The following is a 115343-nucleotide window of genomic DNA, read 5'->3' as shown; positions in this document are numbered from 1 at the left end:
CGACGGCTCTGTGACGCGCTGGCACCGCGCATCGCCAAGGCCGGTGCGCGCTCGGCCGACCTGGTGTCGCGGCGCTGTGCCCGCGCCACGATGGCGATCGCACGTCGCAGCGCACGGGAAGGGTCGGGTCAGCTCAGCGGGCTCATGTCGACGTCGTACTCCTTGATCCAGGCGTTGGCGCGCAGGATGCTCTCGGTGCGGAGCCGGGCCCATGAGCCGCTGGCGGGGTCGGTGCCGTCGACGATCGCGGTGGCCGCGTCGATGTTCAGGAACTCGCGGATGGGCTCGTCGGCGCCGGTCAGGACCTCGTTGAGGCCCTTGCGCAGCATGTCGTCGTAGCCGGTGTCCAGGGTGGCCGGGAAGACGGACTTCGGGCGGTTGCGCACCGCGTCGGGCAGCAGGTCGCCCGCGGCGGCGCGCAGCAGCCACTTGCTCTCGCCGGGGCGCTGCTTCATCGACCACGGCACATTGAAGACGTAGTCGATCAGGCGGTGGTCGCAGAACGGGACGCGGACCTCGAGGCCGACCGCCATGCTCATGCGGTCCTTGCGGTCGAGCAGCGGGCGCATGAAGCGGGTGAGGTCGAGGTAGTTGGCCGCGCGCATCCGCGCGTCCAGGGGCGATTCGCCGTCCAGGCGGGGCGCTTCGGCGATGCCCTGCGCGTACATGGCGCCGATGCGCTCGAACAGACCGGTGCGCGCGACGACGCCACCGTCGAACAGGCTGAACGTCGACGGGGTGCCCTGGAGCAGCTGGAACGACATCCACGGGTAGATCGGCACGTCGAGGACCTTCTCGTCGTGCAGCCAGGGATAGCCGCCGAACACCTCGTCGGCGCCCTCCCCGGAGATCGCCACCGTGCAGCGCTCCCGCACCGCCTGGAACAGCAGATACAGCGAGACGTCCATGTCGCCCAGGTGATTCGGCAGGTCCCAGGCCGTCAGCACCCGGCGGCGCACCTCGGGGTCGCACAGGGCGGCGGTCGCCACGTCGATTCCCTCGTGTTTGCAGCCGACATAGTCGACCACCTCGCGGATGAAGGGCGCGTCCTCGGTCGCGCGCAGGATGTCGGCCGAGGTCTCGAAGAAGTCGGCGTGCCCGACGAAATCGATGGAGAACGACCGCACCACATCGGCCGCGGTGTTCGAGCGGGTCGCCAGCGCGGTCAGCAGGCTCGAGTCGATACCGCCGGAGAGCAGCGTGCCGATCGGCACGTCGGACACCAGCTGACGCTCGACGATGTCGGCCAGCAGCGCGCGCACCGTCTCCACCGTGGTGTCGAGGTCGTCCTCATGCGGGCGAGCGGTCAGCTGGTAGTAGCGAGTGCGCTCGATCCCCGACCTGCCGACCCGCAGGAATTCACCCGGCTGCAATTCCAGCAGACCGTCGAACGGGGTGTGCCCGGCCACATTCGCCTGCAGGACAAGGAAATTGGCGAAGCCGTCGAGGTCGACCTTCCGCTTCGCCGCCGGGTTGGCGAGAATCGCCTTCGGCTCGGAGCCGAACAGGATGCCGTCGGCGGTCGGGTAGTAGTAGACGGGTTTGACGCCCACCCGGTCCCGCACGAGCAGCAGTTCCTCGCTGCGTCCGTCCCAGATCGCGAACCCGAACATGCCGTTGAACCGCTCGACGCACGCGACGCCCCACTCGAGGTAGGCGCGCAGCACCACCTCGGTGTCGCTCTTGGTGGTGAACCGGTGACCGGCGCCCTCCAATTCCTGCCGCAATTCGCGAAAATTGTAGATCTCACCGCTGTAGGTCAACGCGACATCATCGCGGACCATCGGCTGAACGCCGCCTTCGATATCGATGACCGACAAGCGACGGTGGCCGAGTGCGGCGTGCCGGGAAATCCATACGCCACCGGCGTCCGGTCCGCGCAAGCGCATCGTCTCGGTCATGCGCTCCACTACCGGGCGTTGCGTTTCGAGATCACTCGCGAAATCGACCCATCCGACAATTCCACACATTGTTCTTCAACCTCCGAGAATAAAACCGAGCGATGCGGCGAATAGGCGCGTGGCGATACACGGCAGGTCACCGGCCGGACGCGCGACGTCGGGCAGCGAGGAACGAAACCGGTTGGCCACCAGACTGATCGAGCCCTCGATGCCGTGCCGGAATAGTTAGCTGTGCCACCTATCGAGTTCGCGGTGATCTACGTCGAAACCGCGCCGAACGTATGCTTGTGCAACCAAAAGAATTTCCCGATTCAGCGGGACGACGCGCGCGGACTCCAGTGTTCTTTCCCCCTCGCCTCAAAAGTCCGCAGCCCAAAATATGCGCTCGATCTCCGTGCGTCAAGATCCACGTCTCGACCCTCGTCGTGGAATCACCCGATGACCACGGACACTGGCGCACAAGACTATTGCGCGGCGGGCGGTCCTCACACCCGGGCGGCGACCGCCCGGCCCGCGGCCCGTCCGGAGAAGATGCACCCACCCAGGAAGGTGCCTTCCAGCGCGCGGTAGCCGTGCACCCCGCCACCGCCGAAGCCCGCGACCTCACCGGCGGCGTACAAGCCGTCGACCGCCGCGCCGTCCCGGCCCTGCACCCGCGACGACAGGTCGGTTTCCAAGCCGCCCAGAGTTTTCCGGGTGAGCAGGTGCAGGCGGACGGCGATCAGCGGGCCCGCCGCGGGATCGAGCAGCCGGTGCGGCGCGGCCACCCGGATGATCTTGTCGGGACGGTAGGCGCGGGCCGCACGGATCGCCGCGAGCTGGAGATCCTTGCCGAAGGGGTTGTCGAGTTCACGATCTCGCGAGGTCACCTCGCGCCGCACGCTCGCGACATCGAGCACATCGTCACCGGCGAGTTCGTTCATCCGGCGGACCAGGTCGTCGAGTCCGTCCTCGACCACGAAATCGACGCCCTTGCGCTTGAACGCCTCGACCGGTCCGGGGGCACCCTTCTTCACCCGTTCCAGCAGCAACCGGATATTGCGGCCGGTCAGGTCGGGGTTCTGCTCCTGACCGGAGAGCGCGAACTCCTTCTCGATGATCCGCTGATCCAGGACCAGCCAGGTGTAGTCGAAACCGGTGCGGTTGATGTATTGCATCGAGCCGAGCGTGTCGAAGCCGGGGAACAGCGGGGGCGGCAGCCGGGTGCCGGTCGCGTCCAGCCAGAGCGAGGACGGTCCGGGCGCGACGCGGATGCCGTGATTCGGCCAGACCGGGTCGTAGTTGACGATGCCCTCGGTGTAGTGCCACATGCGGTCGCGGTTGATCACGTTCGCGCCGGCGCTCTCGGAGATCTCCAGCATCCGCCCGTCCACGTGCGCGGGCACCCCGGCCAGCATGTGCTCGGGCACGCGCCCCGCGTCCGTCGGCCAGTTCCGGCGGATCAGTTCCGGGTTGTGCCCGATGCCGCCGGAGGTGACGATCACGGCCTGCGCGCCGAACTCGAACTCCCCCACCGCCTTCCGGGACGACGCGACACCGCGCGCCGCGTCGGAGGGTTCGAGGACGGTGCCGCGCACGCCGGTGACCGCGCCGCCGGTGACGACGAGTTCGTCGACCTGATGACGGAACGCGAAGGTCACCAGACCCCGGTCGACACCGTCGCGCACCCGCGACTCGATGATCTCGACGATCCGGGGCCCGGTGCCCCAGGTGACGTGGAAACGCGGCACCGAATTGCCGGGCCCGTCGGCGCCGTAGCCGCCCCGTTCGGCCCAGGCGACGATCGGGAACGACTTCCAGCCGCGGTCGGCCAGCCAGCCGCGCATTTCCCCGGCGGCGAATTCGACATAGGCCCGCGCCCACTCCCGCGGCCATCGATCCTCGCGCTCGCGGTCGAATCCGGCATTGCCAAGCCAGTCCTGCCAGGCCAGGTCGTAGGAGTCCTTGATCCCGACCCTGCGCTGCTCCGGACTGTTCACCAGGAACAGTCCGCCGAAGGACCAGAATGCCTGTCCGCCGACATTGCCCGCGTTCTCCTGCTCGATGATGAGCACCCGCTTACCCGCGTCGACCAACTCCGCCGTGGCGACCAATCCGGCGAGTCCGGCTCCGACGACGATGACGTCAGCAGATTCGGCCATCATCAACGGTAACCCCACGCCCCGACCCCGGGGAAGCACGAGGACCGCCGTGCCACAATGCGGCATGACCATCAAGTTCGACGCACTCGATGCCGCCTTGCTGGCCGAACTGGCCGCGGACCCGCGGGCGCCGATCCTCGAATTGGCCCAGCGGCTCGGGATCGCCCGCAATACGGTGCAGGCGCGCATGAAGCGGCTCGAATCCTCGGGCGCGGTGCGGGGCTATCCGCCCGATATCGATGTGCAGGCGATCGGCTTCGCCGTGCACGCCTTCCTCGGGGTCGAACTCGATCAGAACAAGATGGACCCGATCATCGAGACGCTGCGCGGCTTCCCGCACGTGCTGGAGGTGCACGCCACCACCGGGCGGGCCGATCTGCTGGTCCGGATCGCGGCGCGGTCGCAGCAGGATCTGCTGGAGATCATCCAGCGGGTGCACGCCATCGACGGGGTGAACCACACCGAGACCATGCTCGCGCTGGCCACCCCGATCGGCTACCGGAGCCTGCCGCTGGTCGACCATCTGACCCACCGGCCGAATCAGCCGTGATGTGACGCAGGTCTCTCCACTCGAGCAGATTGGCACATCCACCCCAGTGGTCCAGATCACTTTTGAGCAGACTGATCAACTTTTCGACTGACTGTTGACACCCCTCACCCCTCCACGGCACATTTCGCTGCACCGATTGCAAGTTCCTTCGTTGCGCAGCTCACGATCTGGGTTGTGGAAAGTGTGGTGAGGCGTCCATGACCACCGTCGTCTGTCCGACCGCCGCGCCGCAGGCCGAGCCTGCCGCGCCCTACGACCTCGCCGATCGCTATCGCTCCGGAGCCGGGCCGGTGCTGCTCACGGGCGTCCAGGCCATCGCGCGGCTGCTCGTGGAACAGCATGTGCGCGACCTGCGCGCGGGGCACCGGGTCGCGACGTTCGTCTCGGGGTATCAGGGCAGCCCGCTGGGCGGGGTGGACAAGATGCTGCTCGGCATGCCGGAGGTGCGCGCCGAGCACGACATCACCTTCGTCCCCGGGTTCAACGAGGAGCTGGCCGCCACCGCGGTCTGGGGCAGCCAGGCCGACCTGCCCGCCGGGCAGCCGACCCACGACGGCGTGGTCGGCGTCTGGTACGGCAAGGGGCCCGGCGTCGACCGCGCCACCGACGCGATCCGGCACGCCAACATGTACGGGGTGAACGCGCGCGGCGGCGTGCTGCTGCTGGTGGGCGACGATCCGGCGTCAAAGTCGTCGACCGTGCCCGCGGTGAGCGAGCGCTCGCTGGCCGCGATGGGTGTGCCGGTGCTGTTCCCGCGCAATGCCGAGGAGATCATCACCCTGGGCATGCGGGGCATCGCCCTGTCGCGGGCCTCGGGCTGTGTGGTGGCGCTGAAGATCGTGGCCGATGTCGCCGACGGCGCCTGGACCGTCGACGCGAGCGTGGCCGATCTCGCTGTCACGGTGCCCGAACTGCAGTGGGAAGGCAGGCCGTTCGTCTACCGGCAGCGGCCGATGGCGGCGCCCTCGGACAGCGTGCTGGCCGAGGCGGATCTCTACGGTCCGCGCTGGGCGATGGTGCAGGCGTTCTCGGCGGCCAACACGCTCGACGTCGTCGAGGTGGATCCGGCCGGGGCGAAGGTCGGCATCGCGGCCACCGGAACCACATTCGACGCGGTCCGCCAGGCCCTGCTCGACCTGGGCGTCGACGACACCGCCCTGCACCGGGCGGGCATCCGGCTGCTGCGCATCGGCATGCCCTATCCCGTCGGCGCGGCCGCGGTCACCGAATTCGCGCGCGGTCTCGACGAACTCGTCGTGGTCGAGGACAAGACCGCGTTCATCGAGACCCAGATCCGCGAGATCCTCTACGGCACCCCGGACGCGCCCCGCATCCTCGGCAAGCACGACGAGCGCGGCGCGCGGCTGATGCCGGTGGACGGCGAACTCACCGCGGGCCGGTTGCTCGCCCCGCTGCGCCGGATACTGCGCGGCCGGGTGGAGCTGAAACGGGCGGCGCCACCGGCACTTCCGCTGGAAGTCCTGTCCGCCCAGCGGACGCCCTACTTCTGCAGCGGCTGCCCGCACAACCGTTCCACCGCGCTGCCCGACGGCTCGATCGGCGGCGGTGGCATCGGCTGCCACACGCTGGTGACCCTGTCCGGGCGCGCCGACAGCGCGGTCACCGGGCTGACCCAGATGGGCGGTGAGGGCAGCCAGTGGATCGGGCAGGCGCCGTTCACCGACGTGCCGCACCTGTTCCAGAACATCGGCGACGGCACCTTCTTCCACTCCGGGCAGCTGGCCGTGCAGGCGTGTGTCGCGGCCGGGGTGAACATCACCTACAAGCTGCTCTACAACGAAGTCGTCGCGATGACCGGCGCCCAGGACGCGGAGGGCATGCTCACCGTCGCGCAGCTGACCCACAAGCTCACCACCGAGGGCGTGCGGCAGATCATCATCTGCGCCGACGAGCCGCGGCGCCATCGCAAGCGCTCGCTCGCCAAGGGCACGCTGCTGTGGCACCGTGACCGGCTCGACGAGGCCCAGCGGACGCTGCGGGAGATCGAGGGCGTCACGGTGCTGATCTACGACCAGCACTGCGCCGCCGACGCGCGCAGGCAGCGCAAGCGCGGCGCGCTGCCGGTCCGCAACACCCGGGTGGTGATCAACGAGGCGGTCTGCGAGGGCTGCGGCGACTGCGGCACCAAGTCGAACTGCCTGTCGGTGCAGCCGGTCGACACCGAGTTCGGTCGCAAGACCCGCATCGATCAGACCTCGTGCAATACCGACTACAGCTGCCTCGACGGCGACTGCCCGTCGTTCGTCACGGTGGAGACCGTGCCGGACAAGAAGCGAAAGACCAAGCGCCGCAAGGCCACCGAACCGCCCGCGGTCGCCGATCCCGGACTGGGCGCACCGCAACGCACCCAGAACGTGCTGATCGCGGGCATCGGCGGCACCGGCATCGTGACGGTGAACCAGGTGCTGGCCACCGCCGCCCTGCGGGCCGGGTACGAGGTGGAGAGCCTGGACCAGATCGGGATGAGCCAGAAGGCCGGTCCGGTGGTCTCGCACCTGCGGTTCTCCGGCACGGAGCTGGAACCGGCCAACCGGCTCACCCCGGGCAGCGCGGACTGCCTGCTCGCCGTCGACCTGCTCACCGCCACCGAAGCGCGGTACCTGCAGTACGGCGACGTGGCCCGCACCGTGGCCGTGGCCTCGACGAGCCAGACCCCGACCGGCGACATGGTCTACGACAAGTCGGTGGCCTACCCCGCCACCGAGACGCTGCTGGATCGGATCGCGGCGGTGTCGCACTCGACGCACCACTTCGACGCCCTCGCCGCGGCGCAGACCCTGTTCGGCACCACCGCGGCGGCCAACTTCCTGATCGTCGGCGCGGCCGTGCAGTCCGGTGGGCTGCGGCTGCCGGTGGCGGCGATCGAGGAGTCCATCGGGATCAACGGGGTCGCGGTGGACGCCAATATCGCGGCCTTCCGGTGGGGACGGGTCGCCGTCGCCGATCCGGCCGCGTTCGCCGCGGCGGTCGATGAGGGGCAGCCGCGGCGCACTCCCCCACGGGTGCCGCTGGAACTGCTGGCGCACACCGACTTCGACGGCGAGGTGCGGCGGCTCATGGAGCTGCGCGCGGCGAACCTGATCGGCTACCAGAACGCGGACGTGGCCCGGCGCTACATCGAGACGGTCGAACTCGCCTGGGCGGCGGAGCGAAAAGTCACCGACCGCACCGACTTCAGCGAGGCCGTGGCGCGCGGGCTCTACAAGTTCACCGCCTACAAGGACGAGTACGAGGTGGCCCGGTTGCTGGTCGACCCGGCGTTCCTGGACGAGGTGCAGGCCCAGGTCCCCGGTGGCGAGAAGCTCACCTACAAGCTGCACCCGCCGGTCCTGCGGGCCATGGGCAGGCGCAAGAAGATCGGTCTCGCGCCGAAATCCCATGTGGCGCTGAAGGTGCTGGCCAAGGGCAAGTTCCTGCGCGGCACCAAGCTCGACCCCTTCGGCTACGCCCACGTCCGCAAGGTCGAGCGGGAACTGCTGGCCCACTACACCGGCATGGTGGCGCGGCTGGCCGAGCAGCTGCGTGCGGAGAACTACGACACAGCCACCGCGGCCGCCGCCCTGCCCGACGTGGTGCGCGGCTACGAGGACATCAAGCTCGCCAACGTCGAGCTGTACCGGACCGGCCTGCGCGAGCTCGGCCTCGAGTACTGACGAAACACCCTGCGGCGCGACCACTTCGGTGGCACCGCGACAGCCGTCGCGCGTGACGGTGCCGATCACACCGCCACGCGCCCAGCGCATCACGACACCGTGGTGCACCCCACCGCCGCACACCCGCGGCACCACAACACCGTCGCACCCCGGCACGACCCGTGGTGCGCGGCCATCGAAAGGAATCGACAGTGACCGTTGCGCACACCGAAGCGGGAGTCTTCGGCCGATCGCACGAGTTGAGCGCCCGCGCCCACGAACAGGTGGTGTTCTGCGAGGACGACAGGTCGGGGCTGAAGGCGATCATCGCCATCCACTCGACCGCGCTCGGCCCGGCCCTGGGCGGCACCCGCTTCTACCCCTACGCCGACGAATCCGCGGCGTTGCAGGACGTGCTGCGGCTGTCGTGGGGCATGACCTACAAGGCCGCGGCGGCCGGCGTCGACCTCGGCGGCGGCAAGGCGGTGATCATCGGTGATCCGGCGACCATGAAGAGCGCGGAGCTGCTCACCGCCTACGCCCGCTTCGTGGAAACCCTGGGCGGCCGCTACATCACCGCGGGCGACGTGGGCACGAACACCGACGACCTCGATGTCATCGGCAGGCACACCCGCTACGTCACCGGCCGCAGCGTCGCCGCGGGCGGCAGCGGGGACAGCGCCCGGCTGACCGCGCTCGGCGTCTTCCACGCCATGCGCGCCGGCGCCGAGTCCGTCTGGGGCGCACCGACACTGGCCGGTCGCACGGTCGGTGTCGAGGGCGTCGGCAAGGTGGGCCGCGAGCTCACCGCGCTGCTGCTGGCCGACGGCGCCGAGGTCTGCGTCACCGACGTGAACGAGGCCGCGCTGCGGCGCATCGCCGACGAACAGCCCGCGGTACGGCTGCTGTCGACGGTGGCCACCGCGCCGGTCGACGTGTACGCCCCGTGCGCGATGGGCGCCACGCTCACCGCGGCGAGCGCGCCGACGATCGAGGCCAAGCTGATCTGCGGCGCGGCCAACAACCAGCTCGCCACCCCCGAGGTGGAGCGGGCGCTGACCGACCGAGGCATCACCTGGGTGCCCGATTTCGTGGCCAACGGCGGCGGGCTCATCCAGGTGGCGGGCGAGTTGCGCGCCGCCGCCCCGGCCGAGGTCGAGGCCGAGGTCGCCGACATCTACCCGCGCTGCCGCGAGATCATCGCCGCCGCACTGTCGGAGGGGATCGGGACCGGCGCCGCCGCCAACCGGTTCGCCGAACGCCGCCTCGACGCCATCCCCCGGTCGCTCTGATGACGATCACGAGCGGCCTGTTCCGCACCAAGTCCGTCGAACAGTCGATCAAGGACACCGACGATCCGGATGCCAAGCTGCGCAAGGATCTGACGGCGAAGGACCTGACCATCTTCGGTGTCGCGGTGGTGATCGGCGCGGGCATCTTCACCCTGACCGCGCGCACGGCGGGCACGGTGGCGGGCCCCGCGGTCTCGCTCGCCTTCGTGTTCGCGGCGGTCGCCTGCGGGCTGACGGCGCTGTGTTACGCCGAGTTCGCCTCGACCGTGCCGGTCGCCGGGAGCGCCTACACCTTCGCCTACGCCACCTTCGGCGAGGTCATCGCCTGGATCATCGGCTGGGATCTGATCCTGGAGTTCGCGCTGGCGGTCGCGGTGGTCGCCAAGGGGTGGTCGCAGTATCTGGGCAATGTGCTCGGGTCCTCGGCGCCGGTGGTGCAGATCGGCTCGCTGCACTTCGACTGGGGCGCCGTGCTGATCATCGCGGTGGTCGGTGTGCTGCTGGCCACCGGGACCAAGCTGTCCTCGCGGGTGTCGGCCATCGCCGTCGCGATCAAGCTGGGCGTGATCGCGCTGGTGCTGGTGGTCGGCGCGACCTACTTCAAGCCGTCGAACCTGACCCCGTACATCCCGCCGTCGGCGCCGTCGGAGAAGGCCGAGGGGCTGCGGCAGTCGCTGTTCGCCTTCCTCACCGGTTCCGGAGGCACCAGCTACGGCTGGTACGGCCTGCTCGCCGCGGCCAGCCTGGTGTTCTTCGCCTTCATCGGCTTCGACGTGGTCGCCACCACCGCCGAGGAGACCCGCAACCCGCAGCGCGACATCCCGCGCGGCATCCTGGGCTCGCTCGCGATCGTGACGGTGCTCTACATCGCCGTCTCGCTGATCCTGACCGGCATGGTGCCCTACACCGCGCTGGCCGACGGCAACGCGACCCTCGCGACGGCCTTCGCCATCCACGGCGCCACCTGGGTGAAGAACATCATCGCGATCGGCGCCCTGGCCGGGCTGTCGACGGTGGTGATGGTGATGTTCCTCGGCCAGACCCGGGTGCTGTTCGCCATGGCTCGCGACGGTCTGCTGCCCCGCGGCCTCGCGCAGACCGGGAAGAAGGGCACGCCCGTCCGGTTGACCGTGATCGTCGGCGTGGTCTGCGCGCTGCTGGCCGGGTTCGTCGACTTCGGCACGCTGGAGGAGATGGTCAATATCGGCACCCTGGTGGCCTTCGTGCTGGTGTCGGTCGGCGTGGTGGTGCTGCGCCGGACCCGTCCCGACCTGCCGCGCGGCTTCCGCGTCCCGTTCGTCCCGCTGGTTCCCATCCTCGGCGCGCTGGCGTGCGTGTGGCTGATGGTGAATCTCTCGATCGAGACGTGGCTGCGCTTCGTGATCTGGATGGCCCTCGGTGTCGTGGTCTACTTCGCCTACGGCCGTCGGCACTCGGTCCTCGGTCGCGGGCGGCGCGAACCGGCCGAGCCGGAGCTGACGCCGGTCCGATAGCCGAAACCCACTGGGCCGCCACCGCTCGAGCATCGAGCCGGTGGCGGCCTGGTCGGCGTCCGTGACCCGGTTGGCCAGCGCTTTCGACAGCCTGTGGCACTCAGTGCCAGCTCGGGTGAAATAATCCCCGGGACAGCCAGGGCAATGCGATGTTGGGAGTTCTGCAGTGGAGTTGATCGGAGTGATCGGTGGCGGCACCATGGGTGCCGGCATCGCGGAGGTTTGCGCCAAGGCGGGCAGCCAGGTGCTCGTGCTCGAGACCAAGCCGGAGTTCGCCGAGGCGGCCGAGCAGCGGATCGCGAGCTCGATCAGCCGGGGCGTGACCCGCGGCAAGATCACCCAGGAGGAGGCCGACGCGGCGATCGCGCGCGTGCGGGTCACCCTGGACATCGACGAGTTCGCCGACCGCGACCTGGTGATCGAGGCGGCGCCGGAGATCGAGTCGGTGAAGGCCGACATCTTCAGCAAGCTCGACAAGATCGTCAAGCCCGAGGGCATCCTCGCCACCAACACCTCCTCGATCCCGGTGATCAAGGTGGCGGGCGCCACCGAGCGGCCCGAGCGTGTGGTCGGCGTGCACTTCTTCAACCCGGTGCCGGTGATGCCGCTGGTCGAGATCATCTCGACCCTGGTGACCGCGCCGGAGGCGGCCGCGGCCGTCACCGACTACGCCAAGAACACCCTGGGCAAGATGACCGTGCAGGCCGGTGACCGCTCCGGCTTCATCGTCAACGCGCTGCTCATCCCCTACCTGTGCTCGGCGATCCGGATGCTCGAGACCGGCTACGCCACCGCCGAGGACATCGACGCGGCCATGAAGGGCGGCTGCGGCTACCCGATGGGCCCGCTGACCCTGCTCGACACCGTCGGCCTCGACATCGCCCTGGCCGCCTCGGAGTCGCTGTACGCCGAGTTCGCCGAGCCGCACCTCGCCCCGCCCGCGCTGCTGCGCCGGATGGTCGACGCGGGCCGCCTCGGCCGCAAGTCCGGCCGCGGGTTCTACGACTACGCGAAGTGATCGCGTCCCGCGGGAGTCGCCCCGGCGGCTCCCGCGGGGTGTGCCGACCGGACCAGCACCCGCTGGGCCGACGCGGCGAGCAGGTCGATGAGGTCGCGGTCGTGCACCGGTAGCCGTCCGGTCGAACCGATCGCCGCCAGCGCGCCCGCGACGGTGCCGTCGGCCGCGCGCACCGGCACCGCGACGGCGCTGCGGCCGACCCGGCATTCGTTCACCTCGGTGGCGACGGCCCGCGCGTCGACCAGCCGCAGTTCCGCGGCGAGCTCGGCCGGGGAGGTGATGGTGAAGGTCGTCACCCGGCGCAGCGGTCCCTCGACGAGCTCGGGATGCTGTGCCATCAGTACCTTGCCGATCGCGGACGCGTGCGGATGCCGGACCAAGACCTTCTCCCCGCTCAGCTCGTGATCGGGGTCCCTGTCGATCATCCGGATCCGGCGGCCGGTGAACGCGGCGAGGTGGATGCCGAAGCGCACCTGGGCGCGCAGTTCCGCCAGCACCCGATGGTGATCGGCCGCGGGTTCGGCTGCGGCGCCGGCCAGTTCGCGGGTGCGGCGGCCCAGCGCGAAGCCCGAGAGGTCCTCGATGCGCACCAGATAGCCGTCGGCGACGAGCAGATTCAGCAATCGGTAGGCCGTCGCCGGGGCGATCCCGGTCTGCGTGGCGATCTCCTTCGCGGTGGCCCCCGAGCCGAGCCGGGCCACCGCTTCGAGCAGCGCGAGCGCCTTCTGGACCGCGCGCGGCTCGTGTCCGCTCGGGCCGTCCCGGCGGGTCGCCGCCGTCACGGTGCGCCACGGTCGGCCCGCGGCACCCCGACCAGGGCCATCGCGCCGCGGGCGTTCACGGCGAACACCCCGGCGCCCGGTAGCACGTCGACCGATTCGGGACTGTCGAAAACCCCGATGGCGGTGAGACTTCGGGGGTGGGTCAGCCGGAGATAGCGGTACCAGACGACACCCCACAACATCAGCATGTACAGAAAAGTGGCGGTTACCGTGATCAGCGGATCTCACGGCTCCGGGGCACAGAACGTGGCAGCGCCGTTCCGACCGCACGAACACCGCAGACAGTGCGATCGCCCGCACGGGGCGGGCGACCTCAACTACTGGCAGCAACAGGCGCATCGGCGCGATGGGTTGACCAGCGCTGCGGGCCGCGAACGCGCCTCGGGCCGAGGCGAAGCGCAGCGAATACGGCAAGACAGCGAGTGGCAACGCTGCCGCTCGCCGTCAAATCGACTGAGCGTCAAGCCCTCAGACTGAATGTCCTCAGGGCCAGCACAATAGGTGCACTAGTCTTATGACCGACGTGAAGGCGAGGGAAGGGGCGACGTGAGCACAATTGGTCTCCTGGGCGACCACCCACTACATGATCGGTCTACATACCGGCTGGGGCATCGTCCGCTGGCGCTGGGCGGCCAAGCTGAAGTGTTTCCTGCAGAGCACAAACCAACCGGTACCCGTGTTGCCTTCAAACGCCGCATGTCCTGGGGTGTTGATGCAGTGGCAAGGATGCGCCGAGAGATCGAGTTCGGCCAACTGAACTTGACGAGCGACCACATCATGCCAATCCTTGACTTCAGCAGGCGGCACGACTGGTTTGTCATGCCCTTGGCAGAGCGAAATGCCGAGGATTCTCACTCATTGTTGTCGAGCGAGGTAAACCTTCGAACATTGGTTCTCGCTGTCTGTTCAGCACTAGAATCAGCCCACGAAGCGGGCTGGCTGCACCGGGATCTGAAACCCGCCAACCTGCTACTGCTAGACGGACGCTGGACAGTCGCAGACTGGGGGTTTGGGCGGCGACCCAGAGGGGATACCACTTCCACCGGGCGCACTACGCAAGACCGACTCCTTGGGACCGAGGGCTTTGCCGCACCTGAGCAATCGATCGATGCGCACGAAGCGACTCCCAGCTCAGATTTCTACAGCCTGGGCCAGATCATCCGCTGGGCCAGAACCGCTGGGGTGCAGGATAAAAACGCGCAGCACCTACCAGAAGACGAACCATGGCGGTCAATCGTGGCAGCTACAACTAAAACAAATCCAGGTGCCCGACCACAAAATGCGGACGAATTTCGCGATCTACTGAGAGCAGTTTGATGGAATTCATTGCCGGAAAGTATGTTCTGATTGACGAACCTCCTCGACCAGGAGGATTCGCGATCGTCCACAAAGCATTTGACGTGACCGAGCAAAAAATTGTGGCCGTGAAACTGATGGCCCGCACTAACGATCCGTTCCGCGAACTGGCCGTCACGCGGGAGTTGGAGAGCCTTCGAACGCTCAGCCACCCCAACATCATCCGATTGAGAGACGCCGGGACCGACGACGACCATAATGCCCACTACCTGGTCCTGGAATGGGTCGAATCAACGCTGGAAGAACTTCTAAAAACTCAGGGCCCCTTCGCCTGGGATGACCTACGAGAACAAGTAGCGATACCTCTAGCCAGCGCACTTTCCTATGCGCATCTCAAAGGCGTCGAACACCGCGACATCAAACCTCGCAATGTTCTCGTCACCGAGACTGGAGTACCCTTGCTGGCAGACTTCGGCATCTCAAGAGTTTCACAAGGAACCGTCAGCGAGCATACTGTTATGGGATTTAGATCCGGGGCCTATACACCACCAGAGGAAGACGGCAGCATCAAAAATGTCCGCGATGTCTATTCAATGGGCGTGTTGCTAATCCAGGCAATGCACAAAGGCAAGCTAAGCAATTTTGCAGATATCGAACCCGCGCTGCAGGCAATCAATGTTCCCCCCGATATGCGAAACCTGCTTGCCAGATGCATCCACCCGGACTACTCGCAGCGCCCCGCCAATGGCGCAGCCTTGGCCGACGAGTTGGACTATGTTCTGCGCGGCCATTCCGTCCTGCCGGTCAACAGCAGAAGCACACTGTGGCTCCAGCTTACGCATCGAGCAAGGCGAGAAATCCAAAAATATGCCAGCGAAACCGGCTCAACTGCAGAATCCGTAGTACTCGCCGACCTCAACGATGACGTTTTCGCCCAGTATGGTTACGACCGTACCAAACGCGCAGCTGATCATTCCACTGTTCAATTTGCGGGAAAGCAATGGAAGTTCACAGCCAAGCTGGACGATCCTCCGCGGCTGATTATTACCAATGCCAAGCTACCAGAATATGAGACGCTGGAACGTTTCCGCAAGGACGCGTTGAATGTCGCCGACTTCGCCACTTGGGTCTGTTCAAAGCCGCACAACAGCGCTCGAGCCGAGACCGGCCGAAACGATCTATTGCGGGTACTCGATACCTACGATGAGGAAAGGGAACTCCACCGGAGCGGAGATATAACAAACGGATATGAGGGCCTCGATATCCTCCACGAGTGGAACAAGGTACTCCAAGCTCGTGAGGACCTAGCTCGCGGTTCCTTCAAAGCAATGCAATATACCAATCGCGTCATCCGGGGCCGGGAGGTCGACCTCCATCTTCGAGATGCCGTCGAGGAAGACCTAATCGGAACTGACTGGGAGATCACCAGCAACGATTCACGGAGGGTGCTTACATTCGGCCAAATCGTAAGCCAAGAAGACAATATACTTACACTTCGCAGCAAGACGGTCGACTCCGGGTTGGATCGGACAGGTACAATCAGGCCATATCTCGGTCCCGCTAGAAAGGCACTACAACGTCAGCGAGATGCCGTATCCGCCATTCGTAATGGCACCGCCGCACGGCCGAATCTACGCACCAAGATCCAAAATCCTGCAGAGGTCGACGCACCCATACCGTGCACAGTTGACGCATGGACTCGGACACTCGACGCAGGAAAGCAGGCGGCGGTTGAATCCGCGCTAGGAATCTCAGATATACTGCTTGTGGAGGGTCCACCCGGCACCGGCAAGACCGATCTAATCGCCGAGATTGTTGTCCAGTCGTTGCGGACTAAACCAAAATCACGAATCCTTATTGTCAGTCAGACACACGTCGCAGTGGACAATGCCCTTGCTCGATTGGAGCAGGCTGGAATAACCGGGATCGTTCGACTGGGCAACCCCGACGACCCGAGGGTAGACAAGTCCGTGCGACACATGCTACTCGACCAAAAGATGACCAAATGGTCCGACGGGATCCGCCGGAATGCTCAGCGATACCTGGACAAGGTAGCTGGCGAGAATGGCTTCGACATGGGGCATCTGAGGGCCGCCCTTTCGCTGAAGCAGCTGGCGAAAGTTGCTTCTGAACGAGACGAAGTCATCCATGAAATCGACCGCCGAGCAAATAGTGATGCGACCTCCAAGTTGGCTACGTCTCTTGAGATCGTCGAGGATGACAATGATCTACAGGAGCGCATTGACGACCTGTCCAAACGTTACAGCCACCTATACACCGAAGCGGTCAGCTATCTGGCTGGCGATCTAACCCTGGGCCCCCACCTTACAGCCAACGATGCGCTTGAAGCCGCCGATGCTCTACTTGGCACATCAAAATCAGCCCAGCGCCTACTCTCATTGGTTGGAATACAAGCGGAATGGCTTCAACGAACACGATCCGATCCCCAGCTCGCGGAGGCATTTCTCGGCACTTCCCAAGTTATCGCTGGGACCTGCATCGGATTTGTTGGGCACGCTGCGGTCCGAGATTTGGAAATAGATCTCTGCATCTTAGATGAGGCATCGAAAGCCACCGCGACCGAGGCATTGGTGCCACTTTCGCGCTCCCGTCGGGCTATCTTGGTCGGCGACACAAACCAACTCCCTCCCCAAGAAGAGGAGTTGCTTAGGTCCAAGGAGATACTCGCCGAACACGATATCGACAAAGAACTCGTCCAAGAAACCTTGTTTAAATGGTTCGCCGACCAGCTCCCGGCGCACTCTAAATTCCTGTTGCGGGATCAGTACCGGATGATCCAGCCAATCGGAAACATGGTTTCGACCTGCTTCTACAGAGGTGAACTAAATTCACCCAAGACCGAAGGACTGCCTGGTTATGAGTTACTCGGAAAACCAGTACTCTGGCTGGACACATCCAAGTTGGGCGATGAACGGCGGGAGGATAGTGGACCCGGCGGCATCAGCTACGCCAACCGAGCCGAAGCCCGAGCCGTTTTCAACAGGCTCGAAACGCTTGACAATGCAATCAAGAAGGGCGTAGTGCGTCCCCCAAGAGATGAAGGGGTCCTAGAGGTTCTACTTATTGCCCCATACCGCCGCCAAGTGGCAGAGCTTCAGAGACGCCTTTCCTCCGCCCGATTCAACCGACTACACATTGATGTGCTCTCCGTTGACGCGGTGCAAGGCAGACAGTGCGATGTAGCAATCTTCTCTGTAACGCGCAGCAACGCGAAGCTAAATCCCGGATTTCTTGGAGTAGATCACTGGCGGCGCGTTAATGTCGCGGTTTCCCGTGCGCGCTTTGGACTGACAATAGTCGGAGACAGTGAATTCTGCCAAGCCGCACACGGGGCATTGCAGGATATTGTACGCTACATCGGGGATCACCCAGAAGACTGCGAGATGCAGGAGGTGGAGCGTGCTTAGTTCAGACATGCTACTCATCCGGCGATTCCGAGATGAACGTCCCGGGATGCAGCTGCTCGGAATTGAGAGAGCAGCAGTGCCTGTCACCGTCGTCGCCGCCGAGATCCTTGCACAGGAGGTCAAGCCGCTGCCACTCTTGGACGAATTTGTCATGCGGCTGGCGAAGGCCCACGTCAGAGGAGCAGCAGAGATCGCAGCGTTCTTGGGTATAGACAGGAACCTTATCGATACTGCCGTTGCCGACCGCTTCAGGGAGGGGGCCCTACTATTCGGTCCCGGGTTAGGCCAATTGACGTTGACAGATCGGGGCCGGCGACTCGCCGACGATCTTGAATCGATAAAGCCCGTCCAAAAGACCGTAAAAGTCTCCTTCGACCGCCTCACTTGGTCGGTAACGGACTATGAGAGCCGCGAGCTAATTACCAAGACAGCAGCGCTTTCCGACGGACGTATTCTTTTGCCCGCCCAGCACTCCACCCGAATCAAGACGTCGGATATTCCCGCAACTGCGGTCAACTCCATCTTGAAACAGCCGAGCCGTCGGGGGAAATTCGACGTTCTGGATGTCGTCGACGTTACACCGTCGACTCATCGATATTTGCCAGTCGATGTGCTGGTCTACGGCGATGGGGATCGGGGGGAGATCGAGGCAGCACTTGTAATCGATGGAGATCCGAGTGAGAAGCACGATTCCGTACTCAGCAAGCTTGGCGGTCCCGAAAGGCTAGGCTTAACCATAGAAACCGCAGGACCGCATGCCCCACTTCCCTCACACTTGGAGGGAGAACGAGTAAGCCTGGGCCCGGGTGCATCAATCGGGGAGAATCTACCGCCTGTCCGAGGAATCCGACTATTCGATCATGAGAGCGCCCTGCTCAGCGCGCTGGAGAAAGCTACAGATCGCATCGTTATCGCTACAGATATGGCGACAAAATCGGTTGTCGACTCAAGTTTTCTTGCAAAATTGGACCAGAGATTGAGAGCTCAAGTACAAGTCGACCTGGCCCTTTCTCGAATTGACCATGAAATTCTGTCGAGATTTGATCCGCTATCCCGAAGACATCGCGGCAAGCTGAGAATACACGAGCTGAATGGAAGGACTTGCAATACTTTATTGTTTGACGAAACCTGGGTTGTGTCAGATTTTCCATGGCTTTCTTTCCGTGGAGCAGAGCGCCCACTTTGCGACTATTCGGGAAGCATAGTGACGTTGCCAGATGAAGTAACTCGAGAATACCTGGCGCTGTTGAAACTATTCAAGATCTGATCGGTGCTGGCCAGGATCAGGGAGAACCTGGAGGCCCGCGGACTGAGCCTGGACAACGTGGTCACCATGCGGGTGTTCCTCGACAACGTGCCCGGCACCGATCGCGCCGACTACGCGGGCTGGAACCGGGCCTACCGCCAGTTCTTCGCCAACACGAACCTCGACACCGGCGACACCGAGCTGGTCCCGCTCGGCACCGCCGCCCCGGCCGCTCCCCTGATCCGTAATGCCGCGCGGCCGAGCAGGTTCGCGCTCGAGGTGGCGAGCCTGCCGGTCGCGGGCTGGCTGGTCGAGGTGGAGGTCGACGCGGTGTTCCCGGCCGGCTAGGCCGGGGTCAGGCTGTCCGCGCCGGGGGACGGAAAGAAGCCGACCGCGATGTAGTGGTCGAAGTAGCGGCTGATCACCGTCGCGTCGACCGCGGGGAACTCGATCGGCAGGCCCCGGTACGGCTCGGCCGGGGCCGCCGATTCGACCGCGCTCAGCACCGTCGCCGGGGTCGCCGCGGCGATGGCGGCGGCGTAGTTGCCGCTCAGGGCCGAGGCGCGGGCCAGGATCGGGTCGGCGTCCGCGCGTTCGGCGGCGGTGGTCAGGGTCAGGCCGAATTCCATCGGGTCGATGAAGTCGAACCGGTAGTGGCGGCGCAGGATCTCCTCGTAGACCACCTGCAGCGGCACCTGGGCGCCCGCCGCGCGATAGATGTTGCCGATCGCGGCGGCGTCCCGGGACTGGCGGACGATGCCCGCCGCGACATGGTCGACCGGGGCCATCTCGACCCCGATCGCGCGCACGTCGACGGCGACGCCGAGCACCAGCATGGCGCGCAGCATGGTCCACCAGGCGTCCTCGGCCGGGGCGACACCGGTGCGGGAGTCGCCGGTGATCAGGCCGGGCCGGTAGACGGCGACGGGGATACCGCGCTCGATCGCGGTGTGCACCAGTTGTTCGGCGACCCACTTGGTCATCGCGTAGCCGGGCAGCCCGCCGGGCACCCCGCTGTCCTGCGGGATACCGGCCAGCACCGACAGCGTCGAGACGTAGTGGATCGGCTTGACCCGCGTGGTGGTCGCCAGGCGCAGCACCTCGGTGGTGCCGCCGACATTGGCCTCGCGCATCCGGGCGTACGGCTCGAGGTGGTTGACCAGCGCGCCGTTGTGATAGATCGCGTCGATCCGGTCGGCCAGTTCGGCGAACCGCTGCGGCTCGATGCCAAGCCGGGGCTGCGCGAGATCACCTGGTACGCCGACGATCCGGTCCAGGTGGGGCCGCAGGTCGATGCTGTACTTCGCGGCGGTGGCGACGATCCGGTCCACCGCGCTCGCGTCGTCGGTGGCGCGGACCAGGCAGTGGATGGTGGCCTCGGTCTGCTCGAGCAGTTCGCGCAGCAGGAAGCTGCCGAGGAAGCCGGTGGCGCCGGTGAGCAGCAGGGTCGACGGGTCGCCCGCGTGCCGCGGCGCACAGCCGGTGAGGTCGATCGCGGGGTCGAGGACGGCGTCGGCGGCCGGATCGGGGCCGGCCGCCGAGGCCGAGGACTCGTCGCGCACGGCCAGCGCCAGATCGCTGACCAGCGGATAGCTGAACAGCAGCCGCAGCGGCACCTCGATGTCGAGGCGCTCGGCCAGCGCGGCGCGCACCCGGATCGCCGAGAGCGAGGTGCCGCCGAGGACGAAGAAATCGTCGTCACGGCCGACCCGCTCCAGCTCGAGGACCTGTGCGAACACCGTCGCCACGATCTCCTCGTCGGCGGTCGCCGGCGCCTGGTACTCGCGCAGTTCCACCGGGGGCGCGGGCAGCGCCTTGCGGTCGAGCTTGCCGGTGGCGCCGAGCGGGAACTCGTCGAGCTCGAGCAGCCGGTGCGGAATCATGTACGGCGGCAACAGGGTCCGGATCGTCGCCTGCACGTCGGCGAGGTCGACGGTCCGGCCGGCCGCCGGGGTGACGTAGCCGACGAGCTGTTCGTGGTGCACGGTCACCGCGGCGCCGGCGACGGCCGGATGCGCGCGCAGCGCGGCCTCGATCTCGCCGGGCTCGATGCGCAGGCCGTGCAGTTTGAGCTGGACGTCGGTGCGGCCCAGGTAGGTCAGGTCGCCCGAGGGGAGCCTGCGGACCAGGTCGCCGGTGCGGTACATGCGCTCGCCGACGGGACCGTACGGATCGGCGACGAAACGCTCGGTCGTCTTGTCCGGGCTGCCGAGGTACCCGCGCGCCAGCTGCGCGCCGGCCAGATACAGCTCACCGGGCGTGCCGACCGGCACCGGCTGCAACCGGGCGTCGAGGACGTAGGCGCGGGAGTTCCAGTGCGGCTTGCCGATCGGGACGATCCCGTCGCCGATCTCGGTCACATCGGCGGCGGTGATGGACACGGTCGCCTCGGTGGGGCCGTAGAGGTTGTGCAGCCTGCCCGCGGTGGCGGTGGTGAAGCGGGCGATGGTGGCGTTGGGCAGCGCCTCGCCGCCGACCCACACCGCGCGCACCGAACGCAGCGCCCCCGACGGGGCCGCCGCGAGCAGCATCTGCAGCACGGACGGCACGATCGTGGTGCCGGTGACCCGGTGCCGGGCGATGACATCGGCGAGGTAGGCCGGGTCGGTGAGCCCGTGCGCGGCGGCCACGATCATGTGCGCGCCCGCGCGCAGCGGGGTCGCGAAGCCGATCATCGAGGCGTCGAAGGTCCACGGAATCGATTGCAGGACGGTGTCGTTCGTGCCCACCGCGTATTCGCCGACCATGAACGCCGCCTGGTTGACGATGGCCGAGTGCGGCACCCCGACGCCCTTGGGCTTGCCGGTGGACCCGGAGGTGAAGATGACGTACGCCAGATCCAGCGCGCGCAGCGGGCGGAGCCGGTCGGCGTCGGTCAGCGGTCGGTCCGGGAAGGCCGACAGCGCACCGGACGTCGCCACCAGGTCGACCGAGACGACCGGCAGTCCGGCGACGTCGACGGTGTCGGGCACCGTGGTCAGCACGCAGACCGGGCGGGCGACGGACAGGATGTCGGCACGGCGGTCGGCCGGGGCGTCCGGGTCGATCGGCACGTAGGCGCCACCGGCCGTGAAGACCGCGTACATGGCCACGACCAGGTCGATCGACGGCCGGATCGCGACCGCCACGGTCGCGCCGGGTCCGACGCCGGTGGCGACGAGCAGCCGGGCCAGCCGGTTGACCCGGCTCGCGAGTTCGCCGTAGGTCAGCGTCGTCTCGGCGAAGGTGACCGCGGGCGCGTCCGGGCGCAGTAGCGCCTGCGTCTGGACGGCCTCGGCCAGGGTCGCCTCCGGCACCAGCCGCACGTCCCCCGCGGGTTCGGCGCGCTCGGCCGCCGTCAGCAGCGGCAGATCACCGACCGGCCGGTGCGGCGCGGCGACGGCGGCGGCCAGCAGCCCGGCCAGGCGCTGACCGAGCCGCGCCATGGTCGACTCGTCGAACAGGTCGGTGGCGTAGCGCCAGGAGCAGCGCAGTCCGGCGGGGCCCGCCGCGTCCTCCCGCGGGACGACGGTCAGCTGCAGGTCGACCGGTGCGACCTCGTCACCCAGGTCGACGGCCGAGACCACCAGGTCGGGCAGTTCCAGCCGGGCGCCGCCGAAGTTCTGGAACGACAGCGCCACCTGGTAGAGCGGGTGGTGCGCCTGGGTGCGCGGCGGATCCAGTTCGGCCACAAGGCGTTCGAACGGCACGTCGGCGTTGGCGAAGGCGGCCAGATCGGTCTCGCGGACCCGATCCAGCAGGGCGGTGAAGGGCTCGGCGGCGTCGATCCGGGTGCGCAGCACGACGGTGTTGACGAACATGCCGACCAGGTCGTCGAGTTCGGGCTCACCACGGCCCGCGACCGGTGCGCCGACGGTGACGTCATCGGTGCCCGCGACGCGCGCCAGCAGCACCGACAGCGCGGCCCGCACCACCATGAACAGCGACGCGTTGTGTTCGCGCGCCAGGGTTTCCAGCGCCTGATGCAGCGACGCGTCGAGCGCAAAATGGTGCGCGGCACCGCGACTGCCCGCGACGGGCGGCCGCGGCCGATCGGTCGGCAGTTCCAGCAGGGTCGGCGTGCCCGCGAGTTCTGTGCGCCAGTAGCCGAGCTGCTGGGCCAGCAGCGAACCGGAATCCTCGGCAGCGCCGAGCATCTCCTGCTGCCAGAGGGTGTAGTCGGCGTACTGCACCGGCAGCGGCGCCCAGTCCGGCGCCGCGCCGTGGGTGCGGGCGGCGTAGGCGGTCACCAGGTCGCGGGTGAGCGGGGCCAGGGAGAAACCGTCGGTGGCGATGTGGTGTACCACCACGGCGAGCACGTGCTCGGTCGCGGAGAGCCGGAACAGGGCGGCGCGCACGGGAACTCGCGCGCAGACGTCGAAGCCGCCGAAGGTCAGCCGGGCCAGCTCCATCCGCAGGTCGGCCTCGGCGATCGCGGTGGCGACCACGTCGAGTCCGGCCTCGGCCACCGGCAGCACCCGCTGGTAGCCCTGGCCGTCGTACTCGGGGTACACGGTGCGCAGGACCTCGTGGCGGTCGAGGACGTCGTCGAGCGCGGCCGTCAGCGCCGCGGTGTCGAGCGGGCCGGACAGGCGCAGCGCGACCGGGATGTTGTACGCGCTGGAACCGGGGTCGAGCCGGGCCATGAACCACATGCGCTGCTGGGCGAGCGAGAGCGGGACCCGCTCGCCGCGCTCGCGCCGGGTCAGCGGTACTCGCACGGCGGCGTCGCCGACGAGCGCGTCGAGGGCGGCGGCCAGCGCGGCGACGGTGCCGTGTTCGAAGACGGTGCGGGCGGGCACCCGCACGCCGGTGCTCGCGCCGAGGCGGCCCGCCAGCCGGGTGGCGAGCAGGGAGTTGCCGCCGAGGGCGAAGAAGTCGTCGTCGCGGCCGATCGCGTCGGCGCCGAGCAGGTCGGCGAAGACCTCGGCGACCGACTCCTCGGTGCCGGTGCGCGGGGGTTCGAACGCGCGGGCGGTGAGCTCGGGTTCGGGCAGTGCCCGGTAGTCGAGCTTGCCGACCGGGGTCAGCGGCAGCCGCTCGAGCGGCACGATGGCCGCGGGGACGGCGTGCGCGGGGAGGCGCTGCTCGGCCAGGCGGGTCAGCACGGCCGGGTCGACCGTGGCGCCCGCCGCGGGCACGACGTACGCGACGAGCGCGTCCACGCCGCTGGGCAGGGTCCGCACCAGGGTGGTGGCGAAGCGGACCGACGCGTCGGTGGTGAGCACCGCGTCGATCTCGCCCAGCTCGATGCGGAAGCCACGCAGTTTGACCTGGGCGTCGGTGCGGCCGAGGAAGGTCAGCTGGGGATCGCCGTCGGCGGTGAGCTCCCATTTCACCAGGTCGCCGGTGCGGTAGAGCCTGCCGCCGGTGATCGGGTCGGCGACGAAGCGGGCCGCGGTCAGCCCGGCGCGCTCGTGGTAGCCACGCGCCAGGCCGGGACCGGCCAGGTACAGCTCGCCCGGGGTGCGGTCCGGCACCGGCCGCAGCCGCGCGTCGAGCACGACGGCGGTCATGCCGGGAATGGGACCGCCGATGGTGATCAGCTCACCGGGGGCCAGCGGATCGCTGATCGAGGCCGCCACGGTGGTCTCGGTCGGGCCGTAGAGGTTGTAGAAGTCGCGCCCGGGCGACCAGCGCGCGATCAGTTCCGGCGGGCAGGCCTCGCCGCCGACGACGATCGCGGCCAGATCCGGCAGGCCCGACCCGTCGACGCCGGCCAGCGCGGCGGGGGTGATGAAGGCGTGGCTCACCCGTTCGGCGCGCAGCAGGTCGGTCAGTTCGTCGCCGCCGTAGATGTCGGGCGGTGCGATGACCATCGTCGAGCCGGCGCCGATGGCGAGCAGCAGTTCCAGGATGCTGGCGTCGAAGCTGGGCGAGGCGAAGTGCAGCGTGCGGGACGCGCCGGTGATCCGGAACCGGCGGATCTGCTCGGCGCACAGGCCGGCCAGGCCGGTGTGGGTGACGGCGACGCCCTTCGGCACGCCGGTCGAGCCGGAGGTGTAGATGATGTAGGCGATGTCCTCGCCGAACAGCCTGCGGGTGCGGTCGGTGGCGACCACCGGGGCGTCCGAGGCGTGTTCGAGCTCGCCGCGGCACTCGGCGGAATCCAGCGCCAGCCAGCGCAATCCCGCGTCGAGCCGGTCGGCGTCGGCGGCCAGGGCGACGCCGAATCCGGCGCCGGAGTCGGCGAGCATGTGCGCGACCCGTTCCGCCGGGTAGCGCGGGTCGACGGGCACGAAGGCGGCACCGGTCTTGGCCACCGCCCACAGCGCCACCATCGACTCGATCGAGCGGGTCAGCGCCAGGACCACCCGGTCACCGGGGCCGACTCCGCGACCGATCAGCACCCGGGCCAGCTGCGAGGACTGCTGGTCGAGTTCGGTGTAGGTGAGCACGCGCCCGGCCAGGCTCAGCGCGGGTGCCTCCGGCGCGCGCTCGACGGCGGCCATCAGCAATCGGGGCAGGGTGGACACCGGCGATCGACGGCCGCGGCGCGCGGCGGGACGACGTACGCCAGAAGCTTGCTCGGTCACCGGTAATGCTTCCCTTCACCATCGATCACCCCTGCGATCGCACTGTTCGAACATCGCCTGGACTCTCGGCTACACCGGGGTATCGGGAAAATCCTGCGTGACGGTACCGCAAATATCTCATCAATTTCGGCGCAGCGGCAATGTAGAGGTTTCAGCACACGGAAGATGGGTATAGCCAACTGCCCAGTATGTAATCCACGTCATACGCAGGTCATATGCTGTGCGAACGACTTTCGCTGCGGACACGAATGTTTCACTTTTCGGGCCAACCGCGCGCCGGGCACGGACCTGCGAATTCCCGGCAATCCGAAACGCGCGAACACCTCTACCGGAGATCGCGCGCGCGATCTCCGGTAGAGGTGAATGGCACCGAGTTTCGGTTACCAGGCGGTAGCGGAAACTTTCTCCGGCGCCTGCTGATCGACCGACGGATCCTGCACACGGGTGTTGCCCGCTTCGATCCACTCGGTGTCGAGCACGCCGTGCCGGGAGCGGTCGGTGCCGCGCACGGCGGCCTCGCACCGTCGGGCGAGATCACGGCGATCCAGGCCGGGGTGCTCGAGCGGCTCGAGCGAGATCTCGACGACCATGCCGCGGCTGCGCAGCACCCGCTTCGCCGAATCGGCGAAGGTGTCCTCGCCGACGAAGCCGGGCACCGTGCACGGCACTCCGTGCCGGTCGAGATAGCGCAGCCGGACCGGCTGCACGGGGGTGGTGGTGTCGATCGCGGCCTGGAACATGGCCGGGCGCATCGAGCCGTAGGCCCGGCCGCACCAGGTGGTGCCCTCCGGGAAGACCGCGATCCGATTGCCCTCGGCCAGCCGCTGCCCGACCTGGCCGACGACGCCGGGCAGCTCGCGCAGACGGGCCCGCTCGATCGGGATCACCCGGGTGAGCTGGGCGAGCTTGCCCAGCACCGGCCAGTCGACCATGTCGGCCCTGGCGACGAAGCTGACCGGCTGCACCGCGGCCAGCGCCACCACGTCGGCCCAGCCGATGTGCCCGGTCACCACCATCACCGGGGTGCCAGGATCGGCGAAGCCCGCCGTCGACGCGCCCTGCTCGGCCGAGCGGTTGTCGACGATGCGCAGCCGCATCCCCAGGCAGCCGAGCGCGGCGCGGGCGTACCGGCGCTGCAGGTTCTCCCGGCGGGACTTCGGCGTGGCCGCGGTCAGCACGGGGAAACTGAACACCAGGCCGATGATCCCGGCCAGCCGGGCGATCATCCTGGCGGAACCGACCTCGTCGATCGGTTCGATGCAGCGTGAACCACAGGGGCTCGACGGCATCCACGAGTGCGAGTGGGTGGCGGGCGGCGCGTCGAACACCATGATGGTTACTTCCCGTCGAAATTGGCGGCCGCGCTCTGCAGCCGCTCCAGATACCGGGTGTTGATGGTTTCCAGGCCGAGCAGCGCGACGAAGTCGGCGACGGCGAAGTCGGGGTCGTGGGCCGGTTCGCCGCAGATCTCGGCGCCCAAGCGCAGGTAGCCGCGCAGCAGCGGCGGGAGCTTGGGGCGGCTCGGCGGGGTCATCTCGTCGAGCGCGACGCCGTCGACGACGACCGGCCGGTACGGGTGCACGCGCCGCTCGGGGTCGCACGCGTGCCTGCCGAGGAGCATGTCGCGCACGCCGCGCACATTCACCCCGGCGGGGTCCTCGGGGCCGTCCTGCATCGGCACCGAGACACAGCCCATCACCCAGTCGTAACCGGTGAGCTGGATGTAGTGCAGGATGCCCGCCCACATCAGGGTGAGCACCGAGCCGTTGCGGTGATCGGGAACCACGCAGGCCCGGCCCATCTCGACGATCCGGTGCCCGGTCGGGTCGAGCTGGGTGAGATCGAACTCGGTCGCCGTGTAGTACCCGCCGGCGGCGGTCACCTTGTCCGGCGGCAGCATCCGGTAGCAGCCGACGAACTGCTCGGTGAATTCGTCGCGGACCAGCAGGTGGTCGCAGTGCTCGTCGAAGCGGTCGGCGTCCAGGCCGGTCCCGTTGTCGGGCATCCGGAACCCGGGCTCGGAGGCGAAGACCTGGAATCGGAGCCGCTGCGCGGCCTCCCTGTGCTCGGCATCGGACGCGACGACCAGACTGTACCGAGACTTCCCCACCCCGGAGTCCGGCGCCGGCGCGGTCAACACGGACGAAATTGTCATACCGCTGATGAAGCCAGTCCGAGCTGGCATCGGAGCGACACATCGGTGTCGTGTCGATGCCCGTTCGGTGAACGAGACACCCGTCACACCGCGCGTTCACCGATGCGCTGCTCAGCGTTCGCCCACCTGCGGGTTTCTAGCCGAAGAGGGCGGTTTCGGGGGCGGATCGGGCCGCACGGCCCGGCCTGGCGACCCGCATTCCGATGCCCCGGAACGACGATCGGCCCGCCGTGTGACGGCGGGCCGATCGCGGGGTGCTCAGGCGGCCGAGCGCGCCGGTTCGGTGCTCTTCGCGGTCCGCTCGGCCTCGTCGAAGCCCGGGCGGGCGGTGCCGATGAAGGCCACCAGCCACGAGGCGACCGCGGCGAAGCGGTTGCGGAAGCCGACCAGGTACATCAGGTGCACGGCCAGCCACATCGCCCAGGCGATGGTGCCGCGGAAGCTGACCCGGTCGTTGAGCTTCACGACGGCGCTGAAGCGGCTGATCACCGCCATGCTGCCCTTGTCCCAGTAGACGAACGGCGTGCCCGCGTCCTTCTTGCGCCGGATGATGTCGGCGGCGTGGCGGCCCTCCTGCATGGCGACCGGCGACTGGCCGGGGTAGCCGTTGAGCGAGGTCATGTCACCGATGGCGTAGATGTCGGCGTGGCCGCCGACGGTCAGGTCCGGGTTGATCAGCAGCCGGCCCGCGCGGTCGGTCTCGGCGCCGGTGGCCTCGGCCAGCAGCGCCGCGAACCCGCCCGCCTGCACACCGGCCGACCACACCACGGTCTCGGCGGCGATACCGCGCTCGATGCCCTCGGCGTCCTTGACCGTCACCTTGCCCTCGTCGATATCGGTGACGAAGGTGCCCAGCAGCACCTCGACGCCACTGTCGGTCAGCGAGCGCTTCGCGTACTCCGAGAGCCCGCCGCCGAACGGGGGCAGCACCGCGCCCGCGCCCTCGACCAGGGTCACCGAGACCTCCTGGTGGAAGTGCCGCTTGGCGAGTTCCTTGATCTGGCCCGCCACCTCGACGCCGGTCGCGCCTGCGCCGACCACGACGAAGCTGAGCAGCCTGCGCCGGGTCGCCTCGTCGGCGCCCTGCGCCGCGGCGAACACCGAGGCGATCTGGTCGCGCAACCGCTGGGCGTCGTCGATGGTCTTGAGCGAGAAGGTCTTGTCGGCGAAGTCGTCACGGCCGAAGTAGCTCTGGCTGGCGCCGGTGGCCGCGATCAGCGAGCCGTAGCTGATCTGGCGGGTACCCTCGGCGGTCTCGTAGGTGAGCACGGCGGCCTCGGCGTCGATCGCGGTGACCTTGCCGAGCCGGACGTCGGCCTCGGGGTGGCGGCGCAGTACGTTCTTGATCGGCGGCGCGATCTCCTCGGGCGCGAGCACGCCGGTGGCCACCTGGTAGAGCAGCGGCTGGAACAGGTGCTCGGGCGTGCTCGAGATCAGGACGTAGTTGATTCGTGACTTGCTCAGTTGCTTGGCCGCGGCGAGTCCGCCGAAGCCCGAACCGACGATGACGACATCCGTGTGTTCCATGATCGCGCGCTCCAAGATCGGTAATGAGTCCTTTCATATGAGTAAACGCGATGCGGAACGCAGATGTTTCCAGTGTTTGGGCGCATACTGAAGATGACTCTTATCTGTATAACTAATCAATAGGAGGGACCTGGTGGAACTTCGCCAGCTGGCGTACTTCGTCGCGGTGTGTGAGGAGCTCAGTTTCAGCCGTGCCGCGAGCCGCTGCTTCATCTCCCAATCCGCGATCAGCCACCAGATCGCGAGACTCGAACGTGACCTCGGCGCGCAGCTGTTCGAGCGCACGACCCGCGCCGTCGTGCCCACCGACGCCACCCTGCGGCTGCTGCCGCTGGCCAAGCAGATGCTGAGTCTGGAGTCCGCGATCCGCGCCGCCGTGCGCACCACCGGCCCGCGCATCCGCCTCGCCGCCAACATGTCGTTCGCGGCGCGCTCGCTGTCCGCGATCGCCGCCGCCCGCGCCGCCCACCCCGACGCCGAGATCGAATACGTCATCAAACCGTTCCGCCAGCGGATCACCGCCGTGGCCGACGGTGACTGTGATCTGGCGCTGATCCGCGGCAGTGTGGACCAGCCGGGACTGGCGGTGGAACAGCTCTGGGTGGAGGACCTGGTGATCGCGATCTCCAGCAGTCACCCGCTGGCGGGCAAGGGCGTCGTCACCCTCGCCGACCTCAGCCCCTATCCCCTGCTGCTGCCGCCCGAACAGGAACAGGTCCTGCTGCACACCCTCATCCGCTCGGCCTTCGCCGACCTGCCCGTCGGCCCCACCTTCGGTCCCCCGATCCCGCCCGACCACACCGCCACCATGGAACTGCTCAACCGACCGGAATCCTGGACCGTCCTCTACGAGGGCCCCACCAAGGGCCTGCTCACCCTCGACCTCACCGACCACCGCCTGCGCATCCCGGTCTCGGCGGTCCTGCGCGAGGACGCCCGCCAGAATCCGATCGTCAACACCCTGCTCGACGCCCTGCACCGGCGGTAGCGGATGGTCGCCTAGTCGCCGAGCGGGACCGCCAGTGCGTGGGCGACGGCCAGGTGCAGGGGCAGGGTGTCCTCGTCGTCGTCCTCGACCGACCAGATGATCTCCTCGATCGCGCGCAGGAAGGCCCAGGCGTGCGCGCGATCGGTGGCGATGTCGAGGTGGCGGGCCGTGGTCTCGACGACCGTGCGAGCGTGCTCGGGAGTCGGTGCGGACTGGACCTGGATCATGATCAGGAAGCCCGCGTCGAAGGCGGCTTCGCCGAGGTAGGGCTTCGGATCGATGAGGAGCCACGGTTCGCGTTCGGCGGCGACGATATTGCCGAGGTGGGTGTCGCGGTTCACGACGAGCAGGGGGCCGACGGGGACGGCGAGGCGCGCGCACCACGCCAGTGCCCGTTCGCGCAGTTCCTCCGGAAGTACCTCGGCGAGTTCGGGTTCCGGTCGCTGGAGACGTGCGGTCCACTGGGCCACCATGTCGGTCGCGGTCGGCAGGGCCGGATAGTCCGCCGGGACGCCGGCCGGCTCCCGGCGCAGCCTGCGAAGGAGCGTGCACGCCAGGCGAACCCGCTCCGCGTTCTCCGGCCGACCCTCCAGGCTCGGGAAGCCCGGCTGTTCGAGCAAGGGCGCTCCCGGACGTGCCCACTCCATCAGCATCGCGCCGCTGTCGGCGTCGAACCGGTACAGCGTCACGGCGCCGTCGCCGCTGTAGCAGAACAGCCCGGTCGGCTCCGCGACGTTCTCCTCGTCGACCATCGGGACCTTGAGCACCGCCACCGATCCGTCGCCGCGGCGTACCGGGGCGACGAAGGCGTGCGTGCCGCCCTCGAACGCGGGGCCGATCACCGTGAGCTCCCAAGTCCCACAAAGCTTTTCCACCAGGGCGGGCAGGTCGTCGAGCCAGCGCTGGCCCGCGGCCCCGAACACCTCCCGCACCGTCTCCTCGACCTCCGGCGGCACTTCGATCGGCAACGTCGTCACCCGCCCCACCCTGCCACGCCGGTCGGTCGAGCCCGGCCGCGCCCACGGGTGACTCGAAACCCGCTCGACAGCGCGTGCCCGGCCTGCGATTCTGCCCGGATGACCGACACGCCACTATCCGACATCCCCGCCGGTTTCGAGGTCTCCACCGAGACCGCCCGCATCGACGCCGCCCGCGTGCACACCTGGCTGTCCACCGACTCGTACTGGGCCATGGGCCGGACCCGCGAGCTCCAGGACCGCGCGATCGCGGAATCACTCAATGTCGGGGTCTACGACAGTGTCTCGGGCGACCAGGTCGCCTACGCCCGGGTGGTCACCGACCGGACCACCTTCGCCTGGCTCTGCGACGTCTACGTGGACCGCGCGGTCCGCGGCAAAGGCATCGGCGTCGCCCTGATCGCCGCCGTCCGCGACCACCTCGCCCCCTACGGCCTCCGCCGCATCATGCTCGCCACCGCCGACGCCCACACCCTCTACGAGAAGTTCGGCTTCGAACCCCTCACCGACCCCGAGAAATGGATGGTCCTCGGCCAGCCGGTGCACACCCCCGACCCTCGCTGACCGATTCGGCGGGGGCGCAGACGTCACCGGAGACCACGGCCACGCCGGGCCTAGACGAACCCCTTCTCGACGAGTTCGAATCCGTCCGGACGAATCCGGTGCCGCTCACCCGAGCCGCCCACCACCCGCCACCAACTCGACACATCCAGTTCGTCGGTGTCGGCGTCGAATTCGATAGCGAAGCCCCCGTACATGCCGGGGATCGCCGCCCACATCGTCGCGCCGGGGTACTCGAGCAGCGGCGTCAGCGGCGGCGGCCGGAACCCGCATTTCCGGCAGAGGTCGAGCACCCGGCCCAGAATCACGGCGTACAACTGACATTCGAGCTGGGCCAGCACGGTCGGATCGACCTCGCGGATCAACGAGGGCGTGAGCCGCTCGGCCAACCGGTCGTGGCCGCGCAAGGCCGCGATGTCCGCGGCGGTGTCGCCATCGGCGGTCCGCAAGGTGCGCCAAGCTCCCAGTTCCAGCATTCGTTCGACCACCGGCTCCGGCGCGCCGTGCCATGCCGCTTGATGCAACGGCGCGAATCCCGAACTGCCACCGACCCGGGTCGTATTGATACTGCGGTCGCGGTCGGCGACCTCGAGCACGACATCCCACCGCCCGTCTCGCGCCGCGTCGGCGAGCCGATCCCGCGCGGCGATCGAACGCTCGTCGAAGAACTCTCGCCGATACCAGCCATACCATTGGATCCCCACGGCCACAGCGTATCGCCGATTCGGCGGCTGATCAGAATGCCAGTGCGGCCCAGTCGATCTCGATGGCGAAGGGGTAGGGGAACGAGATGCCGGTCGCGGAGTCGGGTAACCATTGGCCTGCCAGGAGGTAATTGGCGTGGCGTAGGGGACGTACACCCGGTGGGAGTTCGGCGTGGCCGATTTCGAGGATGTACACCCGGAGCGCTGCGATACCGGTGAGATCCTGTTGCAGCTCGACCTCCCAGTACGACGGAATGCCTGCACCGGCGTAGCGGGCCTTCTTCGCTTCGATTTCGGAAGGGGTATTCGACGGCGACAGGACCTCGCCCACCAGCACCGTGTCGGCAGCACGGACGTCTGCGCCCGGGGTCAGACAGCGGTGTACGAGGAAGTCCGGGGTGACGAAGTCGGACTTGCCGGTCTGATCGAAGAAGACGTTCGTTTCGAGGTTCACGCGCCAACAGCGCTGTGGATCCGTGGACGCGACCTGCCGTGCGCAACGCTCGATTTCGTTGGTGAAACGACGCATCGCCGTCTGATGTTCACCCGGCCCACGCCGCAGCCATACGACACGCCCGTCCCACAGCTCGATCTGAGCGGCGATCTCCTCGGGTAGCTTCTCCAGCTCTTCCCATGTCATCGACTCGGGCAGATCGGGTCGGTCGATCCTCGGCATGACCATTCACCCATGCTACGCAGCGACGACGCCATCGCGTGCGACGCAAGCGGCCCCGCCCGGAGAACCGGACGGGGCCGCGCTCAGCGCTCGAAGCGTCAGCCCTTGTGGGACTTCACGGCCTCGGTCAGCTGCGGGGCGACGTTGAACAGGTCGCCCACGATGCCGTAGTCCGCGATCTCGAAGATCGGGGCCTCTTCGTCCTTGTTGACCGCGACGATGGTCTTCGAGGTCTGCATGCCGGCGCGGTGCTGGATGGCGCCGGAGATGCCGAGGGCGATGTAGAGCTGCGGGGAGACCGTCTTACCGGTCTGACCGACCTGGAACTGGCCCGGGTAGTAGCCCGAGTCGACGGCGGCACGCGAAGCGCCGACGGCGGCACCGAGCGAGTCGGCCAGCGCCTCGACGACCGCGAAGTTGTCGGCGGAACCGACACCACGGCCACCGGAGACGACGATGCCGGCCTCGGTGAGTTCCGGACGGTCGCCGCCCACGATCGGCTCACGCGAGACGACCTTGACGACGCCCTCTTCCTGGGCGGGAACCGCGACGGCGACCTGCTCGCCGGCGCCGGCCTGGGCAGCCGCCTCGATGGCGCCCGGACGGATCGAGATCACCGGCACGTCGCCGGTGGCCTTGGCGTCGACGGTGAACGCGCCACCGAAGATGGAGTGCACGGCCGAGCCGTCGGCGTTGACGCCGATGACGTCGACGAGCAGGCCGGAGCCGATGCGCGCGGCGAGGCGGCCCGACACCTCCTTGCCCTCGGCGGTGGCGGCGACCAGCACGGCGGCGGGCGAGGCGGACTCGACCAGACCGGCGAGCACGTCGACCTTCGGGGTGACCAGGAAGCCGTCGACGTCGTCGGACTCGGCGACGTAGATCTTCTCGGCACCGGCGGCGGCCAGCGCGGAGGCCAGCTTCTCGGCGGTACCGGCCGGGCCGGTGACGACCGCGGCGGGCTCGCCCAGGGTGCGGGCGGCGGTGAGCAGTTCGGTGCTGACCTTCTTCACGGCACCGTCGGCGTGCTCGACGAGCACAAGTACTTCAGCCATTGTTCTTTCTCCTTCGAAGTCTCGGACGGGGCCGGATCAGATGATCTTCTGACCGATGAGGTAGGTGGCGATCTGGTTGCCGCCCTCGCCCTCGTCCGCGATCTTCTCGCCCGCGGTACGGGCAGGCTTCGGGGTGGAGCCGGTGACCTGGGTGCCGGCGTTGGCGACGCCCACGGTCGACGGGTCGATGCCCAGGTCGGCCAGGGTGAAGACCTGAACTTCCTTCTTCTTCGCGGCCATGATGCCCTTGAAGGACGGGAAGCGCGGCTCGTTGATCTTCTCGGTGACCGAGACGATCGCGGGCAGGGAGGCCTCGAGCTTGAACACGCCCTCGTCGGTCTCGCGCTCGCCGGTGATCTTGTCGCCGTCGACGGTCAGCTTGCGCAGGTGCGTCAGCTGCGGGATGCCCAGGTACTCGGCGATGATCGCCGGCACGGCACCCGCGCGACCGTCGGTGGCCTCGTTGCCGGCGATGACCAGCTCGACGCCCTCGACCTGGCCCAGCGCGCCGGCCAGCACCCACGCGGTCTGCACGGCGTCGGAGCCGTGGATCGCCGGGTCGTTGATGTGGATGGCCTTGTCGGCACCCATGGACAGCGCCTTGCGGATGGCCTCGGTGGCGCGATCCGGACCGGCGGCCAGCACGGTGACCTCGCCGCCCTGCGCCTCCTTGATCAGCAGCGCTTCCTCGACGGCGCGCTCGTTGATCTCGTCGAGGACGGCGTCGGCGGCCTCGCGGTCGAGGGTGTAGTCACCATCGGTCAGCTTGCGCTCGGACCAGGTGTCGGGAACCTGCTTGATGAGTACGACGATGTTCGGCATCGGTCTTCGTCGACCTCCTTCTGGATACACGTGTGTGGTGGCCGCACGAGCTGGGCCGTACGTCCGTGTGAGTAGCTCAGAGCGGAACACTACCCTACGCTAAGTTACTCGTGGGTAACCTACATGCACAAGGGGTTCCCAACCGGTCCCTGACTCCTGCGGGAACCGGCGGTACCAGTAACGTCGGAGAAATGAGCGAGGCTGTGATCCCTGCCGCACCTGTGGCCGACACACATGAACCACTGCCGCTGACCGGTGAGCGGACCGTGCCCGGCATCGCCGAGGAGAACTACTGGTTCCGTCGGCACGAGATCGCCTATGCCCGCCTGCTCGACCGTTGCACCGGCAAGACCGTGCTCGAGGCGGGTTCGGGCGAGGGCTACGGCGCCGACATGATCGCCGGCGTGGCCGCGCGTGTCGTCGGCGTTGACTACGACGACGGCGCCGTCGCGCACGTGCGCGCGCGCTACCCGCGGGTCGAGATGATCCAGGGCAATCTGGCCGAGCTGCCGCTCGACGACGAATCCGTCGATGTGGTCGTGAATTTCCAGGTCATCGAACATCTCTGGGACCAGGCGCAGTTCCTGCGCGAGTGCCTGCGGGTGCTGCGCCCGGGCGGGCAGCTGCTGATCAGCACCCCGAACCGGATCACCTTCTCCCCCGGTCGCGACACCCCGCTCAACCCGTTCCACACCCGCGAACTCAATGCCGACGAACTGACCGAGCTGCTGGTCGAGGCCGGTTTCACCGTCGCGGAGATGCTCGGCGTGCACCACGGCGCGAGCCTGAAAGCCTTGGACGCCAAGCACGGTGGGTCGTTCATCGACGCCCAGATCGAGCGCGCGCTGGCCGGTGAGCCGTGGCCCGCCGACCTGACCGCCGACGTCGCCGCCGTCACCATCGACGATTTCGACCTGCGGGCCGGGGAGATCGACGCGAGCCTGGACCTGGTCGCGATCGCCGAAAAGGCGAGGCGTTGAACGTTCCAGGCCAGTTCACGCTCGTTCTGCACTCCCACCTCCCCTGGCTGGCCCATCACGGACGCTGGCCGGTCGGCGAGGAATGGCTCTACCAGTCCTGGGCCGCGTCGTACCTGCCCGTGGTCCGGGTCCTGAAAAACCTTGCGGCCGAAGGCCGTACACACCTGCTGAGCCTGGGCATCACCCCGGTGCTCGCCGCCCAGCTCGACGATCCGCACTGCCTGGCCGGCATGCACCACTGGCTGGGCAACTGGCAGTTGCGCGCCGACGAGGCGTCGATGTCGGGCAATGTGGCGCTGGGCAGGCACGAACACCGGCTGGCCGCGACGGCGCTGGCCGAGTTCGAGCGGGACTGGCGGCACGGCAGCGCGCCGGTGTGGCGCTCGCTCATCGACGCCGACGCGATCGAACTGCTCGGCGGCCCGCTGGCGCACCCGTTCCAGCCGCTGCTCGACGAGCGGCTGCGCCAGTTCCAGCTCACCGAGGGCCTGGCCGACGCGCGCCTGCGCTGGGGCACCACGCCCACCGGCATCTGGGCGCCCGAGTGCGGCTACACCCCCGGAATGGAGCGTAACTACGACGCCGCGGGTGTGACGCATTTCATGGTCGACGGCCCGTCGCTGCGCGGCGACACCACCCTCGGCAGGCCCGTCCGCGACGCCGACGTGCTCGCGTTCGGCCGCGATCTCCAGGTGAGCTACCGGGTCTGGTCGCCGAAGCAGGGCTACCCGGGCCAGAGCGCCTACCGCGATTTCCACCACTACGACCACGCGACCGGCCTGAAACCGTCCCGGGTGACCGGCAAGACCGTCGCCGGTCCTGACAAGGCCCCTTACGATCCGGAATTGGCCGCCACCGCTATCACCCGCGACGTCGCCGACTTCGTCGAGACCGTGCGCGCGCGGCTGATCGAGGAGTCCGCGCGGATCGGCAGGCCCGCCCTCGTGGTGGCCGCCTTCGACACCGAACTGTTCGGGCACTGGTGGCACGAGGGGCCCGAGTGGCTCGAGCAGGTGCTGCGCGCGCTGCCCGAGGCGGGCGTCACCGTCGGCACCCTCGCCGACGCCCGCGACAACGGCTTCGTCGGCGAACCAGTGCAGCTCAACGACTCGTCGTGGGGTTCGGGCAAGGACTGGCGGGTGTGGGCGGGCGACCAGGTCGCCGACCTCGTCGCGCTCAACGCCGACGTCGTCCGGCTCGCGCTGGACACCCTCGACAAGGTCGGCCGCGACGGTTCGCTGCGCGATCCGGTCGCCGACCAGTTGCTGCGCGAGGCGATCCTCACCGTCTCCAGCGACTGGGCCTTCATGGTCTCCAAGGACTCCGCCGCCGGGTACGCCCGCGATCGGGCGCACGAGCACGCGCACGCCGTGCGCGAACTAGCCGAGGCCATCGGGGCCGGCCAGTTCGCCAAAGCGGCCCGTCTCGCGGCAGGATGGAGCCTGGCCGACGGATTCTTCCCAGGTCTGGACGCGCGGCGGTTGCCGACCGCTGTCCCGTCGGCCGCCGCTGAAGGATTCGCATGAAGATTTTGATGGTGTCGTGGGAGTACCCGCCGGTCGTGGTCGGCGGGCTCGGTCGACATGTCCATCACCTGGCGGTGGAGCTGGCCGCGGCCGGTCACGAGGTCGTGGTGCTGGCGCGCAGGCCGACGGGCACCGACTCGATCACCCACCCCACGCACTCCTACATCGCCGACGGCGTGCTCGTCGTCGCGGTGGCCGAGGACCCGCCCTGCTTCGACTTCGGCGAGGACATGCTCGCCTGGACCCTGGCGATGGGGCACGCGATGGTCCGCGCCGGTGTCGCCCTGGGCAAGCCGGGCGTCGGCGAGGGCTGGACGCCCGATGTGGTGCACGCGCACGACTGGCTCGTCGCGCACCCGTCCATCGCGCTCGCCGAGTACTACGACGTGCCGCTGGTGGCGACCATCCACGCCACCGAGGCGGGTCGGCACAGCGGCTGGGTGTCCGGGCGGGTCAACAAGCAGGTCCACTCGGTGGAGTGGTGGCTGACCAACGAGGCCGATCAGCTGATCACCTGCTCGACCTCCATGCAGGACGAGGTGGAACGGCTCTACGGGCCCGAGCTCGCGCCGATCACGGTGATCCGCAACGGCATCGACGTCGGCGCGTGGACCTTCCGGCCGCGCGCGCCGCGTTCCGGGCCGCCCAAGCTGCTCTACGTGGGCAGGCTCGAATACGAGAAGGGCGTGCAGGACGCGATCGCGGCGCTGCCCCGCATCCGGCGCGCGCACCCGGGGACCACCCTGACCGTGGCCGGTGTCGGCACCCAGTTCGACTGGCTGCGCGAGCGGGCGCGCGTGCATCGCGTCGCCAGGGCGGTGCAGTTCGTCGGCAGTCTCGGGCACTCCGAGCTGCTGGGCTGGCTGCACGGCGCGGACGCCATCGTGCTGCCGAGCCGGTACGAGCCGTTCGGGATCGTCGCGCTGGAAGCCGCGGCCGCGGGTGTCCCGCTGATCGCCTCCACCGCGGGTGGGCTCGGCGAGGCCGTCATCGACGGCGTCACCGGCGCCTCCTTCGAACCGGCCGACGTGGACGGCATCGTCGACGCGGCCCGCGCCGTCCTCGACGATCCGGCGACCGCCCAGGACCGCGCTTACAACGCCCGCGAACGGCTCACCGCCGACTTCGCCTGGGACGTGGTCGCCGCCGAGACCGCGCAGGTCTACTCGGCCGCCAAGCGCCGGGTGCGCACCTCGCTGGGCAGGCCCGACATCGTGGAACGGCCGCTGCCCGAGCGCGACCCGAACTAGGACGCGGTTGCTCGTCGCGCGACCGTTCGCGGATCGCGCGCCGAGCTCGAGTTCACCCACAACGCATGACGCCGCGGCCCCGGCCCGGCTCTACCGTCGCCGGTGGAAGACCACCACGACGAAGGAGCCGACCATGCCCCTGCAGCCGATTCCCGACCTGCCCGCCGCGACCATCGGCTTCCGCGCCTCCGGCACCGTCACCGCCGAGGACTACACCACGGTCCTGGACCCGGCCATCGACGCCGCCCTCCAGCACGAACAGCCGGTCAACCTGGTCTACGTCCTCGGCCCCGACTTCGACCGCTACTCCCTCGACGCCATGTGGCAGGACCTGAAACTGGTCCGCGTCCCCCGCAGCTCCTGGGGCCGCATCGCCCTGGTCACCGACCACAAAGCCCTCGGCGAAGCCGTCCACCTCTTCGGCTTCCTCATCCCCGCCGAAGTCCGCGTCTTCCCCGTCTCCGCCGAACCCGAAGCCCTCACCTGGGTGGGGTGAGTCAGGCCGGGGGGAGGCCGTTGGTGTGGTAGCGGGTGGCGGCGTTCCAGAGGAAGAAGCTGTCGATGCCGGTGGCGTTGGTGGCGTCGATCTGGGCGCGGAGTTCGGCGTCGCCGTAGGTGACGCCGAGGCTGAAGTCCTGGAGCCAGGGGATGACGGTCGCGCCGGTGCCGGCGGTGCTGGTCTGGAAGTCGCGCAGGGAGCGGAAGATGATGTCGTAGGGCTGGGCGTTGGGGTTGGCCACGCCGTATTCGCCGGAGTTCCAGTGCGACGGGTAGAGCATGGGGGCGACGAAGTCGACGCTGCGGGCCATGCGGGGGATGTCCTGGGCGATCTCGTCGGGGCGGGTCGACGCGATGCCGTAGACGGCGGCGCTCAGGTGGGCGCCCGCGGCGTGCACCGGGTAGCGGCTCTCGGCGAGGAAGCCGGCGACGGCGTCGGCGGGGGTGCCGGTGAGTCCGGCGAAATGCATGCTGGTCAGGCTGCCGTCGGGGCGGCGGACGTAGTCGTACATGACGCCGTCGAAGCCGAGCTTGCCCGCCTCCACGGCCAGATCGATGTTGTAGCGGCGGATGTCGGGATGGGCGACATTGGTGAACGCGATCGGACCGTAGTGGCTGGAATAGGGCTGCCCCGACGGGTTCTGGACCACCCAGTCGGGTCGGCCGTTGTGCCAGGCCCACGCGGCGACGGTCGGATCGCGGAACGCGACGATGCGCCCGACCACCTGCAAGCCCAGCTCGTGGAGTTGCCGCAGGGCCGACGGCGCGTCGTAGATGCCAGCGACGGCACCGGATTCGCGGGCCAGCGGCACCTGGGAGTCGTAGCCGACGACCCCGTCCTCGTCCTTGATGTCTAGCTGCACGGTATCGATGCGGCGCTCGCGCGCGAGATCGAGCACGGCCTCGCGCAGCCCCTCGTGCGACCAGGCGTGCGCGGTGACATGCACCGCCCGCATGCGCGGCAGCGTCACCCCCGTGACGGCGACGGCGCTGCTCTGATTCCCCGCGGCGTCCACCGCGACGACCTCGACGGCGGGCGCCCACGGCACCGACAGCTCGAAGCTGCCGTCCGCGGCGGGTGTCACCGTGTCCGTGCCGACGGCGACGCGCACGGCGTCGACGGCCTTGCCGCGCACCACGATCGGCGCCCGGTAGGAGCGCACGGGATCGGGCGGGGCCACCTGGAGGACCGGCGGCGCGGTGTCGGCCGACGGCTCCGAGGCGGATCTGCTCAGCGCGAATCCGGCCACCAGAGCCACGATGACCATCGCGAGGACGGCACCCGAGGCGATCGTCGCCCACCGCCGCCGATCGCCCGACTGGATCCGCAATCCCAACGCCCGCACCAACTTCCACTACCGTTCGCCAGGCCACTATGGCGCAGTCGGGCAGTCCGTCTGCGGGTTATCGCAAGATCGGGGGAAAACCTCCGCCTGCGCGTAATATCGCCGCGATGACCGGCGGTTCGACACTGGCATTCCGACTCGCGCCCGCACTCCTGCTGCTCGCGACCGCCTGCGCGACACCGGAAGCACCGCCCCCGGCCCCACCGCCTGCCGCGACGACAACGAAACCCGCGCCGCCGGATCCGGCCGAGATCGCCGCCAACGAACTGGGATTCGTCCCGGTGCTGATGTATCACCAGATCACGCCGAACCCGGCCGGTGAATACGACCAGACCCCCGCGGAGTTCCGCGACGAACTGGAGCGGCTGTACCGCGAGAACTACCGCCCGGTGACGGCCGCGCAGTACATCGCGGGCGACCTCGACCTGCCCGCGGGCACCCATCCGGTCGTCCTCACCTTCGACGATTCCACCGGCAGCCAGCTCGCCTTCACCGACAGCGGGGCCGTGACCCCGGACAGCGCCGCGGGCGTCCTCGCCGAATTCGGCGCCCGCTACCCGGATTTCCGGCCGGTCGCCACCTTCTACGTCAACAACGAGCCGTTCGGCGGCGACCCGCGGGCGCTGCCCTGGCTGGCGGCCAACGGGCACGAGATCGGCGCGCACACCGCCGATCACGCGAATCTCGCGACCCTGGACGCCGACGGCGTGCAGCGCGAGCTGGCGCAGAACGTGCGGGCGGTGCGCGCGGCCGCGCCGGGCGTCACCGTGCGCACCATGGCCCTACCGCTGGGCATCTATCCCCGCGACCACGCGCTGGCCGCCGCGGGCAGCTGGGACGGCACCGACTATCGCTTCGACGCCGTCATGCTGGTCGGCTCGAATCCCGCCCCGGCACCGTACGGCACGGTCGACCCGGGCGGCGTGCCGCGCATCCGGTCCGGCCGGGGCGCGGTCCCGTTCGACTCGGGCTATTGGCTGGACTGGCTGGCGGCCCACCCGGAGCAGCGCTACACCGCCGACGGCGACCCGGCCCGCGTCTGCTTCCCCCGCCACCTCGCGGCGGAGGTCGGCCCGCGCTGGGCGGACCGGACCACCCCGTACTGACGCTCGATCAGGCGTCGGGAGAGAAGGTGAAGATCTCGCCGAGACGGGTGGCGACGACGACCTCGCCCTTCGGCCCGACCGAGGTGCCGGTGGTGGTGCCGGTGGCGCCGGGCAGGACATCGGAGTCGACGGTGTTGCCGGTGGCGGTGTCGAAGGTGATCAGGCTCAGGCCCGCGCCGATCGCGGCCACGGTGTAGCCGACGCCGCCCGCGGTCTGGGCGGGCGTGCCGCGCAGGGCCAGGTCCTTGCGTTCCCAGGCGGGCTCGGCGCGGTCACCACGGTCGTGCACGGCCATCAGGTAGCCGTCGTCGCCCGCGGGGATGATCAGGTCGTCGACGACGGAGATGCCGCCGCTGGGGGTCCAGCCGAGCGCGTGCGTCCAGCGGGTGCTGCCGTCCTCGGTGTTCACCGCGATCAGGCGGCCGCTGTTGTCGCCGATGTAGACGGTGTCGCCGTCGCCGGAGAGGGTGGGGCTGGTGGCGCTGCCACCGGTGAGCATGTCGGCGCTCCACTCCTGGACGACCTTGCCGTCGGCGTAGCGCATCGACCGCAGCGAGGCGGCCGCCTTGCCCGGCTCCCACACGGTGACGAAGAACCGGCCCGACTCGGGGTCGACGGCGGTGGTGTTGGCGACCGCGCAGCGCGGGCCGCCGGTCCGGCAGTCGTCGAGACCGTCGCCGGAGGCCGGGCGGGTCAGGCCGGGCAGTTGCAGGAAGTCGGGCTCGCCGAGCAGTTGCAGCGTCGGCACCTCGCGGCCGCCGGTCTGCCTGCTCAGGATGTCGACCTGGCCGGACTGGGTCACCGTCAGCACCCGGCCGTCGCCGGTGAACTGGATGGCCACCGGGACGCCGGCCACCGGCGTGCGCCAGCGGGGCTGGCCCAGGTAGTTGAAGGAGTTCACCGCGCCGTCGTCGCCGACGTAGACATTGCTGACGCCGTCGACCACGGTCGGCGCCTCGATCGTCGACGGGCCGAGCGGGTTGCAGAAGCGCTTGCGGCCGGTCGGCATCTGGAAGGAGAAGATCGCGCAGTTGCCGGTGCTCGAGGTGACGAACATCTGGCCCTCGGGACCGATCGTCAACGGCTGGGCGATCGGGCCGCCCACCGGACGGGACCAGCTCAGCGTCATCGCGTCCGCGCCCGTCACCGGGCTCGCCCCGCCGTTGCGGCCGTCGTGATGGGCTGCGGGCCAGCCCTTTCCGCCGCCGACGGTGATGTCGTCCACATCGGTGCCGCATCCTGCCAACGCCACCACACCGGCGGCAGCGAGCGAGGCCGCGACGCGAGTCCGAGTTCGCACCTGCTGATCTCCCTGTGTAATCGAGCCGATGATCGGGGTATCGCACGGTAGGCGTGCGCTCCGAAAGTACTCTGTGTAACCGACGACCGAATCCCCGGGGCTGGCCCGGTGCGATCACGACGGGAGAGTACTTCGTGACGAGCATGTGGGGCGCGCCGCTGAGCGCGCGCTGGCGTGGTTCCCGCCGCCGCGATCCGCAGCAGGCGCGGTTCCTGACCAAGGACTCGCTGCGCTGGGTGCTCGCCAACCGCGCCTACACCCCCTGGTACCTGGTGCGCTACTACCGGCTGGCCAAGTTCCGGCTGGCCAATCCGCACATCGTGCTGCGCGGGATGGTGTTCCTCGGCCGCAATGTGGAGATCCACGCGACCCCGGAATTCGCCCGCATGGAGATCGGCCGCTGGGTGCACATCGGCGACGGCAACGCCATCCGGTGCCACGAGGGTTCGCTGCGCATCGGCGACAAGGTGGTGTTCGGCAAGGACAACGTCGTCAACACCTACCTCGACATCGAGATCGGCGAGTCCACGCTGGTCGCCGACTGGTGCTACATCTGCGACTTCGACCACAGGATGGACGACATCACCCTGCCCATCAAGGACCAGGGCATCGTGAAGAGCCCGGTCCGGATCGGCCCCGACACCTGGATCGCCGCCAAGGTGACCGTGCTGCGCGACACCCGGGTCGGCCGGGGCTGTGTGCTCGGCGCGCACGCCGTCGTCCGCGGTGACGTCCCCGACTACAGCATCGCCGTCGGCGCGCCGGCCAAGGTCGTCAAGAACCGCAAGGTGGCCTGGGACGCGAGCGCCGAGGAGCGCGAGGCCTACCTGGCCGCCCTGGCCGATATCGAGCGCAAGAAGAACGCCGCCGCCCAGGCGTGATCGTCCTGCCCGCCGACGCGCGCCGGCGCATGATGGTGCGTGTCGGTGGCGCTGGGTACGGTCTGCTCCGTGGAGAGCTATGCGGCGCTGCTGCGGGGCATCATGCCCACGAATCCGAACATGCGGAACGAGAAGTTGCGCGCGGTGTTCGAGGGGCTCGGGTTCATCAAGGTGGCCTCGGTGCTGACGAGCGGCAATATCGTGTTCCGTACCGCGGATGATCCCGTCGATCTGGAAGCGCGTATCCAGGAGGCGCTGTCGGCCGAACTGGGTATACCCGGCGGCACCATCATCCGCAGCCACCCCGAGCTGCGCGCCCTGCTCGACCGCGACCCGTTCGAGGGCCTGCCGCACGAACGCGGCTCGTATCTGACGGTCACCTTCTTCAAAGATCGCATGCGTCAGGCGGATACGACGGCCTTCGAGGACGATCCGCTCACCCGTGTCATCGGCTACGACGCCGCCGCACGCGCCTTCCTCACCGTGATCGACAACAGCACCGGCAAGACCCCGGACTTCATGGCCCGACTCGAGAAGACCTACGGCAAGGACATCACCACCCGCACCTGGCTCACGGTCCAGCGCGTGGTGAAGAAGATGGAATCCTGACTCGTCGGCCGCTGGGGCAAGATCGAGGGGTGAGCCACCCGTACCTCCCGCGCGGCATCGAGGAATTTCGCGCCCTCGCCAAGGCCCGGTTGACGGCGTTTCCCCGGATCGCCGTCCCCGATGTCCCCGGTATGCGCCGCGCGGGCGTGACGCTGTGCGTGGTGCCGGGCGCCGGCGACGTCCTGTCGGTGATCGTGATGAAGCGCGCCTACCGCGGTCGCAACGCGGGCCAGTGGGGGTTGCCGGGCGGGCGGCTGGAGCCCGGTGAGACCGCCGAGGTCGCGGCGCTGCGGGAACTGCGCGAGGAACTGAACCTGACCGCGAAACCAGCCGATGTGCTGGGCCAGCTCGACGATTTCCCGGCCACCTCCGGCTTCGCGATCACCCCGGCCGTGGTCACGGTCGACGATATCGACTCCTTGCGGCCCAACCCGGACGAGGTGTTCTCCGTCCACCAGGTCGACCTCGCCCGGCTCGCCGCCGAGGACGTCCCGCACTGGGTGCGCCCCGAACACGCCACCCTCCAGCACGAACTGCGCGGCGATCTCCCGGAGGCGGATGCCACCGGGCTGCTCCAGATGCGCATCGCCCCTGATATGACCATCCACGCCCCCACCGGCGCCCTGCTGTGGCAGTTCCGCGCGGTCGTTCTGCTCGGCCACTCCCCCACCGATTCCCGGGTCGCCCACTTCACCCAGCCCGACTGGACCGCGCACTGACGCCTACGGGGCGACGGCGGTGCAGAGGAAGACCACACCCGCCCGGCCGATCCGGGTGACGACCAGCGTGTAGGGCACCGAGCCGCGCGGCTTGAGCTTCTTGCGCAGGGCGTCGGGATCGAGATCGATGCCACGGACCAGGATCTCCAGCGACCCGCAGTCGCGCCGGGACAGTTCCTGGCGCAGGGTCTTCTCGCGCAGCTCGAAGCGGTCCTCGATGCGGAAGCCACGCAGGCCCGCCGGGACCGTGTCGCCGGTGAGATAGGCGATCTGCGGATCGAGCTGCCAGAGACCGTGTTTCGCCGCGTAGTGACGAACCAGGCCCGCGCGCACGACCGCGCCGTCGGGGTCGACGATCCACGCGCCGGGAGCGCGCTCGGGGATGTCGTCGGGTTCGGCGTCGGTGAGCGTGCTCGCGCCGCCCCGGGAGTCGAGGACGGTGGCGCGGCGGGTGACGCCGGGTTCGGCCAGACCGGGCGACCACAGGCAGGCCTCGCGGACCGCGCCGTCGAGGGAGACGATCTCCACCTCGCCTGCCCACCCGAGGCGGTCGAAGTCCAGACCGGGGGCGGATTTCACGGCGATGTCGCGGCCCGCGTAGGCGGCCAGCAGATCGGGCAGCGGGGGCTGGAGTTTGGCGGGGTCGTAGGTCCGCCTGCCGTCGGCTCGGCGCGCCGGGTCGGCGATGATCACGGTGTCGCGCGAGGTCGGTACGAGTGCGTCGGCCTGTGCCAACACGATGTTGCGCCCCCGCGTCGACGAGTGCTCGGTGGCAACCGGAGCGGCGTCGTTTCGCTCGGCGGTACCCGTGCGGTCGTTTTCCGCGTCGACCGCGGTCGCGCGCAGTGGCACAGCGCCGAGATTATGGGCGGCCATCGCCAGCCGGACCTCGTCGAGATCGCTGCCGATCACCGCCGGGCACACGGCCGACAGCTCGGCCAGCTCCGCGCCGATCGAACAGGTGACGTCGTGCACGGCCCGACCGGCCAGCCGGGCCGCCCGGTGCCGGGCCACCAGCGCGGGTGTCGCCTGCTGCAACGCGTCGTCGGTGAACAGCCAGTCGGCGGCGCCGGGCAGCTTCACGGCGGCCTTGCGGCGCAATCGTACCGTCTCGATCAGCGCGGCGGCCCGCTCCGGAGACGCGCGACGCACCTGCTCGAGATCGCGCAGGTGCGTCGCCGGAGTCAGCTCCAGCCGGTCGACCTCGGCGAGCGCGGCGGATCCCGCCGCGCTGCCCAGGAAGGCGACATCGTCGCGGCCGAAGCGGTACCCCACTTACTTCTTGGCCGCGCCCGGCTTCACGCCGGTGATCATCGCGTTGTAGAAGAACTCGCGCGGGACGACCTTGCGCAGCACGTTCTCGTCGAGCCAGCTCAGGCCGAGCCAGGCGCGGTACTGCGCCATGCGGTAGCCGACCGTCAGCTTCTCGTCGGGCACGGCGGCCTCGAAGGTGCGCACCGGCCAGCCCCACAGGGCCGCGGCGAACTCCTCGGTGGTGGCCTTCACGTCGACCGCACCGGCCGACTTGGCCATCTTCTCGAGATCGGTCGGGTCGAAGGTGTGCAGATCGACGACGGCCTCGAGCGCGGCGGCGCGGGAGGACTCGTCCAGCTCGGTCTGCGGACGGCGCCAGCCGGACAGGAACGGCAGCTTGGTGATCTCGGTGGTCACCTTCCAGGTGGCCTGGCCGAGCTTGCGGGCGTAGAAATTGCCCACGGTGGTCGGCTCACCGGCGAAGACGAAACGCCCGCCCGGCTTGAGCACGCGCAGGCACTCCTTGAGCGCCAGCTCCACGTCCGGGATGTGGTGCAGCACGGCGTGGCCGCAGACCAGGTCGAAGGTGTCGTCGTCGTAGGGGATGGTCTCGGCGTCGGCGACGCGGCCGTCGACATCCAGGCCCAGGTGCTCGGCGTTGCGCAGCGCGACCTTCACCATGCCGGGCGAGAGATCGGTGACCGACCCCTTCTTCGCGATGCCGCCCTGCATCAGGTTCAGCAGGAAGAACCCCGTGCCGCAGCCGAGCTCGAGCGCCCGTTCGTAGGGCAGCGGGGCGGGGCCGACCGCGAGGTCGAACCGGCCGCGGGCATACGCGATACAGCGTTCGTCATAGGAGATCGACCACTTGTCGTCGTACGTCTCCGCTTCCCAGTCGTGATACAGGACCTGGGCGAGCTTGGTGTCCTTCAGCGCTGCTTCGACCTCGGCCTCGGTGGCGTGCGGGTTCGGCGCCGGGTCATCGGGGTGGACCGTCATAACCGCCAAGAGTAATAGGAGACCCTCAGCACGCAATGGCCGGTCTTGTTTCCGGCGGTTCCACTTGGTCGATTGACCGGTCTCAGCTCACCGTCCGGTGAAAACGGCGCTGTTCGGACCGTCGGCGGCGAAGGCGCGGGTGCCGGTGCGCGCGTCGTCGGTGTCGAACAACGCCGACCACTCGGTGACGGCGGTGGAGTGCGCGTGCGGGCCCGCTTCGAAGACGGCCTTGGCGGCGGCCAGCGCCCGCGGCGCGGCCGTGACGAACTGCTCGGCCCACCGGCGCGCGGCGTCGAGGACGTGGTCCGGCGCGACCACCTCGTCGACCAGACCGAGCTTCGCGGCCTCCTCGGCGTCGACGAAACGGCCGGTGTAGACGAGGTCCTTGGCCCGGCTCGCGCCGATCAGCAGCGAGAGCTTGCGGATGCCGGCGAGCGGGATCAGCCCGGCCTTGATCTGCGGCAGGCCGAGCTTGACGTTGTCGCCGATGATCCGGTGATCGGCGCCGAGGGCGAGTTCGAGGCCAGCGCCGAGGCAGTAGCCGGTGATCGCGGCGACGGTCGGCTGCGGCACCTTGGTGAGACAGCCCAGCGCCGCCTGCAGATCCGCCGCCATCGCGGCGGCCTGCCCGGCGTCGAGCTCGGCGAGTTCGGTCATCTCGTCGCCCGCGCTGAAGACCCGCTCGTCGCCGTAGACGATGAGCGCGGCCACGCCCGGGTGCCGGGCCACCGTCTCGGCCGCCGCGGCGACCTCACGGGCCAGCTGGGCGTCGACCAGGTTCAGCGGCGGGCGATCGATGCGCAGCAGCGCGACGCCGCGAGCGGACGGGTCGGCGGGCAGCTCGAGGGTGACGAATTCGGCCATGCGGTCAACCTACCGGCCGCCCAGTGCACCCAGCTGCGGCAGCTCCGCGAAATACCGGCCGTTGTCCGGGAAGTCGGTCAGCGGCGGGCCATCGGCGTTGGGCGTGTAGTGCGGCATGATCGGCGTGATCGCCCGCTCGGCGGCCAGCACGGCCGCGGTATCGGCGAATCCGCACAGGCCGTCGAGCTGCGACCAGGTCGGCGGCAGCAGGACGTGTTCGCCCGCCCGCCAGCTCGCCAGGGCGGCCTGCGGGGTCGCCCAGACGACCTGGGCGGCCTCGGAGGTGGCACCGTCGGCGATCTGTCCCTGCGGGAGCACCGCGACGAAGAAGCGGGTGTCGTAGCGCCGCGGCTCGGCCTCGGGGGTGATCCAGTTCGACCACGGCCGCAGCAGATCGGCGCGCAGCACCAGCCCCTCGGCCGCGAGGAAGTCCGCGAGCGAGAGCTCACGGCGCTCGAGCTTGCCGCGGGCCTCGCGGTAGACCGCGGAGTCGTCGACGACGGTGTCGGCGGTCGGCCCGGCCAGCAGCACGCCGCATTCCTCGAAGGTCTCCCGGACCGCGGCGGCGACCAGCGCCTGGGCGGCCTGCTCGGTCGTCGCGAAACGCTCGGCCCACCAGGCAGGCGCGGGTCCGGCCCAGGCGATGTCGGCGGTGCCGTCGGCGGCGTCGACGCCACCGCCGGGGAACACCGTCATCCCGCCCGCGAAGGCCATCCCGCTGACGCGGCGCTGCAGGAACACCTCGATGCCGTCGGCACCGTCACGCACCAGCATCACCGTCGACGCGTCGCGCGCGGCTACCCCGGACTCACTCATACCGTTCCTCTCCACCACAGGGCCGACGGTCCGGCGGCCGCCGCGCAACGGCGGCTCACCGGAGCCACATCCGTTCCACGGCGGCCGTCGCATCGGCCTGTCTGCACCCTAACGCTCGCTTGGTTCGCCAGGGAAACAGTTCAGCCCGGACCGTGCCACCGCGACCCGAGGGTTCCCGCTGAGTGGGCCTCAGGCCCGGCGGTGCTGACCGGCGCGCCGGGCCCGGCGGGCGAACCAGCGCCCGTCGACCCGGTCCAGCGCGATCGACTGGCTGAACGCGGCGCTGAGGTTCGCGGCGGTGAGCACGTCCTCGAGCAGCCCCTGCCCGACCACCTCGCCCTCCTTGAGCAGCAGGGCGTGGGTGAAGCCCGGCGGGATCTCCTCCACGTGGTGGGTCACCAGGACCATGGCCGGGGCGTCGGGATCGGCGGCCAGATTGCCCAGCCGCTCCACCAGTTCCTCACGCCCGCCCAGGTCGAGGCCGGCGGCCGGTTCGTCGAGCAGCAGCAGTTCGGGGTCGGTCATCAGGGCGCGGGCGATCAGCACGCGCTTGCGCTCACCCTCGGACAGGGTGCCGTAGGTGCGGTCGGAAAGGTGTTCGGCGCCGAGGGTTTCCAGCATGTCGACGGCGCGTTCGGTGTCGATGTCCTCGTAGCGTTCGCGCCAGCGGCCCAGCACCGCGTACCCGGCCGACACCACCAGGTCGCTGACCTTCTCGTCGACCGGGATGCGGCTGGCCACCGCCGCCGAGGACAACCCGATGCGTGGCCGCAGCTCGGTGACGTCGACGCGACCCAGGGTCTCCCCCAACAGGTTCGCGTCACCGGAGGTCGGATGGACCTCGGCGGCGGCCATTCTCAATAGCGAGGTCTTGCCGGCCCCGTTCGGGCCGAGCACCACCCAGCGTTCGTCGAGCTCGACCTGCCAGGTGACCGGGCCTACGAGCGTTCGGCCCGAGCGGCGGATGGTCACGTCGGAGAAGTCGATGAGCAGATCGGGATCGGGTTGCGACACGCGCTCCATCTTGGCCCACGGGGGCCCTCAGCGGAACGACCGGCCCGTGTGGGATTCGTCGGCCCTGGTCGATACGGATTCGCGGCGCCCGCCGGACTCGCCACGCAGCATCCGCGCGGCGACGAAGGAGACCGGCACCGACAGCACCACCCACACGATCAGGATCACCACAATCGTCGTCACCATCGCGGAACCTCCCTACGCCCTCGATGCCCCAGCCGTCGTGTACGTATACCCCCAGGGTCCTCCAGATACACCGAGTCCGGGCGGCGGGTCGCGAAATCCGCCGCGAGAACGACGAATTCGGAGCGCGTAGCGCGCCCGCTCAGGCCTGCGCGGGCACCGCGATCACCGTCATCGAACCGGGCGCCACCTCGGTGAAGCCCGCGTCGCGGACGGCGACGGCGCGTCCGGCGGCGACCTCGGCCACCAGCGCGGGCCAGTGCCGTTCGTCGGCGTCGCGCACCGCGCAGCGGAACTCGCGCGCGGCCCAGGCCGCGGCGGCGGCCACCGGCAACGCGCCCGCCAGCAGCATGCTCGCGTGGCCGACCTGGGCGGCGGCCTTGCCGACCGACATCTCCAGGGCCGCGTTCACCCACAGCACCGGCAGTTCGGGGTCCGGCGGGCCGGGCTCGTCGTGGTCGAGGTCGGTGCCGCCGATCTGCAACTTGCGGATCCGCTGATCGATCGCGCCCACCGGGCCGGGCACGAACGCGCGCGCCTCGGCGCCGTCGACCTCGACGGTCACCCCGTCGACCTCGCTCGCCGCGACCCACTGCGCACCGCGCGCCCGCCGCGCCACCTTCCTGATCCGGGAGCGCTTCCACGCCAGGTAGCGCGGCTCCCACTCCCCGCCCGGCCCGGATCGCGGATCGAGGCACACGGCCACCGCCGCGGCCGCCGCGGCTTCCAGCAGCGCGCTGCGCGCGGGCGGGTCGGCCTTGGGGATGTGCAGCACCATCTGCATCGCCTGGACCATGGCCGGGTCGTCGGGGTCACCGTTGCCGCCGTAGCCGCGCGCCAGTTCGGCGTGCCGGAGCGCGAATTCGGCCGCGTCGTCGCGTGCCTGCGCCTCGGTCTCCACGCCGCTCAGTTCCCCGCTACCCATCCACAACACCCGATCCGCTCGACGCCACTGCGGCCAAGCCTATCGAGGCGGGCGGACACCGCGACGTGGGCGCTAGGCGACCCGCACGGTCAGGATGAACTCCGGTCCCGGCTCGATCGGCGGCTGACTGGCCGGACCGTAGACGAACTGGATGGTCGCGGTCCCCGGCCCGACACCCCGGAACGGCCACAGCGTGCTGGCCCCGTCGGCCTGCGGCGGCTCCGGCGCGAGCACGCCCCGCTCGATGTTCACCGGCGACCAGGATTCGGTGTCGTCCGGGTTCTGCGGCAGCCGGACCAGCAGCAGCTGGCCGAGCCCCAGCGCGACCGTGCTCCCGCTGAAGGTCTGGTCCACCTCCACCGGGCCCGCCGCGGACTGCGGCGCGGTGGTGGGCAGCTCGATCGTGGTCGAGGAGAGATCCCCGGTGTCGTCGTCGGCACCGCACCCGGAGACCACCATCGCCACCGCGCACGCCGCGAACAGGATTTTCCGCATGGCACACTCCCAACGCCGAAGGACACCCTGCGCTGGAGGCTAACGCCGCGACCGGGCCGATCCGGTCGCGACGCGCCAGGACTACCGGCCGAGCAGCGGAACCCGGCGCACGCCGCCGTCGCGGGCGTCGGCCGCCTCGACCTCGTCGCGGGTGACGCCGAGGATGAACAGCACCGCGTCCAGGTACGGGTGCGACAGCGCCGTATCGGCCACCTCGCGCAGCGCCGGCTTGGCGTTGAACGCCACGCCCAGCCCGGCCGCGTTGAGCATGTCGATGTCGTTGGCGCCGTCACCGACGGCGACGGTCTGCTCCATCGGCACGCCGGCCTCGGCGGCGAACTTGCGCAGCGCGGTCGCCTTGAACGCCCGGTCGACGATCTCGCCGATCACCCGGCCGGTGAGCTTGCCGTCGACGATCTCGAGCGTGTTGGCCTGCACGAAATCCAGTTCCAGCTCGTGCGCGAGCGGCTCGATGACCTGCCGGAACCCACCGGAGACCACACCGCAGCGGAAACCGAGCCGCCGCAACGTGCGGATGGTGGTGCGCGCGCCGGGGGTGAGCTCGATCCGGTCGGCGACCTGCTCGATCACCGATTCGTCCAGGCCCTCGAGCGTGGCCACCCGCTGCCGCAGCGATTCGGCGAAGTCGAGCTCGCCGCGCATCGCGGCCTCGGTGACCTCGCGGACCTGCTCCTCGACGCCGGCGTGCGCGGCCAGCATCTCGATGACCTCGCCCTGGATCAGCGTGGAGTCCACGTCGAAGACGATGAGCCGCTTGGCCCGGCGGGCCAGCCCGGCCCGTTCCACCGCGATGTCGACCTGTTCGGCGACGGCGATGTCGGCCAGCGCGGTGCGCAGCCGCGCGTCGGTGTCGGCGCCGGAGTCGGCCGCCGAGACCATCAGTTCCATGCCGGTCACCGGGTAGTCGGCGATGCCGCGGATGGTGTCGATATTGGCGCCGAGCCCGGCCAGCAGGCGCGAGATCGCGCTGAAGGCGTGCGCGGTGACGGGCGCGCCGAGCACGACGACGGCGTGCGTCGACATCGGCGGCTTGCCGATCTGCGCGTCGACCGACACGTCGACCTGCATGCCGACGGTGTTCATGGCCTCTTCGAGCTCGTCCTGCAGCGCCTCGGGGTCGTTGGGGCACGAGACCAGCACGCCGAGGGTGAGCCTGCCCCTGATGACCACCTGTTCCACGTCCAGCAGGCTCACCTGATGGCGTGACAGCGTCGCCAGCAGCACGGACGTGACGCCGGGTCGGTCGGGGCCGGTGACGGTCACGAGAACTGTGGTGTCGGCCAAGTCGATCTGCTCCGTTCGATTACCCACAAAAAGAGTGTGCACCCGCTGGTCACCCAGCAGGTGCACACCCTTGGTCTTCCGGTGTTTCTTACTTCTTGGCGAGCGCGCCTTCGCTGACGTGCGTCGCGTGCTTACCCGAGCCCCAGCCCACGTGCGCCTCGGCCTTCATGCGCTCGACCATGTGCGGGTAGTGCAGCTCGAACGCCGGGCGCTCCGAGCGGATGCGCGGCAGCTCGTAGAAGTTGTGCCGCGGCGGCGGGCAGGTGGTGGCCCACTCGAGCGAGTTGCCGTAGCCCCACGGGTCGTCCACCGTGACGACCTCGCCGTAGCGGTAGCTCTTGAAGGTGTTCCACACGAACGGCAGCATCGACGAGCCCAGGATGAAGGCACCGATGGTGGAGATCGTGTTCAGCGTGGTGAAGCCGTCGCTGGGCAGGTAGTCGGCGTAGCGACGCGGCATGCCCTCGGCGCCCAGCCAGTGCTGCACCAGGAAGGTGGTGTGGAAGCCGACGAAGGTGGTCCAGAAGTGCCACTTCGCCAGGCGCTCGTCCATCATGCGGCCGGTGATCTTCGGGAACCAGAAGTAGATACCCGCGAAGGTGGCGAACACGATGGTGCCGAAGAGCACGTAGTGGAAGTGCGCGACGACGAAGTACGAGTCGGTGACGTGGAAGTCCAGCGGCGGCGAGGCCAGGATGACGCCCGACAGACCACCGAAGAGGAAGGTCACCAGGAAGCCGATCGACCACAGCATCGGTGATTCGAAGGTCAGCTGGCCGCGCCACATGGTGCCGATCCAGTTGAAGAACTTCACACCGGTCGGGACGGCGATGAGGAAGGTCATGAAGGAGAAGTACGGCAGCAGCACGGCGCCGGTGGCGTACATGTGGTGCGCCCACACCGCGATCGACAGCGCCGCGATACCGAGGGTCGCGTAGACCAGCGTGGTGTAACCGAAGATCGGCTTACGGCTGAAGACCGGGAAGATCTCGGACACGATGCCGAAGAACGGCAGCGCGATGATGTAGACCTCGGGGTGGCCGAAGAACCAGAACAGGTGCTGGTAGAGCAGGATGCCGCCGGTGGCCGGGTCGTAGATGTGGCCGCCCAGGTGGCGGTCGTAGGCCAGACCGAACAGCGCCGCGGTCAGCAGCGGGAAGGCCAGCAGCACCAGGACCGAGGTCACCGCGATGTTCCAGGTGAAGATCGGCATGCGGAACATGGTCATACCGGGCGCGCGCAGGCAGACCACGGTGGTGAGCATGTTGACGCCACCGAGGATGGTGCCCAGACCGGAGACGGCCAGGCCCAGGATCCACAGGTCGGTGCCGACGCCGGGCGAGTGCAGGATGTCGGTCAGCGGCACGTAGGCCGTCCAGCCGAAGTCCGCCGCGCCACCGGGGGTCACGAAGCCCGCGGTCGCCATGGTGCCGCCGAACAGGTACAGCCAGTAGCTGAACGCGTTCAGTCGCGGGAAGGCGACGTCGGGGGCGCCGATCTGCAGCGGCAGGATGATGTTGGCGAAGCCGAACACGATCGCCGTCGCGTAGAACAGCAGCATGATCGTGCCGTGCATGGTGAACAGCTGGTTGAACTGCTCGGGCGAGAGGAACTGCAGACCCGGGCGCGCCAGCTCGGCGCGCATGAGCAGCGCCATGAGACCACCGACCAGGAAGAAGCTGATCGCCGTCACCAGGTACATGGTGCCGAGCACCTTGGGGTCGGTGGTGGTGACCGCCTTGTACAGGAACGAGCCCTTGGGCCCGGTCCGAGCGGGATACGGTCGAGTCGCTTCCAACTGAGGGACTGGCCTGGGCTCTACCGCAGTCACTGATCCTCCTGAAGATGCCTGTACGTCACTCGCAGGCCCTCCGTCCTCCGGTCAGAGGCAGACGACGGTCAGCATGCGTTGGTGTGAATCGTAAACCGTGCTGCCGCAGCATTCCGCGCGGGTCCTACTCTGTGTCGTATTCAGCGCGCCGTAGACGGCCGACGGCGTGTCGGCCGCGCGCCGTTCTCGATCTTCCTCCGCAGGTCGCGCGGGTGCAACGGTTGTCGGCGATGACTTTTCGGGTGTCGCGGCGTCATGATCGATGACGGTGGGCACGCCCCGCCACCGTCTCTGTCGAGCCAGTACCCCACAGCCGAGGAGTCGCCATGTCCATCGCCCAGCAACCCGGTGATCCCACCTGGGTCGATCTCTACACCGCCGATCTCGACCGCGCCATCGCCTTCTACGGCGAGCTGTTCGGCTGGACCGCCGAACGCGGCGGCGAGGAGTTCGGCGGCTACACCACCCTGCGCAAGGACGGCAAGGCCGTCGCGGGCGCGATGAGCCGGGTCCCCGACGCCGGTGACCCGTACCCCGACCGCTGGACCGTCTACCTGGCCTCGGCCGACGCCGCGGCGACCACGGCGAAGGCCAGCGCCGCGGGCGGCAACATCTTCGTCGAGCCGATGGCGGTCGGCGAGCTCGGCACGATGGCGGTGCTCGCCGACGTCGGCGGCGTCGGTGTCGGCGTCTGGCAGGCCGGCGAGTTCCCGGGGTTCGAGGCGATCGGCGATGTCGCCGACGGCGTCTGGAGCAACCACGACGGCGTCCCGTCCTGGTTCGAGCTGATGACCCGCGCCTACGACTCCTCGCTGACCTTCTACCGCGACGTCTTCGGCTGGCGCGACACCTTCGTCGTGGCCGACTCCCCCGAGTTCCGCTACACCACCCTGCACGCGACCTCGCCGATGCGCGGCGGCGTCATGGACGCCACCGGCCACCTCCCCGAGGGCATCCCCGGCGCGTGGACGGCCTACTTCGGCGCCGACGACGTCGACAAGACCGCCGAACTGGCCACGACGCTCGGCGGCGCGATCGTCTTCGAGCCGATGGACACCCCCTACGGCCGCCTGGCCGGTCTCACCGACCCCACCGGAGCCCACTTCAGCATCGGCGGCAACGCGCGCTGAGCGGGGTAGCGGCGCGATTTCCGCGCCGCCACCACCGGCGCTAGTCTCGATCCGGCACCCGGTGGGGGCTGCCGGGTCGAATCTCATCCGGGGGAACATGTCCGACGATCAGTCCACCGTGCCCGCGCGCTCGCCGTGGCCGGTCCTGGCGGGTCTGATCGGTGCCGTGCTGGTCACCGGGGGTGTCGCGCTGGCGCTCTACAGTCAGTTCGTCGCCGCACCGATTCCGGTGCCGTTCGGCCGCCACGCCGAAACCGGCGAATTCCCCTTCCGCCTCGTCCGGGGAACCCTGATCTTCGCCGGCGCGGTCGTGCTGATCGGGGCGGTTGTCGTGGTCCGGGGGCGGCGCGATGACGAGCGCGCCGCGGGTGTCACGGCGAGTGGAGTGCTCGTTCTGCTGGCTGCGCTGATCGGCGGCATCGTGTTCGCGGTGACCGCGCACATCCCGTCGACGTATCAGCGCCTGACCTCGATCTTCGTCGCCACGCCGCGGGTACCGTCCGCGATCGCCGCGCTGGCCCTCGTCGTCCTCGGCGCGGTGCTGATCTTCGTACTCGTGGCGTCGCCGAGCGCCCCGGTGCCACGGCGGTGGGCGCTCGCCGTGGCCCTCGTCATCGGCATCGTGGCGGTGCTCGGCGCCGCCGGAGTCGCGGTCCGGCTCGGCGACGACACGGCGGCCGTCGATCACGTCACCGCCGATCCCGGCCCGGAATCCGCGGTGCCCGCGGTGCTGGGGCCGGAGAAGTTCCGGTTCCAGGTCCCGGTTGCTCGCTCGCACAAGGACACTCGAATCGCTTTCACCGGAACCGGATTCGTCGTCTCGACCAGGGTCGGTGTCACAGCGTACGACGGAGCGACGGGTTCCGAACGCTGGCACTACCGGCGCCTCGATGTCCGCTCCGACACCGTCGGGAACGTGCCCGAGTTGACGAAATCCCTCCGCGGCGAGAAGGTCGTGCTGACCTACTGGGAGAAGCGCGGCTGGATGGCCTTCGACACGGTCACCGGTGCACTCCTCTGGACCGAAGCGGACTTCACCCGCGACGGGGACTTCACGCGCTCCGGCGATTTCAACGTCGACGGGCACTTCGCCATCGACGATGACGCCACGGTTCGCGGGCATCTGCTCGCCACCACCTCCGCCCGCGGGGCGGTGACTCGGTACGACGCAAGGACCGGCCGCAACCTGTGGACCACCCCGTCCGAAACGCCGGGTTGCACCTCGACCGGTGAGCGCGTCGTCGCCACCATGACCGCGATCTACCGCGCGGCGACCTGCGGCGCAGGTGACACGGCGACGGTGACCGTCACCGTGTTCGATCCGCAGTCCGGGCAGGTTCGCGACCGGCGCAGCTTTCCCGCGCCGCGCGAGGAGTCGCCCGGCTCCCTGGAGGTCCGTGTGCTCGACAGCGGCTTCGTCTGGATGACGCTCTTCCACGACGGCGCCGACACCGAGCTCCTCCTGCCACCGAACGCCCCATTGACGTCGGCCATCGTCGATTCGAGCCGCAATGACATCGACGTGCGGGCCGCCGACAACGACGTCCTGATCAGCACTTACCACCCGGACGGGTACAAACTGCCCAAGCGATGGGAGGTCCTGTCAGGGGCCGATGGCGAGTCCACCGAGCTCGACACGACCTCCGACGAGCGAGCGCAGTACGCCGAAGCGGCCGCACTGCTCGCCGACCAGATCGTCACGCTGACCCCGGACGACGGCTACACCCTGCGAACGTGGGACCGGTCGACCGGCCGCGCGGGACCGGTGCGGCCGGTCACCGTGGCCTCGGCGACCGTCACCCTGCGATTCACCACGGTCGCCGGCTCCCTGGTCCTGATCGCGACCGACAACAAGTACCGCGATATCGAGGTCGTCGGCTTCGGCTGACGCCCCCGACCGGTGGCGGCAACGAGGACGTCCACCACCGGGTTCACCCACCTTGGGGTGGTAAACCCGCCCCCTGGGAGGCCGCTCCCCAACGCTGGGGTCGCTGTCGGAGTCCCCGCCCGGCGACGACAGTAGAGGTGTACCGAAAAGCACCTCCTACCAGCGCCAAGGGGACCCACGATGAGCACGATGACCACCACCGCGATCGCCGACAACGTCATCCAGCTGCCCCGTCGGCAGTCCGCCCCGATCGCCACCGATGGTCACCTCGCCGATGCCGATCTGGATCGCTGGGCCAACCGGCTGGCCCGCCTGCTGCTGGGCCGCGGCGCCACGGCGGGCGCCCGGATCGCCCTGGCGGTCGACGCCGCGACCGAGGCGATCGTCGCCGAGGCGGCGGTGCGCAAGATCGGCGCCGTCCCCGTCGCCGTCGCCGACGACGAGTTCGTCTTCGGCGCCTATCTCGGCATCACCACCCGGTCCGACCGGCCCGAACTGACCGATGTCGTCGACTGGCTGGTCCTCGACGATCGCTCGACCCTGCAGCGCTATCTGGTCAGCTCCGACGCGCCGCTGTCCACCGCCGATCTGCGCGCTGTCTCCTGAACCCATTCCGGTCTGGTCCTCGCAGGTCCAGAATGGATCAGAGCGCAGTACGCAGCGGCGGGTACTACCTCAGGAGGTAGTACCCGCCGGTCGGGGACACACAGGTGAATACCGAGCTCCAGACATGAGAACGCAGGTCCGCTCATGACCCAGCCTTCCGAGAGTGCCTTCCCGCTGTCCGCGGCCCAGCGCGGTATCTGGTTCGCCCAGCACATCGCGGGTGACACCCCCATCTCCATCGCCCAATACGTCGAGTTGAGTGGTCCCGTCGACCACGATCTGCTGGTGCGGGTCGTGCGGCAGACCGGTCGCGAGTTCGGCACCGGCTATCTGCGCCTGATCGATATCGACGGACAACCCCATCAGCTCGTCGACCTCTCCCTCGACGAGGAGATGGCCGAGCTGGATCTGCGCGCCGAGCCCGATCCGGTGGCGGCCGCGCACGCGTGGATGCGCGCCGAGTACGCCGCGCCCCTGGACGTGATGCGCGACCGTCTGGTCCGGCTGGCCATGATCCGGGTCGCCGACGACCGCTGGTTCTGGTACTCGCGGATGCACCACATCGTGCTGGACGGGATGGGCGCGCTGGCCCTGGTGCAGCGCACCGGCGAGCTGTACAACGCCGCCGTCGAGGGCAGGGAGGCGCCGCCGGCCAAGGCCGAGCCGCTGCAGAAGATCGTCGAGGCCGATCTGGCCTACCGCACCTCGGACCGGTTCACCGCGGACCGCGAGTACTGGCGCGAGCACCTGGCCGCGATGGCGGACCCGGTGAATCTGGCGGGCCGCGACGCCGAGGTCGACGGCCACCCCAACCGGGTCTCCGGCGCGCTGCCGACCGAGACCGCAGCCCTGCTGGATTCCGTTGCCGCCGCCGTGAATTCGGGGGTCGCGCCGACGGTGGTCGCCGCGTTCGGCGCCTATCTGGCCGCGATGACCGGTGCGCCGGAAGTGGTGCTGAGCCTGCCGGTGTCGGCCCGGACCTCCGCGACGCTGCGCCGCTCCGGCGGCATGCTCGCCAATGTCGTCCCGCTGCGGGTCACCCTGGACCCGACGACGACCGTCGGCGCCGCGATCCTCGCCGTGCAGGGTGAGCTGACCGGCGCGCTGCGCCGCCAGCGCTACCGCCAGGAGGACATCGTCCGTGATCTCGGCTGGGCGATGGACGAGGCCACCTCGTTCGGCCCGGCCGTGAATCTGATGATGGTCGACACCAGGATCGCGCTGGGCCCGGTCGTCGGGCGGCTGCACGTGCTCACCTCCGGCTTGATCGACGACCTGTTCGTCAACCTGTATCCGGGCGTCGGCGGCGAGAGCACCCACATCGACCTCCAGGGCAACGGCAACCTGTACAGCGAGGCCGACCTGGCGGCGCATCACGCGCGCTTCCTGCGGTTCCTGCACCGGTTCCTGGTCGCCGGACCCGAGGCGCCGCTGTCGGCGGTGCCGGTCCTCTCGCCCGGCGAGGAGGCCGTCTCGGTGCCGGCGCGCGGCCCGGCCGGGGTCGACATCCGCACGCTGCCGGAGATCCTGGCGGCGGGCGCCGCGCTCGACCCGGACGCGGTGGCCCTGCGCTGGGGCACCGATGAGACGCTGACCTACCGCGCGGTCGACGACTACACCAACCGGCTGGCCCGGGTCCTGATCGCCGCCGGAGCGGGCCCCGAACACGGTGTCGCCCTGTCGATTCCGCGCTCGGCGGACTCGGTGCTGGCGACCATCGCGGTGGCCAAGACGGGCGCGCCGTTCGTCCCGATCGATCCCACCTATCCGGCCGACCGGATCGAGCACATGGTCGACGACAGCGGCGTGGTCAGCGGGCTGACCGTCGCCCAGGCACGGAAATCGCTGCCGGACCGGGTCGACTGGCTCACCCTCGACGACGAGACCACCCTCGCGCGGATCGCCGCGCAGGACGCCGGGCCGATCGGCGATGCCGAGCGCCGCGCCCCGGTGCGGCCGGATCAGGTCGCCTACATCATCTACACCTCCGGCTCGACCGGTCTGCCCAAGGGCGTGCTCGTCTCGCATCGCGGGCTGGCCAATCTGGTCGCGAGCTCGGGCGCCGGGTTCGGGGTCGACGCCACCTCCGTGGTCGCCCATGCGGTCTCGCCGAGCTTCGACATCTCCGTGGAGGAGATCCTGGTGACGCTGGCGGCGGGCGCGAGCCTCGCGGTGGTGCCGCCCTCGGCGTACGCGGGCGAGGACATGGCGCAGGTGCTGCGCGCGCACCGGGTGACCCATCTCAATGTCACCCCGGCCGTCGTCGGCTCGCTCGATCCGGCGACCCTGCCCGACCTGGGCACGATCGTCGTCGGCGGCGACGCGTGCCCGCCGGAGCTGGTGGCCAAGTGGGCGGGCCGCACGCTGCTCAACGGCTACGGCCCCACCGAGACCACCGTGACGACCACCCTCACCGGTCCCCTGGTCCCCGACGCGCCGGTGACGATCGGCAGCCTGGTGCGCGGGGTGACCGGCCTGGTGCTCGACCCCTGGCTGCGTCCGGTCCCGGCGGGCACCGTCGGCGAGCTGTATCTCGCGGGCCCCGGTGTCGCCCGCGGCTACCACCGCCGCACCGGGCTGACGGCGAGCCGGTTCGTCGCGAATCCACACGCGCCAGGGGAACGGATGTACCGGACCGGCGATCTGGTGCGCTGGCACGACGACGACGGCCGGTTCGTGCTGGAGTACCAGGGCCGCAGCGACTTCCAGGTGAAGGTGCGCGGCTTCCGGATCGAGCTCGGCGAGATCGACGCCGCGCTGCAACGGCTGCCCGAGATCGATTTCGCGCTCACCCTCGGCGTCGAGACCGCGGCAGGCGCGACCGCCCTGGTGTCCTATGTGACCACCGAACCCGGCGCCGAGGTGCATCCCGAGGCCGTGAAAGCGGCTGTCGGCGAGAGCCTTCCGGCGTACATGGTGCCCTCGGTCGTCATGGTGCTCGACCGGGTCCCGCTCACTCCGCTGGGCAAGGTGGATCGCAAGGCGCTGCCCGCCCCGGATTTCACCGCGCGCGCCATCGCCAGCCGGGCACCGTCGACCCCGCGCGAGGAAGCGCTCGCCGCCCTGTTCGCCGAGGTGCTCGGCCTGGAATCGGTCGGCGTCGACGACAGCTTCTTCGCGCTGGGCGGGGACAGCATCGTCTCCATCCAGCTGGTGTCGCGGGCGAAGGCCGCCGGCATCGCGTTCAGCGCGCGGGATGTGTTCGAGCGCAAGACCGTCGCCGCGCTGGCCGCGGTGGCGGCCGACACCGAGGTGCACGTGGTGCACGAATTGCCCGGTGGCGGTGTCGGTCCGGTGGCGCTCACGCCGATCGTGCGCGCGATGGTCGACCACGGCGACCCCTGGGGCCGGTACGGCCAGGCGGTGCTGATCGGCCTGCCCGACGGCATCGACCGCGCGGCACTCGCGACGGCGGTGCAAGCGCTGCTCGATCACCACGATCTGCTCCGGTCGACGCTGCGCGCCACGCCGGAGGGCTGGGAATGGGTTGTCGCCGAACCGGGTTCGGTGACGGCCGACCCGCTGATCGAGGTGGTCGGGGCCGACACCGAGGACGCCGTCGACCGCGCCCTCGCCGACGCCGCGGACCGGCTCGATCCCACCGTCGGCGCGGTCGCCCGGTTCGTGCTGCTCGAACGCGAGGCGGCTCCCCCACTGTGCTGGCTGGTCCTGCACCACCTGGTCACCGACGGCGTCTCCTGGCGCATCCTGCTGCCGGACCTGGCGACCGCCGCCTTCGGCGGCACGCTCGAGCCGGTCGGTACCTCGTTCCGTCGCTGGGCGCACAGCCAGGCCGACGATGCCGCGGCCCGCGCCGGCGAACTGCCGGGCTGGCAGCGCGTCCTGGCGATGCCGGACCCGTCGTTCGCCACCGAGCCGATCGCCTTCGATCCGGCCGTCGACGTCGTCGCCACCATGGCGCAGCGGCTGAGCACGGTGCCGCCGGAGCTGGCGCACGCCGTCCTCACCACCGTGCCCGAGCGATTCCACTGCGGCGCCGACGATGTCCTGCTCGCCGCCCTGACGATGGCGGTGTGCCGCTGGCGCGACCGCACCGGCGCGCTGCTGACCCTGGAGGGCCACGGCCGCGACGAATCACTGCTGCCCGGCGCCGATGTCGCGCGCACGGTCGGCTGGTTCACCAGCGTGTACCCGGTCGCCGTCGATCTGGCCGGCATCGATCTCGCCGACGCGTTCGCCGGTGGCCCGGCGGCCGGGTCCGCGATCAAGGCCACCAAGGAGCAGCTGCGGTCGCTGCCCGATCGCGGTGTCGGCTACGGCCTGCTGCGGTACCTGAACAGCGACACCGCCGCCGCGCTCGCCGACGCCCCGACACCCCAGCTGAGCTTCAACTACCTCGGCCGCGCGGTGACCGGCGACGATCCGTGGATGCCGCGCCGGTTCGCCGCCACCAACGACGACCGGGCCCCGCTGGCCGCCGTCGTCGACATCAACGCCGTGCTGACCGACGCCGGGCTCGAGGTCACCTGGGCCTATGCGAGCAGACTGCTCGACGAACACGCCGTCGACGACCTGGCCGAGCTGTGGACCGCCGCGCTGCGCGCGCTCGCCGACCACGCGCGCTCCGCCGGCGCCGGTGGCCGCACCCCGTCGGACTTCGCGCTGGTCGCCGTCGATCAGCCGCAGATCGAGCGCTGGGAACAGGCCTATCCGAACCTCGCCGATGTGTGGCCGCTCTCGCCGCTCCAGTACGGCCTGCTCTTCCATGCTCTCTACGATTCCGATACCGCCGACGGCTACACGGTGCAGTCGATGCTCACCCTGTCGGGCACGGTCGACACCACCCGCCTGCGCGCCGCGGCCCAAGCCCTCGTCGACCGGCACGAGAACCTGCGGGTGGCGTTCGTCGAGACCGACGACGGCCCGCGCCAGCTGGTCCTCGCCGACGCCGAGATCCACTGGACCGACATCGATCTCACCGATGTCGCCGACGACGCGGAACGCACCCGCGAACTCGACCGGATCATCGCCCTCGACGCGCTGACCCGCTTCGACCTCACCCGTCCCCCGCTGATCCGCTTCACCCTGGTCACCACCACGCCCGGCCACTTCCGGCTGATCATGACCAATCACCACCTGGTGCTCGACGGCTGGTCGACGCCGCTGCTGGTGCGGGAACTGCTGGCGCTCTACGTCACCGCGGGCGACGCGTCGGTGCTGCCGCCCGCCCGCTCCTACCGTGACTTCCTGGCCTGGCTCGCCGACCAGGACGCCGACGCCTCGCTCGCCGCCTGGCAGCAGTCGCTCGCCGGGATCGACACCCCGACACGCGCGGTCCCCACCCTGGCCGGGATCGCCTCGCCGGAGACCGCGATGGTCACCCGCGAGCTGTCCGCCGCGACGGTCGCCGAGCTCGAGGGCGCGGCCCGCGAGGCGGGCGCGACGGTGAACACCCTGGTGCAGACCAGCTGGTCGCTGCTGCTGGCCATGCTCACCGGCCGCACCGACGTGGTGTTCGGCAGCACGGTATCGGGACGGCCGCCGGAGCTGCCCGGCGTCGAGGAGATGGTCGGGCTGTTCATCAACACCGTCCCGGTACGGGTGACCCTCGACCCCGCCGAGAAGGTGTCCGATCTGCTGGCCCGGGTGCAGGCCGAGCAGGCGCGGCTGATGGACCATCAGCACGTCGGCCTCGCCGCGATCCACCGCGCGGTCGGGCTGGCCGAATTGTTCGACACCCTCACCGTTTTCGAGTCCTACCCGATCGACCGGGAAGCGCTGTCGCAGGCGCTGGACATCGCGGGGATGCGGGTGCTCGACGTCGAGGGCACCGACGCGACGCCGTATCCGCTCAATCTCATGGTGATCCCGCTGCGCGGCGAGCAGGGCGCGGGTGACGCGCTGCGGATCTCGGTGAAATTCATGGCCGATCAGCTCGACGCCACCGCGGCGCAGTCGCTGCTGGACCGGTTCGTCCGGCTGCTCGGTCAGCTCGCCGCGCATCCGCACGATCTGGTCTCGCAGGTGCAGTACTGCGACGACACCGAACTGGCGCGGCTGGCGCCGGTCCGCGGGCTGCCCTCGGTACCGATGCGGACGATGCCCGAGATCCTGACCGCGGGCGCGCGCATCGATCCCGACGCCGTCGCGGTCAGCGCGGGCGAGTTGCGGATGAGCTACCGCGACCTGGATTCCTGGTCCAACCGGTTCGCCCGGGTGCTACTGGGCCGCGGGGTCGGCCCCGAGGTGTTCGTGGTGCTCGCGCTCACCCGCTCGCTGGAATCGGTGGTGGCCGTGTGGGCGCTGGCCAAGACCGGCGCGGCGTTCGTCCCGCTGGACCCGAGCTATCCGGTGGAGCGGATCGAGCACATGCTCGAGGATTCGAAGGCGCCGATCGGCGTCACCGTCACCGCGACCGGTGAGACGCTGCCCGGCACCATCGACTGGCTGCTGCTCGACGACCTGAACACGCTGCGCCGGGTGATGCTGGTCTCCGACGCGCCGATCACCGACGCCGAGCGCGGCGGCCCGATCGACATCGACCACACCGCCTACCTCATCTACACCTCGGGCTCCACCGGCAAGCCGAAGGCGGTGCTGCTCAGTCATCGCGGCATCGCGAATCTCACCACCGCGCAACGGGAAACGCTGGCGCTGGACCCGACGGCGAGCGCCCTGCAGGTCGCCTCGCCCAGCTTCGACGCCTCGGTCTTCGAGATGCTCACCGCGCACTCGGCGGGCGGGCGGCTCGTGGTCTCGCCGCCGGAGGTGTACGGCGGCGGCGAACTCGAACAGCTGCTGCGCGCCGAGCGGGTCACCCACGCGGTGATCACCCCGTCGGCGCTGGCCACCATGGAACCGGCCGAACTCACCGACCTGCGGGTGCTCTCGGTCGCCGGTGAGGCCGCCACCCCCGAGCTGATCGAGAAGTGGTCGGCCGGACGCCGGATGGTGAACCTGTACGGCCCCACCGAGTTCAGCATCTGGGCCACCGGTCCCGCCGAACTCGTCGCGGGCGAGCCGATCACCATCGGCGGACCGATCCGGGGTGCCGCGGTGGTCGTGCTGGACGGCTGGTTGCGGCCGGTGCCGGTGGGTATCGCGGGCGAGCTGTACCTGGCGGGGCCTGCGCTGGCGCGCGGTTATTTCAACCGGTTCGAGATGACCGCGAGCCGGTTCGTCGCCGACCCGTACGGCGCGCCCGGTGACCGCATGTACCGCACCGGCGACATGGTCCGCTGGGTGGTCGATGACGGCGCGCTCGCCCTGGAGTACCTGGGGCGCAGCGATTTCCAGGTGAAGATCCGTGGCCTGCGGATCGAGCTCGGCGAGATCGACGCGGTGCTCTCGCGCGACGAGGAGATCGAGTACGCGGTGACCATCGGGCGCGCCGGACCGGCGGGGGCGACCGTGCTGGTGTCCTATGTACTGCCCGCACCCGGCGTCGACCTCGAGACCGAACGGGTCCGCGCGGCCGTCGCGGCGGAACTGCCGGGGTACATGGTGCCCGCGTATGTCGTCGTGCTCGACGAGATTCCGCTCACGCCCGTGGGCAAGCTGGATCGCAAGGCACTGCCGGTGCCGGACTTCGCGGCGGCCCAGCGCCCGTACCTCGCGCCACGGACGGCGACCGAGGCGGCGGTGGCCGCGGTGTTCGCGGAGGTGATCGGGGCCGAACAGGTCAGCGTCGACCAGTCGTTCTTCGAGCTCGGCGGCAACTCGCTGAGCGCCACCAAGGTGGTCGCCCGGGTGAACTCGGCGCTGGGTTCCACCATCGCCCTGCGCGATCTGTTCGACGCGCCGACCGTGGCACAGCTGGCGGCCCGCGTGGTCCCCGCCGCCGCGGGCGGTCCCGGCCGCCCGGCGCTGGCCGCGCGGGTGCGCCCCGACCGGGTCCCGCTCTCGCCGGCGCAGCAGCGGATGTGGGTGCTCAACCAGCTCGACCCCGGCTCGGCCGCCTACAACATCGCGATCGCCCTGCGGCTCACCGGCGACCTCGACATCGAGGCACTGCGCCTGGCGCTCACCGATGTGATCGCGCGGCAGGAGAGCCTGCGTACCCGCTATCCGGCCGATACCGAGGGTCCGCGCCAGGTGGTCGTCGGCCTCGACGCCGCCACCCCACCCATGCCGGTGCTCGACACCGAGGACGGTGCGCCACTGCGCGCGCGGATCACCGAGCTGGCGGGCACCGGGTTCGATCTCACCAGGGAAGCGCCCCTGCGCGTTGGACTGTTCCGGCTGGTCGGCGACGCGGCCCCGGTGCATGTCGTCGTCCTGGTGGTGCACCACATCAGCGCCGACGGCGCGTCGATGGCCCCGCTCGCGAGTGACCTGGTGGCCGCCTACTCGGCGCGGGTGGCGGGCGTGGCACCGACCCGGGCCCCGCTCACCGTGCAGTACGCCGACTTCGCGCTGTGGCATCGCGAACTCCTCGGCAGCGCGACCGACCCGGAATCCGTGGCCGCGCGGCAGATCCGGTACTGGGCCGACACCCTCGCCGGCGCACCGGACGCCCTGGAACTGCCGACCGACCGGCCGCGCCCCGCGGTGCAGACGATGCGCAGCGCCGACCTCGACTTCGCGATCGACGAGCAGGTGCACCGCACGCTGGTCGAGGCCGCGGCGGCAGGCAATGTCAGCGTCTTCATGATCGTGCACGCCGCGCTCGCGGTACTGCTCGCGCGGTTGAGCGGGACCGGCGATGTCGTCGTCGGCACCCCGGTCGCCGGACGCGGCGAGGCGGCGCTGGACGACCTGGTCGGCATGTTCGTCAACACCCTGGCGCTGCGCACGCCGATCGACCCCGGCGCGAGCTTCCGCCAGGTGCTGGCCGAGGTCCGCACCACCGATCTCGACGCGTTCGCCCACGCCGACGTGCCCTTCGAACAGCTCGTCCAGGCGCTCGACCCCACCCGCTCGACCGCGCACCACCCGATCTTCCAGGTGTCGCTGTCGTTGCAGAACTTCGTCGAGCCGGTGCTGGAACTGGCCGGAGTGCGGTTCGAGGTCGAGGACTTCGACCGCGACGCCTCGGCCTTCGATCTCACCCTCGATCTGCGCGAGCGATTCACCGACGCCGGACCCGCCGGTCTCGACGGCGTGCTCACCTACGCGACCGACCTGTTCGACGCGGGCACGGTCGCCGCGTTCGTGACCCGCTGGCAGCGCGTCCTCACGGCCGTGCTCGCCGACCTCGACATCCGGGTCGCCGACATCGACCTGCTCGACGCGGGCGAACGCGCGGAACTGATCCCGGTCCGCGGCCCCGCCACCGCGGGCACCATCACACTGCCCCGGTTGCTCGCCGACACCGCCGCGGCCTACCCCGACCATCCCGCCCTCGTCGCCGGGACCACGACCACCTATCGCGCGCTCGACGCCCGCTCGAACCAGCTGGCCCGCCTGCTGATCGACGCCGGCGCGGGCACCGAAACCGTTGTCGCCCTCGGCCTGCCCCGCTGCGTCGAATTGCACACGGGCATCTGGGCGGCCGCGAAGGCCGGGGCCGCGTTCCTGCCGGTCGACCCGAAGCATCCGGTCGAGCGCATCGACCACATGCTCACCGACTCCGGCGCCCGCGTCGGGCTCACGCTGACCGCGTACCGCGCGAGCCTGCCCGACACCACCCGCTGGCTGGTCCTCGACGACCCGGATATCGTCGCCCGGCTGCGCGCCGCCGACGACGCCGCGCTCACCGCCGACGAACTCCCCACGCCGATCCGGCCGGATCATCCGGCCTGGATGATCTACACCTCCGGGTCCACCGGAACACCCAAGGGCGTCACCGTCACCCATCGCGGCCTGGCCGATCTGGTGGCGGCCCAGCGCGCCGATCTCGGCCTGGACGAACAGTCCCGGGTCCTCCAGGTCGCCTCGCCGAGTTTCGACGCGTCGATCTTCGAGGCGCTGATGGCGTTCGGCTGCGGTGCCGCTTCGGTGATCGCGCCGCCCGAGGTCTTCGGCGGCGCGCCGCTGGCCGAGCTGATCGCCGCCGAGGCGGTCACGCACATGGTGATCACGCCGTCCGCGCTGGCCACCATCGATCCCGCCGAGGTGTCGAGCGTGCGGGTCCTCGCGGTGGCGGGCGAGGCGGTCGGTCCCGATCTGGTCGGGCGCTGGTGCGGCGGAGCCACCGGTCGCCGCATGGTGAATCTGTACGGCCCGACCGAATACACCATCTGGGCAACGGGTTCCGCGCCGCTGTCCCCGACGGAGCCGGTCACCATCGGCACACCCATCCGGGGCGCGGCCGTGCTGGTGCTCGACGACCGGTTGCGGCCGGTGCCGGTCGGCGTCGCCGGCGAGCTGTATCTGACCGGCACCGCCACCGCGCGGTGCTACCACGCCCGCCCCGGCCTGACCGCCGCCCGTTTCGTCGCCGACCCCTACGGCGGGCCCGGCGAAGTCCTGTACCGCACGGGCGATCTGGTGCGCTGGATCCGCCCGCCGGAGCTCGGCTTGACGCTGGAATACCTGGGCCGCACCGACTTCCAGGTGAAGGTGCGCGGTCAGCGCATCGAGCTCGGGGAGATCGACGCGGTACTCGGCGGCATCGACGGCGTCGATCTCGCGGTGACGCTGGGTGTTCCCGGTCCCACCGGGGCGACGGCGCTGGCGGCCTACCTGGTCCGCATGCCCGGCGCCGATCTCGATCTCGCCCGGGTGCGGGCCGTCGCCGCCGACAGCCTGCCCGCCTATATGGTGCCCGCCGCCTTCGTCGTCCTCGACGCCATCCCGGTCAACGCGGTCGGCAAGCTCGATCGCAAGGCGCTGCCGGAACCGGTGTTCGTCACCGAGGAGGCGCCGTACCTGGCGCCGAGCACACCCACCGAACACGTGCTGGCCGAGGTCTACGCCGAACTGCTCGGCCGCGACCAGGTGGGCGTGGACGATTCGTTCTTCGCCCTCGGCGGTGACAGCATCCTGGCGATCCAGCTGGTCACGCAGGCGAAACTGCGTGGCGTGCACTGCACTCCGCTGCAGGTGTTCGAGCATCGCACCGTCGCGGCGCTGGCCGCGGCCGTCGACGCCGCGGGCGCGGTGGAGGCGCTCGAGGAGCTGCCCGGCGGTGGGGTCGGCGACCTGCCGCTCACCCCGATCGTCCGGTACATGATCGAGCGCGGCGGCGATTTCGACCGCTTCGCCCAGACCGCGGTGCTGGAATTGCCCGTCGGCATCGAGCGCTCGGCGCTCGTCGCCACGCTCACCGCCGTCATCGACCGGCACGACATGCTGCGCGCGCGGCTGTGGTCCGACGAGGACGGCTGGCAGCTGCGGGTGGCCCAACCCGGCACCATCGAGGTGGATGCCCTGGTGCACCGCACCGAGATCGACGCCGCGGCCGAACCCACCGAACTGCGCGAGGACGTGCGCAGCGAACTCGACTCCGCGCTGAACCGGCTCGATCCCGCCGACGGCGTCGTGCTCCAGTTCGTCTGGCTCGATCCGGTCGGCGCGGCGGGTTCGCGCACCCGGCCCGGCCGGCTGATCGTGGTGGCGCACCACCTCGCCATCGACAGCGTGTCGTGGCGAATCCTGGTGCAGGACTTGATCGGCGCGTGGGCCCAGGTGTCGGCGGGCGCGACGCCGGTACTCGCGGAGACCGGGACCTCGATGCGGCGCTGGTCCTACGCGCTGACCGAGGCCGCGCACTCCGACAAGCGGCGCGACGAACTCGGCTACTGGCGCGACATCGTCGACGGCCCCGACCCGCTGCTCGGCGCCAGGCACCTCGATCCCGCCGTCGACCAGGCCCACACCGTGCGCCGCGTCGACCTCGAGGTCGACGAAGACGTCACGACCGCGCTGCTCACCACGCTGCCCGGCCTGTTCCACGGCAGCGTCACCGACGCGCTGTTCGCCACCCTCGCGCTGGCGCTGGTGCGCTGGCGGGCCCGGCGCGGGGTGGACGAAAAGTCCGCGCTGCTGCGGCTGGAAGGCCATGGCAGGCAGGAGGAAGTCGTGCCCGGCGCCGACCTGTCCCGCACGATCGGCTGGTTCACCAACCTGTACCCGGTCCGGCTCGGACTGGCCGAGATCGATATCGACGACGCGTTCGCCGGCGGCCCGGCGATGGGCGCGGCCATCCGCGTGGTCAAGCACGAACTGCTGTCGGTGCCGGACAAGGGCATCGGGTTCGGGCTGCTGCGCTACCTGAATCCCGACACCGCGGCGGAACTGCCCGCACGGCTGCCCGGCCAGATCTGCGTCAACTATCTCGGCAGGCACACCGCCGCCGAGATCCCGGCCGGACTGGAAGGTCTCGGCTGGCTGCCCACCGACGAGTTCGGCGATCTGGATGTCGGCGAACACGCCACGGTCCCGGTCATGGCGGCCATCGACATCAACGCCATGGTGCTCGGCGATCGGCTGCGCGCCGACTTCGGTTATCCCGCACAGCTCCTCGACCGCGGCGACGTCGCCGAGCTGGCCCAGCTGTGGACGCAGGCGCTGGCCGCGGCCGCGCGCTTCGCGGAATCCCCGGCGGCCGAACGCGCGTCCGCCGAGGAAGCCGCGGCGATGGTCGCGGCGGCCGAACCCGCGGGCGCCGGATCGACCGGCCTCGGACTCGACGTCCTGCTGCCGATCCGGCTCGGCGGCGACAAACCCGCGCTGTTCTGCGTCCACTCGTCCTCCGGAATGTCGTGGAGCTACCTGGGATTCGCCGAGCGGCTGCGACCGGGCCGACCGATCTACGGCCTCCAGGCGCCCGATCTCAGCGGCCGCGAGCCCTCGGCCCGGTCCATCGAGGAATTCGCGCGGCGGTATGTGCGCGAGATCCGCGCGGTCCAGCCGCACGGCCCGTACCACCTGCTCGGCTGGTCCTTCGGCGGACTGATCGCGCACGCCATGGCGGTGCAGCTGGCCGAGGCGGGCGAGCGGGTCGGCGTGGTGGCGCTGCTGGACACCGACACCGCCGATATCGACGGTGACACCATCGAGCGGCTCACGCCGGGCGCGTTCATCAACACCTTCGGCTCGATCTTCGGGATCGACAACGTGCCCGCCGAGGCCACCGCGCAGGAGGCCGCCGAGCTCATCACCGCGAAACTCGGCGGCGTCGAACTCGTCGACGCGGCCACCATCGAGCGGATGGCGGGCTCCTACAACGCCTCCGCGGGCACCAGAACCGGCTACCAGCGCCCGGTCTACGACGGCGACGTCCTCTATTTCACCGCCGCGGTCGACCCCGGCGAATGGATGGGCCCCGACGGCTGGCGCCCCTACGTGACCGGCTCGATCGTCGCTCACGACGTCGAGACCACCCATGACGAGCTGACCAATCCCCTCGCACTGTCGGTGATCTCGCCGGTGCTGGATGACCACATGGAAGCAGGAGACCGGACATGAGCGTCGCACCGAGCCCCACCCTCACCTCCACCGGCGGCGGCGTTGTCGTCGAAGGGATCGAGAAGTCCTTCGGCGAGGTCGACGCGCTGCGCGGCGTCGACTTCGTGGCCGCGCCCGGCGAGGTGCTCGGCATCCTCGGTCCCAACGGCGCGGGCAAGACGACGATGGTGAACGTCTTGTCCACGCTCATCACGCCCGATCGCGGGCGGGCCGTGGTCGCCGGGCACGACGTCGTCGCCGACCCGGCCGCGGTGCGCCGATCGATCATGCTGACCGGCCAGTACGCCGCGCTCGACGACATGCTCAGCGGCTACGAGAACCTCGTCATGTTCGGCAGATTGATGGGGCTGCGCAAACCGGCGGCCCGCGTCAGGGCCAGGGAACTGATCACCGAGTTCGACCTGGAGGGCGCCGCGAACCGGCGGGTCGGCACCTACTCCGGCGGCATGCGGCGGCGCATCGACATCGCCTGCGGACTGGTGGTCCGGCCGGATGTGGTCTTCCTCGACGAGCCGACCACCGGCCTGGATCCCCGCAGCCGCCAGGGTGTGTGGGACCTGGTCCGCAGCTTCAAGACCGCGGGCATCACCACCCTGCTCACCACCCAGTACCTGGAGGAAGCCGACGCGCTCAGCGACCAGATCATCGTCATCGACCACGGTGTGGTGATCGCCTCCGGCACCGCCGACGAGCTCAAACACCGCACCGGCGGCAGCTATTGCGAAGTGGTGCCGCTGGACCTGGAGGAGATGCCCGCCATCGTCGCCGCGCTCGGCTCGCTCCTGCCCGCCGAGAACCTGGCCGCGCTGACTCCGGAATCCGACCGGATCACCATCCCGGCCCCCGACGGCGCCAAGACCCTCGCCGAGGCACTGCGCCGCCTCGACGACGCCGAGGTCGAGCTCGTCGACATCGCGCTGCGCCGCCCCTCGCTCGACGATGTGTTCCTCCAGCTCACCGGTCACCTCGCCACGACCGAGACGGCGCCGGAGGCCGTGTCGTGACCGCCACCACCTGGCGCACGGACTTCCGCGCCGCCCCGGACACCGTGCAGCAGTGGTGGGTGCTGACCACCCGGTTGATCGTGCCCTCGGTCAAGACCGGCGAGGTGCTGGCCTCGGTGGTCGCGCCCGCGGCCTTCACCGCGAGCTTCTACATCCCGCTCAAAACGGTGATGATGTTCTCCGGCAACGGGTTCAGCAGCTACGCGCAGTACATGATGCCGCTGGTGATCCTGCAGGCCGCCGCGTTCACCGCCATCTCGGCGGCGTTCCGCTCGGCCACCGACGCCGTGGCCGGGCTCAACCGCCGGTTCGGCGCGATGCCGCTGCGCCCACTGGTGCCGGTGGCGGCGCGGATGTCGGCCAACATCTTCCGCCTGCTGATCTCACTGGCCGCGGCCGTCGCGTCCGGGTACGTGATCGGTTTCCGCTTCCGGCTCGACGCCGCGCACACCCTGGGGTTCCTGGCGTTCTCGCTGCTCATCGGGATCGCGTTCACGCTGGGCGCCGATGTCATCGGGACCGTGTCCAAGAGTCCCGAGGCCACCACCCAGGCACTGGTGTTGCCGCCGTTGATCTTCGGCATGCTCTCGACCGGGCTCGCGCCGGCCAGCCAGTTCCCCGAGTGGATCCAGTGGTTCGTCCGCAATCAGCCGGTCTCGCAGTTCGCGACCGTCCTGCGCGCGCTGGCCGGTGACACCGCGGGGAACGCGGGCACGGTCAGCTGGTCGCTGATGCTCCCGTCGCTGCTGTGGCTGGCGGCGATCCTGCTGATCTGTACTCCACTGGCCATCCGGCTGAGTTCGAGGAGGGCGTGATGGCGCTGCTTGCCGCTCGTACCGAGCAGTCCACCGCGGGTTCGGAGACCTCGCCGGGCGCGCTGGTCCGGCACACCCTGATCCAGACCCAGCGCCTGCTGCTGCGCTGGGCCCGCAACCCGGTCACCCTGCTGGAGACCCTGCTCATCCCGTGCCTGCTGCTGATCATGCTCGACATCGTCGTCGGCGGGCAGATCCAGAAGTTCACCGGCGACGACGCGCTCTACGGCTCGGTGCCGATGGTCGCCATCGTCGGCGCGCTCTCCGGTGCCGTGGCCAGCGGGGTCATGCTCGGGCGTGAACGCGACGCCGGTCTGCTGGCGCGGTTCTGGGTGTTGCCGGTGCACCGGGCCTCGGGGATCGCCTCGCGCGTCCTCGCCGAGGGCTGCCGGATCGTGCTCGGCACCATCGCCGTGGTGCTCGTCGGCATGCTGCTCGGCTTCCGGTTCCATCAGGGTCCGCTGGCCGCGTTCGTGTTCCTGCTGATCCCGGTGGTCTTCGGTCTCGCCTTCGCCACCATCGTCACCGCGATCGCCGTCTACACCGCGAAAGCCACGCTGGTCGAGGGCATCACCATCCTCACCTCGCTGATGATGTTCTTCAGCACCGGCTTCGTCCCGCTGATCGCGTTCCCGACCTGGATCCAGCCGATCGTGCGCAACCAGCCCATGTCGGTCGCCGTCGACGCCATGCGCGGACTCGCCGATCACGGCCCCATCGCCCGGCCGCTGACGCTGACCCTGGTGTGGTGTCTGGGCGCGATCGTGCTGTTCGCGGTCCCGGCCGCGATCGGGTTCCGGCGCGCCAGCCGACGCTGACTCCGGGCCGCGAACCCGCGGCGCCGGGCCCGCCCGCCACGCAGTACCCTCGTGCGCATGCCGGTGAGCGCCCGAGTACGCACCCGATTCCGTCGCACCGCCGAGCAGGGCGTTCGCGTCCGCTCGCGTGGCGTCCTCGCCGTCGCCGCGCTGGTGTGCGTCGCCGTGGTCAGCGCGGGCTGCGCGGACAAGCACGACGACGCGAGCACGATCATCCGGACCACCACCAATATCGCCGGTGCCGGCGTCGTCGGCGTTGCCAGGGACACCGCGACCGCGTGCCCGCTGCCCAGCGCTCCCGATCCCGCCGCGGGCGCGACCCGCACCGTCACCCATGCCGCCGGGACCACGCAGGTCCCCGCCGACCCGCAGCGCATCGTGGTGCTCACCAGCTCGGCGCTCGACGCCGCCTGCGCGGTGGGCCTGTGGGAGCGCGTCGCGGGCGCAGTCACCCTCGACGGCGAGCGTTCGCAGCCGATGTACCTCGGCTACGGCGTGCTGAAGGTGCCCAGCGTCGGCTCGATCGGTCAGCCCGATCCGGCGCGCATCGCCGAACTGAAGCCCGACCTGATCCTCGGCGACGTCGCCCCGGCCGGTGGCTACGAGGCGCTGAGCGCGATCGCGCCGACGGTCCTGATCGGGTCCGGCGGCAGCTGGCAGTCCGACTTCGCGGCCTACGCCGCCGGGATGGGCCGCCGCGACGCCGCCGACGTCGCCCTGCGGACCTACCTCACCGAGGCGCGCGACCTGGGCCCCGCGCTCAACGCGAGCCAGTCGCAGGCGTCGGTGCTGCGGTTCACCGCCGACGCCACCCAGGTGCAGGGCAGTGAGACCTTCGCGGCCCAGGTGCTCTCCGATGTCGGCGTGCAGCGCCCGACCGCGCAGCGCGGCACCTCCTACGACATCACCACCGCGGAGCTGGCCACCAAGGCCGAGGGCGACATCATCTACGTGATGTTCGACGGCGAGCCGGGCGAGGACCACGGCAGGCGGGTGCTGCGCTCGGACGAGTTCACCGAGCTCGGCGCCTCGACCGATCGGCGCGTGTTCGCCGTCGACGACAGCGTCTGGCACACCACCGGCCTGACCGCCGCCCGCGCGATCCTCACCGACCTGCGCGACAGCCTCAACGGGTACGTCACCGACTGAGCGCCGGGCTCCCAGCGAACACCCAGCGTCCTCCCAGTTCCGGCGCAGCGCCCGCGCCTACCGTCGTCGAGGACACGGTACGAGCGAAGGAGCAGCGATGGACGACCACGATCTCGGACTCGGGCACGACCTGCGGGTCATGTCGCGACGGCGGATCCTCGGCCTGATCGGCGCCGCGGGCGTGGCGACCGCTGCCGCGGCCTGCGCCTCGGCGACCGATTCTGGCGTCACCGGCACCACCACCACCGACTCGGCCACCCCTGCCGCCGCGCCGCAGGAGACGGCGGGCCCGTACCCGGGTGACGGCTCCAACGGACCCAATGTGCTGATCGAATCGGGCGTGGTCCGCTCCGACCTCACCACCAGTTTCGGTGCGTACTCCGGTGTGGCCCAGGGTGTTCCGATGACCCTCACGCTGAACCTGCGCGACCTGACCACGAGCGCGGCGGGCGCGGGCATGGCGGTCTACGTCTGGCATTGCGACCGCGAGGGCCGGTACTCGCTCTACAGCGAGGGCGTCACCGACCAGAACTATCTGCGCGGCGTCCAGGTCGCCGACGACACCGGCACCGTCCGTTTCACCTCGATCTTCCCCGCCTGCTACGCGGGCCGCTGGCCGCACATCCACTTCGAGGTCTACGACGATCTCGCCACCGCCGTGGCGGGAGACAACGCCCGCCTCACCTCCCAGATCGCCCTCCCGCAGGATTCCTGCGAAGCCGTCTTCGCCGCCGACTCCGGCTATTCGGCGAGCATCCGGAACATGTCCGGCGTCTCCCTGTCCTCGGACAACGTCTTCGGCGACGGGTGGGACGCCGAACTCGCCACGGTCACCGGGACCCCGGCCACCACCATGGCTGTCTCCCTCACCGTCGGTGTCGCCGCAAAGTCGCAGAACACCCAGTCCGGCAACGGTTCTCCCGGGATGCCGCCCGGTGGCGGTCCGGCGGGGTCCCCGCCCAGCGGTCAGGGTCCGGGCGGAGCGCCGCCCAGGTAGCCGACGCAGCGGACCCGGCCCCGACGCGGCTCTGCGTCGTCAGTCGAACTGCACCGTCGCGAGCATCTCGCGCGCGAGCACTTCGGGATCGGCCGACGACGCCAGCTCCGACCCGTCGAGCGCCCCTTCCCGCCACAGCGTCGCGAATCCGTGCACCAGCGACCAGGCGGCGAGCCGGGTGGAGCGCTGCCGATCGGGCGACTGCCCGGACTGCAACTCGGCGATCCCCGATCGCAGCGCCGCGCCCGACCGCGCGCGGGCGGCGAGCAAGTCCGGGTCGTCGGCGCGCAGCACCTCGCGGCGGTACATGATGTCGAACCGGCCCGGGTTGTTCAGCGCGAAGCGGATATAGGCGACCGCGACCTCCCGCATGTCCTCGCCCGCCGCCACCAATTCCGTTGCCAGCAGGTCGAATCCCTCGATCGCCAGGGCAGTGAACAAGCCCGCCCGGTCGCCGAAGTGGTGCGCGGGGGCGGCGTGCGAGACCCCCGCCCGGCGCGCCAGCGCGCGCAGTGACACCGCCTCGACGCCCTCGGCCGCGATCTGCTCGGCCGCCGAGTCGAGCAGCGCCGCCCGCAGATCCCCGTGGTGATACCCGGTCTTGGTCATGCCTCGATCCTGACGCACAAACTTGTCATTGACAAGTTCGACTTTCGGTGTCAATCTTTCCAGTGTCAAGATTGGCAGCAGGCCAGTCGGCACCGCCTCGAGGAGTTCCCATGGCCCCCTTCATCGTTCTCACCGTCGTCACCGCCCTGGCCAGGCTGATCGGCCTGCTCACCGACGTGTCCTGGCTGGATTCCTGGCCCCGCGCGATCGCCCTCGGCCTGGCCGCCATGTTCGCCCTCACCGCGAGCGCCCACTTCCTCGAGCCCCGCCGCACGGCCCTGATCGCCATGGTCCCGCCCCGCCTCCCCAACGCGGCCGCCCTGGTCACCCTCACCGGCGTCCTAGAACTGGCAGGCGCCGTCGGCCTACTCATCCCGGCCACCGCCCCCCTGTCCGCCGCCTGCCTGTTCACCCTGCTCCTGGCCATGTTCCCCGCCAACATCCGCGCCGCCCACGCCGACCTGGGCATCAAATCCATGCCCCTCCCCGCCCGCACCGCCCTCCAGGCCCTGTTCCTCGCAGCCTGCGCGGTGGTAGTCGTCGGCTGAGCCTCAGCTCAGCGAGCGACCGCCCCCACACCCTGCCGGATCGCCCGCTGAGCCGATACGCGGTGTCAGTCCCCTGAACGAGCCGCCGCGGCCGCCAGTCCCAAATGGACGATGTCGGTGAAGGCGGTGAGGTCGCGGATGAGGGTGTCGATGTCGCCGGTGGTGCCTGCGCCGGTGCTGTGCAGCCAGTCGGCGACGGTGTCGAACAGGCCGCCGATGGTGGAGACGGCGAGGGCGTGCAGGTCGATGCCGATGCCGGTGGTGGGGACGAAACCGTATTCGCGCCAGAGGGTTTCGAGGAATTGGGCGGCCCAGCGGCGGTTGGTGCGGCGCTGCTGTTCGACCTTCGCGGAGATGCCGCTGGCCTCGCCGAAGGTGACCTGGGCGACGCGCGGGTCGTCGACGAGGGAGTGGGCGAAGGCGGCGAGGACGACCGACACCACCTCGTCGCGACCGCCGGCGCACTCGGCCAGCGCGGTGGCGACCTCGGCCTGGGCGCGTTCGCTGAGCTGCTGGAGCAGCGCCAGATAGCAGGACTCCTTGCTGTCGAACAGCTCGTAGAAGGCCTTGTTACCGACGAAGGCGGTCTGGCAGATCTGCTCGATCGCGGTATTGACGTAGCCCTCGGCGGCGATGAGTTCGAACGCGGCGGCCAGGATCTGCTCGCGCCTGCGGGCGCGGCGTTGCTCGGCGTCCAGCCCCTGGATGCGCCGGGAACGAACTGGACTCTTCTCGGTCGACGTCACGCAGCTCAGCCTACCGATCGCGCAATATGAACAAGAACTCTTGTTCATAACAAGAGAACCTGCTGTAATCGGGATCACCTACCGAAGGAGATGCCATGCAGCGCAGCACGGCCACCCACCGATCCCGGCGCCTCGGCGTGCCCGCCCTGCTGGCCGTCGTGCTGGCGATGACCGCGAGTCCCGCCGGGGCCGAGGATTTCCAGCTCCCCCCGCTGCCGAACGAGGCGCAGGTCTATCCGGCGGTCGTGCCGCTGCCGACCCCGCAGCAGGACCCCTGGTACGCCGATCCGGCCGACTTCGCGGCCTACGCCAACGGCGACGTGATCCGCAGCCGGATCGTGCAGACCTACGCGCTCGGCCTCCCGGTCCCGGTGCACACCACCCAGGTCCTGTTCCGCAGCACCGACGCCCGCGACAACCCGATCGCCACCGCGACCACCGTGCTGATGCCCGGCATCCCCTGGCTGGGTCCCGGTGCGCGCCCGCTGATCTCGTATCAGGAGGCGATCGACAGCCTCGGCCAGCAGTGCAATCCCTCGTACACGCTGCGCGCGGGCATCCAGAAGGAGGTCGCGCTGATCGGCCAGTTCCTGGCGGCCGGCGCGGCGGTGGTGGTCACCGACTTCGACGGCAAGCGCAACACGATCATGTCCCCGAGCGAAGGCCGGATGGTGCTCGACGGCATCCGGGCGGCCCAGCGCGGCGGCCTCGGCCTCGAGGCGTCGCCGGTGGGCCTGTGGGGGTACTCCGGCGGCGGCAATTCCTCCGCGTCGGCGGCCGAGCAGCACCGCGGCTACGCCCCCGAGCTCGCGCTGCGGGCCAGCGCGCAGGGCGGCATCCCCGGCGACAAGGTCGCGATCGCGCCCTTCGCCATCTCCGGCGCCCAGCCGCAGGCCAACTTCACCGGCTGGCTGGCCATTCTGGGTCTGGCCCGCGAATATCCCGAGTTCGACCAGGCCCTGCAGACCTACCTCACCCCCGAGGGCAAGCAGGTCGCGCGCGATCTGTCGGACCGCTGCCTCTACACCGCGGTCGGCTCCACCCTGCTGCGGCCGGTCGCCGACTACCTGACCGATCCGGCCGCCGCGCTGGCCGCAGCGCACGAGGGGCTCGCCGCGGCGAGCTTCGGCCGTCCCGAGAACACCCCGGACATCCCGCTGCTCATGTGGCATTCGACCACCGACCAGCTGCTGCCCGCCGAACTCGCCATCGACCGCATCGCCGCCGACTACTGCGCGCGCGGGGTGAACATGCGCATGTTCCGGGTGCCGATGTCGGAGCACATCAGTGCCGAGATCGTGCCCGAGCTCGGCACCGTCGCCTGGCTGCTGGCGGTGACCGCGGGCGCCGATCCCGGGCCGACGCTGTGCTGATCCGGCCCGATACCGCCCGCCGACAAGGAGTTTCGCGATGACCTGGACGCACACCGCCGCCACCACGGCGCGGCAGCTGCGCGCGATGCAGCGCGCCGGACTGATCGACCTGCGGCGCCCCGACCGGCTCGTCCGCACGGCCCGCGCGATGCGCACCTACGGCCCGATCGCCGGCGGCATCCTGACCTCGGCCCGCCGCGCGCCGGACCGGATCGCGCTCGTCGACGGCGCACACCGGATCAGCTACGGCGAACTCGACCGGCGGACCGACGCGATCGCGGGCCGCTGGCACGCGGCGGGGATCACCGCCGGCGACACCATCGGCGTGCTCTGCCCCGACGGCCGGCGCCTGGTCGAAACCATGGCCGCCGCGGGCAAGCTCGGCGCCCGGCTGGTGCTGCTCAACACCGGGTTCGGCGCGGCACAGTTGCGCGACGTGCTGGCCAGGGAGCAGGTCGCGGCGCTGGTCCTCGACCCGAGCCTGGCCGCGCTCGCCGAGACCGTCGCCGACGGCGTCACCAGGCTCGACACCGAAGGTCCCGACACCGGGGCCCGTGCGCCCGTCCCGGCCGAGCAGGGCGGCTTCGTCCTGCTCACCGGCGGCACCACCGGGACACCCAAGGGCGCTCCACGCCGGGTCGAATCGCCGTTGGCCGGTGCGCAATTCGTCGATCGGGTACCGCTGCGGCGCGGGCAGACCGTGCTGCTGTGCGCGCCGCTGTTCCACGGCACCGCGCTGTCACAGTTCATCCTGTCGCTGAATCTGGGGTCGACGATCGTGCTGCACGGCAGGTTCGACGCCCGCCGCGCCCTGGACCAGCTCGCCGAGCATCGCGCCGACATGGTCGTGCTCGTCCCGACCATGCTGCGCCGCATCCTCGATCTGGGCCCGGAGGCGTTGTCCGCCACCGATACCGGTGCACTGCGGATCGTGTTCACCGCCGGTGCCGCGCTCCCGTCGGCCCTGGGGACCAGGGCGATCGAGGTCTTCGGCCCGGTGATCTACAACTTCTACGGCTGCACCGAGACCGGCACCGCCACCATCGCCACGCCGCGGGATTGGCTGGCCGCGCCGGGCACGGTCGGCCGGGCGCCGGTCGGGATCACGGTGGCGCTCTACGACGGCGACACCCTGGTCACCGCGCCGGGGGCGGTCGGCACCGTGCACGTCGGCAACTCGATCGCCTTCCACGGGTACTCCGGCGGCGGCTCCAAACAGCTGCGCGGCGGGTTGATGAGCACCGGCGACCTCGGCCACTTCGACACCGAGGGCAGGCTCTTCATCGACGGCCGCGACGACGACATGATCGTCTCCGGCGGCGAGAACGTCTTCCCCGGCGAGATCGAGGACCTGCTCTACCGGCACCCGGCGGTCACCGAGGCCGCGGTGGTCGGGGTGCCGGACGAGGAGTTCGGGCAGCGGCTGGCCGCGTTCGTCGTCCGCGCGGGCGAGCTCGACGCCGAGACCGTCCGGACCTACGTGAAGGCCCACCTGGCCCGGTTCAAAGCGCCCCGCGACGTGGTGTTCGTCGACGAACTCCCGCGCACACCGACCGGCAAGATCGACCGGATCGGCTTGGCGGCGCTGCGCTGACGCGGTGGCGGCGGCGAGGGGTCGCCGCCGCCGGGTTCACGCGCGGTCGAGCGCCGCGGCCAGCGCGGGTCCGATGGTGGTCAGGGCTCGCGCTCCGGTGATGTCCCAGTGGGTGGCGTCGACCGCGATATCGCGGATGTCGCCGCCGATGTGGTCGCGCCACGCGCCGGCGGCCCGCCCCGCGCCGCGATCGTCGCGGCCCGCGGTGAAGAACAGCAGGTCACCGTCGAAGACTCGGGCCCGGTGGGCCGCGCCGATGACCTGGGCGTGCACGATGCCGGCGAAGATCCGGTGCACCCGGTCGGCGGTCAGTTCCGTGAACGGTCCCGGCAGCTCGGCGACCAGCGCGACGGCGTCGGCGGGCGTGAATTCGGCCACCGGCGTGGCGAGTTCGTGGTCGGCGCCGAACTGGCCGAGCAGGTCCCCGACCGTCACCGGTGTCTCGCTGCGGTAGCCGACATCGCCGACGAAGGAGTCGAGCATGGCCAGGACCGTCACCCGCTCCCCCAGCTCCTGCAACCGCACCGCCATGGCGTGGGCGATCACGCCGCCGACGCACCAGCCCAGCAGCCGGTACGGTCCGTGTGGCTGGACCGCCCTGATCCGGGTCACATAGTCCTCGGCCAGCGCGTCGAGCGACTCCGGCGGCGCGGTGTCCTCGGCGATCGTCGGCGCTTGCAGCCCGTAGACCGGGCAGTCGAGTTCACCGGTCAGCCCGGCGAAGCTCCAGGCCAGCCCCACCACCGGGTGGACGCAGAACAGCGGCGCGCCGCTGCCCTGACGGCGCAGGGCGAGCATCGGCGTCAGCAGGGAGTCGTCGGCGCCCGCCGTGTCCTCGGCGATGCGGCGGGCCAGCCCGGCCGGGGTGGGGTCGGTGAACAGCCAGAGCAGGGCGACATCGGTGGCCAGTTCGGCCCGCAGGCGCGCCACCAGGCGGGTCGCGACCATCGAGTTGCCGCCGAGGTCGAAGAACGAGTCGTCCGCGCCGACCCGGTCGCGGCCGAGGAGTTCGGCGAAGACGGCGGCGACGCGGGGTTCGACGGTGCCCGCCGGGGCACGGTAGGCGGCGGAACCGAACGCCGGGCTCGGCAATGCCGCGAGGTCGAGCTTGCCGTTCGGCGTCAGCGGCAGTCTCGCGATGACGACGACCGCCGCCGGAATCTGATACTCCGGCAGCCGATCCCGCAGCCGCGCGCGGACCTCGGCCCCGTCGATCCGCTCACCACCACCGGGCACGACGTAGCCGATCAGCTGGCGTCCGGTCGCCGGATCGGCACGCTCCACGACGACGGCGGCGGCGATGCCGGGGCATTCCAGCAGCGCCACTTCGATTTCGGCGGGCTCGATGCGGTACCCGCGGATCTTCACCTGCCGATCCGCGCGACCGAAATGCTCGAGCGTGCCCTCACGGGTCCAGCGGGCGCGGTCGCCGGAGCGGTACAGGACACCGCCCGCCACAGCGGGATTCGCGACGAAGCGGGTGGCGGTGAGACCGGGGCGGTGCAGGTAGCCGCGGGTCACCTGGGTACCACCGACATAGATCTCGCCGATGACACCGGTCGGCACCGGCCGCAGCCGGTCGTCGAGGACGTGCACGGTGAGTCCGTCGAGCGGTCGGCCGACCGGGCTGCCCGCGCGGTCGTGACCGCCGTCGGTGCGGTTCGCGTGGGTGACGTGCACCGTGGTCTCGGTGATACCGAACATGTTGACCAGCAGCGGTCCGTCCGCGCCGTGCCGATCGCGCCATGCGACGAGCCTGCCCGGGTCGAGCGCCTCGCCGCCGAACACGATGCGCCGCAGGGACAGTGGCGCACTCGTGGCGCGGGCGTCGGCGTCGTCCAGACCGGCGAAGGCCGACGGCGTCTGTCCGAGGATCGAGACCTGCTCGCGCACCAGGAGTTCCCGCAGGTGCTCGGGCGAGCGCGCGGTGTCCTGATCGACCACGACCAGCGCCGCGCCGGTGGTGAGCGCACCCCACAGCTCCCACACCGAGAAGTCGAAGGCCGTCGAATGGAACAGCGCCCAGACATCGGTCGATCGAGTGGACAGCACCCGCCGGGTCCGGTCGAGCAGGGCGACGACCTGGCGATGTTCCACCGCAACGCCTTTCGGCGCACCGGTCGTCCCGGAGGTGTAGATCACGTAGGCGAGGTTCGCCGCGTGGATCATGCCGTCCGGGCGGGCGGGGAGCGGACCTGCCACCCCGTCGCGCCGCGGATCGGTCGGCTGCCGATCGCCGACGGGCGCTGCCACGACCGTCGAACGAGCCGAAAGTTCCTGTGCGGCAAGGATCTCTGCGAGGGTATCCGTGCCTGGCGCAGTGCTGGACTCGACGCCCTGGACGACAAGCCCCTCGGTGATCACACAGACCGGCCGTGCATCGGCCACGAGGTAGTCGATCCGCTCACGAGGGTTCCCGGGGTCGATGGGAACGTAGGCCGCGCCACTGCGCACCACGGCGACGATCGCCACCACCAGCTCGGCCGACCGCGGCACGACCACTGCGACCCGCCGCTCCGGCCCCGCACCGTGCGCGACGAGTTCCCGTGCCAGGTCCGCGCTGCGGTCGTCGAGATCCTGATAGGTGAGGGTGGTGGCCCCCGCCCGCACGGCCACCGCGTGCCGATGCCGATGCGCGGCGACGTCGAACAGATCGCGCAGCGTGCGATGGTCGGCGCGGGGTGCGGCAGACGCCTCGGCCGGTTCGACCAGCGCGATGTCGCCGACCGTGCGGGACGGATCGGCGGCGACCGCGCGGGCGATGCGCTCGATCGTCTCGGTGAACCGGGCGATGGTGTCGCGGTCGAACAGGTCGGTCGCGTAGGTGAGGGTCAGCCGCAGCGTGTCGGCCGCCGGATCCGACATCGTCAGCTGGAGATCGAACTTCGCCGGTGTCGCGGTGGGCTCGACCGGTTCGACGACGAGCCCGCCGAGATCGGCCGCGATCGGCTCGACCCGCGTCTCGGCGGTGAGCACCACCTGGAACACCGGGTGGTGCGCCCGGGTCCGCGGCGGATCGAGCGCCTCGACGACCCGCTCGAACCCGATGTCGGCGTTGGCGAGCGCGCCGAGGTCGATGTCGCGGACCCGGGTGAGCAGGGTCGCGAAGGACTGCGCGAGATCGACGGTCGTGCGCAACGCCACCATGGCGACGAACATGCCGACGAGATCGTCCAGTTCGGGGCCGCCGCGCCCGGCCACCGGCGTGCCGACGACGATATCGGCGCCCGCGCCCGAGCGGGCCAGCGCGACCGCGAGCACGGCGTGCACCACCATGAACTGGGTCGCGCCGTGCGCCACCGCGATCCGGCGCAGGGCGGCGGTGAGCTCGGCGTCGAGCGTGCGATCCAGGACGGCGCCGCGCCCGGACGCCACCGGCGGATGGGGGCGGTCGACCGGCAGGGGCAACCGGGGAGCCAGGCCGGACAGCCGTGCCCGCCAGTACCGCAGCTGACTGTCGAAGGTCGCCGCACCGGCGGGGTCGGCGAGCCATTCCTGGTGTGCCAGTGCGTAGTCGGCGTAGTCGACCGGCAGCGGCGCGAGCTCCGGCGCCCGAAACCGCAGCCGAGCGGCGTAGGCGCCGAGCAGATCCCGCAGCAGGGGACCGAGCGACCAGCCGTCGGCACTGATGTGGTGCACGACGACGGCCAGGACATGCTCACGATCGTCCAGCGCGAAGAGCCGGGTGCGCAGCGGCGGATCGACGGTGAGATCGAACCCGGCCGTGCCGAATTCGGCCACCGCGTCCGCGAGTTCCGCGGGCCGCACCGGCACCGGCCGGAGCGCGGTGCGCGCGTGTTCGACGGGTACGACGTGCTGGACGCCGACCCCGTCGAGATCGGGATAGCGGGTGCGCAGCGGTTCGTGCCGGGCGACGACATCGTCGAGGGCGGCGCGCAGCGCGTCGATCGACAGCGGGCCGCGCAGCCGCACCGTCAGCGCGATGTTGTCCGCAGGCGACCGGTGGTCGATCCGGTTGAGCACCCACAGGCGCTGCTGGGCGGGCGCCAACGGCAGCGACGCAGGCCGGGCCCGCCGGGTCACCGGCGGTCGCGGCACCGCCTGCGCCAGCTGCCGGATCGCGACGGCGAGCCGGGCCACGGTCGGCGCGTCGAACACGGTACGCACCGGGATCTGTTTGCCGGTCGCGGCGCCGACGCGCGCCCCGAGCTGGGCGGCGAGCAGGGAGTTCCCGCCCAGCGCGAAGAAGTCGTCCTGGGCGGCCACCGATTCCACCCCGAGCAGCCCGGCCATCACCGTGCCGATCAGCCGCTCGATCGAATCCGTCGGCGCCGCGCCGCCCTGGGAGGCGAACACCGGCGCAGGCAGCGCGGCCCGGTCGACCTTGCCCACCGGGGTCAACGGCAGCTCGTCGAGGACGATCACGGTCGCGGGGACCGCGTGCGCGGCGAGCCTGCTCCGCGCGAAGGTCAGCAGCGCGCCGGTATCGACGGCCCGGCCCGGTTCGGCGGTCACATAGCTCACCGGCACCCGCGCCCCCGCCGGGGTCTCCCACCCGGTCGTGATCGCCGAGCGCACCGCGTCGTGCCCGGTGAGGACGGCGTCGATCTCGCCCGGTTCGACCCGGACGCCGAGCACCTTGAGCTGGAAGTCGGTGCGGCCGAGGAACTCCAGGGCCGCCGCGTCGCCGCGGTGCGCGCGGACCAGGTCGCCCGTGCGGTACATCCGCGCGCCTGCCGAGCCGAAGGGGTCGGCCACGAAACGCGTCGCTGACGTCGCGGGCCTGCGCCGGTACCCACGCGCGACACCGGGCCCGGCCAGGTACAGCTCGCCGGGCTCGCCCGGTGACACCGGACGCAACCGCTCGTCCAGAATCCGCGCCGACCAGCCGTCGAACACCGCACCGAGCAGCACCGGCTCGCCCGCGAACAGTGTTGCCGCCGTGACGAAGACGGTCGTCTCGGTCGGACCGTAGGCGTTGACGTAGACGCGCCCCGGCGCCCAGCGCGCCACCAGTGCCGGGTCCGAGACGTCCCCGCCGACCACCAGCCCGCGCAGCGTCACGTGGAGGGCCGCGTCGAGAGTCGCCAGCACCCCGGGCGTCAGCACCGCGTGGGTGACCGCGCGCTCGGCGACGAGCTCGTCGAGTTCGCCGCCACCGGTGATCTCCGGGGGCACGATGATCGCCGTCGCTCCGTGGGTGAACGTCAGCATCAGCTCGAGCACGAAGAGGTCGAAACCCGGTGAGCTGACCTGGAGGACGCGCGCCCGCTCGAGCGAGCCCAGCCGCGCCGACACCGCCGCGACCAGCGTCGCGAGCCCGCGGTGCGTCACCGCGACGGACTTCGGCGCCCCGGTCGATCCGGAGGTGTAGAGGACATAGGCGAGCTGGTCGAGATGCGTCGGCGCGACCCGGTCGGCCTCGGTGAGCGGGGCCGGATCGTGCCGCGCGCACCGCTGCGCGAGGTCGGGATCGTCGAGCACCAGCCAGGTGATCCACGTCGGCAGGTCGGCGAGCATCGACCGGGTGGTGATGCCGATCGTGGCCGCGGCATCGGCCAGCAGATAGCGGCGCCGGGCCTGCGGCTGCCGCAGATCGATCGGCAGGACGGCCGCGCCGGTCGCGGCCACCGCCCACACCGCGCGCACCAGCTCCGCCGAGCGCGGCAGGGCCAGCACCACCACCGACTCCGGCCCCACCGCATGCGCGATCAGCTCGCGGGCGAGCCGATGCGCCGCCCCGGACAGCTCCGCGTAGGTCCAGCTCGCACCACCACCGTCGACGACGGCGATCCCCGCGCCCGCGCCACCCCGATCGAGGATGTCACCGAGGATGGCCTGCTGTCCGATCGCGGTCATGCTCCGATTAGATCGGCAACCACGCGGATCGGAAAAGCCCGATTTCCATGGGCAAACCGCAGGTAGCAGCGCGATTGCTAGCATGGCCGGCACTGATCCATGGCCTCCCAGCTCTACCTGGACGCGGCGAAGGCCTTCGACGACCCGGACCTGCGGGCGCCCTGGGACCGCTGAGTCAGCGCAGGCCGCGGAAGAACGCGCGGATATCGCCGACCAGCAGATCCGGCGCCTCCATCGCCGCGAAATGCCCGCCCCGGTCGAACTCCGACCAGTGCACGATCCGCGCGTTGCCCTCGGCGTAGCGGCGGATCGCGACGTCCTCGGCGAACACCGCGACACCCGTCGGCGCGACCGACGGGGTGGTCGGCCAGGACGCGGTGTGCGTCGCCTCGTAGTACAGGGCGGCCGAGGAACCCGCGGTGCCGGTGAGCCAGTAGAGCATCACATTGGTGAGCAGCCGATCCCGAGACACGGCCGCCTCCGGGAGTCCGTCGGCCGGAAACGTCCACTCCTTGAACTTCTCCACGATCCACGCGAGCTGACCGATGGGTGAGTCGTGCAGGCCGTAGGCGAGGGTCTGCGGGCGGGACGCCTGGATCCGGAAGTAGCCGTTGCCCTCGCCTTTGAACAGCGCGAGCCGGTCGAGCCGGGCCAGTTCGGCCGCGGTCATCGTCGCCTTGTCCGCGTCGGTGACCGGCCCGAACGGCAGGAAGCCGACGGTCGCGGCATTGACATGCACGCCGATCACCCGGTCACCGCCCGCCCGCCCGACCTCGGGCGTGATGAACGCGCCCCAGTCGCCGCCCTGGGCGCCGAACCGCTCGTAGCCGAGCCGGTCCATCAGCTCCACCCAGGCGGCGGCGATCCTGGCCGGGTTCCAGCCGGTGTCGGACACCGGACCGGAGAAGCCGTAGCCGGGCAGCGACGGGATCACCAGGTGGAAGGCGTCGGCCGGATCGCCGCCGTGCGCGCCCGGATCGGTGAGCGGCCCGATCACGTCGAGGAATTCGACGATCGATCCCGGCCAGCCGTGCGTGAGCAGCAGCGGCGTCGAGTCGGGCCGCGCCGACCGCACGTGCAGGAAGTGGATGCGCTGGCCGTCGATCTCGGTGGTGAACTGCGGGAAGGCGTTCAGTTCCGCCTCGGCCGCGCGCCAGTCGTAGCCGAGGCGCCAGTATTCGGCCAGCTCCCGCAGGTACGCGACCGGAACGCCGCGGCTCCACTCCGCGCCGGGCTGCTGGGCGGGCCAGCGCGCGTCGGTCAGCCTGCGACGCAGGTCGTCCAGCTCGCTCTGGGCGATATCGATCCGGAACGGGGTGATCGCGTTGCTCATACCAGCGACGCTACGGACGAATCCCGAGCACGGGAACCTGCGACGCCGCCCGCCGGTGAAAACAGCGGGCGGCGTAGCGGATTCAGCTCGCGACGGCGACAGCCGCGGTGTCGATCAGGTCGACGATCGCCCCCGGCTGCGAGGCCAGCGACGCGTGACTCGCGGCGAGTTCGACGATCTCGCGCGGGTTCATCCGCTCGGCCATCCGCCGCTCGTTATCCGGGTGGATCATCCGGTCCTCGGTGGACACCTGGTACCAGGTGGGCTTGACCTTCCAGGCGGGCGCGGTGACGGTGTCACCGAAGGTCGACCCGAGCGGCGCCTTCTGCGTCACCGCCATGACCAGCGCCTCCTCGGCGGTCAGGTCCTGGCAGAAGCTCTCGTGGAACTTGTCCTGCGCGATCCACAGATAGCCGTCCGAATCCGGCGCGATGTTCGCGAACGCCGCGGGCGGGTGCTGCTCGCTGATCGCGACCGGGCTCTCCCCCGCGTCGGGCGCGAAGGCCGCGACGTAGACCAGACCGGCGACATTGGGCAGGTCACCGGCCTCGGTGATCACCGCACCGCCGTAGGAGTGGCCGACCAGCAGCACCGGTCCGTCGACCTGGGCCACCATCTTCCTGGTCCGCTCGGCGTCGTCGGCGAGCGAGGTGAGCGGATTCTCCACCGCGTGCAGCGCCGGATAACCGCGCCGGTTCAGTTCCACGATCACCTTCGCCCAGTGCGCGGCGCCACCCCAGAAACCATGAACCAGAACAACTGTCGGCTTGGCAGCCATGAGATGCCTTTCTCTCGGTCGGGTTCTCGGCGGCCGGATCGTCCGGTGCGTTGCGAGACGATTGACGCGACGAGCAGGATCCACGATATTTGGATGATGAGGCAAATACCATGACCGATGGACCGGGAAAATTTGCCGATCGACCAGAGGCCGCCGATCCCCTCGCGCCCGATACCGAGCTGGACGCCCTCTCGGACATCCTGCACACGGTTCGGTTACGCGGTGATCGCCTCGTCCGCTGCGCGCCGCCGGCACCGTTCGCCATCGCGCTTCCGGCCGGTCTCCGGCTCCTGCATATCGCCGAACACGGCGAGCTCGAGCTGCGCGTCGACGACCGCTCGTTCACCCTGCGCGAGGGCGATATGGCTCTACTCGCCCGCGGTGATCGGCACATCCTCGGCGCGGGCACCCCGGCGCTCGCCGAACGCGGGCTCACCACCGCCGACACGTTCCGCCGCGTCGGCGATCTGGCCGATCCGGCGGCGCCTCGCTGGGTCACCGGCACCTTCGAGGTCGAGGAGGTGATCGCCGACCCGCTGCTGTCGGTGCTGCCCGCCGTGGTGCTGATCCGGGCAGGCGCCGAGCGTGACTGGCTGACCCTGAGTCTGCAACTGCTCGTCGTCGAGATCACCGACGCCAGACCCGGTGCGGGCGTGATGATCTCGCGCATCCTGGATCTGCTGTTCATCCACGCGCTGCGCGCCTGGTCGGCCGCCGACGCCACCGCGCCCGGCTGGCTGACCGCGGCGCTGGACCCCGCCTTCGGCCCGGTCCTCACCGCGATCCACAACCGCCCGGACCACCCGTGGCAGGTCGCCGAGCTGGCGGCGCTGGCCCGGCTGTCCCGCTCGGCCTTCACCGACCGGTTCACCCGGCTGCTCGGGCAGTCGCCCGGCGCGTACGTCACCGACCGGCGCCTCGAACACGCAGCGCATCTGCTCGGCTCGACCACGCAACCGGTCGGCCGGATCGCGGGCGCGGTCGGCTATCACTCCGAGGCCGCGTTCAATCGCGCCTTCCACCGCCGCTACGGCATGCCGCCGCTGCGCTGGCGCAAGCGCGCGCACTGACGAAAACGGCGGCGCACCCGAGCAGGTGCGCCGCCGCCGTCATCAGTGCGGGGGTTCGGTCAGAACTCCCAGTCCTCGTCCTCGGTGTTGACCGCCTTGCCGATGACGTAGCTGGAACCCGAGCCGGAGAAGAAGTCGTGGTTCTCGTCGGCGTTGGGCGAGAGCGCCGACAGGATCGCCGGGTTCACCTCGCACTCGTCCTTCGGGAACAGGCCCTCGTAGCCGAGGTTCATCAGCGCCTTGTTGGCGTTGTAGCGCAGGAACTTCTTGACGTCCTCGGTCAGCCCGACCTCGTCGTAGAGGTCCTGGGTGTAGTCGACCTCGTTGTCGTAGAGCTCGAAGAGCAGCTCGAAGGTGTAGTTCTTGAGCTCGTCGCGCTCGGCCTGGGAGACCAGCTCCAGGCCCTTCTGGTACTTGTAGCCGATGTAGTAGCCGTGCACGGCCTCGTCGCGGATGATCAGGCGGATCATGTCGGCGGTGTTGGTGAGCTTGGCCCGCGAGGACCAGTGCATCGGCAGGTAGAAGCCGGAGTAGAACAGGAAGCTCTCCAGCAGCGTGGAGGCGACCTTGCGCTTGAGCGGGTCCTCGCCGTTGTAGTACGACAGGACGATCTCGGCCTTGCGCTGCAGGTTGCGGTTCTCCTCCGACCAGCGGAACGCCTCGTCGATCTCCTTCGACGAGCACAGGGTGGAGAAGATGGAGCTGTAGCTCTTGGCGTGCACCGACTCCATGAACGCGATGTTGGTGTACACCGCCTCCTCGTGCGGGGTGAGCGCGTCGGGGATCAGCGAGACCGCGCCGACGGTGCCCTGGATGGTGTCCAGCAGCGTCAGGCCGGTGAAGACCCGCATGGTGAGCTGCTTCTCGTCGGGGGTCAGGGTGTTCCAGGAGGGGATGTCGTTGGACACCGGCACCTTCTCCGGCAGCCAGAAGTTGCCGGTCAGGCGATCCCAGACCTCGGCGTCCTTCTCATCGGGCACCCGATTCCAGTTGATGGCGCTTACCCGATCGATGAGCTTCATTCCGCCTCCGCACCTTTCTGCCTCCACCGTTGACCCGCACCGCCGCCGTGCACGAGCTCGTTCACCCTGAACACTACTCGTAGTGGGTGACAACTCCCGTGAGCACAACAGCTTGTGTTGCGGCGCGCCGAACCCGACCACTGCGACCGGACACCCGCGCCACACACGCGGCCCCTATTGTGCGGCACGACCGCCGCCGCGCCACCATCGCATCACCTGTGATCCGCCACCGGCATGCGGCCACGACCCGCCCTGTGAATCCGGCCACTCGCCGTGCTTTGCATTCTCCGCGGGCACCCGGCAAACTGCGGCTGGTGGGTCCTCGGCACGGGCGCGCGATCACGACAGGGGGATCCACCATGCTTCGTCGGCCACTCGGCACCGTCGTCCCGAAAACCGTTCCGGCCGTGGCAGATCCGCGCGCCCGACGACGAGACATCCTGAGCCACACCGCCGAACCGTTCCGGGAGGACTGACGTGCGCCGACTGGTCCCGCTCATCGCCGTGGCCCTGACCCTGCTCGCGTGCCAGCGAACGCAGGCGCCGGACACCATGCCGACCGGCGGATTCTGGTCCACCGCGGCGGTTTCCGATCAGGAGAAGGCGGCGGTGCTGCGGAAGGTGCGGGCGATCGACGCGTGCGCGCTGATCCCGCGCGCGGCGGTGGCCTCACTGGGGACGGTGCGGGATGTGGAGAACGTGCACCCGAACCAGTGCCGGATGGGGATCGCGGTCGCCGGGCACCTCACCGGCATCGACGCGACCTGGACCACCGGGGTGATGTTCTCCGGCGAGCCCACCATGGATGCCCCGGTGACCGAGCAGGCCATGGGCGATGTGCGGGTCCTCTTCGACGACGAGCCGTCCGGTTCGGCCGACCCCCAGGTGCGCGGCAGCTGCCAGGTGTGGGCGCGCTTCGTCGCGGGCGCCGATCTGTCGATGAGCGTGCGCGCGCCGAAGGACGCGTGCACCACCGCGGAGACGCTGATACGGATCGCGCTGACCACGTGGCGCACGGACCCGGCGCAGGGCAGCTCCCCCGACTCGGATCGGACGGTGGTCACCGGGGCCGATCCGTGCGCGGTCGCGCCGCTGCTCGGGGTCCGGGTGCCGGTCTCCGATCAGGCCGTCACCACGTGCAGGCTGACCATCGACGGGCACCAGGCGATCATCACCTTCGACTACAACGAGGAACGCTCGATCACCGACGACACCCCGGCCTTCGCGGTGGGCGCGCGGCAGGTCTACCGGTTCGACGCGCCCGCGGCGCAGTCCGGTATCGCCTCGCTGACCGCGATCGTCGGCCCCGCCATGGCGCCCGGGCCCACCGACGCCCTGCTCGGCCCGCGCGTTCCCACGGTCTCGGTCACCGCCGATTCGGGCGCCGCCGAGCAGATCATGCGCGAGACCCTGCCGCTGCTGCGCTGAGACGGGCGCGGTCACAACGTTCTGGGAACGACCGGCGCGAGATGTTTGCGACCTGGTTGCCCCGGCGGGCAGACTCGATGGTCGGGCGCGTGTCCGAGCCCGGCTCCGTCGAGGACAGGGGTGCTGATGGACCGCAGGATGGCGCTGGCCGCTGCCGCGTTGCTCGTCTGTGCCGGATGCGGCGACGACGAGGGTTCGGCACCCGACTACCACACCTTGCCGCCGCCACCGGCCCCCGTGATGCCCGCCCCGCCACCGCAGTTCTGGTCGCAGGTGCCGCAGGATCAGGCCGGGCGCGACGCGGTGGCCCAGGCGACCCGCCAGGTCGACGTCTGCGCCGTGCTGCCCCGCGAGGCGCTGGCACCGCTCGGCGAGGTCACCGGCGTCACCGTCGGCCTGGACTCGTGCCGGGCGATCCTGGGCAGCGCCACCTCCGGTGCGGGCACCACCCTCACCTGGCATGCCACCCTGCTCTCCGGCCTGACGCCGGGCGGCCGGGGTGTCACCAAGCAGCTCGGCGACGTCACCGTGCGCCTGGTCCCCGACCGCGACGCGGGCGAGCCCCGCTCGTGCGGCGCGACCGCGCACTTCCCGGCCGGCGCCGCGTTCTATCTCGGCCTGTCCACGCCGCCGGGCCGGAATCCGTGCACGGTCGCCGACGAACTGGTCCCCGGCATGATCGACCGCTGGCGGCAGTCACCACCCCAGGGCACCTCCCCCGACACGGTCCCGACCGTGCTGCTCGGCGCCGACCCGTGCGCGGTCCGCACGAAACTCGCCGACACGGTCCCCGACGACGAACAGCGCCTGACCCAGTGCCTGTTCGGCTACCGCGGCGAGAAGATCACCGTCGGCTACGAGTACCGCGTCCCCGCCTACCTGGCCGCCAACAGCACCGAGGAACACATCGACGGCCGCGTCGTGCACCGCTCGGTCTCGGTCTACGACAACCGGATTCCGATCTACACCGCCGCCGTCGGCCCCGAGCTCCCGGCCGAATCCACCGCCTTCGGCCGCCGCATCCCCATCGTCGAAGTCGTCGCCGCCACCGACGACGTCGCCAGGGACGTCATGTCCCGCGCCCTCACCCTGTTCCCCCAGAGCTGACCGGTCCGCCTCAGATGCCGAGGACGAGTTTGGCGGTGGTGAAGTAGATGATCAGGCCGGTGGCGTCGACCAGGGTGGTGACCATCGGGGCCGAGACGACGGCGGGATCGATCCGGAACTTCTTGGCCAGCAACGGCATCGTGCCGCCGATGGTGGCGGCCCAGCCGCAGATGATGACCAGGGTGATGGCGACGACGACGGCGATCTTGGGGCCGACGAAGAGCGTGCCGATCAGCAGGCCCGCGGCGGCGAGCATGCTGCCGAGCACCAGGCCGACCCGGCATTCCCGCCAGATCACCTTGAACAGGTCCGAGGCCCGCACCTCGCCGACGGCCAGGGCGCGCACGCACGCCGTCGCCGCCTGCGCGCCCGCGTTGCCGCCCGCACCGATCAGCAGCGGGATGAACAGCGCCAGGCTGGCCGCCTGCTCGAGCGTGGTGGAGAAGATGTCGGTGACACTGACGGTCAGGGTGGCCGCGAACAGCAGCAGCATCAGCCACAGCGCCCGGTAGCGCGCCAGCTGGAACACCTTGGCGGCCATGTAGTGGCCCTCCCACGGCGCCGAACCGGCCTGCTTGGCAACGTCCTCGCTGTCGGCGGCCTCGAGCACCTCCATCGCGTCGTCGATGGTGAGCAGCCCGACCACCCGGTCCTCGCTGTCGACGACGACCAGGTTGATGTCGTTGGTGGAGCTCATCAGGCGCGCGGCCTTCTCGGCGGAGTCGGTGGCCCGCGCGAACGCCGGTTCGGTGACGACGAGTTCGGACACCATCGCGTCCGGCGCGTGCAGCACCAGCTCGCGCAGCTCGACGATCCCGGTGAGCCGGCGCCCACAGTCGACGACCGGCAGCGTGTACACCGTCTCGGCGTTGCCGCCCTTGGCCCGCACCCAGGACAGCGCCTGCGCGACGGTCAGATTGTCCGGCAGCGCAACGACTTCCGGCGTCATGTACTGGCCGACCGAGCCCTCCGGGTAGCCGAGCAGCGCGGCGGTCATCCGGCGCTCGCGCGGGCTCAGCCCGGCCAGCACCTTCTTGGCCACCTTGGCCGGCGCCTCGTGCAGCATGCGGGCGCGGTCGTCGGGGTCCATCGCCTCGACCAGATCGCGAAAGCTCTTCTCGCGCAGGCCCTGCAGGATCTGCTGCTGGTCGACCGGCTCCAGTTCCTCGAAGACGGTGATCGCGCGGTCCTTGTCGAGCAGCCGGAACACGACACCGGCCTGCACGGCGTCCATCCGGGCCAGCGCGTCGGCGATGACGTGCGGCGGGCGGTTGTCGAGCCACTCCATGGCGCCGTCGACCCGGTGGGTCTCGACGAGGTGGCGCACCGATTCCGACAGGATCTCCAGCGCCTCGGTCACCGAGTGGTCGTCGGTGCCGGACCGACGGTGCTGCTGCGGCGAATCCGCTTCCGGCACAGCGGAATCGGCGGGTACGTGACGTGCTTCGACGAGGTCGATCTGCGACATGGGAGAGTCCTCTGGCGCGACAGCGCGCATGCTCGCGGCGCGGCCGCGGGGATGCTACGAAAGTGGATCGGGAGACGGTGTTGCCCACCGCGGGCGTCCACCACCACGGCTGTCACGCGCAGCCGAACCAGATCGGCCGAGAATCAGCGAGAGAGCGAAGGGGCGACGCCGCGCGGCCTTCGACTGGGGGGTTCGCTGCGCATCGCAACACCACCTCCTCGTCGTCGCTGCAGGCCATCGCCGCTGCAGATCGCTTGGAGTACCCACCCGGGCACACCCTTCCACCAGCAGGGTACATGCGGAGCCCAGACGTTTCATCTTTACACTGACGTACCACTGGTCACAGTGACCTCGATCACACTTCCCGGGGCAGTCCGGCCACGATGGTGTCGACCGCCCGCTCGGCGAGGCCCCACAGCTCGGCGCGGTCGAGATGACGCAGCGGCCCGCGCAGCGCGAGCTCGGCGAAGCCGTGCACGGTGGACCAGCAACTCCAGGTCGCGGCCGGGCGCGCCGCGGGCGCCAGATCGCCGATGTGGACCATCATGTCGAGCGCGTCGGCGAGGGCGAGGTAGGCGGGCGAGTCGCGCACCGATTCCGGCGAGGTGTCGCCCGCACCGAAGAAGGCGACAGCGAACCAGCCCGGCTCGGTCAGCGCGAAGGCGATATAGCCGAGGCCGACCGCGCGCAGGCTGTCGCGCGGGGTGGCCGGGCTCCGGTCGGTGGCCATGCCGGTCGCCATCGCGGCCTCGATCGCCGCCGACACCGCGCGCAGCAGCGCCTGCCGGTCGGGAAAGTGCCGGTAGGCGGCGTTCGGGGTGACCCCGACCCGGCGGGTGACCTCGCGGATCGTCAGCGCGTCGGGACCACCGGCCCTGGTGAGCTCCAGCCCGGCCGCGACCAGCGCGGCGGCGAGATCGCCGTGGTGATAGGCCAACCCTTGAGCTCCCTCCGTCCGAAGTGTACGGTGTGAACATATCAAATGTGCACGCCGTACACATTCAGAGGAGTTGCCTCATGACCGCTTTGCCGACCATCGTCGATCGCGACACCTGGCAGGCCGAACTCGACGAGCTCCGGATCAGGGAGAAGGCCGCGACGCGTGAACTCGACGCCGTCGCCGCGCAACGGCGCAGGCTGCCCGCCGTCGAACTGCCCCCGTACACGCTGAAAGCCGAAGACGGGAGCGATGTTTCGCTCGCCGAGGTCTTCGACGGCAAGTCCCAGCTGATCACCTACCACCACATGTGGACCGACGGGAACACCTGGCAGTGCCCTGGCTGCACCGGCCTCACCGCGCAGTACGCCCGGCTGGATTTCCTCGCCGCCTACGACGCGCGCTTCGTCATCGTGACCCAGGGCCCGATCGAGGAGGCCCTCGCCTACAAGCGCCGCGTCGGCAACGCGATGACCTGGTACTCCACCCACGACAGCCCGTTCGGCGCCGACATGGGCGCGGGTCCGGGCGCCGGTTTCGCGGTGAACACCTTCCTGCGTGACGGCGATACCGTCTACCGCAGCTGGCACACCGACGGCCGCGGCACCGAACAGCTCGCCTACACCTTCGGCCTGATCGACGCGCTCCCCTACGGCAGGCAGGAGGAATGGCAGGACAGCCCCGATGGCTGGCCGCAGTCGCCGACCTACAGCCGCTGGCCGAGTTCCAAGGACATCGCCGCCGCCTACGGCGACCCGAACGCCTGACCGGCCGCGTCGAGATCGGCGCCGATCATCCGCTCGACCGCGGGCCAGTCGGGCGTGTGGTGCAGCCAGTCCGGCGCGGGGTCGGACTGTGCGCCGAACAGGTACAGCCGCGGCACGAGCCCGCGCAGCGCGCGGTGCACGTCGACGCGGTCGTCGATCATGTGGGTGATGCCCAATTCCGCACAGTGCGGCGCCTTGTCGGCGCGGGTGCGGCAGAACCGCAGGTGCTCGCGCGGGATGCCGGTGCGGGCGGCGAAGTCGTGGTGATCGAGCCACTGTCTGGTGCGTTCCTCGATCCGCGGGCCGCACTTGGAGATCACCCAGGCCCGGCCGCCGAAGCGGGTGACCAGGCGGGCCAGCACCGCGAAGGCGTGCGGGGTGGGTGGGGTGCTCATCGCCTCGGCGAAGCCGCCGGACAGGAAGACCGTGTCCGCGGCGCCCGGCGCGAGTGCCGCCCCCTGGATGACCCGGCCGAAGTCCACGCCGAGGCGTGGTTGTCGCATATCGTTCATACGGGTTCCAGCATGCCCGCCGGCGACGGTCACGCCAAGCGAATAACCGCCGGTCCAGGATTCAGCGCGCCGAGCGTTCAATAGTTGCCTCGGTGCGCGGCAGTGGGAAAAGTGGGCAGGGCAGCCGCGGTGCTAGGCGCCGCGACCTTCGGCTCGATCAACACACTGAGGAGAATCACGTGCGGTTCGGCATCTTCGTCCCCCAGGGCTGGCGGCTCGACCTGGTCGGTATCGAACCGGCGGACCAGTGGGCGGTGATGCGTGAGCTCGCCCAGCGGTTCGATACCGGCACCGAGTGGGAATCGATCTGGGTCTACGACCACTTCCACACCGTGCCGGTGCCGACCAACGAGGCCACCCACGAGGCGTGGACGCTGATGTCGGCGTTCGCGGCCAGCACCACCCGCGTGCGGCTCGGCCAGATGTGTACTGCCATGAGCTACCGCAACCCCGCCTACCTGGCCAAGGTGGCCGCCACCGTCGACCTGATCTCCGGCGGCCGGGTGGAGATGGGCATCGGCGGCGGCTGGTACGAACACGAGTGGCGCGCTTACGGTTACGGCTTCCCGTCGGCCGGTGAGCGGCTCGGGCGCCTCGACGAGGGCGTGCAGATCTTCCGGCAGGCCTGGCGGACCGGGCGGGCCACCCTCGACGGCAGGTACTACCAGGTCGACGACGCGATCGTGCACCCGAAGCCGTTGCAGGAGAACGGCATTCCGATCTGGATCGCGGGCGGCGGCGAGAAGAAGACGCTGCGGATCGCCGCCAAGTACGCCGACTACACCAACTTCAGCGGCGATCCGGCCGAGTTCACCCGCAAGTCGGAGATCCTGCGGCAGCACTGCGCCGAGGTCGGCACCGATTTCGGCGCGATCACCCGCAGCTCCAACTTCAACGCCATCGTCGGCAGCACCGAATCCGAAGTCCAGGAACGCCTGTCCGCCGTCATCGACCGCTACACCCCGTTCCTCGGCGCCGACGAGGCCAAGGCCCGCGTGCACGAGCAGTTCGACACGAGCGCCGCCGTCGGCACCCCCGAACAGATCGTCGAACGCCTCACCGCCGTCAAGGATCTCGGCCTCGACTACGCCATCGTCAACTTCCCCGAAGCCGCCTACGACACCTCCGGCATCGAACTCTTCGAACGCGAGGTACTCCCCGCCCTGCGCTGATACACCCCGCTCGCACCGGCCGTCGCGGCCGCCTCCGCTGTGTCCTTGACCACATCGGTAGTCGGCCGCTATGGTCTCACGCCAGGTACTTGGACATGCGTTCAAATGGACGCATGTCCACCAGTGGATCGAGGGACACTGATGGCGAGAGCAGGGATTCGACGGTGGCGGTCGCCGCGGTGGGGGCGATGGGCGGCGGTGTCCGCACTGGTGGTGGGGATGGTCGCGAGCGGCGGGGTGGCGCCGGTGGGGGCGGCGCCGGCGTTGACGCCGTTGCGGGCGCAGGGGGCGGCGCTGGTCGACGGGTTCGGGCGGACCGTGCTGCTGCACGGGGTGAACACCGTGGACAAGGACGCGCCGTACCTGCAGGCGGGTGACGGGTTCGCGCTGAGCGACGACGCGGCCGCGTTGCTCGCCCGGCACGGGTTCAACACGGTGCGGCTCGGGGTGTCCTTCGACGGCTTGATGCCGACCGAGGGCGTGGTCGACACGGCCTACCTCGATCGGGTCGAGACGGTGGTGGACACACTTGCCGCGCACGGGATCTACACCCTGCTCGACAACCACCAGGACGGGCTCTCGGAGATCTGGGGCGGCAACGGCTTTCCCGAGTGGGCGATCCGGGCCAGGCCGGGCGAGGGCGAGCCCAATCCCGGATTCCCGCTGTACTACCTGATGCCGAGCATGAACGCCGGCTGGGACGAGGTCTGGAACAACACCTACGGCGTCCTGGATCATCTCGGGACCGCCCTCGGCGCGCTCGCCGAGCGGCTGAACGGGCGCGCGAGCGTGCTCGGCATCGAGCTGCTCAACGAACCCTGGCCCGGCACACCGTTTCTCACCTGCTTCCCGGACGGCTGCCCGGACTTCGACGCCAAGTACCAGCGCGCCCTGCAACGGCTGACCGACGCGGTGCGGGCCCGCAACGGCGCGGTGCCGGTGTTCTGGGAGCCGAATGTCACCTGGAACGAGACGATGCCGAGTCATCTCGGCAAGAATCCGCCGATCACCAGCCCGAACATCGTGTTCGCCCCGCACGACTACTGCATCCCCAGCCAGCTCGCCATCTACCTCGGACTCCCCGAGGAACTGCGCGCGGTGTGCTCGGTGCAGCAGGACAAGACCTGGTCGAACATCGATTCCTTCACCGCCCGCACCGACATCCCGACCATGGTCACCGAATTCGGCGACGGCGATCCGACCGTGCTGCGCAACACCACCACCCGCGCCGACGAGCGCTTCGTCGGCTGGCACTACTGGCATTACCGCGGCACCGACGGCGACCCCTTCCGCGGCGACCTCGGCCGCGAACTGGTCCGCACCTATCCCCAGGCCACGGCGGGCACCCCGGAGGCGATGGTCTTCGATTCGGCCACCGGCGATTTCGCCTATCGCTACCGTCCGGGAACCGCGTCGGCGCCGACCGAGATCTACGTGTCCGACCTGGCCCTGCCCGACAGCTACGAGGTGCGGGTGAGCGGCGGCCAGGTGACCTCGGCGGCCGGGGCGCGCGTGGTCACCGTGGTGGCCGACGGCACCGCACCGGTCACCGTCCACATCCACCGGCCCGGATCGTCGGGCGCCGAACTGCCCGACGGCAACAGCGGCAGCGGCAGCGGCTCGGCAGCGGGCCTGCCACGCATTCTCACAGGCTCGGCGGGCTAGTCGTGCCGCCCGGGCCCGCTGCCACTTCCCCGGTAGCGGGCCGGGCGGCACCCACTCTCCGAGGCACCGCACCGGCAGCGAGTCATCCGATCATTCGAAGGACATCAACCGCGTCATCCATGCGATAGCGGGAAGCCAGGATCTTGAGTGCATCCTCTACGGTCACCACAGGATTCCGATATCTCCGCAGCATGTTCTACAGCGCATGCGTGGCGATCTCCGGCGAGGCCGGTATCCGCGCGCGGAACCGATGCAAGCGCCGGCACAGGCGATCAGGCCCAGCCGGCCTCGTGGGCGGGGACGGTGCCGTCGGCGATTGCCGCGACCAGCTGGGCGTGGTCGCGCGCGTTCTGGTCGGCGTAGGCGCGGGCGAAGTCGACCAGGGCGGTGTCGGTGCGTTCGCTGCGGCCCAGGTAGTCGGCGATGCGGGCGGCGTCGCCGGAGCGGGCGTGGGCGCGGGCCAGGACCCGGGCGCACGCGGTGGCGAACTGTTCGAGTTGCGGTGCGACGAGGGCGCCGTCGGCGGTGACCTTCATGTCCCGGAACTGGCGGACGTAGAAGTCCATGCCGTCCACGCGGGTCCAGCCGAGGAATTTGTCGGTGGTGGACTGCAGCATCCGCTGGCCGTGGGCGACCCGCGAACCGTGGTTGTCGTAGCGACTCGGCGCCAGGAAGTCCTCGTACACCGAGCGGCCGGCCTGCTTGACCTGGATGAAGAACGGGTCGCCGGTGCGGCGTTCCTCGAGCAGCGCCAGGTAGACCCGCATGCCGACGCTGCCGACCCCGACCACCTGCCGCGCGACATCGATCACCCGGAACCGCGTCAGCAGCGACCAGATGTGGTCGGGCACCGACTCGGCGTAGTCGTGCACGACCGCACCGACGAGCCTGCGCTGGTCGGCGCCGACGGCCACCCGGAACGGCGGGAGTTCGGTGATCCGCCGTCGCCCGTCCCGGATCTCGGTGAACTTGCCGAACGCGCCCCGGCTGGTGCGTTTCACCGTTCCGCGCCGGATCTCCTTGCGCACCAACTCCTGTGCGCGCGGGCCGAAGTAGCCGAGAAAGTCCTCGGCGTCGACCCGCTCGTACCAGATATCGAGTTCCGGGGTGCGCGCGTACTCGGCCATGGCGGCCCGGTAGGCGACCGAGGCCGCCGCCACCGCCGCGTCCGACCGAGCGGTGGGCACCCCGTTGTCGCGGCCGAGCACGACGAGGGAGGCCACCAGGCGCAGCAGGTCCCACTCGAACGGACCGGGCAGCGTCTCGTCGAAATCCCGCAGGTCGAACACGAGATTGCGCTCGGGACTCGCCCACATGCCGAAGTTCAGCACGTGCGCGTCCCCGCACAGCTGCACCCCGATCCCGGTATTCGGCCGCGACGCCAGGTCCGCGGCCATGATCGCGGCGGCCCCGCGATAGAACGTCCACGGCGAGGCCGCCATGCGCGCCATCCGGATCGGCACGAGATCCGGTGCCCGCAGCGCGTTCTGCGCCAGCACAGTCGCCAGCGCGTCGTGCCCACGCCGCTCCGGATCCCATGCGCCGAGGTCCGACCGCGGCACGATCTTGCGCGAATCCCGGCCGCGCCCACCACGTTCCGGCCGTTCGATCCGCTCGCGTGGTGCCAACGCGAGGTCGAGCCCGTCCCCCACCGTCTTCCCGTGCTCCGCTCCGGACATGCGGCCTCCTCGACCTCGGTTCGACGAACTGCGCTTCGGCACAACAGAGCTCCGGTTCCTACCGTATCCGGCGGATTCCGGTACCGGCGCCGCCTCGCCGCGGCGCGGCGACCTGGGCCTTCCGTGGACGGCAAGGTCGGCACCCGGTGCTTGTTAAGCGACATCGACCACGCTGGGCCCCATGAGCACGACGACAGCGACCCGGCGCGCCGAGCGGACCGGTGGCTACGAGCGCGACGCCGACGGTCGCTTGACCTTCGTCCGGCCCGAGAGCTTCGAGCCACAGCGGCCGAAGAACGAATTCCCGCTCACGGGACGCACTTACGCCGGCGACGAGACCGGGGTGATCCCCGCGTTCCTCATCGACATGGCATTGCACGCCGCCATCGGTGTCACCGCCTGGTACGTCGCGACCGGCGCGACCGCCGTGCTGTACGGCATCGCCGCCTGGCTCGGCGCTTCTTTCCTGCACCGCACGGTGGTCCAGCGGTACACCCGCACGACGATCGGCAAGTGCTCGTTCGGCCTGCGGCTACGCCACGCCGACGGCAGCGACCCGACGCTGTGGCAGCTGATCGGCCAGTGGTTCCGCGGCGGCTGGTGCTGCTTCGACATCTTCGGCAGCATCGGCTGAGGAACGCGTTTCAGCTCTCGGCCCCAGGTTTGGGATCGTTCGGTTTCGCCAGGTCCTCTACGCAGTAAGTGCAAGATGGTTTGAACACGCCCTTGTTCGTGTGATGGCGTGTGTGCGCGTTGCGCTTACTTGACGGCATCGGTCGACCCTTCCGAACAGCAGACATCTTCGCCCGAGTCTCGGCGCTGGCCTTCCGCCCGAAGTTCGGATTTCCAGCGCCCGTTCTCATCTCCGAAAGACGTCTACGCGATTCCTCCGACATCACCCGGCCGAATCCAGGGTGTTCCGGACCGAATTTCCCATAGTTGGGATTGGCTTCGCCGGAGTTCATACCCTTACGTTCAGCCGACCATTTCGCCCGTTGCGCGGCCGAGTGCGTGTGCCCGAAAAATGGTGCCGCCTCGCCGAACCGTCGCAAGCCCGGACGGCCAGTCGCCCTGATCCGCGCCGCCTCCCGCATTTCCGTAGTCCAGATCACACCCGTTGGCCCCAGTCCCCCGGCGGCCAGGTTGAGCAGCGGCTGACCCTCTCTCCGCAGATACGCGATCCACTCGATCTCCGCGCGGCCCAAACGATCCAGCCCGTAGACCCAATCGAGGACGTCGGCGATTACATCGTCGCGATTCTGCTTGCGCAGCCAGTCGTAAAAGGGAGTCTTCCGACCAGCGCGAGCGACTCGAAAATGCTCGCGAAGTCGTACATTCTCCGACTTTGTAGTCAGCCCGATATACCGATAATCAAACTCAGTACGGAGACGCACTCCGTAGATGACACCATAACGCGGCTTACCCATCGGACCCCCGTACCGAGTTTGTTATCGATTGATTACAACATGCAGCTGACGCAACCCTCCACGGACGTGCCCTCGAGGGCCAGCTGGCGCAGACGGATGTAGTAGAGCGTCTTGATGCCTTTGCGCCAGGCGTAGATCTGAGCCTTGTTCAGGTCGCGGGTGGTGACGGTGTCTTTGAAGAACAGTGTCAGTGACAGGCCCTGGTCGACGTGCTGGGTGGCCGCGGCATACGTGTCGATGATCTTCTCGTAGCCGATTTCGTAGGCGTCGTCGTAGAACTCGAGGTTGTCGTTGGTCAGGTAGGGGGCCGGGTAGTAGACGCGGCCGATCTTGCCTTCCTTGCGGATCTCGATCTTCGACGCCACCGGGTGGATCGAGCTGGTGGAGTGGTTGATGTAGGAGATCGACCCGGTCGGCGGGACCGCCTGCAGGTTCTGGTTGTAGATGCCGAACTCCTGCACCGAGGCCTTCAGCTCACGCCAGTCGTCCTGGGTGGGGATGCGCACGCCCGCGTCGGCGAAGAGCTGAGCGACCTTGTCGGTCTTGGGTTCCCACGCCTGGTCGGTGTACTTGTCGAAGTACTCGCCGCTGGCGTACTTCGACTCAGCGAAGCCGCCGAACGCGCTGCCGCGCTCCTTCGCGATCAGGTTCGAGGCCCGGATCGCGTGGTAGACCACGGTGTAGAAGTAGATGTTGGTGAAGTCGACGCCCTCTTCGGAGCCGTAGTGGACCCGCTCGCGTGCCAGGTAGCCGTGCAGGTTCATCTGACCGAGGCCGATGGCGTGGGACTCGTTGTTGCCCTGCTCGATCGAGGGCACCGAGTAGATGTGGGTCTGGTCCGAGACGGCGGTCAGCGCGCGGATCGAGGTCTCGATCGTCTGCCCGAAGTCCGGCGAGTCCATCGCCTTGGCGATGTTGAGCGACCCCAGGTTGCAGGAGATGTCCTTGCCGACCTTCGAGTAGGACAGGTCGTCGTTGAACTCCGAGGGGGTGGAGACCTGCAGGATCTCCGAGCACAGGTTCGAGTGGGTGATCTTGCCCTTGATCGGGTTGGCCCTGTTCACCGTGTCCTCGAACATGATGTACGGGTAGCCCGACTCGAACTGCAGCTCGGCGATGGTCTGGAAGAACTCGCGCGCCTTGATCTTCGACTTGCGGATGCGCTTGTCGTCGACCATCTCGTAGTACTTCTCGGTGACGTCGACATCGGCGAACGGCTTGCCGTAGATGCGCTCGACGTCGTACGGCGAGAACAGGTACATGTCCTCGTTCTTCTTCGCCAGCTCGAAGGTGATGTCGGGGATCACCACGCCCAGCGAGAGCGTCTTGATGCGGATCTTCTCGTCCGCGTTCTCCCGCTTGGTGTCGAGGAAGCGGTAGATGTCGGGGTGGTGCGCGTGCAGGTACACCGCGCCGGCGCCCTGGCGCGCGCCCAGCTGGTTGGCGTAGGAGAACGAGTCCTCCAGCAGCTTCATGATCGGGATGACACCCGAGCTCTGGTTCTCGATCTTCTTGATCGGCGCGCCGTGCTCACGGATGTTGCTCAGCAGCAGGGCGACACCGCCGCCGCGCTTGGACAGCTGCAGGGCGGAGTTGATCGAGCGGCCGATCGACTCCATGTTGTCCTCGATGCGCAGCAGGAAGCAGGACACGGGCTCGCCGCGCTGCTTCTTGCCGGAGTTGAGGAAGGTCGGGGTGGCGGGCTGGAACCGGCCGTCGATGATCTCGTCGACCAGCTTGTCGGCCAGTACCTCGTCACCGGCGGCCAGGGTCAGGGCGACCATGACGACGCGGTCCTCGAACCGCTCCAGGTAGCGCTTACCGTCGAAGGTCTTGAGCGTGTACGAGGTGTAGTACTTGAACGCGCCGAGGAAAGTGGGGAACCGGAACTTCTTGGCGTAGGCCCGCTGGAACAGGCTCTTGATGTACTCGCGGCTGTACTGCTCGAGGACCTCGGCCTCGTAGTAGTTCTCGTCGACCAGGTAGTCGAGCTTCTCGTCCAGGTTGTGGAAGAAGACGGTGTTCTGGTTGACGTGCTGCAGGAAGTACTGGTGCGCGGCCTCGCGATCCTTGTCGAACTGGATCTTGCCGTCGGGGCCGTACAGGTTCAGCATCGCGTTGAGGGCGTGGTAGTCGAGGACCTCGCCCGCCTCGCCGCGCACCGCGGCCTGCTCTAGGCGGGCAGTCTTGCCGGTCGGTGCTGTGGTTGCTGTTGCCAAAACAATCCCAATCCCTCTCGGACGCGCGCGACGTCCTCAGCGGTTCCCATGAGTTCGAAGCGATACAGGTACGGCACCCCGCATTTTCGCGAGATGATGTCGCCCGCAGCGCAATAGGTATCGCCGAAGTTCGTGTTGCCGGCCGCGATCACCCCGCGCAGCAGGGCGCGGTTGTGCGGGTCGTTGAGGAACTTGGCGACCTGCCGCGGTACGAGGTCCTTGTCGGACCGTTGGCCCCCCATGACGTGCCGACCACCCCCGTAGGTGGGGGTGATCAGCACGTAGGGTTCGTCGACGCGCAGCGATTCAGCGGTGTGCAGTGGAAGCCGAGTAGCCGGCAGACCCAGCTTCTCGACGAAACGACGAGTGTTCTCCGAAGCGCTGGAGAAGTAGACCAGCCCGCCCGGAGTCGTCCGTTCGGGCATGACGCCTCCTTCCGGCGAAGGTCCTAAGCGGCCGCGACGGCGAGCGACTTGATGCGGTCGGGGCGGAAGCCCGACCAGTGGTCGTCACCGGCGACGACGACGGGAGCCTGCAGGTAGCCGAGCGCCATGACGTAGTCACGCGCCTCGGCGTTCTCGGAGATGTCGATGATCTCGTAGTCCACCCCGGCCTTGTCGAGCGCCTTGTAGGTGGCATTGCACTGGACGCAAGCGGGCTTGGTGTACACGGTGATGGTCATCTAGGTTCTCCCTCTCCTATGCCTGATCCACAGCCTGTGATCCGTATGCAGTGCACGAACGGTGATGCTGCGCAAACTCCTGGATCTGGCGAAGAAAGCCCTGCTCGTAACCCCTTCCCTTGGGCCCGATCAGTGGTGGCTTCACACCGTCTTCCAGTACTGGAGACACTACACCTAGTGGCCGACAGATTGGAACAACACAAGGTGTTGCGAGTCGCACAGATGTAATTCCCCTGCCGTAAGTCCCAGGACGCGCGATCGACACGCTGGGAAAACAGTGGTCCAGATCACGATTCTGCATCCCGGCGAGTCCTCAGCAAACTTCGCGGGACACGCGAAAGGGGCGTCGCGTCCACACCGGACGCGACGCCCCTTTCGAGCCGACAGGCAGCTTACGCCGAGACCAGTGTCCCGTTCGCAGCGGCAACCAGTTCGTGCACGGTCGCGCCGAGCTGGGTCAGCGCCTCGGCGTCCTGGGCCGGGTGGGTCTGGCCGAAACGCTCGCCGATGGTGCCGAAGCGCGCGTGCGCCGCCTCGACGACGACACCGCCCGCGACACCGATCGCCTTGACCGCGTCACCATGGGCCCACTCGGCGGCCCTGGGGCTGATGGAGGCGCTCACGACCGCGACCGGCTTGCCCTTGATCGCGCCCGCGGCGTACGGGCGGGAGGCCCAGTCGATGGCGTTCTTCAGCACGGCGGGCAGGGTGCCGTTGTATTCGGGGGTGACGAGCAGGACGGCGTCCGCCGCGGCGACGGCGGCGCGCAGCGCCTCGGCCTGCGCGGGGACCGCGCCGGGGACGTCCAGGTCCTCGTTGTAGAACGGGATCTCCGCGAGACCCTCGTAGATCGTGATGTCCGCGCCCTCCGGCGCGGTCTTCACCGCGGCCTCGGCGAGCTGGCGGTTGATCGAGCCCGCGCGCAGGCTTCCGACGAGAGTGAGGATGCGGGTCCCGGCCATGACGACTCCTGGTGTACTCAGTGGGATGATCGAAGTTTCATCAGGCATTAACCGGACCCCAGTCCGATTACTTCCCGCGGAGGACGTGTGAGCGGCGTGAGCTACAGCACACCCAGGTCGGACGAGCCGCCGCTGCTGCCGATCGGGCCGCCGCGGCCCGGCGAGGCCGAGCCGATCGAGCGCGCCGACGCCGCGCGCAACCGCGCGCTGCTGCTCGACGCCGCCCAGCAGCTGGTGCGCGAGCACGGGGTCGCCGGGCTGACCATGGACGCGGTCGCCAAGCGCGCCGGCGTCGGCAAGGGCACCGTCTTCCGGCGGTTCGGGAACCGCACGGGCCTGATGCTGGCCCTGCTCGACCACTCCGAGCAGAAGTTCCAGGCGGCGTTCATGTTCGGGCCCGCGCCGCTGGGCCCCGACGCGAGCCCGGTCGAGCGGCTGATCGCGTTCGGGCGGACCCGGCTGCTCGACATCGAGGTCGAGGGCGACCTGCACCGGGCCGCCGAGGAGAAGGGGCGCTTCGGCGGCGGGCCGTACGGCCTGCACAAGGCGCACGTCGCGCTGCTGTTGCGGGAGGCCGGGGTCACCGGGGAACTGCCGCTGGTCGCCGACACCCTGCTGTCGACGTTGTCCGCGGCGCTGGTCATTCACCAGATCGACATCCTCGGCTACACCCGCGCTCAGATCGGCGACAACTGGGAATGGCTCGTTCGCCGCGTCGTTTCCCCTGCCGCACAAGTAGAGTGAGGCGGCATGGGGACACTGCGTGAACAGATCATCGCCGAGTTGGGTGTGCTGCCGGAGATCGAGCCGAAGCAGGAGGTCCGCCGCCGCGTCGATTTCCTCAAGGACTACCTGAACTCCACCCCGGCGCGCGGCTTCGCCCTCGGCATCAGCGGCGGCCAGGACAGCGCCCTGGCGGGCAGACTGTGCCAGCTCGCCGTCGAGGAGTTGCGCGCCGAGGGCGTCGAGGCGAAGTTCCTCGCCGTGCGCCTGCCCTACGGCGTGCAGGCCGACGAGCACGACGCGCAGATCGCCCTGAACTTCATCGACCCCGATCGGTCGGTCGTGGTGAACATCCGCCCCGGCGCCGACGCGGTGGCCGCCGAGGTCGCCGGTGCGCTCGACCACGAGCGGCTGCGTGACTTCGTGCGCGGCAACATCAAGGCCCGCGAGCGGATGGTCGCCCAGTACGCGCTGGCCGGGCAGGAGAACCTGCTCGTGGTCGGCACCGATCACGCCGCCGAGGCGGTCACCGGGTTCTTCACCAAGTTCGGTGACGGCGGCGTCGACCTGACCCCGCTCACCGGGCTCACCAAGCGCCAGGGCGCCGCGCTGCTCCAGGAACTGGGCGCCCCGTCGAGCATCTGGTCCAAGGTCCCCACCGCCGACCTCGAGGACGACCGGCCCGCCCTGCCGGACGAGGAAGCACTCGGCCTGCGCTACGCCGAACTCGACGACTACCTCGAGGGCAAGGACGTCACCCCGGAGGTCGCGGCCCGGGTCGAGACGATCTTCACCAACACCCGGCACAAGCGCACCGTCCCGGTGACTCCCCTCGACACCTGGTGGAAATAGCAGATCAGGGGTCGCAGATCGGCGCACCGACATTCGGCGCGGTCGCGCGCAGCAGGTCCCGGATGAGGTCGTAGTCCGGTTCCTTGCGGAAGCGCAGGCAGCCCTTGCCCATGTCCTCGCGGGCCAGGCGGTCGGCGAAGGCGGCGCGGATGTCGGAGCGCAGGAGATAGAAGGAGATGTACTGCTTCTGGCTGGCGAACGCGATTTCGCCGACACCGCCGCGTTCGTAGGCGGGCATGCCGTAGGCCATGACCTCGGTGAAGCCGGGAAGCTCGGCCAGGCACAGCGCGCGCAGCCGGGTCAGCGCCGCGCGCCGCTCGTCCGGGAGTTCGGCGAGATAGGTGTCGACGTCGGGCGCCGCGCTCTGGACCATCCGGCTAGCCGCCCGCGAACGGGGGCAGTACGTCGACGCGGTCGCGGAGCATGGCCGACGGGTCGCGGGTGAGTTCGTCGCCGATCAGGAAGGCGCAGACCCCGACGAGCGAGTCGACCTCGGTGCCGTAGGCCGCCGCCAGCGAGGCGCGCAGGTCGGCGACGGTCGCGCCGGTGGGCAGGTCGAGTGATTCGGAGTTCTTGCCGACCGCGTCGGCGATCGCGGCGAAGTAGCGGACCTCAACCACCGATGGCTCCCATCGTGCGTTCCGGGGGGACGAAACCGGCGGCGTCGATACCGTGACCGGCCCATTTCTGCCACATGGCACCGCGCCACAGCTCGGCGACCTCGTCGTCGTCGGCACCGGCGCGCAGCGCGGTCCGCACGTCGAACTCCTGGTCGCTGAACAGGCACGAGCGCAGCATGCCGTCGGCGGTGAGCCGGGTCCGGTCGCAGCTGTCGCAGAACTTGCGGGTGACCGTCGCGATGATGCCGACCGTGGCCGGGCCGCCGTCGACCAGCCACTTCTCGGCCGGCGCGGAGGGATCGACGCGTCCGGCCTCGGTGAGGGTGAACCGTTCGCCGAGGACGTCGAGCAGGTCGGCGGCGGTCACCATGTTGTTGCGGGCCCACTCGTGGTCGGCGTCGAGCGGCATCTCCTCGATGAAGCGCAGCTCGCACTGTTCGGCCAGGCACCACGCGAGCAGGTCCGGCGCACCGGCCAGGTTCTGCCGCATCAGCACCGCGTTCACCTTCACCGGCGCCAGCCCGACATCGCGGGCGGCGCGAATGCCGTTGAGCACCGATTCGAGCCGGTCCCGGCGGGTCAGCCGGGTGAAATCGACCCGGTCGACGGTGTCGAGGGAGACATTGACCCGGCTCAGTCCGGCCTCGGCCAGGGCCCGGGCCCGGTGCTCGAGGCCGACGCCGTTGGTGGTCATGGCCAGCGGGGTGTCGGGCACCGCCGCGTGACAGCCCGCGATGATCTCCTCCAGCTCGCGCCGCATCAGCGGTTCGCCACCGGTGAAGCGCACCTCGCGCACGCCCAGTTCCCGCACGGCGAGGGACACCAGCCGGATGATCTCGTCGGCGCTCAGCAGCTCCTGCCGTGGGATCGGCGGCAGGCCCTCCTCGGGCATGCAGTAGGTGCAGCGCAGCGAGCACTTCTCGGTGATGGAGACGCGCAGATCGCGCGCGACCCGGCCGAAGCGGTCGACGAGGAGCGGCGTCTCGGGCCGGCCGTCCAGGGAAGGCCGCTCCGATCGCACAGCGGGAATCCCCATTTCGACCAGCGTCATCTCTATAGTATGACCCGTCGGCCCCGACGTGAACCGTCCGGAGCGCCGATCTGTCACGAAGTCGACAGCTCACCGCCCGCGCCCGGCCGCGGTGAGCGATCCGGGCCGAACCCGCCGGTCGGACGGCGATTAGGCTGGCAGCATGACTCCCCGGCCCGCCACCGCGTCGGCGCGCAGCGTCGACGAGTACCGCGACACCGTCGCCGCGCTGCTGGCCCACCTCGCCGACCGCCCGGCCGCGCAGGTGGCGGTCCCCGACGCGCTCGGCCGCGTCCTCACCGACGACGTGCTGTCCCCGATCGATCTGCCGGTGTTCCGCAACTCGGCCATGGACGGGTACGCGGTGCGGGCGGCCGATGTGGCGGTCACGCCGGTCACCCTGCCGGTCGCCGGGGTCGTGGCGGCGGGCAAGCCGGGCGCCGAGCCGCTGCCCGTGGGCTCCGCGCTGAAGGTGATGACCGGCGCGCCGATCCCGCCCGGCGCCGACTGTGTCGTCCCGGTCGAGGACGTGCAGGCGGGCGAGGGCCGGATCGTGGTCGAGCGGGGCCGGGCCCGCGGTGAGTTCGTGCGGGAGGCCGGGACCGACGTGCGCGCCGGTGCGCTGGTCGCCAGGGCGGGCACGGTGCTCGCGCCCCGGCACATCGCCGCGCTGGCCGCCGTCGGTCTGGCGACCGTGCCGGTGCTGAGCCGCCTGCGCGCGGTCTGCGTCACCACCGGTGACGAACTCCGGCCCGCCGGGTCCGAGCTGGCGCCGGGACAGATCTACAACTCCAACGGGATCGCGCTGGCCGCGGCCCTGCGGGCCGACAGCGTCGAGGTCGTCGAGGTCGCGCACAGCACCGACGATCCGGCCGAGTTCACCGCGGTGCTGCGCGCCGCCGTCGCCGCCGCCGATCTGGTCTTCACCTCCGGTGGGGTGTCGAAGGGCGATTTCGAGGTCGTCAAGGACGTGCTGGGACCCCTGGGCGGGACGTTCGGTTCGGTCGCGGTGCAGCCCGGCGGACCGCAGGGCTACACCGTCGTCGACGGGGTGCCGGTGCTGAGCTTCCCCGGCAATCCGGTGAGCACCACCGTGTCCTACGCGGTGTTCGCCCGCGACGTGGTGCGGGCGCTGGGCGGGCTGCCCGCGCCCGCCACCGCCGAGGTGACCCTGCTGACGCCGGTGCGTTCGCCCGCGGGCAGGCGCCAGTATCTGCGCGGCCTGCTGACCGACGACGGCGTCGAAGTGGTCTCGGGTCCCGGTTCCCATCTCATCGCGGGCATGGCCTGGGCCGATGTGCTCGTGGATGTGCCCGCCGAGGTCACCTCGCTGCCCGCGGGTGTCCCTGTGCGAATCTTGACGCTATGAGCGAGTTGTCCCACCTCGACCGCGAGGGTCGCGCGCGCATGGTCGATGTCAGCGGCAAGGCCGACACCACCCGGATCGCCGTCGCCGCAGGCGAATTGCAGACCACGGCCGAGGTGGTCCGGCTGGTACGCGCCGAGGGGATGCCCAAGGCGGATGTGCTGTCGACGGCGCGGCTGGCCGGAATCACCGGTGCCAAGAAGACTTCCGAGCTGATCCCGCTGTGTCATCAGCTGGCGTTGTCGTCGGTGAAGGTGGAGTTCGGGTTCACCGAGACGACCATCACGGTCGAGGCCACCGCGAAGACCACCGGGCCGACCGGGGTCGAGATGGAGGCGCTGACCGCGGTCGCCGTCGCGGGGCTCACGCTGCACGACATGGTGAAGGCGGTGGATCCCGCCGCGGTGATGAACGGGGTGCGGCTGGTCACCAAAGAGGGTGGCAAGCACGGGCATTGGGTGCGACCCGAGGCGCGGACCGCGACGGCGTCACCGAGCGCGGCCGACCAACCGGTCGCCGGTGTCGAGGCACGCAGCGCCGTGGTCGTGGTCGCGTCCACCGGCGCGGCGGCGGGCACCAGGCTCGACACCACCGGCCCCGTTCTCGCCGAATGGCTCGGCGCACAGGGATTCTCGGTACGCGGCCCGCTCGTCTATGCCGACGCCGAGATCGCGGCGGGGTTGGCCGATGCCCTCACGGGTGCGCCCACACTGGTGATCACCACCGGTGGCACCGGCGCCTCCCCCACCGATGCCACCCCCGAGGCCACCCGCGCCGTCCTCGATCGCGAATTGCCCGGCGTCGCCGACGCCATCCGGCAGCGCGGCACGGCGAAGTTCCCGCTCGCGGCGCTCAGCCGGGGCGTCGCCGGGCTGGCGGGCCGCACCGTCGTGGTCAACCTGCCGGGATCGCCCGGCGGGGTGAAGGACGGGATCGCGGTCCTGGAACCCCTGTTGGACCATCTGCTCGCGCAAGTAGCCGGAGGCGGCGACCATGAATGACCACGGCGCGGTGCGCCTGACCGCGATCAGCGACCAGGCGCTCGATCCCCTCGCCGTCGAAAGTGCCGTCGACGGACCGGAATTCGGTGCCGTCGTGGTGTTCACCGGCAAAGTCCGCAATCACGACGGCGGTCAGGAAGTGACCGCGCTGGAGTACTCGGCGCATCCGCAGGCCGAACGGTTCCTGACCGACATCTGCGCCGACGTCGCCGCCGCGCACGGACTTCCGGTGGCGGCGATCCATCGCATCGGCTCGCTCACCATCGGCGACCTGGCGATCGTCGTCGCGGTCGCGGCCCCGCATCGGGCCGAGGCCTTCACCGTCTGCGCCGAGCTCGTCGACCGGATCAAGCACGAGGTGCCGATCTGGAAGCGGCAGCTGTTCGCCGACGGCCTGTCCGAATGGGTCAACGCCTGCGGCTGAGCGTCACCGCGGGGTGTAGCGCCAGACGCCGAGCATCGCCTGCTCGTCCATGAGGTCTTCGCCCTCGAAGACGGTGCCGCGCAAGCGTTCCAGCGCCGCGGCCTCGTCCAGGCCGCTGCCGATCAGCACCAGGTTCGACACGCGTTCCTCGCCGCGCCCCCAGGAGCCGGGGGTGAACACCACGTGCCTGCCGACCAGGTGCATCTCGAACTTGCGCCGCTCCCCCGCGACCGCGAAGGCCACGCAGCCCTTGGCGCGGAACAGGCCGGGCGGCGGATCCTCCAGGAAGGCGATCAGGGCGCGCGGGTCCAGGTCCCGCTTGCTGGTGAACGACACCGACGCGTACTCGTCGTGCAGGTGCCGGTGCGCCGGGTCGTCGTGATCGTGGTCGTGCTCGTCGAGCAGCGAGTCGAAACTCAGCTGCTGGGCCACCTTCGGTTCCGCGAGCACCCGCTCGTCGAAGAGCAGACCGGGATCGACCCGGCCGTGCGTCGTCGCGTAGACCGGCACCTGCCCCACCCAGTCCGACACCTGCGCGCGCAGTGCGGCCAGCGCCTCGGGTGCGACCCGGTCGGCCTTATTCACCAGTACGAGATCGGCCAGGCGCAGGTGCGTGACCAGTTCCGGATGCTGGGCACTGGTCGCGCCGAACAACTCGGCGTCGACCACCTCGACCAGCCCGCCGTACCCGATCCGGGGATTCGGGTTGGCCACCACCATGCGGATCAGGTTGCGCGGCTCGGCCAGGCCGCTGGCCTCCACCACGATCACGTCGACGGCGCTGCGCGGCTGCGCCAGGGTCGCGAACAGGTCGTCGAGCTCGGAGACGTCCACCGCGCAGCACACGCACCCGTTGCCCAGCGACACCATCGCGTCGACCTGGCCGGCCACCAGCATCGCGTCGATGTTCACGGCGCCGAAGTCGTTGACCACCACCCCGATCCGGGTGCCCCGGTTGTTGCGCAACAGCGAGTTGAGCAGGGTCGTCTTCCCCGACCCGAGAAACCCCGCAACGATCACCACAGGAATCACCGTGTCGATTGTGCCCGAACGGCCGCGGCCGCCGATCCCTGGGCGGGGTCGGCGGCCGCGGGCGCGTGCGGTTACTTCGTCGGGCCGAAGACCAGGCCGACGAGCGTGTAGGCGAGGTTGATCAGCTGACTGGTGATGGCGGTGTTGTCCATGCCCAGCGCCCTGGCCAGCGGCATCAGCAGGTTCATCACGGTGAGGATCGGGCCGCCGAGCGAACTCAGGTCGGGGGCCGACTCGTCCGGGGTGGACTGCTGCTGGTTCTTCGGCGTGGTGCCGCGCTCGCGCGGGGTGGGCGCGGGCGCCGCCGGAGCGCCGGGGGCAGCGGTGCGGACCTCGGCGGCACCGGGGATCGTCAGGTGCCCGCCCGAGCCGGTCGGCGGCTTCGCGGGCTGCTGCGCGGGAGCCTGGTCGGGAGCACCGCCGGGGACGGTCAGGTGACCGCTGGAACCGGCGGGGAGCCGGGGTTCGGCGGAGACCGGATCGCCCAGTGCCGCGCGGGCCGGGATGGCCGCGGGCTGGGCGGGGGCCGGGGTCGGTTCGGTGGTCGGCGGCTGAGCGCCATCGGGCGGCGGCGCCGACGCGTCGGCGGGCGGAGTGGCCGGGGTCGGCGGCGTACTCGTCGGGGCCGGAGTCTCGGCGAGCGCACCGGCCGGGGCGGGTGCGGCGGGAGTCGGGTCGGCCGACTGCGCCGGATTCGGGTTCGCCGCCGGGGCGGGGTCGACCGGATTCGGTGCCGGATCCGCGGGATTCGGGTTCGCCGCTGGCGCGGGAGCCGGATCCGCGGGATTCGGGTCCGCCGGCGCGGGGGCCGGATCGGCCGGATTCGGGTTCGCCGCCGGAGCCGGGGCGGGGTCGGCCGGGGTCGGATCGGCGGGGTTCGGGTCCGCCGCCTGGCCGGGTTGCGGGGCCGGGGTGGTCGGCGCGGCCGGGTCCGGAGCGGGGGTCGCGGCGGGGATACGGCCATCTGCGGGCTTC

General features: G+C 69.9%; 87 protein-coding genes and 1 pseudogene (1 of these 88 cut by a window edge). 43 read left to right on the top strand and 45 right to left on the bottom strand.

Annotated features, from left to right (window positions below):
- Positions 1–128 precede the first annotated feature (128 nt).
- Positions 129–1970 carry an asparagine synthase (glutamine-hydrolyzing) gene (gene asnB / locus ACFYWJ_RS13780; protein ID WP_355284427.1) on the bottom strand — a complete coding sequence of 614 codons (1842 nt, stop codon included), beginning with the start codon at positions 1968–1970 and terminating at the stop codon, positions 129–131.
- A 416-nt stretch (positions 1971–2386) separates the two neighbouring features.
- Positions 2387–4042, bottom strand: coding sequence for an FAD-binding dehydrogenase (locus ACFYWJ_RS13775; RefSeq protein ID WP_355284424.1), 1656 nt, complete (start codon positions 4040–4042; stop codon positions 2387–2389).
- A 64-nt stretch (positions 4043–4106) separates the two neighbouring features.
- On the opposite strand from ACFYWJ_RS13775, the gene ACFYWJ_RS13770 reads away from it, so the two are divergent.
- The 5 genes from ACFYWJ_RS13770 to ACFYWJ_RS13750 all read left to right on the top strand — a co-directional run bounded on the left by ACFYWJ_RS13770 (position 4107) and on the right by ACFYWJ_RS13750 (position 12048).
- Positions 4107–4592: an Lrp/AsnC family transcriptional regulator gene (locus ACFYWJ_RS13770; RefSeq protein ID WP_218719333.1), complete on the top strand. Its 486-nt coding sequence runs from the start codon at positions 4107–4109 to the stop codon at positions 4590–4592.
- Positions 4593–4789: 197 nt separating this feature from the next.
- Entirely contained in the window at positions 4790–8266 is a 3477-nt protein-coding gene (locus ACFYWJ_RS13765; protein WP_355284420.1) for an indolepyruvate ferredoxin oxidoreductase family protein, read from the top strand.
- Between the two features lie 191 nt (positions 8267–8457).
- Positions 8458–9537 (top strand): Glu/Leu/Phe/Val dehydrogenase dimerization domain-containing protein, encoded by a 1080-nt coding sequence (locus tag ACFYWJ_RS13760; protein WP_355284418.1) that lies wholly within the window; start codon positions 8458–8460, stop codon positions 9535–9537.
- The gene (locus tag ACFYWJ_RS13755) at positions 9537–11030 is read left to right on the top strand and encodes an amino acid permease (RefSeq protein WP_355284415.1); all 1494 of its coding nucleotides are present in this window, start codon (positions 9537–9539) and stop codon (positions 11028–11030) included. The genes ACFYWJ_RS13760 and ACFYWJ_RS13755 overlap by 1 nt, the downstream gene beginning before the upstream one ends.
- Positions 11031–11196: 166 nt before the next feature.
- The gene (locus tag ACFYWJ_RS13750; RefSeq protein WP_355284412.1) at positions 11197–12048 is read left to right on the top strand and encodes a 3-hydroxybutyryl-CoA dehydrogenase; all 852 of its coding nucleotides are present in this window, start codon (positions 11197–11199) and stop codon (positions 12046–12048) included.
- Here the strand turns inward: ACFYWJ_RS13750 and ACFYWJ_RS13745 are convergent.
- Positions 12036–12830 carry a helix-turn-helix domain-containing protein gene (locus tag ACFYWJ_RS13745; protein ID WP_355284409.1) on the bottom strand — a complete coding sequence of 265 codons (795 nt, stop codon included), beginning with the start codon at positions 12828–12830 and terminating at the stop codon, positions 12036–12038. The genes ACFYWJ_RS13750 and ACFYWJ_RS13745 overlap by 13 nt on opposite strands.
- Positions 12827–13018: a hypothetical protein gene (locus ACFYWJ_RS13740; protein ID WP_355284406.1), complete on the bottom strand. Its 192-nt coding sequence runs from the start codon at positions 13016–13018 to the stop codon at positions 12827–12829. The genes ACFYWJ_RS13745 and ACFYWJ_RS13740 overlap by 4 nt, the downstream gene beginning before the upstream one ends.
- A gap of 358 nt (positions 13019–13376) precedes the next feature.
- On the opposite strand from ACFYWJ_RS13740, the gene ACFYWJ_RS13735 reads away from it, so the two are divergent.
- The 4 genes and pseudogenes from ACFYWJ_RS13735 to ACFYWJ_RS13720 form a co-directional block, all read left to right on the top strand.
- On the top strand, positions 13377–14147 hold the full coding sequence (locus tag ACFYWJ_RS13735; RefSeq protein WP_355284404.1) for a hypothetical protein: 771 nt from the start codon (positions 13377–13379) through the stop codon (positions 14145–14147).
- On the top strand, positions 14147–17554 hold the full coding sequence (locus tag ACFYWJ_RS13730) for an AAA domain-containing protein (protein WP_355284401.1): 3408 nt from the start codon (positions 14147–14149) through the stop codon (positions 17552–17554). Before ACFYWJ_RS13735 ends, ACFYWJ_RS13730 begins: the two co-directional genes overlap by 1 nt.
- Before the next feature lie 46 nt (positions 17555–17600).
- Positions 17601–18821, top strand: coding sequence for a hypothetical protein (locus ACFYWJ_RS13725; RefSeq protein WP_355284398.1), 1221 nt, complete (start codon positions 17601–17603; stop codon positions 18819–18821).
- Positions 18822–19148 (top strand): annotated as a pseudogene (locus tag ACFYWJ_RS13720) (Rid family hydrolase); the annotation flags it as partial. It abuts the gene before it with no gap.
- Here the strand turns inward: ACFYWJ_RS13720 and ACFYWJ_RS13715 are convergent.
- From ACFYWJ_RS13715 to ACFYWJ_RS13700, 4 genes are all read right to left on the bottom strand, one after another.
- Positions 19145–25255, bottom strand: a complete 6111-nt coding sequence (locus ACFYWJ_RS13715) for an amino acid adenylation domain-containing protein (protein ID WP_387208191.1) — start codon at positions 25253–25255, stop codon at positions 19145–19147. The pseudogene ACFYWJ_RS13720 and the gene ACFYWJ_RS13715 overlap by 4 nt on opposite strands.
- A 440-nt stretch (positions 25256–25695) precedes the next feature.
- Complete coding sequence (locus ACFYWJ_RS13710) at positions 25696–26646, bottom strand: lysophospholipid acyltransferase family protein (RefSeq protein ID WP_355284393.1); 951 nt, start codon at positions 26644–26646, stop codon at positions 25696–25698.
- A gap of 5 nt (positions 26647–26651) precedes the next feature.
- A complete protein-coding gene (locus ACFYWJ_RS13705; RefSeq protein WP_355284390.1) occupies positions 26652–27470 on the bottom strand; it encodes a GNAT family N-acyltransferase in 819 nt (272 codons plus the stop codon).
- A gap of 258 nt (positions 27471–27728) precedes the next feature.
- A complete protein-coding gene (locus tag ACFYWJ_RS13700; protein ID WP_355282132.1) occupies positions 27729–28997 on the bottom strand; it encodes an NAD(P)/FAD-dependent oxidoreductase in 1269 nt (422 codons plus the stop codon).
- 133 nt (positions 28998–29130) lie between these two features.
- Here ACFYWJ_RS13700 and ACFYWJ_RS13695 point away from each other — a divergent pair, with 133 nt between their 5' ends.
- The gene (locus tag ACFYWJ_RS13695) at positions 29131–29985 is read left to right on the top strand and encodes a LysR family transcriptional regulator (RefSeq protein WP_189027249.1); all 855 of its coding nucleotides are present in this window, start codon (positions 29131–29133) and stop codon (positions 29983–29985) included.
- 11 nt (positions 29986–29996) lie between these two features.
- Here the strand turns inward: ACFYWJ_RS13695 and ACFYWJ_RS13690 are convergent, their stop codons facing one another.
- Positions 29997–30962, bottom strand: a complete 966-nt coding sequence (locus ACFYWJ_RS13690; RefSeq protein ID WP_355282135.1) for an aminoglycoside phosphotransferase family protein — start codon at positions 30960–30962, stop codon at positions 29997–29999.
- A 99-nt stretch (positions 30963–31061) separates the two neighbouring features.
- On the opposite strand from ACFYWJ_RS13690, the gene ACFYWJ_RS13685 reads away from it, so the two are divergent.
- The gene (locus tag ACFYWJ_RS13685) at positions 31062–31526 is read left to right on the top strand and encodes a GNAT family N-acetyltransferase (protein WP_355282138.1); all 465 of its coding nucleotides are present in this window, start codon (positions 31062–31064) and stop codon (positions 31524–31526) included.
- Positions 31527–31576: 50 nt separating this feature from the next.
- On the opposite strand, the gene ACFYWJ_RS13680 is transcribed toward ACFYWJ_RS13685, so the two are convergent.
- From ACFYWJ_RS13680 to ACFYWJ_RS13665, 4 genes are all read right to left on the bottom strand, one after another.
- Positions 31577–32227, bottom strand: coding sequence for a hypothetical protein (locus ACFYWJ_RS13680; protein ID WP_355282141.1), 651 nt, complete (start codon positions 32225–32227; stop codon positions 31577–31579).
- Positions 32228–32258: 31 nt separating this feature from the next.
- Entirely contained in the window at positions 32259–32909 is a 651-nt protein-coding gene (locus ACFYWJ_RS13675) for a Uma2 family endonuclease (protein ID WP_355282143.1), read from the bottom strand.
- A gap of 92 nt (positions 32910–33001) precedes the next feature.
- Positions 33002–33958: an electron transfer flavoprotein subunit alpha/FixB family protein gene (locus tag ACFYWJ_RS13670; RefSeq protein WP_355282146.1), complete on the bottom strand. Its 957-nt coding sequence runs from the start codon at positions 33956–33958 to the stop codon at positions 33002–33004.
- Between the two features lie 36 nt (positions 33959–33994).
- Entirely contained in the window at positions 33995–34780 is a 786-nt protein-coding gene (locus ACFYWJ_RS13665; RefSeq protein ID WP_189027240.1) for an electron transfer flavoprotein subunit beta/FixA family protein, read from the bottom strand.
- Between the two features lie 191 nt (positions 34781–34971).
- On the opposite strand from ACFYWJ_RS13665, the gene ACFYWJ_RS13660 reads away from it, so the two are divergent.
- The 4 genes from ACFYWJ_RS13660 to ACFYWJ_RS13645 all read left to right on the top strand — a co-directional run bounded on the left by ACFYWJ_RS13660 (position 34972) and on the right by ACFYWJ_RS13645 (position 39032).
- Positions 34972–35760, top strand: coding sequence for a methyltransferase domain-containing protein (locus ACFYWJ_RS13660; protein ID WP_355282149.1), 789 nt, complete (start codon positions 34972–34974; stop codon positions 35758–35760).
- Positions 35757–37286: a glycoside hydrolase family 57 protein gene (locus ACFYWJ_RS13655; protein WP_355282151.1), complete on the top strand. Its 1530-nt coding sequence runs from the start codon at positions 35757–35759 to the stop codon at positions 37284–37286. The genes ACFYWJ_RS13660 and ACFYWJ_RS13655 overlap by 4 nt, the downstream gene beginning before the upstream one ends.
- Positions 37283–38536, top strand: coding sequence for a glycosyltransferase family 4 protein (locus ACFYWJ_RS13650; protein ID WP_355282153.1), 1254 nt, complete (start codon positions 37283–37285; stop codon positions 38534–38536). Before ACFYWJ_RS13655 ends, ACFYWJ_RS13650 begins: the two co-directional genes overlap by 4 nt.
- A 133-nt stretch (positions 38537–38669) precedes the next feature.
- Complete coding sequence (locus tag ACFYWJ_RS13645) at positions 38670–39032, top strand: STAS/SEC14 domain-containing protein (protein WP_355282156.1); 363 nt, start codon at positions 38670–38672, stop codon at positions 39030–39032.
- Position 39033: 1 nt separating this feature from the next.
- On the opposite strand, the gene ACFYWJ_RS13640 is transcribed toward ACFYWJ_RS13645, so the two are convergent.
- The gene (locus tag ACFYWJ_RS13640) at positions 39034–40302 is read right to left on the bottom strand and encodes a putative glycoside hydrolase (protein WP_355282158.1); all 1269 of its coding nucleotides are present in this window, start codon (positions 40300–40302) and stop codon (positions 39034–39036) included.
- Positions 40303–40487: 185 nt separating this feature from the next.
- On the opposite strand from ACFYWJ_RS13640, the gene ACFYWJ_RS13635 reads away from it, so the two are divergent.
- A complete protein-coding gene (locus ACFYWJ_RS13635) occupies positions 40488–41486 on the top strand; it encodes a polysaccharide deacetylase family protein (RefSeq protein WP_355282161.1) in 999 nt (332 codons plus the stop codon).
- 7 nt (positions 41487–41493) lie between these two features.
- On the opposite strand, the gene ACFYWJ_RS13630 is transcribed toward ACFYWJ_RS13635, so the two are convergent.
- The gene (locus ACFYWJ_RS13630; RefSeq protein WP_355282164.1) at positions 41494–42786 is read right to left on the bottom strand and encodes a PQQ-binding-like beta-propeller repeat protein; all 1293 of its coding nucleotides are present in this window, start codon (positions 42784–42786) and stop codon (positions 41494–41496) included.
- 134 nt (positions 42787–42920) lie between these two features.
- Between ACFYWJ_RS13630 and ACFYWJ_RS13625 the strand changes: the two genes are divergently transcribed.
- Genes ACFYWJ_RS13625 through ACFYWJ_RS13615 form a run of 3 tightly spaced genes read left to right on the top strand, consistent with a single transcriptional unit; the run spans position 42921 to position 44995 of the window.
- Entirely contained in the window at positions 42921–43667 is a 747-nt protein-coding gene (locus tag ACFYWJ_RS13625; RefSeq protein WP_355282167.1) for an acyltransferase, read from the top strand.
- 39 nt (positions 43668–43706) lie between these two features.
- Positions 43707–44276 (top strand): DUF1697 domain-containing protein, encoded by a 570-nt coding sequence (locus ACFYWJ_RS13620; RefSeq protein WP_355282170.1) that lies wholly within the window; start codon positions 43707–43709, stop codon positions 44274–44276.
- Between the two features lie 29 nt (positions 44277–44305).
- Entirely contained in the window at positions 44306–44995 is a 690-nt protein-coding gene (locus ACFYWJ_RS13615) for a CoA pyrophosphatase (protein WP_355282172.1), read from the top strand.
- Positions 44996–44998: 3 nt separating this feature from the next.
- Here the strand turns inward: ACFYWJ_RS13615 and ACFYWJ_RS13610 are convergent, their stop codons facing one another.
- The 10 genes from ACFYWJ_RS13610 to ctaD all read right to left on the bottom strand — a co-directional run bounded on the left by ACFYWJ_RS13610 (position 44999) and on the right by ctaD (position 54681).
- Entirely contained in the window at positions 44999–46270 is a 1272-nt protein-coding gene (locus ACFYWJ_RS13610) for a class I SAM-dependent methyltransferase (RefSeq protein ID WP_355282175.1), read from the bottom strand.
- Positions 46271–47248, bottom strand: a complete 978-nt coding sequence (locus ACFYWJ_RS13605; RefSeq protein WP_355282178.1) for a methyltransferase domain-containing protein — start codon at positions 47246–47248, stop codon at positions 46271–46273. It abuts the gene before it with no gap.
- Between the two features lie 87 nt (positions 47249–47335).
- Positions 47336–48112: an enoyl-CoA hydratase-related protein gene (locus ACFYWJ_RS13600; protein WP_355282180.1), complete on the bottom strand. Its 777-nt coding sequence runs from the start codon at positions 48110–48112 to the stop codon at positions 47336–47338.
- Positions 48113–48121: 9 nt separating this feature from the next.
- A complete protein-coding gene (locus ACFYWJ_RS13595; RefSeq protein WP_355282182.1) occupies positions 48122–48928 on the bottom strand; it encodes an NUDIX hydrolase in 807 nt (268 codons plus the stop codon).
- A gap of 189 nt (positions 48929–49117) precedes the next feature.
- Positions 49118–49951 carry an ABC transporter ATP-binding protein gene (locus ACFYWJ_RS13590; RefSeq protein WP_355282184.1) on the bottom strand — a complete coding sequence of 278 codons (834 nt, stop codon included), beginning with the start codon at positions 49949–49951 and terminating at the stop codon, positions 49118–49120.
- 18 nt (positions 49952–49969) lie between these two features.
- Complete coding sequence (locus ACFYWJ_RS13585) at positions 49970–50128, bottom strand: hypothetical protein (RefSeq protein WP_355282187.1); 159 nt, start codon at positions 50126–50128, stop codon at positions 49970–49972.
- Between the two features lie 139 nt (positions 50129–50267).
- Positions 50268–51050 carry a peptidyl-tRNA hydrolase gene (locus ACFYWJ_RS13580; protein WP_355282189.1) on the bottom strand — a complete coding sequence of 261 codons (783 nt, stop codon included), beginning with the start codon at positions 51048–51050 and terminating at the stop codon, positions 50268–50270.
- A 72-nt stretch (positions 51051–51122) separates the two neighbouring features.
- Positions 51123–51545, bottom strand: a complete 423-nt coding sequence (locus ACFYWJ_RS13575; protein WP_355282191.1) for a protease inhibitor I42 family protein — start codon at positions 51543–51545, stop codon at positions 51123–51125.
- 81 nt (positions 51546–51626) lie between these two features.
- On the bottom strand, positions 51627–52856 hold the full coding sequence (gene serB / locus ACFYWJ_RS13570; RefSeq protein WP_355282368.1) for a phosphoserine phosphatase SerB: 1230 nt from the start codon (positions 52854–52856) through the stop codon (positions 51627–51629).
- Positions 52857–52938: 82 nt separating this feature from the next.
- On the bottom strand, positions 52939–54681 hold the full coding sequence (gene ctaD / locus ACFYWJ_RS13565) for a cytochrome c oxidase subunit I (protein ID WP_218719296.1): 1743 nt from the start codon (positions 54679–54681) through the stop codon (positions 52939–52941).
- Positions 54682–55007: 326 nt separating this feature from the next.
- On the opposite strand from ctaD, the gene ACFYWJ_RS13560 reads away from it, so the two are divergent.
- The 9 genes from ACFYWJ_RS13560 (at position 55008) to ACFYWJ_RS13520 (ending at position 76402) form a co-directional block, all read left to right on the top strand.
- Positions 55008–55811 carry a VOC family protein gene (locus ACFYWJ_RS13560; protein WP_355282195.1) on the top strand — a complete coding sequence of 268 codons (804 nt, stop codon included), beginning with the start codon at positions 55008–55010 and terminating at the stop codon, positions 55809–55811.
- Between the two features lie 97 nt (positions 55812–55908).
- Positions 55909–57699 carry a PQQ-binding-like beta-propeller repeat protein gene (locus ACFYWJ_RS13555; RefSeq protein ID WP_355282198.1) on the top strand — a complete coding sequence of 597 codons (1791 nt, stop codon included), beginning with the start codon at positions 55909–55911 and terminating at the stop codon, positions 57697–57699.
- A 180-nt stretch (positions 57700–57879) separates the two neighbouring features.
- Positions 57880–58305, top strand: coding sequence for an AMP-binding protein (locus ACFYWJ_RS13550; RefSeq protein WP_355282200.1), 426 nt, complete (start codon positions 57880–57882; stop codon positions 58303–58305).
- A 144-nt stretch (positions 58306–58449) separates the two neighbouring features.
- Complete coding sequence (locus ACFYWJ_RS13545) at positions 58450–71619, top strand: amino acid adenylation domain-containing protein (RefSeq protein ID WP_355282203.1); 13170 nt, start codon at positions 58450–58452, stop codon at positions 71617–71619.
- Positions 71616–72623, top strand: coding sequence for an ATP-binding cassette domain-containing protein (locus ACFYWJ_RS13540; protein ID WP_355282206.1), 1008 nt, complete (start codon positions 71616–71618; stop codon positions 72621–72623). The genes ACFYWJ_RS13545 and ACFYWJ_RS13540 overlap by 4 nt, the downstream gene beginning before the upstream one ends.
- Positions 72620–73438 carry an ABC transporter permease gene (locus ACFYWJ_RS13535; RefSeq protein ID WP_355282209.1) on the top strand — a complete coding sequence of 273 codons (819 nt, stop codon included), beginning with the start codon at positions 72620–72622 and terminating at the stop codon, positions 73436–73438. The genes ACFYWJ_RS13540 and ACFYWJ_RS13535 overlap by 4 nt, the downstream gene beginning before the upstream one ends.
- Positions 73438–74256: an ABC transporter permease gene (locus ACFYWJ_RS13530; protein ID WP_355282211.1), complete on the top strand. Its 819-nt coding sequence runs from the start codon at positions 73438–73440 to the stop codon at positions 74254–74256. The genes ACFYWJ_RS13535 and ACFYWJ_RS13530 overlap by 1 nt, the downstream gene beginning before the upstream one ends.
- A 57-nt stretch (positions 74257–74313) precedes the next feature.
- Positions 74314–75405, top strand: coding sequence for an ABC transporter substrate-binding protein (locus ACFYWJ_RS13525; RefSeq protein ID WP_355282213.1), 1092 nt, complete (start codon positions 74314–74316; stop codon positions 75403–75405).
- Positions 75406–75502: 97 nt separating this feature from the next.
- On the top strand, positions 75503–76402 hold the full coding sequence (locus ACFYWJ_RS13520) for a dioxygenase (protein ID WP_355282216.1): 900 nt from the start codon (positions 75503–75505) through the stop codon (positions 76400–76402).
- Positions 76403–76441: 39 nt separating this feature from the next.
- Here ACFYWJ_RS13520 and ACFYWJ_RS13515 read toward each other — a convergent pair whose 3' ends face one another.
- A complete protein-coding gene (locus ACFYWJ_RS13515) occupies positions 76442–77011 on the bottom strand; it encodes a TetR/AcrR family transcriptional regulator (RefSeq protein ID WP_355282218.1) in 570 nt (189 codons plus the stop codon).
- Positions 77012–77121: 110 nt separating this feature from the next.
- Between ACFYWJ_RS13515 and ACFYWJ_RS13510 the strand changes: the two genes are divergently transcribed.
- Complete coding sequence (locus ACFYWJ_RS13510) at positions 77122–77559, top strand: hypothetical protein (protein ID WP_355282221.1); 438 nt, start codon at positions 77122–77124, stop codon at positions 77557–77559.
- Between the two features lie 65 nt (positions 77560–77624).
- On the opposite strand, the gene ACFYWJ_RS13505 is transcribed toward ACFYWJ_RS13510, so the two are convergent.
- Positions 77625–78305 carry a TetR/AcrR family transcriptional regulator gene (locus ACFYWJ_RS13505; protein WP_355282224.1) on the bottom strand — a complete coding sequence of 227 codons (681 nt, stop codon included), beginning with the start codon at positions 78303–78305 and terminating at the stop codon, positions 77625–77627.
- A 95-nt stretch (positions 78306–78400) separates the two neighbouring features.
- Between ACFYWJ_RS13505 and ACFYWJ_RS13500 the strand changes: the two genes are divergently transcribed.
- Both ACFYWJ_RS13500 and ACFYWJ_RS13495 read left to right on the top strand, forming a co-directional pair.
- The gene (locus tag ACFYWJ_RS13500; protein WP_355282227.1) at positions 78401–79678 is read left to right on the top strand and encodes a lipase family protein; all 1278 of its coding nucleotides are present in this window, start codon (positions 78401–78403) and stop codon (positions 79676–79678) included.
- A 37-nt stretch (positions 79679–79715) separates the two neighbouring features.
- Complete coding sequence (locus ACFYWJ_RS13495; protein ID WP_355282230.1) at positions 79716–81272, top strand: AMP-binding protein; 1557 nt, start codon at positions 79716–79718, stop codon at positions 81270–81272.
- 36 nt (positions 81273–81308) lie between these two features.
- On the opposite strand, the gene ACFYWJ_RS13490 is transcribed toward ACFYWJ_RS13495, so the two are convergent.
- The 3 genes from ACFYWJ_RS13490 to ACFYWJ_RS13480 all read right to left on the bottom strand — a co-directional run bounded on the left by ACFYWJ_RS13490 (position 81309) and on the right by ACFYWJ_RS13480 (position 89203).
- Entirely contained in the window at positions 81309–87092 is a 5784-nt protein-coding gene (locus tag ACFYWJ_RS13490; protein WP_355282232.1) for an amino acid adenylation domain-containing protein, read from the bottom strand.
- 175 nt (positions 87093–87267) lie between these two features.
- On the bottom strand, positions 87268–88425 hold the full coding sequence (locus tag ACFYWJ_RS13485; RefSeq protein WP_355282234.1) for an epoxide hydrolase family protein: 1158 nt from the start codon (positions 88423–88425) through the stop codon (positions 87268–87270).
- A gap of 82 nt (positions 88426–88507) precedes the next feature.
- Positions 88508–89203, bottom strand: a complete 696-nt coding sequence (locus tag ACFYWJ_RS13480; RefSeq protein ID WP_355282237.1) for an alpha/beta hydrolase — start codon at positions 89201–89203, stop codon at positions 88508–88510.
- A 110-nt stretch (positions 89204–89313) separates the two neighbouring features.
- On the opposite strand from ACFYWJ_RS13480, the gene ACFYWJ_RS13475 reads away from it, so the two are divergent.
- Positions 89314–90273, top strand: coding sequence for an AraC family transcriptional regulator (locus tag ACFYWJ_RS13475; protein WP_355282240.1), 960 nt, complete (start codon positions 89314–89316; stop codon positions 90271–90273).
- Positions 90274–90332: 59 nt separating this feature from the next.
- Here the strand turns inward: ACFYWJ_RS13475 and nrdF are convergent, their stop codons facing one another.
- On the bottom strand, positions 90333–91295 hold the full coding sequence (gene nrdF / locus ACFYWJ_RS13470) for a class 1b ribonucleoside-diphosphate reductase subunit beta (RefSeq protein ID WP_019048442.1): 963 nt from the start codon (positions 91293–91295) through the stop codon (positions 90333–90335).
- Positions 91296–91772: 477 nt separating this feature from the next.
- Between nrdF and ACFYWJ_RS13465 the strand changes: the two genes are divergently transcribed.
- On the top strand, positions 91773–92723 hold the full coding sequence (locus tag ACFYWJ_RS13465; RefSeq protein ID WP_355282243.1) for a hypothetical protein: 951 nt from the start codon (positions 91773–91775) through the stop codon (positions 92721–92723).
- A 126-nt stretch (positions 92724–92849) separates the two neighbouring features.
- Positions 92850–93830 carry a peptidase gene (locus ACFYWJ_RS13460; protein WP_355282245.1) on the top strand — a complete coding sequence of 327 codons (981 nt, stop codon included), beginning with the start codon at positions 92850–92852 and terminating at the stop codon, positions 93828–93830.
- A gap of 10 nt (positions 93831–93840) precedes the next feature.
- On the opposite strand, the gene mgtE is transcribed toward ACFYWJ_RS13460, so the two are convergent.
- Both mgtE and ACFYWJ_RS13450 read right to left on the bottom strand, forming a co-directional pair.
- Entirely contained in the window at positions 93841–95298 is a 1458-nt protein-coding gene (mgtE, locus tag ACFYWJ_RS13455; RefSeq protein ID WP_355282248.1) for a magnesium transporter, read from the bottom strand.
- Between the two features lie 355 nt (positions 95299–95653).
- The gene (locus ACFYWJ_RS13450; RefSeq protein ID WP_355282251.1) at positions 95654–96235 is read right to left on the bottom strand and encodes a TetR/AcrR family transcriptional regulator; all 582 of its coding nucleotides are present in this window, start codon (positions 96233–96235) and stop codon (positions 95654–95656) included.
- An 80-nt stretch (positions 96236–96315) separates the two neighbouring features.
- Between ACFYWJ_RS13450 and ACFYWJ_RS13445 the strand changes: the two genes are divergently transcribed.
- Positions 96316–97002 carry a DUF899 family protein gene (locus ACFYWJ_RS13445; protein ID WP_355282253.1) on the top strand — a complete coding sequence of 229 codons (687 nt, stop codon included), beginning with the start codon at positions 96316–96318 and terminating at the stop codon, positions 97000–97002.
- Here the strand turns inward: ACFYWJ_RS13445 and ACFYWJ_RS13440 are convergent.
- Positions 96981–97514 (bottom strand): hypothetical protein, encoded by a 534-nt coding sequence (locus ACFYWJ_RS13440; protein WP_355282256.1) that lies wholly within the window; start codon positions 97512–97514, stop codon positions 96981–96983. The genes ACFYWJ_RS13445 and ACFYWJ_RS13440 overlap by 22 nt on opposite strands.
- A gap of 179 nt (positions 97515–97693) precedes the next feature.
- Between ACFYWJ_RS13440 and ACFYWJ_RS13435 the strand changes: the two genes are divergently transcribed.
- Positions 97694–98686 carry an LLM class F420-dependent oxidoreductase gene (locus tag ACFYWJ_RS13435; protein WP_355282259.1) on the top strand — a complete coding sequence of 331 codons (993 nt, stop codon included), beginning with the start codon at positions 97694–97696 and terminating at the stop codon, positions 98684–98686.
- Between the two features lie 219 nt (positions 98687–98905).
- Positions 98906–100351, top strand: coding sequence for a cellulase family glycosylhydrolase (locus ACFYWJ_RS13430; protein ID WP_387163339.1), 1446 nt, complete (start codon positions 98906–98908; stop codon positions 100349–100351).
- Between the two features lie 272 nt (positions 100352–100623).
- Here ACFYWJ_RS13430 and ACFYWJ_RS13425 read toward each other — a convergent pair whose 3' ends face one another.
- Complete coding sequence (locus ACFYWJ_RS13425; protein WP_355282264.1) at positions 100624–102030, bottom strand: DUF2252 domain-containing protein; 1407 nt, start codon at positions 102028–102030, stop codon at positions 100624–100626.
- 181 nt (positions 102031–102211) lie between these two features.
- Between ACFYWJ_RS13425 and ACFYWJ_RS13420 the strand changes: the two genes are divergently transcribed.
- Positions 102212–102664 (top strand): RDD family protein, encoded by a 453-nt coding sequence (locus ACFYWJ_RS13420; RefSeq protein ID WP_355282267.1) that lies wholly within the window; start codon positions 102212–102214, stop codon positions 102662–102664.
- 10 nt (positions 102665–102674) lie between these two features.
- Here ACFYWJ_RS13420 and ACFYWJ_RS13415 read toward each other — a convergent pair whose 3' ends face one another.
- The 5 genes from ACFYWJ_RS13415 to ACFYWJ_RS13395 all read right to left on the bottom strand — a co-directional run bounded on the left by ACFYWJ_RS13415 (position 102675) and on the right by ACFYWJ_RS13395 (position 107320).
- Positions 102675–103457 (bottom strand): NUMOD3 domain-containing DNA-binding protein, encoded by a 783-nt coding sequence (locus tag ACFYWJ_RS13415; RefSeq protein ID WP_355282270.1) that lies wholly within the window; start codon positions 103455–103457, stop codon positions 102675–102677.
- Between the two features lie 32 nt (positions 103458–103489).
- On the bottom strand, positions 103490–105619 hold the full coding sequence (gene nrdE, locus ACFYWJ_RS13410) for a class 1b ribonucleoside-diphosphate reductase subunit alpha (RefSeq protein ID WP_355282371.1): 2130 nt from the start codon (positions 105617–105619) through the stop codon (positions 103490–103492).
- An 11-nt stretch (positions 105620–105630) separates the two neighbouring features.
- A complete protein-coding gene (gene nrdI, locus ACFYWJ_RS13405) occupies positions 105631–106101 on the bottom strand; it encodes a class Ib ribonucleoside-diphosphate reductase assembly flavoprotein NrdI (protein WP_355282273.1) in 471 nt (156 codons plus the stop codon).
- 23 nt (positions 106102–106124) lie between these two features.
- On the bottom strand, positions 106125–106358 hold the full coding sequence (locus ACFYWJ_RS13400; RefSeq protein WP_355282275.1) for a redoxin NrdH: 234 nt from the start codon (positions 106356–106358) through the stop codon (positions 106125–106127).
- 392 nt (positions 106359–106750) lie between these two features.
- On the bottom strand, positions 106751–107320 hold the full coding sequence (locus ACFYWJ_RS13395; protein ID WP_355282278.1) for an NAD(P)H-dependent oxidoreductase: 570 nt from the start codon (positions 107318–107320) through the stop codon (positions 106751–106753).
- Positions 107321–107407: 87 nt separating this feature from the next.
- Between ACFYWJ_RS13395 and ACFYWJ_RS13390 the strand changes: the two genes are divergently transcribed.
- Positions 107408–108064, top strand: a complete 657-nt coding sequence (locus ACFYWJ_RS13390) for a TetR/AcrR family transcriptional regulator (protein ID WP_387163294.1) — start codon at positions 107408–107410, stop codon at positions 108062–108064.
- Between the two features lie 6 nt (positions 108065–108070).
- A complete protein-coding gene (gene nadE / locus ACFYWJ_RS13385; protein ID WP_355282283.1) occupies positions 108071–108895 on the top strand; it encodes an ammonia-dependent NAD(+) synthetase in 825 nt (274 codons plus the stop codon).
- A gap of 4 nt (positions 108896–108899) precedes the next feature.
- Here nadE and ACFYWJ_RS13380 read toward each other — a convergent pair whose 3' ends face one another.
- The 3 genes from ACFYWJ_RS13380 to moaA are packed head-to-tail and all read right to left on the bottom strand — an operon-like array spanning position 108900 to position 110566.
- Positions 108900–109268: a DUF1801 domain-containing protein gene (locus ACFYWJ_RS13380; protein ID WP_355282285.1), complete on the bottom strand. Its 369-nt coding sequence runs from the start codon at positions 109266–109268 to the stop codon at positions 108900–108902.
- A gap of 4 nt (positions 109269–109272) precedes the next feature.
- Positions 109273–109515 carry a MoaD/ThiS family protein gene (locus ACFYWJ_RS13375; RefSeq protein WP_355282288.1) on the bottom strand — a complete coding sequence of 81 codons (243 nt, stop codon included), beginning with the start codon at positions 109513–109515 and terminating at the stop codon, positions 109273–109275.
- Positions 109508–110566, bottom strand: coding sequence for a GTP 3',8-cyclase MoaA (moaA, locus tag ACFYWJ_RS13370; protein ID WP_355282290.1), 1059 nt, complete (start codon positions 110564–110566; stop codon positions 109508–109510). Before moaA ends, ACFYWJ_RS13375 begins: the two co-directional genes overlap by 8 nt.
- 142 nt (positions 110567–110708) lie before the next feature.
- Between moaA and glp the strand changes: the two genes are divergently transcribed.
- Genes glp through ACFYWJ_RS13355 form a run of 3 tightly spaced genes read left to right on the top strand, consistent with a single transcriptional unit; the run spans position 110709 to position 113336 of the window.
- On the top strand, positions 110709–111914 hold the full coding sequence (glp, locus tag ACFYWJ_RS13365) for a gephyrin-like molybdotransferase Glp (protein WP_355282292.1): 1206 nt from the start codon (positions 110709–110711) through the stop codon (positions 111912–111914).
- Positions 111911–112912, top strand: coding sequence for a bifunctional molybdenum cofactor biosynthesis protein MoaC/MoaB (gene moaCB / locus ACFYWJ_RS13360; RefSeq protein ID WP_355282295.1), 1002 nt, complete (start codon positions 111911–111913; stop codon positions 112910–112912). Before glp ends, moaCB begins: the two co-directional genes overlap by 4 nt.
- Positions 112905–113336: a molybdenum cofactor biosynthesis protein MoaE gene (locus tag ACFYWJ_RS13355; protein WP_355282298.1), complete on the top strand. Its 432-nt coding sequence runs from the start codon at positions 112905–112907 to the stop codon at positions 113334–113336. Before moaCB ends, ACFYWJ_RS13355 begins: the two co-directional genes overlap by 8 nt.
- Before the next feature lie 3 nt (positions 113337–113339).
- On the opposite strand, the gene ACFYWJ_RS13350 is transcribed toward ACFYWJ_RS13355, so the two are convergent.
- Together ACFYWJ_RS13350 and ACFYWJ_RS13345 are read right to left on the bottom strand one after the other, a co-directional pair.
- Positions 113340–114359, bottom strand: coding sequence for a CobW family GTP-binding protein (locus ACFYWJ_RS13350; RefSeq protein WP_387163301.1), 1020 nt, complete (start codon positions 114357–114359; stop codon positions 113340–113342).
- An 80-nt stretch (positions 114360–114439) separates the two neighbouring features.
- A protein-coding gene (locus tag ACFYWJ_RS13345; protein WP_387163304.1) for an N-acetylmuramoyl-L-alanine amidase crosses the window boundary here: on the bottom strand, positions 114440–115343 show its 3' portion. The gene runs 824 nt beyond the window's last position; 904 of the gene's 1728 nt are visible here — the last part of the coding sequence; its start codon lies beyond the right edge, outside the window — the gene reads right to left on this strand; it ends in the stop codon at positions 114440–114442.

This window comes from Nocardia sp. NPDC003269, assembly GCF_042888005.1.
GTDB lineage: Bacteria > Actinomycetota > Actinomycetes > Mycobacteriales > Mycobacteriaceae > Nocardia.
The sequence above is the reverse complement of the archived record's forward strand: the minus strand, read 5'-3'. Positions and strand labels throughout refer to the sequence as shown.

Coding starts and splice junctions, on each gene's coding strand:
- ACFYWJ_RS13670 (WP_355282146.1), bottom strand. CDS start 33,958: ATGGCTGAAGTACTTGTGCTCGTCGAGCACGCCGACGGTGCCGTGAAG.
- ACFYWJ_RS13600 (WP_355282180.1), bottom strand. CDS start 48,112: ATGGCCGAATTCGTCACCCTCGAGCTGCCCGCCGACCCGTCCGCTCGC.
- ACFYWJ_RS13645 (WP_355282156.1), top strand. CDS start 38,670: ATGCCCCTGCAGCCGATTCCCGACCTGCCCGCCGCGACCATCGGCTTC.
- ACFYWJ_RS13400 (WP_355282275.1), bottom strand. CDS start 106,358: ATGACCATCACCGTGTACACCAAGCCCGCTTGCGTCCAGTGCAATGCC.
- ACFYWJ_RS13545 (WP_355282203.1), top strand. CDS start 58,450: ATGACCCAGCCTTCCGAGAGTGCCTTCCCGCTGTCCGCGGCCCAGCGC.
- ACFYWJ_RS13765 (WP_355284420.1), top strand. CDS start 4,790: ATGACCACCGTCGTCTGTCCGACCGCCGCGCCGCAGGCCGAGCCTGCC.
- ACFYWJ_RS13595 (WP_355282182.1), bottom strand. CDS start 48,928: ATGAGTGAGTCCGGGGTAGCCGCGCGCGACGCGTCGACGGTGATGCTG.
- ACFYWJ_RS13660 (WP_355282149.1), top strand. CDS start 34,972: ATGAGCGAGGCTGTGATCCCTGCCGCACCTGTGGCCGACACACATGAA.
- nrdI (WP_355282273.1), bottom strand. CDS start 106,101: ATGCCCGAACGGACGACTCCGGGCGGGCTGGTCTACTTCTCCAGCGCT.
- ACFYWJ_RS13650 (WP_355282153.1), top strand. CDS start 37,283: ATGAAGATTTTGATGGTGTCGTGGGAGTACCCGCCGGTCGTGGTCGGC.
- ACFYWJ_RS13430 (WP_387163339.1), top strand. CDS start 98,906: ATGGTCGCGAGCGGCGGGGTGGCGCCGGTGGGGGCGGCGCCGGCGTTG.
- ACFYWJ_RS13475 (WP_355282240.1), top strand. CDS start 89,314: ATGACCGATGGACCGGGAAAATTTGCCGATCGACCAGAGGCCGCCGAT.
- moaA (WP_355282290.1), bottom strand. CDS start 110,566: ATGACGCTGGTCGAAATGGGGATTCCCGCTGTGCGATCGGAGCGGCCT.
- ACFYWJ_RS13490 (WP_355282232.1), bottom strand. CDS start 87,092: ATGACCGCGATCGGACAGCAGGCCATCCTCGGTGACATCCTCGATCGG.
- ACFYWJ_RS13725 (WP_355284398.1), top strand. CDS start 17,601: ATGCAGCTGCTCGGAATTGAGAGAGCAGCAGTGCCTGTCACCGTCGTC.
- ACFYWJ_RS13510 (WP_355282221.1), top strand. CDS start 77,122: ATGGCCCCCTTCATCGTTCTCACCGTCGTCACCGCCCTGGCCAGGCTG.
- ACFYWJ_RS13460 (WP_355282245.1), top strand. CDS start 92,850: ATGGACCGCAGGATGGCGCTGGCCGCTGCCGCGTTGCTCGTCTGTGCC.
- ACFYWJ_RS13710 (WP_355284393.1), bottom strand. CDS start 26,646: ATGGTGTTCGACGCGCCGCCCGCCACCCACTCGCACTCGTGGATGCCG.
- ACFYWJ_RS13640 (WP_355282158.1), bottom strand. CDS start 40,302: ATGGTCATCGTGGCTCTGGTGGCCGGATTCGCGCTGAGCAGATCCGCC.
- ACFYWJ_RS13495 (WP_355282230.1), top strand. CDS start 79,716: ATGACCTGGACGCACACCGCCGCCACCACGGCGCGGCAGCTGCGCGCG.
- ACFYWJ_RS13530 (WP_355282211.1), top strand. CDS start 73,438: ATGGCGCTGCTTGCCGCTCGTACCGAGCAGTCCACCGCGGGTTCGGAG.
- asnB (WP_355284427.1), bottom strand. CDS start 1,970: ATGTGTGGAATTGTCGGATGGGTCGATTTCGCGAGTGATCTCGAAACG.
- moaCB (WP_355282295.1), top strand. CDS start 111,911: ATGAGCGAGTTGTCCCACCTCGACCGCGAGGGTCGCGCGCGCATGGTC.
- ACFYWJ_RS13500 (WP_355282227.1), top strand. CDS start 78,401: ATGCAGCGCAGCACGGCCACCCACCGATCCCGGCGCCTCGGCGTGCCC.
- ACFYWJ_RS13525 (WP_355282213.1), top strand. CDS start 74,314: ATGCCGGTGAGCGCCCGAGTACGCACCCGATTCCGTCGCACCGCCGAG.
- glp (WP_355282292.1), top strand. CDS start 110,709: ATGACTCCCCGGCCCGCCACCGCGTCGGCGCGCAGCGTCGACGAGTAC.
- ACFYWJ_RS13580 (WP_355282189.1), bottom strand. CDS start 51,050: ATGGGTAGCGGGGAACTGAGCGGCGTGGAGACCGAGGCGCAGGCACGC.
- ACFYWJ_RS13585 (WP_355282187.1), bottom strand. CDS start 50,128: ATGGTGACGACGATTGTGGTGATCCTGATCGTGTGGGTGGTGCTGTCG.
- ACFYWJ_RS13380 (WP_355282285.1), bottom strand. CDS start 109,268: ATGGTCCAGAGCGCGGCGCCCGACGTCGACACCTATCTCGCCGAACTC.
- ACFYWJ_RS13555 (WP_355282198.1), top strand. CDS start 55,909: ATGTCCGACGATCAGTCCACCGTGCCCGCGCGCTCGCCGTGGCCGGTC.
- ACFYWJ_RS13675 (WP_355282143.1), bottom strand. CDS start 32,909: ATGGTCATGCCGAGGATCGACCGACCCGATCTGCCCGAGTCGATGACA.
- ACFYWJ_RS13705 (WP_355284390.1), bottom strand. CDS start 27,470: ATGACAATTTCGTCCGTGTTGACCGCGCCGGCGCCGGACTCCGGGGTG.
- ACFYWJ_RS13425 (WP_355282264.1), bottom strand. CDS start 102,030: ATGTCCGGAGCGGAGCACGGGAAGACGGTGGGGGACGGGCTCGACCTC.
- ACFYWJ_RS13480 (WP_355282237.1), bottom strand. CDS start 89,203: ATGGCTGCCAAGCCGACAGTTGTTCTGGTTCATGGTTTCTGGGGTGGC.
- nadE (WP_355282283.1), top strand. CDS start 108,071: ATGGGGACACTGCGTGAACAGATCATCGCCGAGTTGGGTGTGCTGCCG.
- ACFYWJ_RS13740 (WP_355284406.1), bottom strand. CDS start 13,018: ATGCTGATGTTGTGGGGTGTCGTCTGGTACCGCTATCTCCGGCTGACC.
- ACFYWJ_RS13395 (WP_355282278.1), bottom strand. CDS start 107,320: ATGGCCGGGACCCGCATCCTCACTCTCGTCGGAAGCCTGCGCGCGGGC.
- ACFYWJ_RS13635 (WP_355282161.1), top strand. CDS start 40,488: ATGACCGGCGGTTCGACACTGGCATTCCGACTCGCGCCCGCACTCCTG.
- ACFYWJ_RS13515 (WP_355282218.1), bottom strand. CDS start 77,011: ATGACCAAGACCGGGTATCACCACGGGGATCTGCGGGCGGCGCTGCTC.
- ACFYWJ_RS13355 (WP_355282298.1), top strand. CDS start 112,905: ATGAATGACCACGGCGCGGTGCGCCTGACCGCGATCAGCGACCAGGCG.
- ACFYWJ_RS13440 (WP_355282256.1), bottom strand. CDS start 97,514: ATGAACGATATGCGACAACCACGCCTCGGCGTGGACTTCGGCCGGGTC.
- ACFYWJ_RS13445 (WP_355282253.1), top strand. CDS start 96,316: ATGACCGCTTTGCCGACCATCGTCGATCGCGACACCTGGCAGGCCGAA.
- ACFYWJ_RS13550 (WP_355282200.1), top strand. CDS start 57,880: ATGAGCACGATGACCACCACCGCGATCGCCGACAACGTCATCCAGCTG.
- mgtE (WP_355282248.1), bottom strand. CDS start 95,298: ATGTCGCAGATCGACCTCGTCGAAGCACGTCACGTACCCGCCGATTCC.
- ACFYWJ_RS13775 (WP_355284424.1), bottom strand. CDS start 4,042: ATGGCCGAATCTGCTGACGTCATCGTCGTCGGAGCCGGACTCGCCGGA.
- ACFYWJ_RS13540 (WP_355282206.1), top strand. CDS start 71,616: ATGAGCGTCGCACCGAGCCCCACCCTCACCTCCACCGGCGGCGGCGTT.
- ACFYWJ_RS13685 (WP_355282138.1), top strand. CDS start 31,062: ATGACCGACACGCCACTATCCGACATCCCCGCCGGTTTCGAGGTCTCC.
- ACFYWJ_RS13665 (WP_189027240.1), bottom strand. CDS start 34,780: ATGCCGAACATCGTCGTACTCATCAAGCAGGTTCCCGACACCTGGTCC.
- ACFYWJ_RS13605 (WP_355282178.1), bottom strand. CDS start 47,248: ATGACGGTCCACCCCGATGACCCGGCGCCGAACCCGCACGCCACCGAG.
- ACFYWJ_RS13575 (WP_355282191.1), bottom strand. CDS start 51,545: ATGCGGAAAATCCTGTTCGCGGCGTGCGCGGTGGCGATGGTGGTCTCC.
- ACFYWJ_RS13700 (WP_355282132.1), bottom strand. CDS start 28,997: ATGGAACACACGGATGTCGTCATCGTCGGTTCGGGCTTCGGCGGACTC.
- ACFYWJ_RS13485 (WP_355282234.1), bottom strand. CDS start 88,425: ATGAGCAACGCGATCACCCCGTTCCGGATCGATATCGCCCAGAGCGAG.
- ACFYWJ_RS13420 (WP_355282267.1), top strand. CDS start 102,212: ATGAGCACGACGACAGCGACCCGGCGCGCCGAGCGGACCGGTGGCTAC.
- nrdF (WP_019048442.1), bottom strand. CDS start 91,295: ATGAAGCTCATCGATCGGGTAAGCGCCATCAACTGGAATCGGGTGCCC.
- ACFYWJ_RS13730 (WP_355284401.1), top strand. CDS start 14,147: ATGGAATTCATTGCCGGAAAGTATGTTCTGATTGACGAACCTCCTCGA.
- ACFYWJ_RS13415 (WP_355282270.1), bottom strand. CDS start 103,457: ATGGGTAAGCCGCGTTATGGTGTCATCTACGGAGTGCGTCTCCGTACT.
- ACFYWJ_RS13560 (WP_355282195.1), top strand. CDS start 55,008: ATGTCCATCGCCCAGCAACCCGGTGATCCCACCTGGGTCGATCTCTAC.
- ACFYWJ_RS13590 (WP_355282184.1), bottom strand. CDS start 49,951: ATGGAGCGCGTGTCGCAACCCGATCCCGATCTGCTCATCGACTTCTCC.
- ACFYWJ_RS13520 (WP_355282216.1), top strand. CDS start 75,503: ATGGACGACCACGATCTCGGACTCGGGCACGACCTGCGGGTCATGTCG.
- ACFYWJ_RS13755 (WP_355284415.1), top strand. CDS start 9,537: ATGACGATCACGAGCGGCCTGTTCCGCACCAAGTCCGTCGAACAGTCG.
- ACFYWJ_RS13770 (WP_218719333.1), top strand. CDS start 4,107: ATGACCATCAAGTTCGACGCACTCGATGCCGCCTTGCTGGCCGAACTG.